General features: G+C 36.5%; 104 protein-coding genes, 2 tRNA genes and 6 pseudogenes (1 of these 112 running past the window's edge). 77 read left to right on the forward strand and 35 right to left on the reverse strand.

Annotated elements, in window-relative coordinates:
- On the reverse strand, positions 1-90 hold the beginning of the coding sequence (gene nox, locus DYQ05_RS03975) for a H2O-forming NADH oxidase (RefSeq protein WP_041610121.1). It extends 1,245 nt beyond the left edge of the window; the window shows 90 of its 1,335 coding nt (coding positions 1-90); the start codon lies at positions 88-90; the stop codon falls past the left edge of the window.
- Positions 91-274: 184 nt separating this feature from the next.
- Here nox and DYQ05_RS03980 point away from each other — a divergent pair, with 184 nt between their 5' ends.
- Positions 275-916: a hypothetical protein gene (locus DYQ05_RS03980; RefSeq protein ID WP_024467317.1), complete on the forward strand. Its 642-nt coding sequence runs from the start codon at positions 275-277 to the stop codon at positions 914-916.
- 74 nt (positions 917-990) lie between these two features.
- Here the strand turns inward: DYQ05_RS03980 and DYQ05_RS03985 are convergent, their stop codons facing one another.
- The 6 genes from DYQ05_RS03985 to DYQ05_RS04010 all read right to left on the reverse strand — a co-directional run bounded on the left by DYQ05_RS03985 (position 991) and on the right by DYQ05_RS04010 (position 4,056).
- The gene (locus DYQ05_RS03985; protein WP_024469427.1) at positions 991-1,254 is read right to left on the reverse strand and encodes a Txe/YoeB family addiction module toxin; all 264 of its coding nucleotides are present in this window, start codon (positions 1,252-1,254) and stop codon (positions 991-993) included.
- Positions 1,251-1,532: a type II toxin-antitoxin system RelB/DinJ family antitoxin gene (locus DYQ05_RS03990; RefSeq protein ID WP_206183887.1), complete on the reverse strand. Its 282-nt coding sequence runs from the start codon at positions 1,530-1,532 to the stop codon at positions 1,251-1,253. Before DYQ05_RS03990 ends, DYQ05_RS03985 begins: the two co-directional genes overlap by 4 nt.
- Before the next feature lie 20 nt (positions 1,533-1,552).
- Entirely contained in the window at positions 1,553-1,816 is a 264-nt protein-coding gene (locus DYQ05_RS03995) for a Txe/YoeB family addiction module toxin (RefSeq protein WP_206183888.1), read from the reverse strand.
- A 3-nt stretch (positions 1,817-1,819) separates the two neighbouring features.
- Positions 1,820-2,086 carry a type II toxin-antitoxin system RelB/DinJ family antitoxin gene (locus DYQ05_RS04000; RefSeq protein WP_206183889.1) on the reverse strand — a complete coding sequence of 89 codons (267 nt, stop codon included), beginning with the start codon at positions 2,084-2,086 and terminating at the stop codon, positions 1,820-1,822.
- 114 nt (positions 2,087-2,200) lie between these two features.
- Positions 2,201-3,148 carry a TraB/GumN family protein gene (locus tag DYQ05_RS04005; RefSeq protein WP_206183890.1) on the reverse strand — a complete coding sequence of 316 codons (948 nt, stop codon included), beginning with the start codon at positions 3,146-3,148 and terminating at the stop codon, positions 2,201-2,203.
- Positions 3,149-3,162: 14 nt separating this feature from the next.
- Positions 3,163-4,056 (reverse strand): DUF2156 domain-containing protein, encoded by an 894-nt coding sequence (locus DYQ05_RS04010; RefSeq protein WP_206183891.1) that lies wholly within the window; start codon positions 4,054-4,056, stop codon positions 3,163-3,165.
- A 113-nt stretch (positions 4,057-4,169) separates the two neighbouring features.
- On the opposite strand from DYQ05_RS04010, the gene DYQ05_RS04015 reads away from it, so the two are divergent.
- The 5 genes and pseudogenes from DYQ05_RS04015 to DYQ05_RS04035 all read left to right on the forward strand — a co-directional run bounded on the left by DYQ05_RS04015 (position 4,170) and on the right by DYQ05_RS04035 (position 10,202).
- Positions 4,170-5,105, forward strand: a complete 936-nt coding sequence (locus tag DYQ05_RS04015; RefSeq protein ID WP_194076249.1) for a hypothetical protein — start codon at positions 4,170-4,172, stop codon at positions 5,103-5,105.
- Positions 5,106-5,123: 18 nt separating this feature from the next.
- Positions 5,124-5,357, forward strand: coding sequence for a PspC domain-containing protein (locus tag DYQ05_RS04020; RefSeq protein ID WP_020964647.1), 234 nt, complete (start codon positions 5,124-5,126; stop codon positions 5,355-5,357).
- 110 nt (positions 5,358-5,467) lie between these two features.
- Positions 5,468-5,908 carry a flagellar export chaperone FliS gene (gene fliS / locus DYQ05_RS04025; RefSeq protein WP_024465801.1) on the forward strand — a complete coding sequence of 147 codons (441 nt, stop codon included), beginning with the start codon at positions 5,468-5,470 and terminating at the stop codon, positions 5,906-5,908.
- Positions 5,909-5,917: 9 nt separating this feature from the next.
- The gene (locus DYQ05_RS04030) at positions 5,918-6,391 is read left to right on the forward strand and encodes a hypothetical protein (RefSeq protein WP_024467312.1); all 474 of its coding nucleotides are present in this window, start codon (positions 5,918-5,920) and stop codon (positions 6,389-6,391) included.
- Between the two features lie 153 nt (positions 6,392-6,544).
- Positions 6,545-10,202, forward strand: a pseudogene (locus DYQ05_RS04035) (SNF2-related protein).
- 150 nt (positions 10,203-10,352) lie between these two features.
- Here the strand turns inward: DYQ05_RS04035 and DYQ05_RS04040 are convergent.
- A complete protein-coding gene (locus tag DYQ05_RS04040; protein WP_206183892.1) occupies positions 10,353-12,440 on the reverse strand; it encodes a methyl-accepting chemotaxis protein in 2,088 nt (695 codons plus the stop codon).
- Positions 12,441-12,787: 347 nt separating this feature from the next.
- The gene (locus tag DYQ05_RS04045) at positions 12,788-13,249 is read right to left on the reverse strand and encodes a glutathione peroxidase (RefSeq protein ID WP_353934589.1); all 462 of its coding nucleotides are present in this window, start codon (positions 13,247-13,249) and stop codon (positions 12,788-12,790) included.
- Between the two features lie 849 nt (positions 13,250-14,098).
- On the opposite strand from DYQ05_RS04045, the pseudogene DYQ05_RS04050 reads away from it, so the two are divergent.
- The 7 genes and pseudogenes from DYQ05_RS04050 (at position 14,099) to DYQ05_RS04080 (ending at position 21,399) form a co-directional block, all read left to right on the forward strand.
- Positions 14,099-14,759: pseudogene (locus tag DYQ05_RS04050) on the forward strand (TetR/AcrR family transcriptional regulator).
- An 11-nt stretch (positions 14,760-14,770) separates the two neighbouring features.
- Positions 14,771-15,379, forward strand: coding sequence for a class I SAM-dependent methyltransferase (locus DYQ05_RS04055; RefSeq protein WP_206183893.1), 609 nt, complete (start codon positions 14,771-14,773; stop codon positions 15,377-15,379).
- 32 nt (positions 15,380-15,411) lie between these two features.
- Positions 15,412-15,918 (forward strand): methyltransferase family protein, encoded by a 507-nt coding sequence (locus DYQ05_RS04060; RefSeq protein WP_206183894.1) that lies wholly within the window; start codon positions 15,412-15,414, stop codon positions 15,916-15,918.
- Positions 15,919-15,963: 45 nt separating this feature from the next.
- Positions 15,964-17,700: an ABC transporter ATP-binding protein gene (locus DYQ05_RS04065; RefSeq protein WP_206183895.1), complete on the forward strand. Its 1,737-nt coding sequence runs from the start codon at positions 15,964-15,966 to the stop codon at positions 17,698-17,700.
- Between the two features lie 205 nt (positions 17,701-17,905).
- Positions 17,906-18,721, forward strand: coding sequence for a cysteine protease (locus DYQ05_RS04070; RefSeq protein WP_194076236.1), 816 nt, complete (start codon positions 17,906-17,908; stop codon positions 18,719-18,721).
- A gap of 863 nt (positions 18,722-19,584) precedes the next feature.
- Entirely contained in the window at positions 19,585-20,574 is a 990-nt protein-coding gene (locus tag DYQ05_RS04075) for an ABC transporter substrate-binding protein (protein ID WP_206183896.1), read from the forward strand.
- Between the two features lie 96 nt (positions 20,575-20,670).
- Positions 20,671-21,399, forward strand: coding sequence for a class I SAM-dependent methyltransferase (locus DYQ05_RS04080; RefSeq protein ID WP_252723505.1), 729 nt, complete (start codon positions 20,671-20,673; stop codon positions 21,397-21,399).
- 19 nt (positions 21,400-21,418) lie between these two features.
- Here the strand turns inward: DYQ05_RS04080 and DYQ05_RS04085 are convergent, their stop codons facing one another.
- Positions 21,419-22,186 (reverse strand): ABC transporter ATP-binding protein, encoded by a 768-nt coding sequence (locus tag DYQ05_RS04085; protein ID WP_194076233.1) that lies wholly within the window; start codon positions 22,184-22,186, stop codon positions 21,419-21,421.
- A 23-nt stretch (positions 22,187-22,209) separates the two neighbouring features.
- Positions 22,210-23,241: a FecCD family ABC transporter permease gene (locus DYQ05_RS04090; protein WP_206183897.1), complete on the reverse strand. Its 1,032-nt coding sequence runs from the start codon at positions 23,239-23,241 to the stop codon at positions 22,210-22,212.
- A 266-nt stretch (positions 23,242-23,507) separates the two neighbouring features.
- Between DYQ05_RS04090 and DYQ05_RS04095 the strand changes: the two genes are divergently transcribed.
- The 12 genes and pseudogenes from DYQ05_RS04095 to DYQ05_RS04150 all read left to right on the forward strand — a co-directional run bounded on the left by DYQ05_RS04095 (position 23,508) and on the right by DYQ05_RS04150 (position 32,237).
- On the forward strand, positions 23,508-24,107 hold the full coding sequence (locus DYQ05_RS04095; protein ID WP_252723506.1) for a class I SAM-dependent methyltransferase: 600 nt from the start codon (positions 23,508-23,510) through the stop codon (positions 24,105-24,107).
- Positions 24,108-24,763: 656 nt separating this feature from the next.
- Positions 24,764-25,111 (forward strand): HNH endonuclease, encoded by a 348-nt coding sequence (locus DYQ05_RS04100; protein ID WP_024466099.1) that lies wholly within the window; start codon positions 24,764-24,766, stop codon positions 25,109-25,111.
- A gap of 182 nt (positions 25,112-25,293) precedes the next feature.
- Positions 25,294-25,470 carry a hypothetical protein gene (locus DYQ05_RS04105; RefSeq protein WP_187289356.1) on the forward strand — a complete coding sequence of 59 codons (177 nt, stop codon included), beginning with the start codon at positions 25,294-25,296 and terminating at the stop codon, positions 25,468-25,470.
- Between the two features lies 1 nt (position 25,471).
- A complete protein-coding gene (locus DYQ05_RS04110; RefSeq protein ID WP_029408977.1) occupies positions 25,472-25,837 on the forward strand; it encodes a hypothetical protein in 366 nt (121 codons plus the stop codon).
- Between the two features lie 647 nt (positions 25,838-26,484).
- Positions 26,485-27,774 (forward strand): ATP-binding protein, encoded by a 1,290-nt coding sequence (locus DYQ05_RS04115; protein WP_020964670.1) that lies wholly within the window; start codon positions 26,485-26,487, stop codon positions 27,772-27,774.
- Positions 27,775-27,800: 26 nt separating this feature from the next.
- Positions 27,801-28,085 (forward strand): hypothetical protein, encoded by a 285-nt coding sequence (locus DYQ05_RS04120; RefSeq protein ID WP_020964671.1) that lies wholly within the window; start codon positions 27,801-27,803, stop codon positions 28,083-28,085.
- A 52-nt stretch (positions 28,086-28,137) separates the two neighbouring features.
- Positions 28,138-28,386: a hypothetical protein gene (locus DYQ05_RS04125; protein WP_020964672.1), complete on the forward strand. Its 249-nt coding sequence runs from the start codon at positions 28,138-28,140 to the stop codon at positions 28,384-28,386.
- Between the two features lie 355 nt (positions 28,387-28,741).
- On the forward strand, positions 28,742-29,017 hold the full coding sequence (locus DYQ05_RS04130; RefSeq protein WP_020964673.1) for a type II toxin-antitoxin system RelB/DinJ family antitoxin: 276 nt from the start codon (positions 28,742-28,744) through the stop codon (positions 29,015-29,017).
- Positions 29,017-29,271, forward strand: coding sequence for a type II toxin-antitoxin system YafQ family toxin (locus DYQ05_RS04135; RefSeq protein WP_038096190.1), 255 nt, complete (start codon positions 29,017-29,019; stop codon positions 29,269-29,271). Before DYQ05_RS04130 ends, DYQ05_RS04135 begins: the two co-directional genes overlap by 1 nt.
- 128 nt (positions 29,272-29,399) lie before the next feature.
- Positions 29,400-29,711, forward strand: coding sequence for a HEAT repeat domain-containing protein (locus DYQ05_RS04140; protein WP_206183898.1), 312 nt, complete (start codon positions 29,400-29,402; stop codon positions 29,709-29,711).
- 6 nt (positions 29,712-29,717) lie between these two features.
- Complete coding sequence (locus DYQ05_RS04145; RefSeq protein WP_252723507.1) at positions 29,718-30,146, forward strand: hypothetical protein; 429 nt, start codon at positions 29,718-29,720, stop codon at positions 30,144-30,146.
- A gap of 370 nt (positions 30,147-30,516) precedes the next feature.
- Positions 30,517-32,237: pseudogene (locus DYQ05_RS04150) on the forward strand (ABC transporter ATP-binding protein).
- An 87-nt stretch (positions 32,238-32,324) separates the two neighbouring features.
- Here the strand turns inward: DYQ05_RS04150 and DYQ05_RS04155 are convergent.
- Complete coding sequence (locus DYQ05_RS04155; protein WP_020964678.1) at positions 32,325-32,780, reverse strand: helix-turn-helix domain-containing protein; 456 nt, start codon at positions 32,778-32,780, stop codon at positions 32,325-32,327.
- A gap of 191 nt (positions 32,781-32,971) precedes the next feature.
- Here DYQ05_RS04155 and DYQ05_RS04160 point away from each other — a divergent pair, with 191 nt between their 5' ends.
- The 4 genes from DYQ05_RS04160 to DYQ05_RS04175 all read left to right on the forward strand — a co-directional run bounded on the left by DYQ05_RS04160 (position 32,972) and on the right by DYQ05_RS04175 (position 35,307).
- Positions 32,972-33,112: a hypothetical protein gene (locus DYQ05_RS04160; protein ID WP_187289357.1), complete on the forward strand. Its 141-nt coding sequence runs from the start codon at positions 32,972-32,974 to the stop codon at positions 33,110-33,112.
- Between the two features lie 274 nt (positions 33,113-33,386).
- Positions 33,387-33,457 (forward strand) — tRNA-Gln (locus DYQ05_RS04165).
- A gap of 8 nt (positions 33,458-33,465) precedes the next feature.
- Positions 33,466-33,538, forward strand: a tRNA-Glu gene (locus DYQ05_RS04170).
- Positions 33,539-33,594: 56 nt separating this feature from the next.
- Positions 33,595-35,307, forward strand: a complete 1,713-nt coding sequence (locus DYQ05_RS04175) for a DUF5312 family protein (protein WP_206183899.1) — start codon at positions 33,595-33,597, stop codon at positions 35,305-35,307.
- Positions 35,308-35,312: 5 nt separating this feature from the next.
- Here the strand turns inward: DYQ05_RS04175 and DYQ05_RS04180 are convergent, their stop codons facing one another.
- Positions 35,313-35,894: a YggT family protein gene (locus DYQ05_RS04180; RefSeq protein ID WP_020964681.1), complete on the reverse strand. Its 582-nt coding sequence runs from the start codon at positions 35,892-35,894 to the stop codon at positions 35,313-35,315.
- Between the two features lie 116 nt (positions 35,895-36,010).
- Between DYQ05_RS04180 and DYQ05_RS04185 the strand changes: the two genes are divergently transcribed.
- Complete coding sequence (locus tag DYQ05_RS04185; protein ID WP_020964682.1) at positions 36,011-36,703, forward strand: beta/alpha barrel domain-containing protein; 693 nt, start codon at positions 36,011-36,013, stop codon at positions 36,701-36,703.
- A 27-nt stretch (positions 36,704-36,730) separates the two neighbouring features.
- On the opposite strand, the gene DYQ05_RS04190 is transcribed toward DYQ05_RS04185, so the two are convergent.
- Positions 36,731-37,255 (reverse strand): putative signal transducing protein, encoded by a 525-nt coding sequence (locus tag DYQ05_RS04190; protein WP_020964683.1) that lies wholly within the window; start codon positions 37,253-37,255, stop codon positions 36,731-36,733.
- Between the two features lie 204 nt (positions 37,256-37,459).
- Here DYQ05_RS04190 and DYQ05_RS04195 point away from each other — a divergent pair, with 204 nt between their 5' ends.
- Entirely contained in the window at positions 37,460-39,223 is a 1,764-nt protein-coding gene (locus DYQ05_RS04195) for an FAD-binding oxidoreductase (protein WP_206183900.1), read from the forward strand.
- A gap of 38 nt (positions 39,224-39,261) precedes the next feature.
- Here DYQ05_RS04195 and DYQ05_RS04200 read toward each other — a convergent pair.
- From DYQ05_RS04200 to DYQ05_RS04215, 5 genes and pseudogenes are all read right to left on the reverse strand, one after another.
- Positions 39,262-40,841, reverse strand: a pseudogene (locus DYQ05_RS04200) (UDP-N-acetylmuramoyl-L-alanyl-D-glutamate--2,6-diaminopimelate ligase).
- 175 nt (positions 40,842-41,016) lie between these two features.
- Positions 41,017-41,367 carry a TIGR03943 family putative permease subunit gene (locus DYQ05_RS13625; protein WP_252723509.1) on the reverse strand — a complete coding sequence of 117 codons (351 nt, stop codon included), beginning with the start codon at positions 41,365-41,367 and terminating at the stop codon, positions 41,017-41,019.
- 2 nt (positions 41,368-41,369) lie between these two features.
- On the reverse strand, positions 41,370-41,789 hold the full coding sequence (locus DYQ05_RS13630) for a DUF1980 domain-containing protein (protein ID WP_252723510.1): 420 nt from the start codon (positions 41,787-41,789) through the stop codon (positions 41,370-41,372).
- A gap of 13 nt (positions 41,790-41,802) precedes the next feature.
- Positions 41,803-42,792, reverse strand: a complete 990-nt coding sequence (locus DYQ05_RS04210; RefSeq protein WP_206183901.1) for a permease — start codon at positions 42,790-42,792, stop codon at positions 41,803-41,805.
- A gap of 5 nt (positions 42,793-42,797) precedes the next feature.
- On the reverse strand, positions 42,798-44,678 hold the full coding sequence (locus DYQ05_RS04215) for a hypothetical protein (protein WP_024466479.1): 1,881 nt from the start codon (positions 44,676-44,678) through the stop codon (positions 42,798-42,800).
- A gap of 112 nt (positions 44,679-44,790) precedes the next feature.
- Between DYQ05_RS04215 and dnaE the strand changes: the two genes are divergently transcribed.
- Positions 44,791-48,240 (forward strand): DNA polymerase III subunit alpha, encoded by a 3,450-nt coding sequence (dnaE, locus tag DYQ05_RS04220; protein WP_206183902.1) that lies wholly within the window; start codon positions 44,791-44,793, stop codon positions 48,238-48,240.
- Positions 48,241-48,323: 83 nt separating this feature from the next.
- Here dnaE and ucpA read toward each other — a convergent pair whose 3' ends face one another.
- From ucpA to DYQ05_RS04235, 3 genes are all read right to left on the reverse strand, one after another.
- A complete protein-coding gene (gene ucpA / locus DYQ05_RS04225; RefSeq protein WP_020964691.1) occupies positions 48,324-49,121 on the reverse strand; it encodes an SDR family oxidoreductase UcpA in 798 nt (265 codons plus the stop codon).
- Positions 49,122-49,130: 9 nt separating this feature from the next.
- A complete protein-coding gene (locus DYQ05_RS04230) occupies positions 49,131-51,104 on the reverse strand; it encodes a methyl-accepting chemotaxis protein (RefSeq protein WP_353934590.1) in 1,974 nt (657 codons plus the stop codon).
- Between the two features lie 431 nt (positions 51,105-51,535).
- Positions 51,536-52,855 (reverse strand): FAD-dependent oxidoreductase, encoded by a 1,320-nt coding sequence (locus DYQ05_RS04235; RefSeq protein WP_206183903.1) that lies wholly within the window; start codon positions 52,853-52,855, stop codon positions 51,536-51,538.
- A 195-nt stretch (positions 52,856-53,050) separates the two neighbouring features.
- Between DYQ05_RS04235 and DYQ05_RS04240 the strand changes: the two genes are divergently transcribed.
- From DYQ05_RS04240 to DYQ05_RS04250, 3 genes are read left to right on the forward strand one after another with little or no spacing between them, the layout of a single operon-like run.
- Positions 53,051-54,025: an ABC transporter ATP-binding protein gene (locus tag DYQ05_RS04240; RefSeq protein WP_024465501.1), complete on the forward strand. Its 975-nt coding sequence runs from the start codon at positions 53,051-53,053 to the stop codon at positions 54,023-54,025.
- On the forward strand, positions 54,018-54,794 hold the full coding sequence (locus tag DYQ05_RS04245; RefSeq protein ID WP_194076377.1) for an ABC transporter permease: 777 nt from the start codon (positions 54,018-54,020) through the stop codon (positions 54,792-54,794). Before DYQ05_RS04240 ends, DYQ05_RS04245 begins: the two co-directional genes overlap by 8 nt.
- A 1-nt stretch (position 54,795) precedes the next feature.
- A complete protein-coding gene (locus tag DYQ05_RS04250; protein WP_020964696.1) occupies positions 54,796-55,575 on the forward strand; it encodes an ABC transporter permease in 780 nt (259 codons plus the stop codon).
- A gap of 180 nt (positions 55,576-55,755) precedes the next feature.
- On the opposite strand, the gene DYQ05_RS04255 is transcribed toward DYQ05_RS04250, so the two are convergent.
- Positions 55,756-56,778: an alpha/beta hydrolase family protein gene (locus DYQ05_RS04255; protein WP_252723511.1), complete on the reverse strand. Its 1,023-nt coding sequence runs from the start codon at positions 56,776-56,778 to the stop codon at positions 55,756-55,758.
- A gap of 121 nt (positions 56,779-56,899) precedes the next feature.
- Here DYQ05_RS04255 and DYQ05_RS04260 point away from each other — a divergent pair, with 121 nt between their 5' ends.
- A complete protein-coding gene (locus DYQ05_RS04260) occupies positions 56,900-57,607 on the forward strand; it encodes a tRNA 2-thiocytidine biosynthesis TtcA family protein (protein WP_194076387.1) in 708 nt (235 codons plus the stop codon).
- 25 nt (positions 57,608-57,632) lie between these two features.
- Here DYQ05_RS04260 and DYQ05_RS04265 read toward each other — a convergent pair whose 3' ends face one another.
- Positions 57,633-58,418 carry a sulfite exporter TauE/SafE family protein gene (locus DYQ05_RS04265; RefSeq protein WP_206183904.1) on the reverse strand — a complete coding sequence of 262 codons (786 nt, stop codon included), beginning with the start codon at positions 58,416-58,418 and terminating at the stop codon, positions 57,633-57,635.
- Between the two features lie 113 nt (positions 58,419-58,531).
- Between DYQ05_RS04265 and DYQ05_RS04270 the strand changes: the two genes are divergently transcribed.
- Positions 58,532-59,107, forward strand: coding sequence for a TetR/AcrR family transcriptional regulator (locus DYQ05_RS04270; RefSeq protein WP_206183905.1), 576 nt, complete (start codon positions 58,532-58,534; stop codon positions 59,105-59,107).
- Here the strand turns inward: DYQ05_RS04270 and DYQ05_RS04275 are convergent.
- Complete coding sequence (locus DYQ05_RS04275) at positions 59,104-59,523, reverse strand: Rrf2 family transcriptional regulator (RefSeq protein ID WP_024465500.1); 420 nt, start codon at positions 59,521-59,523, stop codon at positions 59,104-59,106. The genes DYQ05_RS04270 and DYQ05_RS04275 overlap by 4 nt on opposite strands.
- 68 nt (positions 59,524-59,591) lie before the next feature.
- Entirely contained in the window at positions 59,592-60,227 is a 636-nt protein-coding gene (locus tag DYQ05_RS04280; RefSeq protein ID WP_206183906.1) for an SDR family oxidoreductase, read from the reverse strand.
- Positions 60,228-60,440: 213 nt separating this feature from the next.
- Between DYQ05_RS04280 and DYQ05_RS04285 the strand changes: the two genes are divergently transcribed.
- The 5 genes from DYQ05_RS04285 to DYQ05_RS04305 are packed head-to-tail and all read left to right on the forward strand — an operon-like array spanning position 60,441 to position 68,559.
- Positions 60,441-61,580 carry an N-acetylneuraminate synthase family protein gene (locus DYQ05_RS04285; RefSeq protein WP_024465499.1) on the forward strand — a complete coding sequence of 380 codons (1,140 nt, stop codon included), beginning with the start codon at positions 60,441-60,443 and terminating at the stop codon, positions 61,578-61,580.
- A 2-nt stretch (positions 61,581-61,582) separates the two neighbouring features.
- The gene (locus tag DYQ05_RS04290) at positions 61,583-61,993 is read left to right on the forward strand and encodes a J domain-containing protein (RefSeq protein WP_020964704.1); all 411 of its coding nucleotides are present in this window, start codon (positions 61,583-61,585) and stop codon (positions 61,991-61,993) included.
- A 13-nt stretch (positions 61,994-62,006) separates the two neighbouring features.
- Positions 62,007-63,953 carry a hypothetical protein gene (locus DYQ05_RS04295; RefSeq protein WP_206183907.1) on the forward strand — a complete coding sequence of 649 codons (1,947 nt, stop codon included), beginning with the start codon at positions 62,007-62,009 and terminating at the stop codon, positions 63,951-63,953.
- 2 nt (positions 63,954-63,955) lie between these two features.
- Complete coding sequence (gene dinB, locus DYQ05_RS04300; protein ID WP_020964706.1) at positions 63,956-65,143, forward strand: DNA polymerase IV; 1,188 nt, start codon at positions 63,956-63,958, stop codon at positions 65,141-65,143.
- Entirely contained in the window at positions 65,140-68,559 is a 3,420-nt protein-coding gene (locus tag DYQ05_RS04305) for a hypothetical protein (RefSeq protein ID WP_252723512.1), read from the forward strand. Before dinB ends, DYQ05_RS04305 begins: the two co-directional genes overlap by 4 nt.
- 6 nt (positions 68,560-68,565) lie before the next feature.
- On the opposite strand, the gene DYQ05_RS04310 is transcribed toward DYQ05_RS04305, so the two are convergent.
- Both DYQ05_RS04310 and DYQ05_RS04315 read right to left on the reverse strand, forming a co-directional pair.
- The gene (locus tag DYQ05_RS04310) at positions 68,566-69,306 is read right to left on the reverse strand and encodes an ABC transporter permease (protein WP_206183908.1); all 741 of its coding nucleotides are present in this window, start codon (positions 69,304-69,306) and stop codon (positions 68,566-68,568) included.
- A complete protein-coding gene (locus tag DYQ05_RS04315) occupies positions 69,278-70,255 on the reverse strand; it encodes an ABC transporter substrate-binding protein (protein WP_206183909.1) in 978 nt (325 codons plus the stop codon). The genes DYQ05_RS04310 and DYQ05_RS04315 overlap by 29 nt, the downstream gene beginning before the upstream one ends.
- Positions 70,256-70,385: 130 nt before the next feature.
- Between DYQ05_RS04315 and DYQ05_RS04320 the strand changes: the two genes are divergently transcribed.
- The 8 genes from DYQ05_RS04320 to DYQ05_RS04355 all read left to right on the forward strand — a co-directional run bounded on the left by DYQ05_RS04320 (position 70,386) and on the right by DYQ05_RS04355 (position 78,604).
- Positions 70,386-70,859 (forward strand): hypothetical protein, encoded by a 474-nt coding sequence (locus DYQ05_RS04320; protein WP_206183910.1) that lies wholly within the window; start codon positions 70,386-70,388, stop codon positions 70,857-70,859.
- A gap of 21 nt (positions 70,860-70,880) precedes the next feature.
- The gene (locus DYQ05_RS04325) at positions 70,881-71,873 is read left to right on the forward strand and encodes an ATP-binding cassette domain-containing protein (RefSeq protein WP_206183911.1); all 993 of its coding nucleotides are present in this window, start codon (positions 70,881-70,883) and stop codon (positions 71,871-71,873) included.
- 214 nt (positions 71,874-72,087) lie between these two features.
- Complete coding sequence (locus DYQ05_RS04330; protein WP_020964711.1) at positions 72,088-73,368, forward strand: aspartyl protease family protein; 1,281 nt, start codon at positions 72,088-72,090, stop codon at positions 73,366-73,368.
- Positions 73,369-73,688: 320 nt separating this feature from the next.
- On the forward strand, positions 73,689-74,195 hold the full coding sequence (locus tag DYQ05_RS04335) for an NADH-quinone oxidoreductase subunit NuoE family protein (RefSeq protein ID WP_020964712.1): 507 nt from the start codon (positions 73,689-73,691) through the stop codon (positions 74,193-74,195).
- A 28-nt stretch (positions 74,196-74,223) separates the two neighbouring features.
- Positions 74,224-74,619, forward strand: coding sequence for a (2Fe-2S) ferredoxin domain-containing protein (locus tag DYQ05_RS04340; RefSeq protein WP_024470215.1), 396 nt, complete (start codon positions 74,224-74,226; stop codon positions 74,617-74,619).
- 1 nt (position 74,620) lies between these two features.
- Positions 74,621-76,402 carry an NADH-quinone oxidoreductase subunit NuoF gene (nuoF, locus tag DYQ05_RS04345; protein ID WP_206183912.1) on the forward strand — a complete coding sequence of 594 codons (1,782 nt, stop codon included), beginning with the start codon at positions 74,621-74,623 and terminating at the stop codon, positions 76,400-76,402.
- 16 nt (positions 76,403-76,418) lie between these two features.
- Positions 76,419-78,200: an NADH-dependent [FeFe] hydrogenase, group A6 gene (locus DYQ05_RS04350; RefSeq protein ID WP_493666644.1), complete on the forward strand. Its 1,782-nt coding sequence runs from the start codon at positions 76,419-76,421 to the stop codon at positions 78,198-78,200.
- Between the two features lie 71 nt (positions 78,201-78,271).
- Positions 78,272-78,604 carry a DUF3784 domain-containing protein gene (locus tag DYQ05_RS04355; RefSeq protein ID WP_024467890.1) on the forward strand — a complete coding sequence of 111 codons (333 nt, stop codon included), beginning with the start codon at positions 78,272-78,274 and terminating at the stop codon, positions 78,602-78,604.
- Positions 78,605-78,901: 297 nt separating this feature from the next.
- Here the strand turns inward: DYQ05_RS04355 and DYQ05_RS04360 are convergent, their stop codons facing one another.
- From DYQ05_RS04360 to DYQ05_RS04370, 3 genes are all read right to left on the reverse strand, one after another.
- The gene (locus DYQ05_RS04360) at positions 78,902-79,861 is read right to left on the reverse strand and encodes an SGNH/GDSL hydrolase family protein (RefSeq protein WP_020964717.1); all 960 of its coding nucleotides are present in this window, start codon (positions 79,859-79,861) and stop codon (positions 78,902-78,904) included.
- 24 nt (positions 79,862-79,885) lie between these two features.
- Complete coding sequence (locus DYQ05_RS04365) at positions 79,886-81,331, reverse strand: MBOAT family O-acyltransferase (protein ID WP_252723513.1); 1,446 nt, start codon at positions 81,329-81,331, stop codon at positions 79,886-79,888.
- Positions 81,332-81,521: 190 nt separating this feature from the next.
- Positions 81,522-82,127, reverse strand: coding sequence for an ATP-binding cassette domain-containing protein (locus tag DYQ05_RS04370; protein WP_206183914.1), 606 nt, complete (start codon positions 82,125-82,127; stop codon positions 81,522-81,524).
- A gap of 299 nt (positions 82,128-82,426) precedes the next feature.
- Here DYQ05_RS04370 and DYQ05_RS04375 point away from each other — a divergent pair, with 299 nt between their 5' ends.
- The 18 genes from DYQ05_RS04375 to DYQ05_RS04460 all read left to right on the forward strand — a co-directional run bounded on the left by DYQ05_RS04375 (position 82,427) and on the right by DYQ05_RS04460 (position 100,534).
- Positions 82,427-82,858, forward strand: coding sequence for a Dps family protein (locus tag DYQ05_RS04375; RefSeq protein ID WP_020964720.1), 432 nt, complete (start codon positions 82,427-82,429; stop codon positions 82,856-82,858).
- A gap of 287 nt (positions 82,859-83,145) precedes the next feature.
- A complete protein-coding gene (locus tag DYQ05_RS04380) occupies positions 83,146-85,263 on the forward strand; it encodes a methyl-accepting chemotaxis protein (protein WP_206183915.1) in 2,118 nt (705 codons plus the stop codon).
- A gap of 426 nt (positions 85,264-85,689) precedes the next feature.
- Entirely contained in the window at positions 85,690-86,739 is a 1,050-nt protein-coding gene (yedE, locus tag DYQ05_RS04385) for a YedE family putative selenium transporter (RefSeq protein WP_206183916.1), read from the forward strand.
- Positions 86,740-86,758: 19 nt separating this feature from the next.
- Positions 86,759-87,679 carry a TDT family transporter gene (locus DYQ05_RS04390; protein ID WP_020964723.1) on the forward strand — a complete coding sequence of 307 codons (921 nt, stop codon included), beginning with the start codon at positions 86,759-86,761 and terminating at the stop codon, positions 87,677-87,679.
- 28 nt (positions 87,680-87,707) lie between these two features.
- A complete protein-coding gene (locus DYQ05_RS04395; protein ID WP_020964724.1) occupies positions 87,708-88,175 on the forward strand; it encodes a C-GCAxxG-C-C family protein in 468 nt (155 codons plus the stop codon).
- 204 nt (positions 88,176-88,379) lie between these two features.
- Complete coding sequence (locus tag DYQ05_RS04400; RefSeq protein ID WP_020964726.1) at positions 88,380-88,589, forward strand: sulfurtransferase TusA family protein; 210 nt, start codon at positions 88,380-88,382, stop codon at positions 88,587-88,589.
- Positions 88,586-88,849: a putative Se/S carrier protein gene (locus DYQ05_RS04405; protein ID WP_206183917.1), complete on the forward strand. Its 264-nt coding sequence runs from the start codon at positions 88,586-88,588 to the stop codon at positions 88,847-88,849. Before DYQ05_RS04400 ends, DYQ05_RS04405 begins: the two co-directional genes overlap by 4 nt.
- Positions 88,850-88,878: 29 nt before the next feature.
- Positions 88,879-89,943 carry a selenide, water dikinase SelD gene (gene selD, locus DYQ05_RS04410; protein WP_080653113.1) on the forward strand — a complete coding sequence of 355 codons (1,065 nt, stop codon included), beginning with the start codon at positions 88,879-88,881 and terminating at the stop codon, positions 89,941-89,943.
- 81 nt (positions 89,944-90,024) lie between these two features.
- The gene (locus DYQ05_RS04415; protein ID WP_024465528.1) at positions 90,025-91,083 is read left to right on the forward strand and encodes an ABC transporter substrate-binding protein; all 1,059 of its coding nucleotides are present in this window, start codon (positions 90,025-90,027) and stop codon (positions 91,081-91,083) included.
- Positions 91,084-91,173: 90 nt separating this feature from the next.
- On the forward strand, positions 91,174-91,656 hold the full coding sequence (locus DYQ05_RS04420; protein WP_051150659.1) for a DUF4418 family protein: 483 nt from the start codon (positions 91,174-91,176) through the stop codon (positions 91,654-91,656).
- The gene (locus DYQ05_RS04425; RefSeq protein ID WP_020964731.1) at positions 91,653-92,669 is read left to right on the forward strand and encodes an ABC transporter permease; all 1,017 of its coding nucleotides are present in this window, start codon (positions 91,653-91,655) and stop codon (positions 92,667-92,669) included. Before DYQ05_RS04420 ends, DYQ05_RS04425 begins: the two co-directional genes overlap by 4 nt.
- Positions 92,666-93,427, forward strand: coding sequence for an ABC transporter ATP-binding protein (locus tag DYQ05_RS04430; protein ID WP_024465527.1), 762 nt, complete (start codon positions 92,666-92,668; stop codon positions 93,425-93,427). Before DYQ05_RS04425 ends, DYQ05_RS04430 begins: the two co-directional genes overlap by 4 nt.
- 5 nt (positions 93,428-93,432) lie before the next feature.
- Positions 93,433-94,638 (forward strand): ABC transporter permease, encoded by a 1,206-nt coding sequence (locus DYQ05_RS04435; RefSeq protein WP_029409460.1) that lies wholly within the window; start codon positions 93,433-93,435, stop codon positions 94,636-94,638.
- The gene (locus DYQ05_RS04440; RefSeq protein ID WP_020964734.1) at positions 94,635-95,333 is read left to right on the forward strand and encodes an ABC transporter ATP-binding protein; all 699 of its coding nucleotides are present in this window, start codon (positions 94,635-94,637) and stop codon (positions 95,331-95,333) included. Before DYQ05_RS04435 ends, DYQ05_RS04440 begins: the two co-directional genes overlap by 4 nt.
- 15 nt (positions 95,334-95,348) lie before the next feature.
- Entirely contained in the window at positions 95,349-96,521 is a 1,173-nt protein-coding gene (locus tag DYQ05_RS04445) for a double-cubane-cluster-containing anaerobic reductase (RefSeq protein ID WP_029409459.1), read from the forward strand.
- A 94-nt stretch (positions 96,522-96,615) separates the two neighbouring features.
- Complete coding sequence (locus tag DYQ05_RS04450) at positions 96,616-98,097, forward strand: hypothetical protein (protein WP_206183918.1); 1,482 nt, start codon at positions 96,616-96,618, stop codon at positions 98,095-98,097.
- Between the two features lie 897 nt (positions 98,098-98,994).
- Complete coding sequence (locus DYQ05_RS04455; protein WP_206183919.1) at positions 98,995-99,900, forward strand: hypothetical protein; 906 nt, start codon at positions 98,995-98,997, stop codon at positions 99,898-99,900.
- A gap of 190 nt (positions 99,901-100,090) precedes the next feature.
- A complete protein-coding gene (locus DYQ05_RS04460) occupies positions 100,091-100,534 on the forward strand; it encodes a single-stranded DNA-binding protein (protein WP_024465965.1) in 444 nt (147 codons plus the stop codon).
- Between the two features lie 98 nt (positions 100,535-100,632).
- Here DYQ05_RS04460 and larB read toward each other — a convergent pair whose 3' ends face one another.
- Both larB and DYQ05_RS04470 read right to left on the reverse strand, forming a co-directional pair.
- Positions 100,633-101,349 (reverse strand): nickel pincer cofactor biosynthesis protein LarB, encoded by a 717-nt coding sequence (larB, locus tag DYQ05_RS04465; protein WP_252723514.1) that lies wholly within the window; start codon positions 101,347-101,349, stop codon positions 100,633-100,635.
- Between the two features lie 9 nt (positions 101,350-101,358).
- On the reverse strand, positions 101,359-102,645 hold the full coding sequence (locus DYQ05_RS04470) for an ArsB/NhaD family transporter (protein ID WP_024468568.1): 1,287 nt from the start codon (positions 102,643-102,645) through the stop codon (positions 101,359-101,361).
- A 122-nt stretch (positions 102,646-102,767) separates the two neighbouring features.
- Here DYQ05_RS04470 and DYQ05_RS04475 point away from each other — a divergent pair.
- The 9 genes and pseudogenes from DYQ05_RS04475 to DYQ05_RS04515 all read left to right on the forward strand — a co-directional run bounded on the left by DYQ05_RS04475 (position 102,768) and on the right by DYQ05_RS04515 (position 114,674).
- A pseudogene (locus tag DYQ05_RS04475) lies at positions 102,768-104,367 on the forward strand (ATP-binding protein).
- Positions 104,368-104,430: 63 nt separating this feature from the next.
- Positions 104,431-105,324, forward strand: coding sequence for a helix-turn-helix transcriptional regulator (locus DYQ05_RS04480; protein ID WP_194076406.1), 894 nt, complete (start codon positions 104,431-104,433; stop codon positions 105,322-105,324).
- Between the two features lie 836 nt (positions 105,325-106,160).
- Positions 106,161-107,699, forward strand: a complete 1,539-nt coding sequence (locus tag DYQ05_RS04485) for an ABC transporter substrate-binding protein (RefSeq protein WP_206183920.1) — start codon at positions 106,161-106,163, stop codon at positions 107,697-107,699.
- A gap of 10 nt (positions 107,700-107,709) precedes the next feature.
- Positions 107,710-108,654, forward strand: a complete 945-nt coding sequence (locus DYQ05_RS04490) for an ABC transporter permease (protein ID WP_206183921.1) — start codon at positions 107,710-107,712, stop codon at positions 108,652-108,654.
- Positions 108,655-108,686: 32 nt separating this feature from the next.
- Entirely contained in the window at positions 108,687-109,517 is an 831-nt protein-coding gene (locus DYQ05_RS04495; RefSeq protein WP_024469571.1) for an ABC transporter permease, read from the forward strand.
- The gene (locus DYQ05_RS04500) at positions 109,517-110,314 is read left to right on the forward strand and encodes an ATP-binding cassette domain-containing protein (protein WP_024469570.1); all 798 of its coding nucleotides are present in this window, start codon (positions 109,517-109,519) and stop codon (positions 110,312-110,314) included. Before DYQ05_RS04495 ends, DYQ05_RS04500 begins: the two co-directional genes overlap by 1 nt.
- Positions 110,311-111,102 carry an ABC transporter ATP-binding protein gene (locus tag DYQ05_RS04505; RefSeq protein ID WP_024469569.1) on the forward strand — a complete coding sequence of 264 codons (792 nt, stop codon included), beginning with the start codon at positions 110,311-110,313 and terminating at the stop codon, positions 111,100-111,102. The genes DYQ05_RS04500 and DYQ05_RS04505 overlap by 4 nt, the downstream gene beginning before the upstream one ends.
- Positions 111,099-112,835 (forward strand): ABC transporter ATP-binding protein, encoded by a 1,737-nt coding sequence (locus tag DYQ05_RS04510; protein ID WP_024469568.1) that lies wholly within the window; start codon positions 111,099-111,101, stop codon positions 112,833-112,835. The genes DYQ05_RS04505 and DYQ05_RS04510 overlap by 4 nt, the downstream gene beginning before the upstream one ends.
- Before the next feature lie 163 nt (positions 112,836-112,998).
- A pseudogene (locus DYQ05_RS04515) lies at positions 112,999-114,674 on the forward strand (ABC transporter ATP-binding protein).
- Between the two features lie 8 nt (positions 114,675-114,682).
- Here DYQ05_RS04515 and DYQ05_RS04520 read toward each other — a convergent pair.
- Positions 114,683-115,033, reverse strand: coding sequence for a double zinc ribbon domain-containing protein (locus DYQ05_RS04520; protein WP_024466867.1), 351 nt, complete (start codon positions 115,031-115,033; stop codon positions 114,683-114,685).
- A gap of 38 nt (positions 115,034-115,071) precedes the next feature.
- A complete protein-coding gene (locus DYQ05_RS04525; RefSeq protein WP_020964752.1) occupies positions 115,072-115,320 on the reverse strand; it encodes an FmdB family zinc ribbon protein in 249 nt (82 codons plus the stop codon).
- Between the last annotated feature and the right edge of the window lie 23 nt (positions 115,321-115,343).

Below are 115,343 nucleotides of genomic sequence, written 5' to 3' on the forward strand. Positions count from 1 at the left end.
TATAACTTGATTTTCTTTTGAAAGGTCGGTTAAAAAATTGATTGCCGCCGTTCCTGCGTGGTTTGCACCGATTACTACAATTTTACTCATATTAAACTCCTTAGCCGGAAACAATGTAAATTTCAAGATATTTCCGACCTTTATATTATTGCATAGAATTCTTAATTTGTAAAGAATAATAAGAATTTAATTTATAAATTATGGAGTGCTTGTATAAGTCTTATTTTAATGCTATTCTCAGTTTTAACAATAAAAATATCGGGGTTAAAATACTATGAAAAAATATTTTTCTTTTTTCGGAATTTTGGTTTCAGTTCTCAGCTTTACGCAATGTGCTTTTTTAAATTCTCTTGTTAAGGAAAACAGGGAACTTATTAAGCAACTTAAAGATTCCGATTTACAAGGTCATACCGTAACGTGGCTTATTTTTGCAGATGAAAGCAATGCTCTTAAATCCGCAGCATATAAAAAGGCTGCAAGATATTATCAAGAAAAATCTTCACAAGCAGGATTTAACGATAAGCTGCAAATATTGGTAGTTTCCGAAGGTATAGAAAAAGCTATAAAAGAAAAAGTAAAAGAAGCGGGTTTTGACGCCGATTGTTTTCCTCTCCGCTGGAACGGAGATATAAAAAATAAATATAATCCTGAAAATAAAAAGAATTATTCCGTATTTTTCGATAAAAAGGGCAGAAGACTTTTATGTTTAACGGAAGATTGGTCTTTTGAAAATTATGAAGGGTTAAAGGATTATGCAATTGAAGCTGCGGGTTTACAAAATGTTTCCGATTTAAAAAATCCGATAAACCTTTTAAATGCTTTTAATAAACTTAAAAATGATGAAATATTGGATTTTGTATCTTCAGCGCTTACTTTTACGGTAAAAGATTTATTATATAAATTTGTCGCCGAATAAAATTTATTTATATAATATTAGCTTTACGGAAACAGCCTTAAGTGTTATAGGCTTTAGATAGGAATATAGCCGTTTTATTTATCTTTGTAATGATTTTTGCATTGAATAATCGTAAGGGTGTCATCTTCAATTACGTAAATAAGGCGGTTTTTCTTATCGATTTCGCGGCTCCAAAGCCCCGTAAGATTGCCTTTTAGCGGTTCGGGGCGTCCCAGCCCTTTATTTCCGTTACGGGAAATGTCTTCAATAAGTTTATTGATTTTTTTTAAAGTTTTTTTATCCTGTTCCTGCCAATATTGAAATTGCTCCCATGCCGATTCATCAAATTGTATTTTCATTTTTCCATTGCCCGCAATTCTTCCATTGTTTTGGTAACGAATTTTAATTTACCCTCATCATAAAGTTTTTTTATTTTTTCCAAATTGCGGATATTTGCTTCGTTGTAGAAATCGTCGTCTTTTACGTTAAGCTCGAAGGGGATTTTTCTGTCCGAAATAACCTTTTTTGCGAACACGTTAAAAGCCGCATTTACGGAAAGTCCTATACTTTTACAAATTTGAGAAAATTCGGTTTTATCCGCATTGTCCATTCTGATAGTTATATTCGTTTGTGCCATAGTTTTACTCCTAAAATATTTTATTTATCTTTGTAATGATTTTTGCATTGAATAATCGTAAGGGTGTCATCTTCAATTACGTAAATAAGACGGTTTTTTTTATCGATTTCGCGGCTCCAAAGCCCCGTAAGATTGCCTTTCAACGGTTCGGGGCGTCCCAGCCCTTTATTTCCGTTACGGGAAATGTCTTCAATAAGTTTATTGATTTTTCTTAAAGTTTTTTTATCCTGTTCCTGCCAATAAAGATATTGTTCCCATGCCAAATCCGTCCAAAGTCTATTCATAGTTTATACCTTAATGAGTTCATGCGGCGTAAGTTTTAGTTTACCCTCATCATAAAGTTTTTTCATTTTTTCCAAATTACGGATATTTGCTTCGCTGTAGAAATCGTCGTCTTTTACGTTAAGCTCGAAGGGGATTTTTCTGTCCGAAATAACCTTTTTTGCGAATACGTTAAAGGCCGCATTTACGGAAAGTCCTATACTTTTACAAATTTGAGAAAATTCGGTTTTATCCGCATTGTCCATTCTGATAGTTATATTCGTTTGTGCCATAGTTTTACTCCTAAAATATTTATATTAATTATACGGTATTTGCACATAAATTCAAGTGCATTAGTATATATTTGCACATTATAAGAGGTTATATAAAATAGTAAAAGTCAAGTCTTATTTCAATATTCCGTTTTTACGCATTTGCTCGAATACGCTGTCCTCCCCTAAAAAATGGGCGGCTCCTGCAAACACAAAGACGGTTTCTCCTGCGTTTAAATAATCGGCAAATTTTTCAGCCCAAAGGATATTTCTGTCTTTTAAAAGAGCGTCTATAAATTTACGGCGGCTTTGATTTGATGCTTTTTGCGGAACGGACATCATTTCCATAAGCATTTTTTCTATTTCGCTTCTATTGTTACTTAAATAAGATTTTTTTAATTTTTCAATTTGATTTATACCCTTATCCGGATTTTTTAACTCTTCTATAGTATCGTTTAAAATATCAAGCTGCTCTTCAAAGGTGCCTAACGATAAAATTTTCAACTGCGAAGCGACATCTTCCAAGCCTTCGATTTTTTTATCTTTTGCACGGGTCATAAGATATAAGTCTATGCTTTCCGCACTGTTAAGGCCGGCTTTTTGATATATGAGCTCCGTTACACCTACAGTTAAAACCCACGGGTCAAGCATAAAAAGAACGTTTGCTCTTTCTTCTCCGAATTCGGTTTTTAAAAGCTCCGCATCTTCTTTCGATAAAAAATTTTGCAGATTTTTTTCAGGTTCCATATTGATATGGCTGAGTATTTTCCGCTGCATTTGTGCGGGAACGGACATCATCTCTTTCAATCCCCCGATTTCGCTTACAAGTCTGCCTGAGGAATCGAAGGCTTCCAAAATTCTTTCTTCCAGCGGAAAAAAGTTGCGGTCTGCAAAATGAATTGTTCCTAAAATAAAAATCGAAGCATTATCTTTTTTTATTTCCCAAAACATTCTTTCGGGGTGTTCGATTAAAACAGCTTTTACATTATGTTCTTCTTTTTTGTCAGAGGTTGCACAGCTTATAAAAACACAGGTCAATACAATTGCAAAAAGAATTCTTTTAAAAAGGTTAAAGTGTTTCATAGTTTCTCCTATATTTAAGTATTGGTTATTTTATATTTTTTTATAAATTTTACCGGTCGGTATGTCATTTTTGCCTGTCTGAGACCCTCGTCTCCCAAGTCCTGTTCTCTGTTTATAAATTCGATATATTCGGGTAAATATCTTGCAAAAGCATAATTTATATACTGAAAACTTCCCTTATATGAGGCATCGGCTTTTTCAAATAAGATAACCGCCGTTTTATTATTTTGAGTAATTTCCGCAATAGTCCACGCTACAGGTTCATTCCAAACATATAAAACAATACCCGGCATTGCCGACCGCGGGAATATATCAAGTGCGTCCAATGCCGCATAATAATCGGAATTTTCAGGGGTTTTATCGGTAAGCGATTCCGCCCAAATTTCCAATATTTTTCTTGCGTCATCTATATTTTCCAAGGTAAGGGGTTCAATACGGATATTTTCATAGGTTTTTTCAAATTTATTTATATGCGTTTTCTTTTTGTGAAAATCTTTTCCTGCAAGTTCGGCAAGATTTTTTCTTAAATAAATATAGTCGAAGTTATCCCTATCCTCTTCGATTTTCAGATTTTTAAAATAGGGAAGCTCAAATACTGTCCGGTTATTATCCAAAAACGATTTTGAAAGAATCGTCCAGTTTTTGTACTTTTCTAAAAGCTCTTTTGTTATTTCTACATTTACGGTACAGCACGGAGTTATAAAAAAAGGCTCTCCCTTATATTCTCCGGTTATAATTAAGAGCTTTTCGGTTTTTGAAATTCTATATTTATACGTTTCTCTAAAAAGATATAAATTCATAAATGTGAGTTCGGAAATTCCGTCCGGTAATTTTCTCAAATAAAATTCTATTTCATTTTGCATATCGACGGAAATCCGGGCAAACTCAGGGTATTCTGGAATATTCATAGATATATCCTACTGCTTTTAGTCGAAAACGGCAATAGGTTTAAACGAAATAATTTATATGCAGTTGTATTTTTTAAAATTTATCTGTATAATATTTATACGGAGGATTTTAAATGAAGAATCTATGTTTAAAAATATTCGTACTTGCAAGTTTTGTAAGTTTTATGTACGGCTGTAAAACGGCTCCCGCCTCTCCTGCAAAAAAAACATCCGGCTCAGGTAAAATTGCCGTAAAATCGGTAACGTGGATAATTGAAAATCTTGATACATCAATTTGGAACGGCACGTTAAAAACCGGAGGACAAATGTTCGTAAGTTTTTTTATTTCTTATTCGGGTTCGTTTAATACGTCCGATATAGAAAAACTCACTGTAGAATCTCCTGAGGATATGTGGATTCTTAACTCGGCACAGCTGGAAAAAATTACCGAAATAGATGATAATTTAAAAATTGCCGCCGTTAAGCGTTTACAATGCGGCGAAGGAAAAGGTGCGGTAGCTTTAGGTAAATGGAAAGTAATGCTTACCGATACGAGCGGCGGTGTATATGAGCAAATGCTTGATATAACAGGTTTTGAAAAAAAGGCGGAAGATAAAAAATCCGAAGAAAATTCCGCGAATATTCTTGAAAAAAGCGGAAAAGAAGAGGTAAAATTCATTGTTCCGTCAAGTTCCGGAAAAAACGAAATTGCAGCTTTGGCAATGCCTATAATAAAATCGGTTTCCAGAGATGAAAATTCGATTGAAATTTTCTTTTCGGTAAATGACGGCAGAATTAAAAACGGATATTTTTGGTTCGATGTTCCCGGCGAAAAATATTATAAAGACTCCGGGTCTATGATAGATGCTTCGGGCAATCCGGTAAACGGCTGCCGTGTATTTTCTACAGACGGAAAGGATTGCCGCTATATTTTGCGTAAAGATGCCGATAATGCGGAGTGGTTCGATAAAATTACCGCCTGTTTTTTTGTTGTGTCCGATACGAACCGGGTATCTTCTCCTTGGGAAGAAAGAAACAGAACGGTTAGCGCAAAAGCGGAAGTAAAATAATATATTCGGAGAATTAAAATGCGAAAGCGATTATATAAATCTTCACAAAATAAAAAAATATGCGGTGTGTGTGCCGGTCTGGCGGATTATTTTGACATTGACGTAGTTTTAATACGTATTATTTGGGCCGTAGCCGTTTTTGTTTTCGGAAGCGGTATTTTGGTATATATAATTGCCGCAATTATTATGCCTTATGACACGGACATAAATGACGGCGATAATACGGAGTATGAATACGCTCCTAAAGATTAAAGTTTAAAGCCGGCGTTGACCGGCTTTTTTACTGTATTTATGCTAAAGCTATTTTTTTTTCTGCCGATAAACGAAACGAGTTATGTTTATTTATTATACGGAGGGTGGGTATGAGCTATAACAGTCAAGCGGTTGCGGCATATAAAGAAGTCAAAGTAAAAACCGCAAGTCAGGGGTCTCTTATTTTAATGCTTTACACTGAAGGAATTAAGCAAATAAATTCCGCAATAGAAAAAATGAGAGTTCCTAAAATCCCTGCAAAAGATATAGAAAAAATCAACAATCACATTTTAAAAGCTCAAGATATTATTACCGAGCTTATGGCTTCGCTTGATTTGGAAGCGGGCGGAGAAATCGCTAAAAATCTTCTTTCCATTTATTCTTATTTTAATCAACAATTATTAACGGCAAATTTAAAAAAAGATTATAAACCCCTTCTTGATGTTAAAACGATGATGGAAGAATTGGAAAAAGTATGGAGCCAAATTATTTCTACACAACCGGCTCCCGCCAATGTTTCCGCCCCTGTAGGCATAAATATTGCAGGTTAGGAGATTAAAATGAAAAAAGAATTGACAAAAAAAGAAGTTGAACAGCGCGTAGCCGTTTTAAAGCGGTTTAAAGAGCTTTTACAGGACCAAAGAAAAAAATTCAGCGAGTACCTTATTGTACTTGAAACCCAAGAGCGGTGTATCGGAGATGAAAACATAGATGCAATCGTTCATCATACCGAACTTGAACAGGAAATTATAGGAGATATTTTTACTATTCAAAAAGTTATCGACCCTATAGAAAAAATGTATAAATTCGGTTTGCCTGAAAAAGAAGATGATGAAGTTATACGCTTAAAATCGGATTTGGATAAACTGCAAGCCTGTGTTTTAACTCAAAACAAAAAAAACAGGGAGCTTTTACAATCCCGTATGACGGTTTTAAAACAGGAAATTATTTCTATGAAACCGGTTTATACATTTACATCTACAGCTTTTAGAGAAAAAGAGCATTCCGCCGCCGTTATAGATATAAGCGTTTAAATTAAACTTAAACCGTAAAAAAGCCGGTTAAAAGGACTCGAACTTCGGCGGAAATCGGTTATTGTAATACCCTATTGTTAGGCTTTACCTTAAAAGAAAAGTTTATTTTATAAGATTGTAATTAGCTTTCTTTTTTGTTATACTTATTTTTATATGACAAGAATAAATTACGGAACGACGCCTTGGGGTGAGTGGTTTTTGGATATGCTTAAATCTTACGACGATTCCGGGCGGCTTTCCCGCGGTAAAACCTATGCCAATACGGGAAAGGTAACCTCGCTTGTCGTAAAAGAGCGTACAGTCGCCGCAAAGGTTAAGGGAAACTTTTCGCCGTGGTACCATGTTTATCTTAAATTTCCCCCTCTTTCCAAAACCGGTGAAAAGGCAATAATCTCGGTTTTGGAAAAAAAATCCCATTGAACTTGCAGGATTGCGTGCAGGTATTATGAGTCCCGCTTTAATCGAAACTTTAAAGAAAAAAAAAGTCCGACTTATTCCCGCCCGTTGGAATTTAATTGAACGGGAATGCACTTGCCCCGATTACGGAGACCCGTGTAAACATATTGCGGCGGTTCTTTTTTTGCTGGCAAAAGAAATCGACCACGACCCGCGCCTGTTATTTAAACTTGCAGGGTTTGATTTATCTTCCGTAAATACGCCGGAAGATTTTACGGAAACTCAATTTGTCCCGTTACAGGAGCAGCCCGTACCGCTCGCTTTACGTAAAACACGGTTAAAAAAGACGGGTTTGAAAAAAAATACAGCCGAAAACGGCGGAATAAAAACAGCCTCTTCAAGCGTTTTTGACCTTGAAAATGATACGGAATTTAAGTCCGAAAAACCGCTTCGCTTTGAATTGGGAGAATCATACCTTCCGCTTATTACAAACATCTTACCCCCGGAGCCCGCATTTTCTTCTTCAGATTTTATAATTAAACTGACGGAATTTTACCATAAAGCGGTGTTTAATTACGGCCTTAATATCTATGAAAACGAAGCGAAAAAAATAAAACGTTCTTATTTACAATTTAACGAAAAAGAAAATCCTATAAATCCGTACTTGTTTTCAACAATAAAAGTAAATACCGACAATCTTAACTTAAACGATAACGAATTTCCCCTTAAGCCTAAAACTTATGTTACGCTTAATATTCAGACTGCGGAACAAACCGCACTTACGCTTACTCTTTTGCAAGCTGCGGAGCTTTTTGAAGGACGAACGGAAGGCGTTGAAATAAGCGGGAGCTGTAAAACCCTTCTTTCATTTTATGCTCTTACAGGAAAACTGATTCAATCTTCCGCATTTATACCGGCGGTTTTTACGGTAAAAAAAAGGTTAAGCATATTTTGGAAGCCGCTTTCTTCTTCATCTGAAATAAAAAAAGATATTGAAGCCTTTGCGGCCTGCCTTACGGAAGAATTTTTCAGCCCCGTAAAAGTTTGGGGCAAGCTGTATTGTGCGGAACTTTTACTTACGGCCTTTTTAACCGAATATGCTTTTTCGCTCAAGTTTATGCCCAACCGAGCTTATTCAAAAGATAAGGAAACGGATTCACTCTTTTTTTCGGGTATGGAAGCTGATATAAGTATTCCGGGTAACAGAAATTTGGATACGGTTATTTACTCGTGGCTTTCGGTTTTAAATTACGGCAATTGCGGTTATGAGTACAGGCTTACTCTTTCTCAAATTAAAGAAGGGGAAATGTTTTCGCTTTCCGCCCTTGTCCGAAAGCTGCCCGAAAATAAACCGGAAGAACTTGAAGAACAAACTCCTAAAGATTATGCCGAAAATTTTTCGCTTAAAGCGGAGTACATTCCGCCGCCCTTTGTAGAACTTAATGTTGCCGCAAAAAATTCCAAAACACCCGATGAACTTTTACGCTTTCCGGCAGCTCTTGCAGCATATCTTCCTTCTCTTTCTATTCTTGCCGCAAAAAAATCGGTAATACTTTCGCTTGAAGATACCGGCTTATTTTTACAAAAATCCGCAAAACTTTTGCAGCGTTTCGGAATCGATATTGTCCTTCCTAAAAGTTTAAAGACGCTTTTGCTGCCCAAACCGGTTATAAAAGTAGAAAAGGTAAAGGGAGCCGGTAATGTCGTATCGTTTTTAAATATGAACGATATGCTTGAATATGACCGTGCCGTTATATTAGGCGATACCGTTTTAAGTTATGAAGAATTTAAAAGTTTGTTTGAAAAAAAGGCGGGACTTGTAAAATTTAATGATGAATTTATTTTGCTTAATCCCGAAGAAGTTGCAAAAATGCTTGAAAGGTTTGAAAACCCGCCTGAAAAAAGCGAGGTTTTACAGGCATTTTTTTCAGGTGAAATTGTATGTTCAAAATCGGCAAAAGAATTGCTTGATTCCGTTTTTAAAGAAACCGATATCACCGTACCGCATAATTTAAAGGCGGTGTTACGTCCGTATCAGGAAAAAGGATTCCGCTGGCTTTATGCGAATATAAAAAGCGGATTCGGTTGTTTGCTTGCCGACGATATGGGGTTGGGAAAAACGGTGCAAATTATAAGTCTTATTTTAACTTTTAAAAATTCGGGAGAGCTTGATAATCCCGTTTTGGTTATAGCACCTGCAAGTTTACTTTTAAACTGGGAACACGAAATTAAAAAATTTGCACCGAATCTTTTAATTTCAGTGTATCACGGTAGTAAAAGAAAATTTAAAAGAAATGCAGACGTAATAATTACGACTTATCAAATAATACAAAAAGATGTGGAAAAAATAAAATCCGAAAAAATTTTTTGTATTGTTTTGGACGAGGCTCAGGCAATTAAAAATTCGGGGTCAAAAAAATCGAAGGCAATTAAGGCGATAAAAGCGGGCGGAAAAATTGCATTAACCGGTACCCCCGTAGAAAACAATCTTGAAGATATGCGCTCCATTTTCGACTTTTTCTTTCCGGGTTATTTAGGCACCGCCGACGACTTCAGAAAAAAATGGCGTATTCCCATTGAGCTTCATAATTCACAGGAAACGGCAAAACGTTTAAAGCAAATTACGGCACCCTTTTTAATGCGGCGGTTAAAAACGGATTCCGCCGTAATTTCGGATTTGCCCGATAAAATAATTACAAACCAATATTGTAATTTGACGGCGGAGCAATTGGCCTTATATGAGAATTTAATTGAAACCGAGTTAAACAAGGTTATAACCGCCGAAACGAAAACGGAGAGACAAGCTTATATGCTTAAACTTTTAACGGCACTAAAACAAGTATGCAACCATCCGCGCTCTTATGATAAAATAACTCCTCCCGAAATGCTGCGTTCCGGCAAGACAAGCGCCGTTATAGAATTACTCCGAGAAATTTTACGTGCGGGTGAAAAAACTTTAATTTTCAGTCAATATGTAGGAACGCTGGAAATTTTAGCTGAAATTATAAAAAGCGAATTACATACCGGCGCTCTTATGCTGCACGGACAAATGCCCGCCTCGAAACGGAAAAAAGCGGTTGACGAATTTCAAAACAATCCCGCATACAGAATATTTTTAATTTCTCTTAAAGCGGGCGGCACGGGTTTAAACTTAACGGCGGCAAATAGGGTAATTCATTTTGACCTTTGGTATAACCCCGCAGTCGAAGACCAGGCTACCGACCGAGTTTTCCGCATAGGGCAGACACGAAACGTTTTTGTACACAGATTTATCTGCACGGGAACCTTTGAAGAAAAAATAGATGCAATGATTCAAAAGAAAAGAGAAATAAGCGGTATGAGTATTTCGTCGGGTGAAACGTGGATTTCAAAATTAAGCAATGAGGAATTAACGGCATTATTTAAAAGGGAATAAGGGACAGGAGGCTTAATTGTAAAGGAAAGTTTAAGCCGTCCCGGGCTTTGTAAACGGTATCACGGTGCTTTTAAGGGGATTTTAAACGGAACAAAGCGGTTTTTATGTAAACACGGGACACCTTTAAAAAAAGGCGTCCCGTAAAAATTTTTATACTTTAAATCGATTAACTTCTTTTACCAGATTTTCAATACTGATTTTGTTCTTTTGAGTTATCTCGTTTACTTCCTGTACGGCATTGTTAATTTGAATTGCGCCTGCAGCCATTTCGTTCATACTGTCGGTAATGGAGCGGGTCAATCCGTCAAGTTTTTGCATTTCCTTGGCGACATTCTCACCGCCTATAAGCATTTCGGCGGAGCCCGCGTTTACTTGGGCCGTAATTGCATTAATATCTTCTATTGCCGTTAATACTTCTTTACTGCCGTTTTCCTGTTCTTTCATTGCTTCCATGAGCCGGCTGCTCATACTTTTTACCTCATCCGACAAACCGAAAATTGCGTTGAATTTTTCTTCAGCAGTTTTTGCCGAACCGGAAAGTATTTCAATTTCTCCGGATAAGGTTTTAAGCGTTGAAGTAATTGTTTTTCCCTGCATGGAAGACTCTTCCGCAAGTTTTCTTATTTCGTCCGCAACAACCGCAAAACCCTTTCCGGCTTCGCCCGCATGGGCGGCTTCTATTGCGGCATTCATTGCAAGCAAATTGGTTTGACTTGCTATATGTTGAATAACGGAGCTCGCTTCCAATAAGCCTCCCGATTCTTCTGCTATTTTTTGCGTTACGCTATTGGATGTCGCTATCGTCTGTTTTCCGTCTTCGGTTGCATTGCTTAAATTCTTTATTACATCGTTTGTTTTTTCAAGAATTTGCGTAATTGAACTTATGTTGGCAACCATCTGTTCTATTGCGGAAGAAGATTTTGCAACGGATAAGGTTTGTTTTTCTATATTTGTGTTAAGCTGTCGGATTGTCTGAATTATTTCTTCTATAGTTGAAACCGTTTCCGTTACGCTTGCGGCTTGAGTTAAAGCCTGATGTTTTACTCCTTCTATATTTGCACTTATTTGATGTACCGCACCTGCGGTTTCGGTCATATTGCTTGCAAGTTCTTCCCCTATATTTTTCATAATATCCGCATTGGTACTTACTTCGTGAATCGCTTTTCCGATTTTTTCGATAGTTTGATTAAAATATCTGGATAAATCGGTAATTTCGTCATTTCCCGAAACGGGCAATTGAACGGTTAAATCTCCTTCGCCGTGAGCTATATCGTTTAAAGCGTTTACGGCTCCGATTATCGGTTTTACGAGTATATGGGCTACAATAAAGACTATAACAAGGGTAAGCAATAAAATGAACAGTCCTAAAATATATATCGAATTTCTTAATACGGATATTGCACCCATAACATCGCTGACGGCGGAGCCTATAATTATACGCCAGTTATTGGATAACTTTGCATATCCTACTATAATTAAACCGCCGTAGTCGTAATACCCTACGGAATGAGCATCTTTAGTTAATATGGATTCCAAAAATGCGGCTATTGATACGAATTCGGGGTTTTGTTTTGCTTCTTCTATCAGGTTATACCGCGCGGTTACCAAGTCCATGTTTCTGTCCGCAATAATAATGCCTTTTGCATCAAACATAGAACATTCGCCGCTTTCGCCTACCGTAATGTCCTTTATAATATCCGAAAGCCAAAAGCCGCTGATAGTTGCCGCCAATACCGACATAATATTATGATTGTCATCGTAAACGGGAACCGAAACAATCATTATGACGTTTTTATCCGGTTCCGAAACGAGAGGTTCGGAAATATAAGGTTTACCGGCTTTTGCAGATTGAAACCATGTGAAGTTACCTGCAAAGGCGGTATAGCCTTCCGATGTATAGTAATAACCGTTTATATCCGCTATTTCCAATTTATTTATATCTTTATTAAGAGATGCCTCTTTATTTAAAACGGCGATTTTTTCTTTATATGTCATATCGGCATTTAAAAGAATCTTCATACGCGCCATACCCTGAAGGAATTGAACCAAAGAAGTAATTTTTCCGTCGATAATTTCCGCAGTATCTTTCGCTTTTTCACTAAGATACAATTCAACTTTTTCCGTAAGAGCTTTTTTTGAGATTTGTAAAGTTAAAAGTCCCAGTGTCAATATTGATGTGATGATTAAAAGACCGAAAACGATAAGCAGCTTTAAGCGAATAGTAAAACGCTTTTTCATTATATTCTCCTTAATTATAGATAACCTTATAAACAACACCGGAAGTCGTAGCCGAATTTTTTGCAAAAAGAATTTGCATATTTAATTTTCAGATTATTTTACCGGAGTTTTTATATTTTTCACTCGGATTATTTTATACTACTTTAAAAAAGAATACAAGATAGAAAATGATAGAATTTTTAAATTAAAGTAAATTGTAGGGGCCGACAGTAAAAAAAACGGCATAGCGGAAAAAAGGGATTAATTTTCCGTACGCCGTTTTTTTTACTTACAATAACGAAACGATTTTTTTTTCGATTTCTTCCGTTTCCGCAGTAGATTCAAAACGTTCGATAACATTTCCCGTTTTATCTACAAGGAATTTGGTAAAATTCCATTTGATTTCGGAGTTGTTTTTGTAATCGGGGTCGTTTCCGGCAATAAATTTTTTCCATAAATTCTTTTTTTTCGCCGGTAAAGCCCGCAAAGCTTTTTTTGCTTTTTAAAAAGACGTACAGGGGGCAGGCATTTGCTCCGTTTACGTCAATTTTTTGCATTTGCGCAAATTGAGTACCGTAATTTAGCGCGCAAAATTTTTGAATTTCTTCATCGGTGCCGGGAGCCTGTTTCCCGAATTGGTTACACGGAAAATCGAGGATTTCCAAACCCTTGCCGCTATATTTTTCGTAAAGTTCTTCCAAACCCTTATACTGAGGAGTAAAGCCGCATTCCGTTGCAGTGTTTACGATAAGCAAAACCTTTCCTTTAAAGGAAGCAAGGGAAAGGTCTTTTCCTTTTCCGTCTTTAACGGTAAAATCATAAATATTCATTTATATCTCCTAAAATTTTGATTTTGTTTTATTATATTACATAGAAGAGAGTTTTATCAAGCCGTGATGTAAAAAAACAGCTTCATTAATATAAAAAATGTCAAGTCGGGGGGATTTAAGGGGGAGAGAGACAACCCCGTTCCGAGCAGGATTTTCTCTCTCCCCCTTAGACCCCCTCTTTCTTTCCCGCACGGCTTAGGGGCTCTGCCCCTAAGAACCCCGCTTACGGCTGGGGTTTAGAGCGGGTTGGCGGCAAAGGCGCTTCGCTGTTTGCCTGTGTGCGAGCTCTGCGGTTTTATTTTTATTTAACCGCTAAGAATGCTAAGAGCGCAAAGGGTTTTTCAGGGGTACTGCTGTTTGCAAGCTCTCTATTTCTTCTTTGCGTGCTCTGCGTGCTTTGCGGTTTTATTTTTATGATATTTTGTACGTGCCGTAAAATTAAAACCCCAAGAATGTACATGGAAGTATCTTCTTGGGGTTTGGTTTATTCGATAAGTTATTAAACTGTGTTTTAATTTAAAGGATAAAAATACCGGATTTAAAATTTGTGAAGGATATTTTTTTATGCGGGAAAAGAGGCTTTCGTAATTACCTATTAACCGCTTTCCAATATTTATTTCCGGTGGAGGGGGGGGGGGGTATAAATAATCTTTTCTATCATTTCGTAAAAGTTCTCCTTTATAAAATGAATTATATAACTATCGGTAAATTTTTGTCAAGTGTTGGGAAATGAATGCTTTCCCGATAAAAATTACCGATGTTCCGGACGGCATATTTTTTGTTATGCCATATTGACATTTTTGTATCATTTTAGTAACATTGTTATTAAACTATAATTATATTATTTAAATGAGGTTAGAAGTGAAAACAAAGGCTGCGGCTGACAAAGACGAGTTAAACACAAGAGCAAAAATTCTACATGCCGCAAAAGAAGAGTTTTTTGAAAAAGGTTTTTCTAAAACCGGTGTCCGCGCAATTGCGGAAAAAGCGGGTCTTACAACGGGAGCAATTTACAATCTGTTTAAAAACAAAGACGGTGTTTTTAACGCACTTGTAGGTACTGCGTTTAATGACTTTCTCACATTTACAAGTCATGAATCGGATATAGGTTATATGAAATACAATATGCTTACCTCGGAGCTGTCGGTTATCACGGAAATAGGACTGCGCCGTTTTTTGCGTATCATCGATTTTTTTTTATGATAATTGGGACGCAATGCGGCTGATTGTGTGCTGCGCAAAGGGTAGTTCGTATGAGCACGTTTTCGACGATGCAATACGGGCTGTCGAAGAAGAAACCGCCTTGTGGCTGAAAAAAGATAATATCCGCGTTTCAAAACAAATGAAGTTTTTTGTTCACGTGATGGTTTCCACCTTTTTTGAAAACTTAAAAGAGATTTTTCATCATAACCTGACAAAAAAAGAAGCGCAGGAATATGCGGAAAGTATCAACATATACCACTGTGCAGGCTGGAAGCAGTACTGGCTTGAGCAGGAAGCGGTTAAGTAAGAGGTGTAAACATGAGTTTTTTTGATAATTTTAAAAAGCCGCAGGGAGTTTTGGGAAAACTGATTGTTGCGGGAATGAATTCAGGCCATATTAAAATGGCGGAGTGGGGATTTTCGCATTTGGACGGAAAGATTTCCGGGGCAGGATTGGATATAGGCTGCGGCGGCGGAGCAAATGTAAAACGCCTGCTTGAAAAAGGCTGTAAAACGGTAACGGGAGTAGACTATTCCGAAGTGAGTGTAAAACAGTCGGCAAAATTCAATAAGCAGGCGACGGCGAAAGGAGTATGCCGTATCGTGCAGGCAAATGTTTCTTCGTTACCGTTTGAAAGCGAGAGCTTTGATATTGCAACCGCATTTGAAACCGTCTACTTTTGGCCTGAAATAGAAGACGCATTTAAAGAGGTATTCCGTGTATTAAAAAAGGGCGGAATCTTTTTTATCTGCAATGAAGTAGACGGACTTCACGAAGGCGATAACAAATGGAGCGAAAAAATCAGCGGTATGACTATTTACACTGCCGAACAGTTGAACATTCTTTTGATGTCCGCAGGATTTACCGGCATACGAACGGATTCGGTATTTGAAAAAAAATATCTTTGTGTAACGGCGTATAAATAATACGGGACCGTATAGGGATAAGGTGAATTGATATGAAAATAAAAACTGCAACGGAAGAACAAAACCATTTACCGGTTATCGGTGTAGGGCCGTTATATGTATTGCCGACGGTAGCCGTTACGATTTTAGCTATCGCTCTTACAAAATGGGGAATTATTCCGCCGCTTGGAACCGTGCCTGTTGTACCGTTTTACAGTGCAGGCAGCTTGAGTATTGTATGCGGAATATATCTTTGGGCGGCGGCGGTATTTTCTTCGCGCATTGATGTAAAGATAAAACAAAACACACTTGTAACGGACGGGATATATGCACATGTGAGAAACCCCATTTATTCCGCCTTTTTATTTTTATGCACGGGGGCTCTTCTTTTATGCTGCAATATTTTTTTGCTCATACTGCCGCCTCTTTTTTGGCTCTACCTTACCGTGTTTATAAAACTCACGGAAGAAAAATGGCTTTTAAAACAATACGGAGCGGAGTTTGAAACATATTGCAAAAAGGTAAACCGCTGTATTCCGTCAATTGTCGGTAATGAATAATTGAATTACACATTACCAATTACATATTGTATATAAGGAGTTTTTATGGAAACATACAAAAGATTATTTAAGTATACGCCCGAAAAAATACACTGTGCGTATATCTCGATTGTCTGCTCCATTGCAGGCGTTGCCTTGCAGATAGGAGCATTTTGGTATTTGTGGAAGTTTTTGCACGCATTGCTTGTGAGCAAAAATATCAAAGACGGCGGTTTTTATGCAACGGTTATTGTGTCGCTGATGATAGGCTACACCGCCGTGTATTTTGCGGCACTGTGGGCTTCGCACTTACTCGGCTTCCGCCTTGAATCGAATTTGCGCAAAGAGGCTGTCAAACATTTAATGAATGCGTCCTTTGCCTTTTTCGATGTAAACCCGTCGGGAAAAATCCGCAAAATTATCGACGATAATGCGCAGGACACGCACATGCTGGTTGCTCACCTTATCCCCGATAACGTTTCAGCCCTGTTTACGCCGCTTTTTATGTTTGCAGTGGTGTTTGCCGTTGATGTAAAACTCGGTATCCTGTTAACCGTTATCGCGCTCATCGGCGGCGCGCAGACTTACTGGATGATGGGCGACAGAACTTTTATGCAAAAGTATCAAACGGCCTTGGAAAAAATGAATGCCGAAGCGGTGGAGTATGTGCGCGGTATGCAAGTCGTAAAGATTTTTAAAAGCACCGTCGAATCTTTTAAGGCGTTTTACGAAGCGATTACCGGCTATTCGGATATGGCATATAAATACGCGTTAAGCAGCCGCGCTCCTTACGTATTGTTCCTTGTGCTGTTTAATTTGTTTACTGCCTTTACCCTTCCCTTTGCCGTTTACTTTATGAATAAGGGAGCGGACGGCAGTCTTATCGTTGCGAAAATCGTTTTTTTTGTCTGCATTGCAGGTGTGCTTTTTTCATCGTTTATGCGCGTTATGTATGTCGGAATGTACAACTTTCAAGCGAAAAACGTTATCGACAAGCTGGAAAATCTTTTTACCGATATGGAAAAAGACAACCTCGTACACGGCACGGAAGAATCTTTCGAGCATTTCGGTATTGAATTTAAAAACGTTTCGTTCGGCTACGGAGAAGAGCGGATTTTACGGAACGTCAGTTTTACACTTGAACCGAATAAAACCTATGCCCTTGTCGGCTCTTCAGGCGGCGGAAAATCGACGATTGCAAAATTGATTTCGGGTTTTTATAAAATAAACGAAGGGGAGATTTTAATCGGCGGAAAAAATATCGCATCATATTCCAAAAATGCACTGATGAAAAACATCGCCTTTGTGTTCCAAGCGTCAAAACTGTTTAAGACAACTATTTTTGAAAATGTAAAAATGGGAAATCCGAATGCAAGCGATGAAGAGGTGATGACGGCGCTCCGCCTTGCCCGCTGCGAGGATATTTTAAATAAGTTTGAAAAACGAGAACATACGCTTATCGGCTCAAAAGGGGTGCATTTATCCGGAGGAGAAATACAGCGGGTGGCAATAGCGCGTGCTATTTTAAAAAATGCCGACATCATTATCTTAGATGAAGCTTCCGCCGCCGCCGACCCCGAAAACGAATACGAAATTCAGCAAGCCTTTTCCGCTTTGATGAAAAACAAAACCGTTATTATGATTGCGCACCGTTTAAGCTCAATTAAAAACGTCGATGAAATCTTAGTTGTCGAAGACGGGAACATCATCGAACGCGGCAGTGATGCGGAGCTGATGAAACAAAGCGGAAAATACAGCCGCCTGCAAAGGTTGTATTCGCAGGCGAATGAGTGGAAGGTGTAAGCTTTAAAAAACAGGCGGATATCTACCGGTTAATAAGGCACGCTGTTTCATTGCCGAAATTAACCGGTTCTCGGCGTACACCGAGGACGCCTTGCGGTTTTTGTACGCTTCCGGTATCTGCCTCGCCTGTTTTTAAAAAGAGGCCGCCGAAAGAATGTGCAGTTATGAATGCTTAATGAGGAATTAGACGGAGAAATTGGACGATATGAAAAAATTTTTAATGGCGGTACTGGTTACGGCAGGATTGTCGGCAGGCGGAGTAAGCGGCTTTGCTTATGGGGTCAACAGCTTTACGGTTTATGATGCACAAGATAAGATTGTACACAAGATAACGGACAAAGACGAAGTCAATGCGTTATATCTGCTTTTTCAAGAATCTTTACAGATAGCGGCCGACGAAGCTTCGTTTACGGAACTGCCTAAAGACGCACAAGTACTATACCGTTATGTCCTTTCATATAATTACGGTAATGGCGATGAGCAGGGTTTCACTTTTATTGTATATAAAAACTATCCTCTTTGCCGGATACCGCAATTACAGGGAATGGAGGATATTCCAAAAGAATTAACATGGAAACTCTTTAAATACGCATACGAAATCGTCAGCAAACCTGCCGAGGTAAAAAAACAGCTCCCTTATTCCGCGAAAAATTCTTATATCCGCACCTACGACGGTAAGGGCACTTTTTTATTATTTATTACGGGTGAAAAAATTCCGAATATATTCGACGCATTGTTTGGAGAATCCGTGTCGGAAAGCGAGGCTGAAGAAAGAAATTTAAAAAACCTGTTTAGTGCCGAAAGTATTCATAAGGGACACGAAGTACTTGTGCGCTATTCATTTATAGATGATGAAAAAATATATATGCAACTGTATTTATACAAAGACACAAAAGAAATAAATATAACAACCGATACCGGAGTTCTGAAAGTAACCCTTTCGGAAGAAGCATACGGAATTTTAAGCGACCCTAAAAACTTTCAAAAAGAATTTGAAAAAGAAGAGGCTAATGTAGAGTAGGTAATTACCTATTTCCCTCTCCCTAAAAACACTTTTAAATTCCACCCTCCCCCGCTTTCCGTAACAATGGAAGCCGATTCCGATATTTTTGACAAGCTGCAAAAATAATCGATGACTACAAAATGTACAAATACATAAGGAAGTTATACACCCTTGCTGAAAGTATCCGATGGGCAATCATAGCATTTTGAGGTTCGGTACAGCAGATAAAAAGAAAAACATCGCGGGCGCCTGGCGAAAATGCCGGTCTTAAAAATTCAAAAGAAGCCTTTAAGGCAATCGCTTTATTTTTTAAACAGTACCGTAACAGGCTTTGGGAAGGCTCTTATTTCGGCCAGACAACTGCAATACTTTCGTTTACGGTATGCTTATTTTTAAGTGTTTCATAATAAAAATACGAAGCATTTCGCCTTTGGTGTTTAATTTTTACTTTTGGTATTTATCCGCATTTTAAGGCTTTAAGTATCTGTAAGTCTTGCAGCGAATCCGAACAGTCGTGCAGTAATAAAAGCTGCCATACTGAAAAAAAATCCGAATAATTGAAGTAAAAAAAGAACCTCGGTTTCCCCGAATAAAAATTGAATTGCTAATGCCGAGTAAAGAATTTTGGAAGCGGCAAGAATAAGCGAAATAAATTTTAAAAATAAAGCTAAAATTAAAAAAAATCTCTTCCGTCTTTCGATAAAGAAATTAATCGTTTATTTATGAACATATCATAAACTTGTTCCCGTTATTATATATGGAAAATATATTATACATATTTATAAGAAATATCAACTGCGCTTTCTTTTGTAAAGTGATATTGACTTTATGCGTGATTTATGTTACATTGAGCTAACTAAAATAACAAGGAGTTTTTCAAAATGAAAAAACCGGCGTTCTGTTTTTATGCCGTTATTTTTTCGGCACGGCTTTTTGCACTGGGCGGACAGGAGAGCCCATCTTCACCTGAAAATAACAACGGTATCGTTACGATTGAAAACTTTAATCACACGACAACATATTCAAAAGTTCCGGAGCGGATTATTCCTTTGTCTGCCGGCGAAGCTGAAATATTTGCAGCTCTCGGTCTTGAGGATAAAATTATTGAAATGAGCTTTGGGCACAACACACTGAAAGATATTATCCCCGAGTATGCCGACAAACTTAAAAATATTAAACAAGTCAAGGAAGTCAGTTTGGAATATCTTTTAGCCTTGAATCCCGATTTTATTTTCACGCCGTCATATCCGTTTAATGTGCCTGCTATAGGTAAATACGAAGATTATGAAGGTAATAATATTAAGCTGTATGTTTCCGAAGGAACTTATGTAAAAAATTGTACCCTCGAAAATACCTACAATGATATTATAAACATAGGTAAGATTTTTAAGATTGAAGCACGGGCAAAGGCTTTGGCGGAAAAATTAAAATCGAGAACACAGGCTGTGATTGAAAAAGTGAAAGGCACAAAACCGGTGCGCTGCTTTGTGTTTGACAGCAATAGTAATGATAAATATTATAGCGCAGGCGGTACCGGATTGGAAAACCACATCATTACGCTGTGCGGCGGTAAAAATATTTTCGATGATGTTGAACGGCAATTTTGTGCGGTATCTATGGAAGATATTATTGCCCGCAATCCCGATGTCATCATTATCAATCAGTATGAAATTGCGGAAAGCGGAACGCATTATCAAAATGACGGGCAGCGAAAAATCGATTTCCTAAAAAGTAAAAAAGAATTATCGGAAGTTTCTGCAATTAAAAATAACCGTTTTATTATTGTACCGCTTATTCAAGTTTTTCCGGGATTGCAAAATTTAGATGCTCTGGAAACGATTGCAAAAGGTTTACACCCCTATAAATTTTAAGTGATGATAAAATCGTTTTCCGTAGATTATAATACACTGTGGCAAAATTCCTATTCCTCTCTATCGCTTAATAATGATAGGGAGGGCATTAAAAATATGAGTAAAAAAGAAGCGGAAGCCTATGCCGCATTCCCGAATGTTTGGGAGGACGGAAGGGTGCGGGCTGCAGGAATACGGATTTTACCTGGCGAAACCGTTTTAGAAATCGGTGCGGGACCGGGAATAGTAAGTTTTGAGCTTGCTGCAAAAGCAAAATCGCTCACCGCTGTCGAACCTGCCGCCGGTATGCTGCAAGTGCTTTCAGATGAAGCGAATAAACGCGGTATAACAAATATAGAAACCGTACAAGCCTTTTGGGAAGACTATGAAGTAAAAACACAATATGATGTTGTCGCAGCTTCTCTTTCGCTGATTACAAAAGACATTACCGGCTTTTTAGCAAAAATGAATGCTGCATGCCGTAAGCGTGCATATATTCACTGGTTTGCAAGCGAAACTTCTTGGGAAAAACAAGCTCGTGATATTGCTGAAATCACCGGCGAAAAAAGTTATGCAAGTGTTCCTAAAATAAATATTGTGTTTAATATTTTGTATGAAATGAATATTCTTTCCGAAATACGCATATTAAAAACAACTTCGTTTGACCGCATATTCGATTCAAAAGAAGATGCATTAACATCATTAAAAAAAGTCTATGCAGTAAAAACGGATAGATACGATTCTGCAATTTTCAAATACATTGAAAAAAACTATATTCAAAAAAACGGCTTGTATATCTATCCGGATACAACAAGATTTGCGGAAATTATTTGGGAAAAAGAATAAGGGGCTTTTCAGAGAATGCTTATATTGCTCTTTTGTATATAATATAAGGAATACCGTTTGCCGTTTTCATAATATCGGCTTCAATTCTAAAAACTTTTGCAAGAAGTTCAGGTGTGTAAATTTCTTGAGGTGTTCCCCGTGCTGCAATTTTTCCGTCGGCAAGAACAAAAATAAAATCGCAAAAATTTGCGGCAAGATTTAATTCGTGAAATACCGATAAAACCGTTTTATGTAATTTTTTAATTATATCCATTAACGCCCATTGATAATGCACATCTAAATGATTGGTCGGTTCATCTAAAATTAAAATATCCGCTTCTTGTGCAAGTGAGCGAGCTATTAAAACCCGCTGTTTTTCACCGCCCGATAATGTTGAAAAATTCCTTTCCGCAGCTTCTTCCATTCCTAAAAATTTAAGCGCATTATATGCGATTTCCTTATCTTCAGCCGTATCGCTTTCATAAAATTTTCGATACGGTGAGCGGCCCATTAAAACCATTTCGATAACTTTATATTCAAAGTCGGAAGTTTGTTCCTGCTTCATAACCGTAATTTGTTTTGCCGTTTCGCGGTATGAAAAGTTTTCGATTTTTTCTCCGTTAATAAATACCGTATTTTTTTCAGGTTCGATAGCCCGATACAAATGTTTTAGCAGTGTCGTTTTACCGCTTCCGTTCGGCCCGATGAGCCCGACAGTTTGCTTATGGGGTACGGATAACGAAACCGATTTTAGAATTTCCTTTGTTGCCGCCGCAAAATGTAAATCTTTTATTTCTATTGCATTCATATGTATTTCCTTGCGTGTTACAATTATTTAATTTGTTTTCGTAATAACCAAATAAAAAACGGTCCGCCGCACAATGCGGTAAAAATACCGACGGGAAGTTCTTGCGGACTGAGTAGGGTTCGAGCCAATATGTCCATCCAAATTAAAAATAAACCGCCCGTTAAAAACGAAAGCGGGAAAAGTTTTCGATGGTCGCAGCCAATCAGCAGCCTTACGATGTGCGGAATAATAAAACCGACAAATCCGATAATACCGCATGCGGAAACCGAAACTCCTGTTATCATTGCCGTAGTGAGCGTTGTAATCTTTTTCAGTTTTCCGGTATGGATACCTAAGCTGATTGCCGTTTCATCGCCGAGTGAAATAACATTAAATGCTCTTGCGAAAAAAAGAAACACGAGAGAACCGGCAATCGCACAGACACAAGGAAATAAAATATTATTCCAGCGTGCGCTTGCTAAACTCCCCATCATCCAGCTCAAAAGATTTCGTATAATTCTATCGGAGGGTGCAAGCATCATAAAGAGTTGGGTAAAGGCATTTAATACAACCGATACGGCAATCCCTGCAAGTACCAACCGTGCGGACGAACCTGTCCGTCCTGCCATACCGAGCGAATAGACGAAGACGAGGGCAATGCAAGCTCCGGCAAATGCAAATACGGGTAAACCGTAGGTAAGAATGGAAAGCGGAACACCTAAAAACAATGCGACACTTACCGCTGCTGATGCGCCGCTTGAAATTCCTAAGATATACGGGTCGGCTAAAATATTTTGCGTAACTGATTGCATTGCAGCACCGCAAATTGCCAATCCTCCTCCGGCGGCAAAAGCTAAAAGTACTCTAGGCATTCGTAAATTCCACACGATATAAATGGAGGAAAGAGATAAATCATCGGTTTCTTTTCCGAATAATTTGAGTTGAAAGACTTTGAACACATCTTTGAAAGCTAAATCCGCCGAACCGAACAGCGTGCCGAACGACACACTGCAAAAAATTAAAACCGATACGGCAGATAAAATAAGCCAAAAATTAAAAGAAGTTTTTTTAGTCATTAATATACCTTTATATGTTAGTTTAATATAACAAGCGATTATACGAATTTCATTTCGCCTTGTCAATCATCAATTGATTTAGGAAAAAAAACAGTACAGGGTGGGAACCTAGTGGGTGTACATTAAAAAAAAATAGAAAAAGAAACCGATAAATCTGTATCACGCAGAAAAACGCAATAGATTTTTCACGCCTCACAGATGGCGTAGTAAAAAAATAAAAATAACAGTATACTGAATAAGAAAAGAAAATTATACGAGATGACACAATGGCATCGAAAAAAAATAGCAGAATCTGTATTGGAGTAGATGGAAAAATGAAAACGATGAATAAAAACTATCAGGATATGAATGCGGAAATAATTGACCGATGGGTACAAGAAGGTTGGGAATGGGGGTTGCCTATAGACCGGCGTACCTATGAGCGGGTATTGCACGGTGATTGGCAAGTAAAATTGACGCCGGTTAAATTTGTCCCGCGGGAATGGTTCGGCGACATAACGGGCAAAAAAGTGCCGGGGCTTGCTTCGGGCGGAGGGCAACAAATACCGCTTTTTACGGCTGCCGGTGCGGAGTGCACTGTGCTTGATTATTCGGAAAAGCAGCTGGAAACGGAAGCGACGGTTGCACAACGCGAAGGCTATACGGTTCATCCGGTGCGTGCCGATATGACAAAGCCGTTCCCGTTTGATGATGAAAGTTTTGATATAATCTTTCATCCGGTAAGTAATATATTTGTTGAAAAAGTTGCACCTGTTTTTAAAGAATGCTGCCGCGTGTTAAAAAAAGGCGGTGTGTTGCTGTGCGGCTTGGACATCGGTATCAATTACAATTTTAATAAAAATTATTCGCGCCGTAAAGATGCGTGATAAACGGAGCGGTGTAAACCGTACCGTTTATCTTAGGAATTCCTATTTAATTAAACACCGACTATTGGAGAGGAACCGCTTCGGCATTCATAAATTTTTTATCTCACCTCTTCAATTACACTAACTCTTTTTTTTTAATCTTACCCGGCATCCTCTCCGCCTTCAGAGCAGAAAAACCCTTTTTACTGCAGAGATACACGCTCTCTTTTATACCCCACATAAAGCAGTAGCTTTCTTATAAAAAGTGCCTTAAATTCTTTAAAAAAATCAAAAAATCTCATCAATTTTCACTCTTACCCTCTTGACATTTTTAGGGGGGGGGGGGTAAACTAAAAGTTAATTGAAAGAATGTTAGGTTGACAAGCTAACCGTTTGCGGAAAGACTTGTGCGAAATCGACCTATAACATTTATTTCGACCAAAACTAAATTTATAGGAGATTTATTATGGGATTTTGGGATGCATTAGGTACGGCTGCCGGTAAGGCTGTAAAAAAGTGGACAACACCAATAAAGAAGCTTACGAATGGAAAGATAGACTTCAAGGTAAAAGTGTCTATGAATTAAAAAGGATAGCTCAAACGGGAAGTCCCGTGTCAAAAAAATGGGAGCTATGCTTTTGTTAAAAGAAATGGGATATGGAAACTAGGAGTTGTTTATGGGATTTTTTGATGCATTTAGTAAAGCATTGCAAGACGGCGTTGACGATTACAAGAATACCATAAACAAAGTGGTCGGAACCAGTTATCGTGATATATATTTTAATCGATATCCGAATGGTCCTTATGTTTGTAGTGGCTGCCGTAAAGTATTTTCTGAAAGAAATAGAGACTGTACTGTTGATTATATTATTCCTCAAAGATGTGGTGGTACTAATGTTATTACAAATTTGCAGATTTTGTGTCAGCATTGCAACTCAAGTAAAAATGCAAAGTTAAATATGCTTTCGGTTAAATATTCAGGAGCGGCGTTACTTAGGGAGCTTAGAAAAAGTATAAGTTATTAATATGGTATTTATTATTTTAAGTCTTTTAGTTATTATACTGGGATTTATTATAGGACGCAAAAAAGGAATTGGTATTTTGATGATAATAATCGGATTACTCATGATGCCAATTTCCTTGATTGTTCCGTTAATTTTAATCCCATTAGGATTGATAGCAGTATTTGTTATACCAAGGTAAATATATGGAAAACAATCAAAAGCCAACAATCCAATCAAATGGTTACAACGGCAGCGAACCAACTAGAGAATACCCTCATTGCAAAAAGACAAAGCCTTTAAGTGCCTTCGGTTTTAGAAATATGGGTAATGACGCCATACGTAATCAATCTTGGTGTAAAGAATGTAGAGGAGGAAAATAAAATGACAGATGAACAGGAAAAACAATGCCATGCTATTATTCATACACACGCTGTTGCTGCAGCTGCAGGAAATGTTATTCCAGTCCCGGGGTTAGGGGTCGCAGCTGATATCGCAACTATGGTAACCATGGCTATGGCTTTGTCGGCAGTATTTGGAGATCATATTGAAAAAAATGTCGCACAAAATATTGCAATTGCAGCTTTGAAACGAACAGTTCTAAAACAACCTTTGAAAACAGTAGCTAAGGAACTTTCAAAGTTGATTCCAGGACTTGGACAGGTTGTAGCGCCTGCTGTGAGCGTTGCGATGCTTGAATCTGCAGGTTGGGCAATGGCAAAGGATATAGAGCGGAGATGTTCGCAATAAGGTGTAACTACTATTGCCGGAATTGTAGCAACTCATGCGACAGGTGATGTTAGTGTTACGACATGTGTTTCTTATGCCGTTGCGATCACCGCTGTAGGTACTACTGTGGCATTTGCAGCGGCAGAACTTATTGTAGTTCCTGCAAGAAAGTATCTGTCGGTTCTACAACGGTCGAATGTACAAAAAATAACAATTTATTTAACTGAAATATATATTTAGCCGAGAGCAAGCATTTGCTAAATTAGGAGAGGGATAGAATTTGCAAAATGTAAGAATGCCGTTTCCATGGGAAAATATACCTCGAATTTGCATGAATTGCGGATATAGAGGATATGGGAAAAGCTCGAAAAATTTGTTTTTTCAAAGAGAAACAGCCATAAAATGTCCAAAATGCGGTAAAAAGAAATTTATTAAAGAACCTTATATTGTATTTTAGAATGTAATATTCGCAAAAAACCTAACACCCGCTTCAATATGACATTACGGACGAGCCGCAAATGCAGGTTAAGCGTTAGTTAGGCAGGTTTTGATTGAAAGAATCTATATCATATTTTATGAGGTGGTTGAAATAACTACTTAAAAAAGCATAATTGCAATATATAGGTTGCACAAATACAGGATGAATACAAGAAAATAGGAACTAACATATGCTAAAAAATGTAGTTGAAGTAAATAAGATTAATGAAAATAAAGCTTTCTTAAAAGAGCTTTTTGCAACATTAAAGAATATTGATGAGAAGAAGGTAAAGCTTGATTCTGTTATTATTTTTGTGGAATACTCAGAAATCGGGACTTCTGATATTACTTATTTATTAAATGGTAAAAATGAAAAAAATAGAAATCTTAATCTAGGATTATTAAAATTTAGAACTGCTTTAACACGTGTTGTAAAAAAATACATAGAAACGGAAGAAGTTCAAGCCAATATATATATTGGTTATAATTACAGTGAGAAAGATTTTGAGAAATATAAAAATTTACGAAAAGTAAACCAAGTTAAAAAATTAAAGAATGAGCTAGATATAAAACCGGAAACACCGAAATTTAGTTTCGATAACATGATTCTAAATAAGACAGTAGAGATTGAATTGAATAAAGTTCTATTGCTATTGAAGAACAAAAATAAAATATATTCTGTATGGGGATTTGATGAAATAGAACCAACTCCAAGATGTATTATAAATTTCTATGGTGTTCCTGGTACTGGCAAAACAATGGCTGCCCATGCAATTACAAATGAGCTGAACAAAAAAATATTATTGTTAAATTATTCAGATATCGAATCAAAATATGTCGGAGAAGCACCGAAAAATCTTATAGAATCATTTAGGCTTGCAAAGGAAAGTGACAGTGTCCTATTTTTTGATGAGGCGGACTCTTTCTTAGGTACACGAATTAAAAATGTTCAGCAGAGTTCTGATCAAGCAATTAATTCACTAAGAAGTCAAATGTTAATTCAATTGGAAGCTTTTAGTGGAATAGTAATATTTGCTACGAATCTTATAGGAAATTACGACAAAGCATTTAATAGCAGAATATTACATAATATTGAATTTTCACTGCCTGATGAAAATATGAGAATAGAGCTCATAAAAAAAATGATTCCTCAAAAAGCACCAGTTGATAAAAATGTATTTGATTATGATTTTTTAAAAGAATTAGGTAAAATTATAGATGGATTTTCTCCAAGAGAAATTAAAAATACAATGCTAGAAACATTAGCAAATGCTGTTTATGAGAATGTAGAGACTATATCTCAAAGTATATTTGAAAAAACTTTTAGAAATGCCGCTTTATCAAAAAAACGTATAGGCACTATAAAAAATATTCAGAAACAGACTTTATCTTCAGAGTTATTTGAAGATAAAGTACGAGAAGGTATTGAGTCAGGTAACTATGTAGCTTACAAAGCTTCTGATTTATTGGAAGAAAAATAGATTTAACTACAAAGGAGTATGTTAGTATGGGTTATGCATCAAAAATAATTGCATTTTTTAAAAAATGCTGGAGTGTAATTAGGAAAATTTGGCAAGCTGTAGTAAAGTTTGCAGATATTGTTCATCAGTTAGAAAGTATTTGCCGAACTATTGGGAATGCAACTAATGCGATTGCCGTCGCTGTAAAAGATGGTAATAATATACTTGAGACGGTTATCCAAGAAGGAGAAATGAGAACTGAGACCTCTCAAGTAGTAGAAGCTGGAGAGGTTGCAAGTGATGTGGAACAAGAATATTGTTATACAAAATAAAAGTCAGTAGTTGTATAAATTCAAAATATATTATGATTAAGAGGGGTAACTAATGAGGAAAAAAAAGGATCTTATAGATTATGCTTCAGATTTTCTTGAAAAACATTGGTCGGCATATGCAGAGGTTTGCGACCAAGAGAGAAGGGAAAAGGAAGAAAAAGCTAAAGAAATTTGTAAAACACTTAGAAAGCAAGCCTTAAATCTTTGTTATAAATACAAAGATGAAAATGGTCAGAATTTGCCATTCATAAAAAGTATAGGGAAGCGAATAAAAATTCTTAAAGCGACTAAAAAAAAGTAATAGTTATTGAAGAAGAATAAGCTGAACACAAAGAAGTGGATGAATCACAAAAACTTAAAAGTATAAAATAATATTGAAATTTAGTGATAGATAAAATTAAGACTATAATTATCGCCTAACACCCGCTTCAACCTGACATTGCCTTTACGGCAAGGCAGGTTAAGCGAATGTTAGGTTGATGTGCCAATGGCACACTTAGTAGGGTATAAAGCGTTATTCAATAAAAGTAAAAATGATTGGGAGGTATAGTATCTATAAGTCATTATTTAAAAATTTAATAAGGCTGATTTGTTTGCAAAAACACTACAAATGTAGTATATTTATCATAGTATAATAACATTTGGGGGATAAATATATGGCAACAGTAATTTTACAAACGCGAGTTGATGTGGAAACAAAAAAAGAAGCCGAATCTCTTTTTACTTCACTGGGATTGGATATAACAACGGCAATTCGTCTATTTCTTAAACAAGCCATCAATCAACAAAAGATTCCTTTTGATATTGTTCCGCCGCAAGAGATTTTTTCAGAATATACATTATCTGCAATTGAAGAAGCCAAAAAAATTAGCAGTGATTCAAGTGTAAAATCATATTCTTCAGCAAGGGAACTCTTTGAGGATTGTGAATAATGTCTTATAAATTGAAAAAGACTCATCAGTTCAAAGCAAGTTACAAATTAGCAAAAAAACGAGGATTGGATGTATCTCTTTTAGAAGATATAGTTGAGAAATTACGGACGGACAAACCATTAGAAGCAAAATATCGAAATCATGAACTTGCCGGAAAGTTCAAAGGAGTTTGGGAATGTCATATTCAACCGGATTGGCTTTTACTATATTACAAAGATAAAAATATCCTTGTTTTAACCTTGGTTGATACCTGAACTCATAGTGATATTTTTAAGAAATAAAGCCTAACACCCGCTTCAATCTGACATGTTAATCCGCTGCAAAACAAAGCACACCGGCAGCAACTGTTAAAAGAAGACTGCGGGTTCCCTATCTGAACACAATGATGAAAATGAGCGAGGACGCGGCGGATAATGTGCGGCTCGCTTTTGTATGGGCGTGTGAAAATATTGCAACGAATGCACCGGAGATATTTTGTGAACGGCTGGAATTGTTTTATCGGTTAATGCAGGATAAAAGCGAGCGGGTTCGAATAGAAGCTCCCGAAATGTTTCGAGTAATGGGAAAAAGAAAACCCGAATATGTTTTGCCGTATTTGGAAAAACTGCAACGGTTTGCAGCGCATGACGGCAATACTGTTGTCCGCATTCACAGTGCAGGCGCAATAAGAATAACAAAAAAGCATTGGAGGTGAACGGACATGCCGCAGATAACTAAGGGCGGGAAATATATTTTCGGTTGGTCGAAAATAAGAGAAAACGGAGCGCTTACTTTTCCGACACCGGCAGTACAAGAGTATAAGCTGGAACAAGAAACCTTTGTGTACATTGTTTCGGGCAGCAGGCAAACCGGAGGATTTTGTGTCATGCCTGAACCCTTACTTTTGCATTCGCCGTTAAAACATATTTTGAAGGAAAACCCGCAGTTGGCGGATAGGAGTTTGGAAGAAGGGACATTGATTTCTTACAAGGGTAGAAAATACGGCCGGCTTGTCCTCAAAGATAACGGTATCCGTCTTTCCGCCGCCTTACTGCACGCGTTGGAACTTACTGCAGGAGATGCACTGCTCTGTATCAGAAGCAGTAATATCGCTTTCACAATGGGCGTAAAAGCGTTCATTGATAGATAAAGCAAGAGCATATCCCGGTGAAATACCGATGTATTAACGGGCCCGCAAATCGAAAAAGATACCGCACCGGTATCGGAAAAAGAAGATACGGCATTTATGTATAGTTATTGTATCAGTTCTCCTTAGTGCAGGCGATAAATTGGATTGGTATATGTAAAATACAATAAACTTTGTTTGCTCATATTGACATCTTTGTAAAAATGTGATAACACTGTTATTAAGTTTTGGACGGGGGTTTTAGGGGGCGGCAAGCCCCCTAGGAGAGGGGGTAGCGGACAAACGCACGAACGGAGAGTGAGGCGTTTGGGAGCGAGGGGGAGACTTCCCCCGCCGAAATAACGAGTTCAATATTTTATAGGAGAAGATAGATATGATAAGGCGTTTACAAAAGGCGTTCGGTGTAACCGAAGCGGGAGCGCAGGGGATTATCAAAGCATCGGTGTGGTCGGTGTTTTCGAATATCGCATATATTTTGCCGGTGTTTTTGATAATGTTTTTTTTACAAGGTTGGGTTGAAGAGCGTATGCAGTCGATGGGGTTTTATCTTGCAGGTATTGCAGCGCTTGCGGTTGTTATGTATGTGCTGATTTATGTTAATTACAACACGCTGTACACGGCGACGTTTAAAGAGTGTAGGCGATACGCATTGATATTGCGAACAGGCTTAAGGCGCTGCCGCTTGCGTATTTTTCAAAGCATGATATTTCCGATTTGTCGCAGGCGGTTATGGCCGATGTTGCGGCGATTGAGCATGCGTTAAGCCACGCAATTCCGCAGACAATCGGGCTGGTGATTTATTTGGCGGTTATTGCGGTGATGATGTTTATCGGGCATCCGGCTCTTGCGCTGTGTGTGTTTGTGCCGATTGTTTTGAGTTTTATTTTGCTGATTTTGTCGAAAAGAATTCAGGTGCGGGAGACGACGCGCGATTTTCATAAACAGCGGGAGCGGGCGGAGTTTTTTCAAGAGGCGATTGAATTGCAGCAGGAGATTAAAAGTTACGGACGGACGGAAGCGACTGCGGCAAAGTTAAACCGCAATGTCGATGAGGCTGAAAAGCTGCATTTGATAGTGGAAGCGCATCAGGCTTTTCCGCTTAATACGGCGTTGGTGCTGCTTAAATTTTCCATCGGGATAACGGTGTTTTTCGGTTTAAGGATGTATTTGGCGGGGACTGCACCTCTTTTGTATTTTATCGGGTATATTATTGCTGCCGCCCGCGTTGTCGATGCGGTGGCGGGGATTGAAGCGAACCTTGCGGAGATGATGTATCTTGATTCGCGGGTGAAGCGCATTAATGAGCTTCGCGAAAGTGAAACGCAGGAGGGTGCTCCGGTTTCTTTGCAGCATTACGGGATTGAGTTTAAAAATGTTGAGTTTTCGTATAATGACGGGCAAAAGGTGCTTGACGGTGTTTCGTTTACCGCCGGGCAAAATCAGGTTACCGCCCTTGTCGGGCCTTCCGGCTGCGGAAAGACGACGGTGCTCCGCCTTGCTTCCCGCCTGTATGATTATAATTCGGGGCAAATTCTTATTGACGGTCAGGATATTGCAACAATCAGTACGGACAGTTTGTTCGATAAGATTTCGATTGTGTTTCAGGATGTTGCGTTATTTAATACGTCGATTATGGAAAATATCCGTATCGGCAATAAGAGTGCAAGCGATGAGGAGGTTAAGGAGGCTGCCCGTCTTGCAAACTGTACCGAGTTTATCGAGTCGCTGCCTGAGAGCTGGAATACGCAGGTAGGAGAAAACGGCAGCCGTCTTTCCGGCGGTGAGCGTCAGCGGCTTTCCATTGCCCGCGCTTTTTTGAAAAATGCTCCGATTATTATTCTTGATGAAATTTCGGCTTCGCTTGATGTGGAAAACGAGATGAAGATTCAGGAGAGTTTGAATAAGCTTATTAAGGATAAAACGGTTATTATTATTTCGCACCGGTTAAAGTCGATAGAAAAGGCGGATAAGATTATCGTTATGAATGCCGGTAAAATCGATGCGGAGGGCAGGCACGAAGAGCTTTTGCAAAAGTCCGCTTTGTACCGCAGTATGATTGAAAAGTCGACTGCGACGGAAAAGTGGGAGTATTAGTAGTGATAGGTTATATGTAATTACGACTATGCTGAAATTACATATAACCTTGCATATTAAAAGGAAATGTTAATTCTAAATATAGAGCTATTTATCTCTATTTGCGGCAAGCAAGGCTGCTATAATACCAATAGCAGCTCCTATTCCTGCTAATGCAACACCTGCTCCTATACTTGTATTTGATTCAGAACTATTTTCCTTTGGTCCTTCAGCAAGTTGTTGTACAGTTTTACGTATTGCATCTGCAGTTTTCTGATCTAATCGTTCTAACCTTTTATAATTATTAAGCAGGTTTTCTTCTTCAGGTATTAATGTAATATTGTCATATTTTTTTCCTGTCAATAGATATTCTACTGAAGTATTAAAATATTTCGCTATTTGATATATTTTATCGGCACTAGGAATTGATGGAGGGTCTGCTTTCATACGTGTAAATATTTGCGGGTTGATTCCTATCTCTTTTAAATCGCTTAATGTGATGTTATTATCTTTTGCTAATATATTGATGCGATTATAAACCTCTAAAAAATTAATATCACTCATAAAATTTATACTCTCTAATACCGTAAATATAAAAAATAATTTCAATAAAAACCGAATTAGGTATTGACAAAATAGCTAATTTGGAATATATTCTCATTATAATTTCCGTAAATGGAAATGTCAATAGCTATGAAAAATAATATCCGGTTTTTTATACGCTATCATTCAGCGGATATAAAGGAGATAACATCATGAAGAATGAAATTATTGAGCTCACAGCTAAATCTGATGACGATATTGTTAAATACGGGGAAATTGGTATTGCTGTTAGTGCAGGTTTGTTACTAACTAGTACTTTATTAGTAATTTTTTTTGGCAAACTAAAAAAATAGTAATTTTGGGACAAAGGCGCTTCGGTGTTTGCCTTGCCTGTGTGCGAGGGGAAGGAAGACACCCTTGCAGAACGGGTTTACATTGAAGTTGCGCCGGTAGTCCCCCCCTCATCTTTTCCGTCTGCTTAGGGGCTCTGCCCCTAAGAACCCCGCTTACGGCTGGTTTTTGCGGCGGCAAATGCGCTTCGTCGGGTGCAGGATTGTAGACAGTGTTTTATCATTACCTTATTGACTTTTTTTCGTATCAATGATATAATTCTCTCCTGTTATTTATTCCCCGGTTGTGTAACGGTAGCACCGCAGATTCTGGTTCTGCTTGTGGGGGTTCGAATCCTCCCTGGGGAAAGTTGTAAGGTCCCTTCGTCTATCGGTTTAGGACATGAGATTCTCAATCTTAAAAGACGGGTTCGATTCCCGTAGGGACCGTTAAAAAAAGTTTTTTTCCTGTAGCTTTTTTTTTATTTATAATGTAATATACGTATATGGAACGTACACTTTCGACATTTGATCAATTAGTAAAGTCCTTATCAAAAGAAGAAACAAAAAGTTTGCTTGACAGTATAAGTGCCGGTATGCAGAATTTTGTGCCGGAAACTTCTGATAGTGAGCAGGAGAATTCGGATTCTTTATTTTTACGGCAAACTCCTGCAATGAGACTTTCCGATGAACCGTTTTTTATCCGTTTATGGATTTCTTTGAGGTCATTTTTACGTTCAATTCCTATAGAAACATTACATAACGAAGAACTGTTAAGACGTTTAGGTAAGACCTTAAGACGTACGGCCGGTAATTATATAGTTATAGGCAGAAATATTTATATAAAAGATTTTTATGACAGTCTTAAAAGTTTACGGAAAACACAATTGTTTTTTTCGTCAATGCTTTCTTCTTACGATTCTTTTAAAAGCTCATTTTATATGCTTTTAAGTTCGTTTATAGCCCCTGCAACTTACGAAAAGCTTATAAAAGAAACCGACCCTTTTTCGGTAAAAATAGGTTCTGAAGTTTCAGGCGCCGTGCGTACGAATTTTTTGCGTAAAATCGATGCCGCTTTTTCCAATTTAACCGATGAAGAAAAATCGGAAATGTACAGAACCGCTCAAGCTCTTGAATGGATGCGCTCTTTTTGTGATTTACAATTGGATAAAACTTTGCTTAGGTTTTCGATTATCTCGAAATCGGAAGTAATAAGCCCGACCCTTACCGTACAGCCTGAAATGGAAATCCTGTCATCGGTTTTGTCTTCTAAAAAAAATATTCCGCAAAATTTATTGCAAGTTTTGTTTTTAATGCAATCGCAGGAAAAAATGCCCGATGATGAAATAAAACTGAAAACCGAAACGGATGATTTTATAAAACAGGCAGTAGAAGCTCTTTCAAATATAAAAACATTTATCAATGAAGTTCCCTTACTTGATATGGTTCGTTATGTAAAAAAAGATATAAATTGGCTGCCTTATAAAATAGAAGGCGGAGAGGATTGGTTTATATATTTTAAACAGTCGTGGTATGAAAGATTTAATCAAAAGTGGTCTACGTGGTCTTACGAACAAAAAAAATATGATATTAAAATTCAAATGATAAGTTTGTTAAAAGTTGATGACCTTAATACCCTGCGCTTTTATCCGTGGAAAAATTTATGGGTAAATTGCAGTTTTAAAAAGGAATTACAGTTTTTATTTTTAAAAACTTTTTTTTCATCTTTTTATTACGAAAAACTTTCTCCTTCTCTTAAAATTATTTTAGTTGAAGGAAATTTTGCCCGTATAGAAAATTTAAACGAATATACTACTGCATATAATGTTTTGGAACACAGAAAAGGCGAATTCGATGCTTATGAAAACCGCCTTTCTCCCATAGGAGATATAGGAACCGCTTTTGCCAAAATCAGGAATGAAAAATCGGCAACACTTAAAAATAAAAATCAAATAGAATCTTTGATGCGTACTATAGAAAGCGAAGCAAGGCAATTGATGGTAACAACGCTTGAAGCTATAAAATCGATAGATAATGTTTTATCCGGTATTATAGGAGGAGGGAAGTCCAATCTTTATGCAACTCTTATAAACTGGTCTGCATTATCCGGTACAAACGGCGGTAAATTTCATGACGAAATTATTTATGCAAAAGAAAGTTTGCATAAGGTTATTGATTTATTTTCTCTCGCCGAAAAACTTGAAACCGAAGCTAAATAAAATACTTATATAATCTTAATCGAATTAAATAAGGTCATAGCCGAACCTACAAACATTCCTAAAAGAATCCTTGTAACTGTAACGGCTATTAAACATATAACTATTTGCTTTCTTACAGTCATAAATTTTCTTCCCGACAATTCATATACTTTTATAAAAACAGGAGCTAAAAATCTATCCAGCATATTTGTTAAATTCCCGCTTCGGTATTCGGGTATACAGTCTAAAATTAAACGTATGATTAAAAGTATAATAAAAAAATTAAGCAAAAACGAAAAAAACGACCAAAGTATTCCTACTAAACTTAATAAAATTGCAGCGACCGAAATTGTTTTTGTTGCGGAAAGCTGAAAAAAAATATGGGAAATAAGAGATAAGATACCCAACCCTAAAACGGGTGAAAAGTCTACGCTGCCGATTTGTGTAAAGCGGAAACGTCTGAATTTGCTTAAATAAGGTTCGCAAAGTTCACTTAAAAAGCCTCCGCTGGAATTACCTCCCAGCCAAGAAAGAAAAATATATGCAATGCAAAGATAAGAATAAATTTTTACGGCAATTCCGCATGTATATAAAATTGAAGAAAGCATAAGATAACTCCTAACGATATAACAGTTAAAAAGCAAATTGGTTTCCGTTAAATTATAAAAATTTTAAATTGAAAATAAGATTGACAATTTATCCGATACTTATTAAGATATGGATTATGAAAGACGAAAAAGGAAAATTTGTACCGGAAGTTTTTTCCGAGCTTAGACAAAAAACGGTGCCCGTTCCCGAAACTATTTACCAGGCAAGCGGAATAATGGTGTTGAACAGGCGTATTAAATCGCTGTTGTTTTCTACGGATATTGCCGTAATTAAAAATTCCAACGCCAATTCCATTATGGCCGTGTATCCTTTTACGCCTCAACTTTCCATTACGCAGGCTATTATTGAAGTAGCTCCGGTACCTGTATTTGTGGGTGTAGGCGGAGGCATAACTACCGGTAACCGCTCAATCCATATTGCATTGCAAGCGGAGCTTTTGGGTGCATACGGGGTGGTCGTAAATGTGCCTATGAGTGTTTCCGTTATTGAACAAATGGCAAAAGAAATAGATATTCCGATTATTTCTACGGTTGTGTCCGAGTACGATGAAGTTGTAGAAAAAATAAAGGCGGGAGTAAAAATACTTAATGTTTCCGGAGGTATTAACACCCCTGAAATTGTAAAAAAACTTAGAAGCAGACTGGGAAAAGAGTTTCCGATTATAGCAACAGGCGGTCCTACTGACGAGACGGTTTTAAAAACGGTAGAAGCCGGGGCAAATGCAATAACATATACGCCTCCCACAAGTGCCGACATTTTTGAAAAGATTATGATAGAATATCGCAATAATAAGAATAAACTGAGCTGATAAGTATAAACTCACTGCCGTTTAATTTTAATCTTCCGGTTTAAAGATGACAATTCCCGAAGTTTCATCTTTATCCGGAATATAACCGGCAGCCGTAATAATTGTAATTAAATCGCCTATTTTTTTTGCAGGATTTTTTGAATTTTCAAACGATTTTTTCCGTTCGGCATATTCCTTGACTATGTTTAAGGCTTCATCATAGTTTTCCCGTAAGATATAAAAATCGGCATGGTTAAATCCGTATACACAGTAACCTGTAAGTACGGAAGGAAGATGATTGTTTTCGATTTTATATGGAATACCGTTGCTTTGAAATATGGATTGTATCATCATAATATCTTGTTGATAAAATAAATGCATAAACTTTACCGCTTTTTTCCCTTTTTGAATTTCGGAAAAAAAATATTCCTGCATTTCAATCATTCCGTTAAGAGCATCGGGAGTCTCGCTTGTGCCGTCCGAAAGTTTTATGCCTTCAGTATTTTTATGCCAAGAACGGTATAAAAATAAAGCTGAACAAATTCCGCCTATAATTATAAGTAATAGCTGCATTATTTTCTTCCTAATTTTGTATATAGTTTTTTGTAATAGTTATACATTTTTTAAAAATTATATCGGCAGGATATTGTGTTGTCAATATATAAAATACATTACATGTATATTATGAATTTATAAACCGTCCGTTTAAAGATAAACACAAATTATTTAAAATCTTACCGATTGAATAATGAGGCTGTTGCCGTTATACTTATATTAATGAAAAAACTTTTAAAAAATGCCGTGCTGTGCAAAATAAAAAATGCCGGAGATGCGGCGCGTGAAGGTAAGGCCGGTCCGCTGCTTGCAACGGTTTCAGGGGTGCTTTCTACAAAACCCGATTTAATCAGATACGCCGATGAACGGTTGGGCTTTGCAGTTGTTACAACTAAGAGTTTCCAAATTGAGCCGAATGAAGGGAATAGAGAGCCTATAATTTGCGAACCCGAGTTAGGCTGCTTCGGTAATTCCGTAGGTTTAAAAAATCCCGGAATGAAAGAGTCTTTAAAAGCCCTTACCGCACTTAAGAGTTCATTTGACATGAAGGCAATTTTAAACGTTTCTCTTTCCGCTTCTTCCCCTGAAGATTTTATAACACTGATACAAGGGTTTGAACTTGTTGCGGATTGTATGGAGCTTAATTTTTCGTGTCCGCATGCAGCTGCGGGATACGGGGCTTCCATAGGCTGTGATAAAAATATTGCTGCCGATTATGTAAGGCAAATTAAAAAAGCCGTTCCCGAATGTTCCGTTCCGATTTTTATTAAACTTACTCCCAATGTGGAAAACATCGGAGAAATTGCAGCTGCCGTTATTGCCGAAGGTGCTGACGGAATAACCGCGATTAATACTGCCGGCCCTAAAATTTATATTGAACCCGACTCCGGGAAACCGATTTTGCAAAATAAACTCGGAGGTAAAGGCGGTATGAGCGGTTCTTGGATTTTTTTGCGGGCTGTTGAATGTATAAGTGAAATCCGCAAAGCCGTAGGGCCGGAGATTCCCATTATAGGAATGGGCGGTGTTGCAAGCGGGGCACAGGCGGCGGAACTGCTTAGGGCCGGAGCGGATATTGTAGGGATAGGTTCCGCTTGCGGAATGCTTGAACAGGACGATTTAAAACCTTTTTTTGACAATTTGGTTTCGGACGCTTTAAGTTTTATAAACGGTAAAGAAAAAGATTCAACTTCAATTTTTTTGCGGAAAAATAAGGCGCTCGCTTATAGCCCGTTTAAGATTATTCAAAAAGAAAAAGTAAGTGAAGATATAATAATTTTTGTCCTTGACGGAAGCTGTAAATTTGAAGCAGGACAGTTTGTTTTTTTATGGCTTCCCGGAATAGGTGAAAAACCTTTTTCTCTTGCAGAAACAAATCCTATGAGCTTAATTATAAAGCGGCGTGGCGTTTTTACCGAAGCTATGTTTAAACTTAAAGAAGGCGAAACCGTTTATATGCGCGGGCCCTACGGAAAGGGGGTGCAGCTTGCAAAGACAAAAAATGCCTTATTGGTTGCAGGCGGTACGGGAATTGCCGTTTTGCCGAGTCTTGCGGAAAAATTAAAGGAACAGGGTACAAATATTTTTACATATATCGGAACTTCCGAAGATACCGGAGGAGGGTCTCTTAATAGTATTGAACAAAAACTTGTCTCTTACGGAAATTATAAATGTGTAGCCGATAACGGGTGTCCTGCACGTGTTTTACAAAGTCTTGAAAAAGATTTTTCCGAAAATAAAATATCTGAAATTAAGGAGCTCACTTGTTATCTCGTAGGCCCGATGATTTTTATGCGCAAAGCCGCAGAACTTCTTTTAGCTTGCGGTGTAATAGGGGAGCGAATATTTTTATCGCTTGAAATGAACACAATGTGCGGCATAGGTATTTGCGGCGAATGCGCGTGCGGAAATATCCTTACATGTAAAAAAGGAACCTTTGTGCGATTTGACGAAATTTACCGAACTGCGGAGTTAAAGAAACTTTAAAAAATTAAATGATATAAATAATTTCAAGTTTCTTTACATTACATTTTTTTTAAGGTTTTTAAAATTTCTCTTGCCGCAGTTTCTTCATCATAAGGTATTGTTTTGTCCTTATAAATAATGGAGTTTTCGTGGCCCTTGCCTAAGAGCAAAACCGCATCGTTTTGCTTTGCAAGAGTGAATGCTTTTTTAATTGCCGAAGGTCTGTCGGGAATTATAAAAAGCTCTTCGCCCGCTTTTTTGTTTTTGCAACCTGCCGCTATCATTTCCAAAAGCTCTACGGAGTCCTCTCCGCGCGGGTCTTCATCTGTAAGAATAACTATGTCGCAATACTCGGCTGCAATTCTTCCCTGAGCGGGACGTTTTTGTAAATCGCGTTCTCCGCCCGAGCCGAAAACCGAAATAATTTTTCCGCCGGATTTTTTTATTCTTTCGTTTATAGGCGGAAGAACCGTCATAAACGATGAAGGTGTATGAGCATAATCGATAATTACTTCAAAATTTTGACCTTCATCAATTAAAGTCATTCTTCCCTTTACCGGTTTAAGAAGCGGGAGTTTTTCTATAATTGTTTTTAATTCAATTCCGGCAATTTTGTTCACCGTAATAATCGCCGCCAAAACATTTTTTACATTAAATAAACCGCAAAGTTTAAGCGAAGCCGAATGTTCCGTTTCATTTCCGTTTTTAAATTCTGTAACCGTAAAATTTATTCCGCCCGAATACTCTTTGATATTTTTTGCGAGTAAGCCGTCCATGGATTTTATTTTTTCTTTATCTTTTTGCAGCGTACTGAAAGGGAAAACCGGTTTTTCAGTCGCGTTTATAAAATAAGATGCGGAAGAGTCTTCATAATTTACAACACCGAAAATAGGAATATCTTTTTTTTTGGAGCGGGGAATATCCAATGCGCGGAATAAATTTGCCTTATCGTAACGGTACCGTTCAAGCGTTCCGTGAAATTCCAAATGTTCCTGTGTTACATTCATAAAAACACCTGCATCGAAAACGACGTCCGAAAGCCGTGCCGTTAAAGGCGAAAGACCGTGCGAGGAAGATTCGACTACCGCATATATGCAGCCCTCGTCCGCCATTTGAGAAAGCCGTTGATGTACAATATTCGATTCGGGAGTTGTTTGATGTTCGGGGTTGGGAATAACCGTACCGTCAACGGAATATTCCACAGTTGAAAAAAACCGGTTTTTTTTCCGCATAAATTTAAAAGCTGAAAAATAAAAGAAACCGTGCTGCTTTTCCCTTCGGTGCCGGTAACTCCGATTACACCTAAACGGTACGACGGATTGCCGTAAAATTCCGCCGAAACTTTTGACATAACATGTCTTATGTTTTCAACTTGAATATAACAAATATCGGATTTAAATTCGTTTAATTCTCCTTCGTAAAAAATACAAGAAGCTCCGTTTTGTATTGCGCTGTTGATAAATTTTTTCCCGTCGGTATGTATACCCGGCAATGCAAAAAAAGCGGCACCGCCTTTTTCGGTTTTTGTTACTTTTCGGGAATCGTATTCGACGGAAATAATTTTAATACTTAAGTCGCCTTGCGTTTTTATCGGGCTGATATTTTTAATACATTCTGAAACGGTTTTGATATACTCCATAAGAAGAGCAGTATAACACATTTTTTTAATAATGAAAATATAAGAAGATTTTATAAAAACCTTTTAAGCGTTTGATAAAATAGGCGGGCGGCGGAGGGTTTTGCATTGACGGCAAGTGTTACGGTATTTACCGGTTGTATGGCGGCACATTCCGTTAAAAACAATGTAAGGAAGTTTAAAACGGATAGACATATTCCAATATCGGACGTTTGATTTTTTCCGCTTTTTCTACAAGTATCAGGGGCTCAAAAGACCCTTCATATTCTATTTTGGAAATTGTGCCCGTAATGCGTACCCAATCGTCATCGGAGAGAGAGTCGGCCTCTTGCCAATTTGCAATAAGGCCTGCAGGCTGCATATCCGCCGCACAGCACACCATCATCATTCTTCCGATTGCGAATTCTTTTTCTCCGAGTATTTCCGAATTTTTCCAAACTGCGCCTTCTATTTTTATTTTTTTATCCGTCCAAGAATCCAAATTTAAATAAAGCTCTGGCAGCCAGCGTCCGAAAGAATCATCGTCCATAATTACATAACCGTCCTGTAATTCCGGAAGGCGGGGGTTACGGGTTTCGGCGGCAATTGAGTAACGTGCTGCTGTTGTTGTGAAAAAATTTCCGTATGAAAGGCAAGAGAATCCAGCGTTAGGGGTTTATACGGAATTATACAGGCAAATAATATCGGTAAAATAAAGGCGATTGTATAAAACGGAAAAGTTTTTTTCGATTCGTGTTTTATAGAAAAAATGTTGCGGAATTTTAAAAAAGAAATAATAAAAAAAATTATTGACGCAAAGATAATAATTCCGGTATGCCTTATGTGGACGTATTGTAAGGCTTTTTTTGAGATTACCGAATATAAAAAAATAATTCCGAAAGCAAATAAAATTATACCTTGTACAATTTGTTCAAAGGAAATATTATTAAAGCAAAGACGTTTTTTATTCATTTTAAATTCCTATTTATAAAAAAATAAAGCCCAAAGCCGTTACGAAAATAAAATTCAATACGGTAATTATAATTGCAAGTTCGATTACAAATTGCTTTTTAAAAAATGAGAGCAGCATAAAAATATTTTTTATATCCATCATCGGCCCGTATACGAGAAACCCCATAACGGAAAACAGGGAAAAATTTCCGTAAAAACTTCTTGCAATAAAAGCGTCCGAGGTTGAACAAGCTGAAAACAAAAATGCGAATAACATCATAAGGGCAATGCCCGTATAAGAATTTCCCGCCGTAAATTTTATAAAAAAATCGGCAGGAACGCATACACGTATAATTGCGGTAACCAAGGCTCCGAAAATTAAATATTTACCCGCATTAAAAAATTCCTCTCCGGTGTGTAAAAAAAGCTCTTTTAAATTTTCTCCGAAGCGTATATCTTCACGGCTTTTATCATCGCAATTATGATTGCCGGAATTGCAGCTGCAATGTACATGATGTGTTTCCGTTTCTTTATCGGAATGTGTATGAGCGCAACCGCAGGAACAGGAAGGCTCTATTTTGCCGTCTTCTTTTAAGTACTTTGATTTAGGATAAAATAAAAGAAAAAGCCCTATTGCAAGAGCCGTTACAATACCGAAAAAAATTCTATATATCATAACCATAGGTTTGTCGGGGAATGCATAGAGAGTAGACATAATGGAAATAGGATTTAATATTGGGGCTGCAAGCATAAAGGTAATTGCAATAGGCATAGCAACGCCTTTTTTTATCAATCCGGAAATTACGGGTACGGAAGCGCATTCGCATACCGGGAAGCAAAGTCCTCCGAAAAGAGCCGTTAAAAAGCCGAGTCCGTTTTTGCTCGGGAATATTTTTATTACGAATTTATCCGAAACAAAAATATGTAATATTGAAGAAATAATTGCTCCGAGCAGCATAAAGGGGAAGGCTTGCAGCAATATACTTAAAAAAACCGTGTTAATAACAGAAATAAAATTTTGCATAAATTTTAAAAATATTTTTTTATAACTTTGAGAATATAAAGCTCTATGTATTTTGTTAAAGCCTTACTGTTTTTTATTTTTAAAAGACTCGGTGTCCCTGCTAAAGTTTGAGCCAATCCGCGGACTCTCTCTACGGTAAAGTTTACGGTTGAAAGAGTTTTTTGCACGCTGCGTATATAATCGCGTATTAAAGCATTTACATCTTCGGTTAAATTATCCCGAACGGTCGTATTTAAATTTTGATTCCATTCGTCCAAATATCTTTTAAGAGCTTCATCAAAGGTCATTCCTTGCGGAATAAACTCGGCGGAAATATTTTCGGCGGCGTCTTTAAGCGTCAGTTTGGTACGTGAAATAATTTGCTGTTCGTTTTTCTTTGCTTGATTATTGTCTTTTTTTTGTTTGTTTTTAGGCCGTTTAAAAAATGCAACGATGGAGTAAACAAAAGGAATACCGTACCAAAAAGGTAAGAGAATTTTTGTATCGCTGAGCAATTCCGTGCGGCTCAGCATAAGAATTTCGGAATAAGGTGCAATTTTTCCTCCGGGGAAAATTCTGTTTATTTCCAAATTTTGTATTTCGTTTAACCGCGAATCCGAAAGCAATGCCGTTGTAAACGGGGCGTTTAGAAGACCGTAAAGGTTCGGAGCGGCTTCCGCTGTAATTGTGCGTATTAAATTGGAAAATGCGGCTTCATCTTTCATTGAGTCGTCTTTATAAAAACTGCTTAAAATATGATGCCATCTTTTTATACACTCATCGCGTACAGGTTTACGGGCTTCGTTAATTAGAGATATAATAAGGGGAACGGCTTTTTCGGCAAGAACATAAAACCTTTCTTCGGAAGTATTTTTGAATGTAAGAATATCCGGTAAAGTAAACTCTCCCGAAACGGCCGTTTTTTCTTTCATAAAATCCTGAAGAGTCTTTTCGGAGTATTGCCCCAGTAACGGGATTCCTCTGGTATCCGTAAATTGTGTAATTTGTTTCATTGTAAAATAATACGGGCTTTTTTGAAAAGCCAGTAAAAGATTTTTTAATGCCGTTTCGGTTTGTAAATCTTTTTGCAGCTGGTTTCTGTAATAATTATTAAGATATTCTACAATGCCTGCCGATTGCAGCAAGGCTATTTCATCGGTAAGTTTTTCGGTTTTTTTTGAAAATTCCTGTTTTATAAAGGCGCATAGCTGGCCCCAAAGCAAGGTTGTATCGCCGGAGTCCGCCATATTTTTAAAAGATTCTGCGGTATAAGAGGCGGAGCGCGTAATAAATGTCCTAACCGTAAATTCTTTTCCGGGATTTGCGAGCATAAGTCTTTTTTGCATATAATCGCGGGATTCGTCTTTAATTAAAAACTGTCTTATTTTTGCAAGTGCAAGATTTAAAATTTTCCCCGCCGTATATGTTCCCGGGAAAATCAGATTGGGAATATCGCCGCTGTAATCAAGGCTGTATAAGAAATTTTTCCCGTCCTGATTTACTTCCAAAGATGCGAAAGCGTCCGAAACCGCCATTTTTTTTAAAAGCGAAACGGGAAAATTCTTAGGCAATTCCGATATCAAAGGAAAAGGAATTTCCGGTTTTGTTTCTATTTCTTTATACCGTTTATTTATTTTATCTATAAAGAAATACGGAATAAAAATAGTGTAAGAATCCGATTTATCCGCAATAATTTCAACTTTATGTTCTATTTGCAGCTTTTTTAATTCTTCCAGTAAAAGCTCTTGAGAAATTTCGAGATATACGACAAGCTCCGGTTTTTGTTGTAAATAGTGTTTTGCATAACGCTGAATATAGTCTTTAAACGCCGGCAACGGTACTTGCGGACTGTCCTTCCTTATGGAAAACATTCTTAAAAGATGTGATAAATCACTGGGAATACTCATTAGAAGATTATACACAATTTTATTTAATAATGCAAGGTAGTACTTAAATTCAATGTCTATAAACCTTCTATAAGACTTGTAAAATTCCTTGCTTTATGCTAGTCTAAAAAATATGGAAAGTAATTTCGTTCATCTTCATGTTCATTCGGATTTTTCGCTTTTAGACGGAGCGGCTTCGGTAAAAAAACTTGTAGCAAAGGCGGCGGAGTTGGGACAACCGGCTTTGGCATTGACCGACCACGGTAATATGTTCGGAGCCGTCGTGTTTTATAAGGCATGTAATGAAAAAGGAATAAAACCTATAATAGGCTGCGAGGTATATGTTGCTGTAGGCAGCCGCTTTGAAAAAAAAGAAGCGCCCAACGGGAAAAAATATTATCATCTTATTCTTCTTGCAAAAAATGAAACGGGTTACCGTAATTTAATGCTTTTATGCTCCAAAGGTTTTATTGAAGGTATGTATTATAAACCGCGTATAGACGAAGAACTTTTAGAGCGGCACTCGGAAGGCCTTATTTGTCTTTCCGCTTGTATTGCGGGGGAACTGCCGGTGCTTTTACTTAACGGCGAAACGGAAAAGGCTGAAGAGCATATACGCAAGTACCGTAAAATTTTCGGAGCCGAAAATTATTTTATAGAAATACAAGACCACGGAATAAAAGAAGAAAAAAGGGCTTCAAAGCTTTTAATAGAAATAGCCCGTAGAATCGGTGTTCCGCTTGTAGTAACAAACGATATTCATTATGCGGAAAAAAAAGATGCCGAAGCGCAGGATATTCTTTTATGTATCGGAATGAAAAAACTGAAAGACGATACAAACCGTATGAAATTTGAAGGTAAGGAATTCTACTTTAAATCGGAAGAAGAAATGGCAGCCCTTTTTCCCGAATATCCTGAAGCAATGCTTAATACTGTACGCATTGCGGATATGTGTAATTTAAAAATTCCGCAGCCGGGCCCTATTCTTCCCATATATGAAATTCCCGAAGGCTTCAGTTCAAAAGAGGACTATATCCGCAGCTTGGCTGAAGAGGGATTAAAAAAACGCTATGCCGAAATTACGCCTGAAATAAAAGAAAGGTTGGATTATGAATTGGGCGTAGTAATTAAGATGGACTTTGTCGGTTATTTTTTAATTGTTTGGGATTTTATTAACTGGGCAAAAAATAACAACATTCCCGTAGGTCCGGGGCGCGGTTCCGGAGCGGGCTCTATTTTAGCTTATGCTCTAAGAATTACCGATATAGACCCCTTAAAGTACAATTTACTTTTTGAACGGTTTTTAAATCCTGAACGCGTTTCAATGCCGGACTTTGATGTGGATTTTTGCTTCGAAAGAAGGCAAGAGGTAATCGATTATGTGCGTAAAAAATACGGAGATGAAAACGTAGGTCAAATTATTACCTTCGGAACCTTAAAAGCGAAAGCCGTTGTAAAAGATGTAGGGCGAGTTTTAAATGTTCCGCTTGCCGATGTAAATGCAATTACAAAACTTATTCCCGATAAGCCTCTTTCGGAAGATGTAAAAGCCGTTTCTTTAAAATATGCGATAGATATAGTACCCGAGTTAAAAGCGATGTCGGAAGAACAGGCATATAAGGAACTTTTTGAAAAGTCGCTGGTGCTTGAGGGTTCAAACAGAAATACGGGCCTTCATGCAGCCGGCATAGTTATAGGTAAAACGGCCTTAACCGATTATGTTCCGCTTTATAAAGATTCCAAGACGGGAAAAGTCGCAACGCAATTTACTATGGATTTAATTGAGGATTGCGGACTTGTAAAGATGGACTTTTTAGGTTTAAAAACTTTAACCCTTATAAAGCATACCGAAGCATTGATTCATAAACGCGGCGGCGAGTGGCAAAGTTTTTCAATAGAAAATATAGATTATTCCGATAAAAAAACTTTTGAAATGCTGAGCGAAGGTAAGGCGGCCGCGGTATTTCAATTTGAAAGTCAGGGAATGCAGAATATTTTAAAGCGTGCCAAGCCGAATAAAATGGAAGACTTAATAGCTTTAAATGCCTTATACAGACCGGGCCCTATGGATTACATAAACCAATTTATAGAATCGAAGTTTGACCATTCTAAAATAAAATATCCCGACCCGTGTTTGGAAGATATTCTTTCGGAAACATACGGTGTTATAGTTTATCAGGAGCAGGTTATGCAAGTTGCGCAGCGTATTGCAGGTTATACGCTGGGACAAGCGGATATTTTACGCCGCGCAATGGGAAAGAAAAAAATTGAAGTTATGAAAACCGAAAAGGAAAAATTTATTGCGGGGGCTTTACAAAAGGGTTTTTCTAAAGCCGATGCGGATAGAATTTTCGAAATTCTTATTCCTTTCGCAGGTTACGGTTTTAATAAAAGTCATGCGGCGGCATATTCGGTTTTGGCGTTTCAAACGGCATATTTAAAAGCTCACTTTCCCGCCGAATTTATGGCGGCTAACTTAACCAATGAAATTACTACAGCCGATAAATTACCGGAATACATTGCCGAAGCCGAAAAAATGGGGCTTAAAATTCTTCCGCCCGATATAAATCAGTCAGACCCTTATTTCAGCGTTTCGGAAGACGGAAATATAGTATTCGGTCTTATGGGAATAAAGGGAGTGGGTTTACAGGCTGCAACGGAGCTTTCCGAAGAAAGGCGTAAAAACGGAAAATATAAATCGTTTTTGGATTTTTTGGAAAGAAATGATTTACATACTCAAAATAAACGCTGTCTTGAGGTAATGATAAAAACGGGCTGTTTTGACGGTTTGGGGCAAGTCCGTTCTGCGCTTATTCTTAATATGGAAAAGGCCGTAGCTTATGCCGCTCAAAAAAAAGAAAGCTCTTCTACCGGGCAGGCCAGTTTATTTGAAGATTCCGGTATTAAAGAATTTTCCGATTTTATTTTTGAGCCTATTGAAGATTTTCCGCAAAAGGAAAAACTCAGGCTTGAAAAAGAGCTTATGGGTTTTTATATTTCCGGTCACCCCTTGGACGAGTATAGAAAGGTAATTGAAAATTCGGAAACTCTTAATATAGCACACCTTTCGCGCGCAATTTCAAAAAAGAAGTATGTGCTTGTAGGAATGCTTACGGGAGTACGCCCCTATCAAACGAAAAAAGGAAAACCTATGGGCTTCGGAACCTTTGAAGATTTAAACGGAGCTATCGACCTCGTGTTTTTTTCCGATACGTGGGAAAAATCAAGGGCAAAACTCTTGCCTGAAACCGTTTGCGGATTTTCGGGTACTGTGGATAACTCAAGAGAGGGAGCCGCTTCTTTTTTGGTAGATGAGGTTATAGATATTAACAGCTTACAGCAAAAAGCAATCAGTGAAGTTCATATAGAATTGGACCCGAATATAACTTTGGAACAGGAGCTTGTTCATTTAAAGGATTTTTTATATGAAAGGAGCGGTTCTTGCGATGTTTATATTCATACGAAAGAAGAAGGTTTCGATTATATTATAAAAGCGTCTCCGCAGTTAAAGGTGCCTGCAACACCCGATTTTGCGGAAGAATTAAAAGTACAGTTCGGTGTTTCTCAAATTTGGCTTGAGTAAATATTTTTAGAGCTTGTATTTAAAATAAAAGACGGTTTACGGAAAACTGTAAGCCGTCTTTTGTAATTATTTAATAAGTTTTATCAGCTTGTTCCCATACTCATAGTTTCAGGAAGAGTGCTGCCTCCGTCTATTACTATTTGAGCTCCGGTGATGTAAGAAGATTCATCGCTTCCTAAAAATGCCGAAAGTTCGCCTACTTCTATAGGTTTGGCAAGCCGTTTCATAGGTACTCCTACGGCAATATCGCTTATTGCTTTTTCCGGATTTTCGGGATTGGACTCTTTAGCCATACCTTCTACCATAGGAGTTCGGGCGTAACCGAGCTGTGTACAGTTTACTCGGATATTCCTTGAAGCATATTCCACGGCAAGACATTTTGTTAATCCTACAAGAGCGGCTTTAGTAGTTGCATAGGCCGCTTCGCCCGCATCTGCAACGATATCGCCCGTAACGGAGGAAGCGATAACAATACTGCCTCCACCCTGTTTTAACATATAAGGGACAACCGCTTTACAAGTATTCCATACTCCTTTAATATTCACGTCGATATGGAAATCCCGCATTTCGTCCGTCATCTCTTCAAAGGGTGCCAGCCGACATACCCCCGCATTGCAGCACGCAATATGTACTGCACCGAAGGTTTCCACAGTCTTTTTTACCGCCGCTTCCATTTGTTCTTTATTGGAAACATCTGCAACAACCGTAATTATTTCCGCATTGTATTGCTTGCGAAGTCTTTCGGCGGTTTTTTCGACCCTTTCCGAGCGGTTAATCATACAAATCTTTGCACCGTGTTTGACATAGGCTTCCGCAATACCTTCTCCTACACCTACTGCGGCTCCGGTGATAACCGCAACTTTACCGTCTAATTTTCCCATAAAAACTCCTTATACCTTAAATTTCTTTACCTCATTTACAAGGTTTATTATACTTCTTTTATTTTTTTGCGTTATTTCATTTACTTCCTGTACTGCATGGTTTATCTGAACAACGCCGGAAGCCATTTCGTTCATACTGCCTGCTATACCGTGAGTAAGCTCATCAAGTTTTTTCATTTCATACGCAACATTTTCACCGCCGCGCAGCATTTTATCGGAACCGTCTTGAACTTCTACCGTTACGGTATTGATGTTTTTTATAGCGGCAAGAATCTCTTTACTGCCGTGTTTTTGTTCTTTCATCGCTTCCATTAATTTATTACTCATAGTTTTTACTTGGTCCGACAAACCGAAAATAACGTTAAACTTTTCTTCTACCGTTTTTGACGAAGCTGATAAAGTTTCTATTTCCCCCGAAAGGGTTTTTAAAGTTGCGGTAATATTTTTGCCTTGAACGCTCGATTCTTCCGCCAGTTTTCTGATTTCGTCTGCAACAACCGCAAAGCCTTTTCCCGCATCTCCCGCGTGAGCGGCCTCTATTGCGGCATTCATTGCAAGTAAATTGGTTTGGCTTGCAATATGCTGAATAACGCTTGAAGCCTCCATAAGGCCGTCCGATTCTTCCGCAATTTTTTGTGTTACACTGTTTGAAGTGTTAACAGTTCTTTTACCGTCTTCGGTAGCCGAAGCAAGATTTTCTACTGCGGTATTCGCTTTTTCCAGAGTTTGAGTAATGGAGTCAATATTTGCGACCATTTGCTCTATAGATGCCGAAGATTCCGCAACGCTTGCCGCTTGGGTTTCTATGCTGGAATTAAGTTGTTGTATTGTACGGATAATTTCGTCAACCGTTGCGGCGGTTGCTTTTACGCTTGCTTCCTGTGTCATAGCCTGCTGTTTTACGCCGTCGATATTTCCGTTTATTTGATTCATAGAACTTGCGGTTTGGGTCATATTACTTGAAAGCTCTTCTCCGATACTTTCCATAATATAAGTATTATTTTCGACAGTTTTTATTGAATTGCCTATTTTTTCTATAGTTCTGTTAAAATATACGGCTAAATCGGTCATTTCGTCATTACCGCGCAAGGGAAGTCTGACCGTTAAATCTCCGTCGCCTTGAGCAATATCTCTAAGAGCATTATTGGTAAATTGAATCGGTTTTGATATCATTGTGCGGATTAAGATAAAAAGCACAATTACAACCAAACATAGGGCAACCGTATAGTATATTGCCGTAGTAAACATACCTTTTCTTGCTTCCCGTGTAGATAAGCTAATCGAAGTTACCGAAACAAGAGCCCATTTTGTTTCCACTCCTTTAAATCTGACCGGTATAAAGATAAAAATAGAGTTTAAGCCTGAAGTCTGTGAAGAGCTGAGCATTTCTCCGCTTTTTCCCATTGCAACGGAAGTAAAAATATCCTTAAATTCCGGAGTTACTTCAAGCTGATTTGTCATAACCTTTGAAGAATCCACTCCGTGAGCGATTATAGTACCCGTATCGGCGCATAAAACTCTGAAATTTTCTTTTGAAGTGGACGGTATTTGCTCCACTCTTTTTTGAATAAAAGTAACGTTTATATCGGCATTTAAAGCTCCCAATACCTTCCCTTTATGAATTATCGGTATGGCCAGAGTTGTAACGATATTGGATTCATAATCATAGGGAGGACATAAAACCGAGTTTTGCTGTTTTATGGGCTCGTAATACCAATATTCTTTAGAGGGGTCGTCAACTCCGTCTATTACAATGGTGCCGTCCTTTTTATTGGTATACGTAAGAAAGCGTCCGTTTGTTCTGTAAAGAGGAATACCTTTAAACTCCGAATCTTTTCCGTCAAAGGCGTTAGGTTCGAAAAGAATCCCGAAGGCTTCTAAGGTTTCATTTTCAGCTAAAATAACTTTTGAAATTTCAAGCAAACGGTTTCTGCTTCTTTGTTCGACGGGCAAATTAAGTTCCGCTTCTATAACTGCTACCATATCTCTTGCCGACTGACCGACTTCGGCAAAAATAGATTCAATGTCGTGAACAAAGCTTTCGTTTTGGTTTTTTGTAATTTCAGTATTTTCGTTAATTGAACGTTTATAATCTCTTATACTGTCATAAGTTCCCTTACCGGTAAAAACCGCAAGCAGTACCGCCGAAACGATAAATGTAAGTTTAAATCCGAGACCCTTTTCTATTCATCGTTTTCCTGCCTATTTTTTCGGGGGGGGGGGGGGGGGGGTAATATACCCATTTTTTGTATTCATGTCAATTGCCTCCTAATGAATTTACGGGAGCGATTATATACATATAAGACATGTTTTGCAATAGAAAAAATAAAGAAAATGCAACAATTTTTAAAAATCTTTATAAGATTTTTTGTTTTATAGACCGTTAAATCCCGAATTGTATTTACCGAATAAAATTAAAGCGGATTTTCTATAAGTACAAGTTCCGATTTTTCGATTGTACTTATTTCTTCGAGTTTTTTATAAGGTAAAACAAAACGTTCCATTTCGGGAGGTTTTAATTCCGTATATTTTTTTTCAAAAATCGTTTTACCGTTTACATTTAATTCTAATTTTACATTTTTTAACTCTTCGGAGGAGCGAAAATAAAAAACAATATCGGTTTTTAGTTCGGGATTGATTTCCTGCGGAACGGCGTAAAGGAATTTTCCTTTAAGTTCTATTTTGCATTTGTCCGGATATTCTTTTTCGTTTTTTTCCGCCTTACTTAAAGAAATATTTTCCGCAAAGCGGCAAGCGGCTTCTCCTGCCGTTTTTCCCGACTCGGAAACGTAGTCTACCAGGTCGTTTACATGCAATGCGTTTCCGCATGAAAATAAACCGCTTATCTTTGTATGCATTTCCTGGTCTACTATAGGGCCCTTTGTTTTTTCGTTTATGGGAACGTTTAAACTTAATAAGATTTCATTTTCCGGGATTAAACCGACACTTAAAATTAAAGTATCACATTCGATACGTCTTTCGGTACCCGGAACGGGGTTCATCTTTTCGTCAACCTTTGCAACATAAACGGCTTTTATCCTTTTTTCACCTTCAACCGAAGTTACGGTTGTTTTTAAATGAAGAGGAATGCCGTAATCTTCAAGACATTGTACGAGGTTTCGGGTTAAGCCTGAAGGTACGGATTTGATTTCGTAGACTCCTTCGACTTTAGCTCCTTCTATAGTAAGCCTGCGTGCCATAATAAGGCCTATGTCTCCCGAGCCCAGTATTACGCATTTTTTCCCGGGCATATAACCGTGTAAATTTATAAAAGCTTGCGCTTGTCCTGCGGTAAAAATTCCTGCCGGTCTGTCGCCGTGTATTGCGACTTGTCTGTCGGTTCTTTCGCGGCAGCCCGTTGCGGCAATAAGACTTTTTGCCCTTAAATTAAAAACACCGTATTCGGGATTTGTAAATTCCATGGAAAAAAACTTATTTTCTTTTTTTAACTTGGTTAAAAAAGTAAAAAGAAAAATATCTATATTTTCTCTTGCCTCTACCATTTCCTTGTAACGCCACGCATATTCAGGGCCTGTCAGTCTTTCCTTAAAGCGGATTAGACCGAAGCCGTCATGAATACATTGCTTTAAAATGCCTCCTATCTGCTCTTCTCTTTCTATAAGGGCGATTTTCAGCTTGGGATTTTTTTCCGAGGCGGCCAGGGCCGCAGCCGTCCCTGCGGGGCCTCCGCCTATAACGATGATGTCATAATCGGTAAATGCAAGTTGTTTCATTTAAATCTATGATAATACGGGAAGTAATATCTGTCAAGGATATCGTATTGGGTTTATTTTTTTAATATTTTTTAGTATAGACAAAATAAATAAATTATACTATTGTTTATATGGGGAGTTAGGAGATTTTTTATTGAACTAATGTATTAATTGATATAAAGGATATATACTGTAAACTTAAAAAGGGGTAATTGTATGGATAATCATGTGATTGAAGTAACTAATCTTTCAAGAACATTTAAAACACATACCGGATTTTTAAAAAAAAAGACGGAAGTTGTTAATGCCGTTCAAAATGTGTCATTTAAAGTAAATCAAGGAGAAATATTTGGTTTAGTAGGGCCAAACGGAGCGGGTAAGACTACAATTATAAAAATACTTACCACTATTCTTGCTCCTACAGGCGGTACATGTAAAGTTTTAGGGTATGATACGTTTGGACAAGAAAAACAAATACGACCTCATATTAATTTTATATTCGGCGGAGAGTACGGTGTATATCGTAGGCTTTCTGCAAAAGATAATCTTACTTATTTTTCAAACCTATATAAAATCCCGGCACATATTCAAAATGAAAGAATTCCAAAATTACTCAATCTTGTCGGATTGGCAGAAAGAGCAAATTATCGAGTTGAAACCTATTCAAAAGGAATGATACAACGGCTGCAAATAGCTAAAGGCCTTATAAATAATCCGCAGATTATTTTTATGGATGAACCTACTATAGGTCTTGACCCCATCGGTGCAACGGAGCTGCATACGATAATTAAACGGTTAACAGCACAATCTAAAACAATAGTTTTTACTTCACACTATATGCATGAAGTTCAAGAACTTTGTCAACGGGTTGCTATAATCAATAAAGGAAATCTGCTTATCTGCGATACTGTTGATAATTTAATGGAACAAATTGACAATATAATATCAATGACCGTAGAAATTCGTAATAAAATAGATACTAAAAAAATATTGGAAATTGAAGGCGTTATTGAAACGGAATGGCTTAATAAGGATTGTTCTAAACTCCGTATTAAATATACAACGGGATACAATAATATTGCAGCCTGCATAATTGAAGCTTTGGAGAGTAATAATATCATAAAAATGGATATTTCGGAGCCTTCCCTTGAAAATGTTTATATTAAACTTGTAGGTATAAATCATGAATAAAATTATTTGGACGTCTATTTTATTACAGATAAAACAATCATGGGCTCGCCCGATGTACCGTTTTTGTATTGTAATACAACCGTGTTTATATATAATAATGACGTATATGATGTTTAAAGTATCTACTATAAAAAACTTTATGAGTTTTGTTGTATTGGGAACCGGAATGCTTACATTATGGAGTTCCATTGCTTTTTCATCCGCCGGTGATATAGATAGAGAGCGTAGAATGGGAACGTTAAAAAACATTATGAGTACGCCGACAGATTATAGAATCATTATATTTAGTAAAACTCTCGGTAATACATTATTAGGCAGCCTTCCAATGGTCATTATTTTTGTAATTACCGCAATATTTTTTAAAGATTTATTTTACCTTGCAAATCCAATCCTGTTTATTATTTCTTTTTTTGAAATGATAGTATCATTTATGGCGATATCTTTAATATTTGCAGCCTTATTTACATTGTCACGTAAAACAAGAATTTTTATGAATTGCATGGAATTTCCAATATATATTTTATGCGGGTTTTTAATACCAATCGAAAATCTTCCGCAATGGATACGCTGGTTGTCATGGGCTCTCTCTCCCACATGGACAGTTAAAATCATTATAATGACAATAGAAGGTGTTAATAATATAAAAGAATATATTGTTATTTCAATTATTCTTTTAATACTTACCATTGTATATTTTATTTCGGCTTATATAATATTGGGTCTTGTTGAAAAACGGGTACGCATAACGGCAACAATGGAGATAAGTTAATATGAAGCGTTTTTTTCAACAGTCCTATTTATCATTTAAAGCATTATTCGGTTGGGTAGACCCGGTCTCATATCTGTTTGTAAAAATTATTACACCTATTTTTCAACTCGTATTTTTTTGTATGCTGGCGGATTTTCTTTATACGGGAAAGGATATTGCAAAATATGTAGCCGGGAATGCTATCATTTTGTGTTCTTATAACTGCATTTTCGGCGTTGGAAACATACTTCGTGAAGAAAGATATTTCGGAACCTTAAAAAATACGGTGGCAGCATTAGCCAATACATTGTCCAATTTTCTTAATAAGATAATTATCCATATTTTTGATTCTTTAGTAACGGTTTTCATATCACTTTTAGCAGGTATTTTTATATTTAATGCCGATTTTTCGGCTATAAATATTCCGGCTTTTATATTAATAATATTATGCGGAATTTTTTCAGCGGCCTGTATGGGGTTGCTGCTTGCATCATTCGGGTTGATAACCGACAGTATGAATTTAATTCTTAATATTATCTCGGTAATGTTTCTTGTTTTTACAGGAGCAAATTATCCTATAGAAAAATTACCCGCAATGCTTAAGCCGGTATCATATTTATTACCTTTAACCAGAAGTATTGCATTAACAAAAAATTTACTTGCAGGAGAGAGCTTGATTCGCAACTTATCTTTATTTTTTGGAGAATTTATTATCGGAGTAATATATCTGGTGCTGGGATATATCATATTGCGTTATTGTGAAAAGATAGCAATAAAAAAAGGTTCTTTAGATATTTTTTAAACTGTATATCTTACAAGCACTGGGAATTACGCCAATTATAAAAAAAGTAAAAATTAAAGGTAAAAATATACATATAGATTTAATGGATATTGACATACTAAATAAATAGGATTTAGGGTCGATACGAAATTCTTATAAAAATATATGGGAAAACATTTTATTATTAGAAAACAATCTATATTATAAATTTCTTGAATCGTAATTGGGATAATCTCCATGTTTTCTTTTTGTATCGGTGTACAACAAGGGTCCTATTTCGGAAAATCTTTTTCCGTTTTTCTTAAAAAGTTCAAGGTTGTGTTTTTCGTTTTTTAAGAATGAATCAAACCATGAAGTAATTAAATAAGAATATAAAGAAAAATTTTCCTTATGATAACCGCCGAAAATTTCAATACGGTAAGTATCCAAACAGTCGTTGTGATTTATATTTTTAAACGATAAAAAACATGCCGCCGTGTTTTTGTTCAGATTTTTAAAAAACCGATATGCTTTTTCGGGGTAAGCAATTACGTCCGTCTCGGAAGTTAAAATAAGAACCGCTCCGCGTATTTCGGAAAATTCATCGCCCAACTCTTCATTTTTACCGGCAATTCTTTCGATAAATCCGGAAGCTCCGTTATAAGGGTGAATTGCAGTAACGGCTTTTACAAACGGCATAAAATCGGCGAAATATAAAGCCGCCGAGCCGCCCAACGAATGTACCGCTATACCTACATTTTCGGTATCGAGTAACCCGTACAGTTTGTGTTCGGGGTTTTCATTTTTTTCTTTTAGTAATTCGTATGTGGAAGAAAGCGGGGCAATCCAATCTTTAGGAGCCTCTTTTTTTCTGGAGGTAAAAACTGCGGCGGCATATCCGTATGATGCTAAAATTCTTCCCAACGGCAAAACGGAAAACTTGGAAGCTGCATATCCGTGAACAATCAGTATAAGAGGGCATTTACCTTCTTTTTTCGGAAGGTATACGGTAATAAGGCCTTTTATATTTTCGGTATCGGAAAGCGATTCATCTTTTATGTTGTCTTTTAATGCGGTTTTATAAACATGATTGAATCCTACCTTACTTTCATCATTAAAAGCCCATACTTTAAACCTGTCTTCTTTTTTTATATTTTGTGCATACGCAAAAATAAAACCGAAACAAAAAAAAGAAAAAATACTTTTTATTGCGAAAATTTTCCTCCTTTTGAAAAACTTAAGCATATAAACTCTCCTTTATAACATTAGAGAAGCAAATTCTATAATAAATTACATATCTTGTCAACAATATAATGCATTAATTTGCTATTGCTTTTTTTCTTAAAATCTTTTATCTTAATCGGCTATGGCTAACCCGAAACTTTTTAGAACAATTGATAGAGCGGTATTCGATTATAAAATGATAGAAGAAAACGACAGAATTTTACTTGCCGCTTCAGGCGGAAAAGATTCTACTGCATTGGCGGAGTATTTTTCGATGCGTATAAAACGGCCGAATCCTAAATTTACCGTACATGCAATGCACATAGCTTCCGATGTTGCTCCGGAATTTTCTTCCGAAATTATAAAACGTTTTGACGAGTGGAATATTCCGTTAACCGTAAAAAAAATTTCGGTTTTAGGACGATTAAAGCCGGGAGAAAAAATGAATTGCTGGTGGTGTTCAAGTCAAAGACGTACCGAATTAAATAAATTTGCTATGGAAAACGGTTTTAATAAAATCGCTCTGGGTCATCATATAGATGATATTTTAGAAACGCTTTTAATGAATTCTCTTCAAAAAGGGATTTTAGCGACAATGCCTCCCGTTTTAAAATTCGATAAATATCCCGTTACGATAATACGCCCGCTTTGTCTTGCCGATTTATCGATGATTATAAGACATGCGGAAGAAGCGGGATATATTTGTTCTACATGCACATGTACATTTCAGGAAAACTCCGTCAGAAAAACGGCGCGTTCAAGATTGGCAGGATTAACGGGCGGCTCTTATAAGCTGAAAATAAATTTGTTTAATTCTTTAAAAAATATACTTCCTAAATATCTTCCCTGATTATTTAAAGTTTAAATGCGTTATTTTACCCGCCTAAAAAGTACCTTGCAAATAAGTCGTAAAACAACTTTGCAAAAAGAAGGCATATTACAATAACCATAAGAGGACGTATAAAAGCCGCACCCTTTTTTAAAGCAAGCCCCGCACCCAGATAATTACCCATTATTCCGCATATTGCCGCAGGAATTGCAATCCGATAAATAACACTTCCGTTTAAAACGGCTACAATGAGAGAAGCATAGTTTGAAGCAAGGTTTAAAATTTTCGCATTGCCTGAAGCTGTTTTTAAATCATATTTCATACATGCGGAAAATACAATTATGGCAATAGTTCCCGTTCCGGGGCCTATAAGACCGTCATAAAAGCCTACCGCCAAACCGGTATAAGCTGCAAAACGGAAAGCTTTTGCTTTTGAAATTTCTTCGACTTTGTTTTCAACCCCGAAATTCTTTTTTAATAAAAGTGCTGCCGCAACTACGGGAAGTATAATTATCAGTACCGTTTTTAAAACCTCAGGATTTATTTTAAAAGCTATTTTTATTCCGATAAATGAAGAAATAAACGAGCATATTGCGGAAATAAAGGCAATCTTCCAATCCAATGCTCCGTTTTTAAAAAAACGCATTGCGGAAAAACCGGTCCCGCAGGCGGCGGAAAATTTATTACAGCCGATTGCCGTATGCGTGTTAAGTCCCGTAAATAAATATGCGGGAAGCGAAATCAAGCCTCCTCCGCCTGCCGCCGAATCTACAAGACCTGCGAGAAAAACACAAAAATATAGAATAAGTGCAGACCAAATTGTTAATTGCATTTTTTTATTTTATATGATTTTTACATTTTTGTATATCGGCTCTTCATTGATGTAAAATTATTTTTATGTTACTATACCGGAAATCTATATAATACTTTGTAGAGGAGAAGTCTTTGCCTGCTAATTTTACAATTGAAGAAAAAGAAGCGGTTAGAAAAGCTCTTTTTAAAAAAGGATATGAACTTTTATCTCAATATGGAATGAAAAAGTTAAAGATACACGATATTGCCCGTGCCGTAGGTATAGCGGCAGGAACCTTTTATCATTTTTTTCCAAGTAAAGATGCTTTTATTTCGGAACTGATAAAAGCCCGCAAACGGCAATCCATAGAAAATTTTAAAGCGCTTGCATCTAAATATCCGAAAGGAATACCTTTTAAGGAAATGAAGATGTATCTGCTTAATAATTTGAATAATGAAAATATTTACAGGCTTCTTTCGCAAGAAGATTACAATACCTTAATGCAAAAGTTTGATTTATCGCAATCGGAAGAAGAAACGGTAGAAAAAACGGGAGCTTATATTATGAGTAAATTGGCTACCGATAAAACTGCGGAAGATTTTAAATTGTTTTCCGAAGCATATAAAATTATTATAATCGGTACTTCCGATTTAACTAAACTGAATACCGATGTGCTTAATTCCGTATCTGAAAAACTGGTAGAGTCCGCTTGTAAATTTCTTTATTAAACCAGTTTGTTTAAAATATTTTGCAAGGTATAAGACTTTAATTTTTTTTCAAGGGAAAGCTGTGCTTCGGAAAAGCAGTTTTCAAGAAGAACATCTATTTTATTTGCAACGGGACAATCCTGTTCTTTATTTTTATGTATTTTAAACAGCTTACCGTCTTTTACCGATTCAACGGCGTTAAATACATCAAGAAAATTTATTTCGGAAGCTTTGCGGGTTAAACAAATTCCTCCGGTTCCCGCCGTAATGGAAATAAGTCCCGCTTTTTTTAATAAGCCCATTAAATTTCTAATAACGACGGGATTTGTTTTTACGCTTGAAGCAATAAATTCGCTTGTAACCTTATGCGTATTTTTAAAAAATTCTACGCAAAGCAAAATATGTATTGAAACCGAAAATTTTGTCCCTATTTGCATATAATAAATCCTTATAAAAATATTATACACAAAAGACAAAAAATAACTATCGGTTACGTATTTATAATTTATATACTTACAACCGAAAAATTCTTTTGAATAAATTTAGCATTTTCAAACTCGTCAATCATTGCAATTGCATAATCGGCATAACTTATAGAACTTTCTCCCTTGGAATTAAACGGAACTTCCGCTCCTGAAAGTTTATACTTACCGCATCGCTTCCCGTCAGGATTAAAATCGAACGGCGGACAAAGATATGTCCATAATACATCTTTGCATTCTTTTAACTCCATAAAGGCATTAACTTCCGCCCGTGCAAGAGGCTTAAATTCTTCGGGGAAGTCGGGCGCATTTAAAAGCATGGTTTTATGCGAGGAATCGGTGTATAAACAACCGGCTCCGCCTACAACTAAAAGTCTGGTTTTTGAATTTTTTAAGCATTCGCATAAATGCCTAAGAGAGCTGCCGTGTTGGGGAAATTTGTCCTCCGTCCATACTCCGAAAGAATCGATGACGGCATCGAACCCTTTTAAATCCTCCGCCGTTAAATCAAATAAGTCTTTTTGTAAAACCTTTGCCTTAGGGTTTTTTGCTTTTTTATGACGTATTACGGCGGTAACCTCATAACCTCTGCTGACGGCTTCATTTGTTAAGCATAGCCCCTGCTTTCCGTTAGCTCCGATAATTGCAATCTTTTTCATTTTTAACTCCTATTATTAAAATAAAATATCTTGATGTAATCATAATGATTACATCAAGATAATAACACGGTAATAGGTGTGATGTCAATAGATGTAATATAAATAGTTACACCAAATAAAATTTTTACGGGTTTTATAGATGTTTTACGTTTACAAGGTTGTTCCGCTTGTTTTTTTCGGGGATTTAATATACTATTGTTTTACGGAATATTTATGAAAGAATTAGGGAACAGTTTAAACTTAGGCGGACAAACTTTTTGTATGGAAAATCCTCTTATAATTGCCGAAATAGGAACAAGCCACAACGGGGATATTAATCGGGCAAAAACTTTAATAGACGCCGCTTTTTCATCGGGAGCGTCCGCCGTAAAATTCCAAATTGTATATGCGGACGAAATTCTGCATCCGGACACGGGCTTTGTAAATTTACCGACCGGTTCCGTTCCGCTTTATGAGCGTTTTAAAGAGCTTCAAACACCGGCAGGATTTTATGCGGAACTTGCAAGCTATGCCCGCAGTAAAAATCTTTTATTTTCCGCAACGCCTTTCGGAATACGCTCCGCGAACGAACTTAAAGAACTTAACCCGGATTTTATAAAAATTGCGTCGCCTGAACTTAATTATACTCAGCTTTTAAAGCATTGTGCGGAATTCTCCTTACCTATGATTCTTTCAACCGGAGTTTCTCTTTTAAAGGATATTGAAAAAGCGATTATCGATGTAAAAAGCGTGAACGGAGAATTGCCGCTTGCGCTTTTACATTGCGTAACCGCATATCCTGCGCCGGAAAGCGGTTACAATGCGGCTCTTATACGGAATTTAAAAAAGATATTTAACTTACCGGTAGGTTTAAGCGACCATTCTATGGACGCGATTTTGGTTCCGTCTCTAAGTCTTGCTTACGGCGGATTTATTATCGAAAAACACATTTGTCTTTCGCGCAGCGAAAAAGGTTTGGACGACCCGGTTGCATTGGAGCCTGAAATGTTTGCGCAAATGTGTTCCGCATTGAAAAAATATTCAAAATGTTCCCGTAAGGAAATAATCGACGATTTAATGCGTCTAAATTATTCTAAAGATAGAATAGAAAAAGTAATAGGTACCGGTGAAAAAAAATTAAGCGGAGCGGAAAGCCCGAATTACGGAAGAACCAACAGGTCTATTCATTATACGAAAAATTTACAAAAAGGTTCGGTAATTACAAAAAGCGATATTGCCGTCTTGCGTACAGAAAAAATTTTAAGTATAGGGGAAGCCCCTGAAAAATTCGATTTTTTTATCGGAGCGGTTTTACAGCGCAGTGTAGTTTCGGGAAGCGGAGTAAATATGGAAGATTTTATTGTTAGAGGTTAAAATTGAGCGGTAATTATTATGATGAAATGGGAAGTATCTTGCGCGATGCATTAACTTCGGACGAAGACCCTTTTGAAGCTGCTTTACGTCCTAAGGGAAAGTATAGAAAAACCGCTTCAAGAATGGAGCGCCGTCCACCGCCGAAAATAAATACGGAGAAAAAGCGTATTCCGGTTCCGCCTGAATTAATCGAAGATTTTGCGGTGTTAAATGTTTTACCGGGAGTACCTTTGGAAGATTGTAAAAAGGCATGGAAGCATTTAATAAAAAAACATCATCCCGATATTGCACAAAAAACGGATAATAAATTCGACACGAATGAAATTATTTGCAGAATAAACAATGCATATCGTAAGATAGAAGTTTGGTTTACGACGGGAAAAATATTGACTGAAAAAGAATTAAATTCATAAAGGGTTTACAATATTGAAAAAGCATATTTTTATTTTAAGTTTAATAATTTTCTCTACTATAAAACTTTATCCTGAAAATACCGTTTACGAATTCGGGCCTAAAACGGAATGGGCTGTTGTATTTACTTCTTCGAGAGATACTAATAATAATGAAACTTTTTCAACAAAACTTTTACATAATTTTGCGGAAAAGCTTAGCGGAATAAAATTAAGCGGTACTGTAATAATAGCGATTACCGATAACGATATACCGGATTTGCCTGAAACAATTCCTGCAAACGGATATAAAAATATAAACCTGCTTATAAATAAAATATATGAAAAAAAAACTTCGGCGGTTTTTATTTTATCCGACGGAGAAGAAAATAAGGTTAAGATAATACCGGGTTCCGATAAAAAAACAAGTCCCCCATGGATTATTGAAAGTTTATTCGAAGAATTTTCAAAACAAAATATAAAAATGGATTTTAATTCCAACGATGTTATTTTAAAGCGGCTGGGTTTTTTGGAAGACGATAAAATACTTGCAAAATATTTAAATGAAGGAATCCCTTCCGTCGCAATATCTACAAATAAAGATATAACTTCATCTTTAATTTCTTTAGCAAATAAATACAGTCAGGAGATTCCGCAAGACTGGGATAAACATTATAACATAAAAAAGATATTTAAGTTTATAGTAATTAAAGAAAGATTTTTAATTATAATAATGCTTGCAATAATGATGTTTGCATTGTTTTATATCTTTATGTTCAGCTTTTTATTCGGAAAGAAAAAAGAAGTCCACATAAAAGATTTACTTACACTGTGGCGGGTGCCTATTTTATTTTTTATTTTAAATATTATTTCTTTCTATTTAAGTGAATATATCGTATTGTTTATTTTCCGTATGTTATTCGGGAATGCCGATGCAATAAATTTATTTCCTGTTGCCGCAACGGGTTTTAAATTCGCTCTTGCCTTTTCCATAAGCTCGGGATTTTTAGTAATAAACAGAAAAACAAATCTTCCTCAAAATACTTTTATTTACGGTTATCTTGCAAGTTTTTCATGTTTTTTTAATATTTTTATTTTTTCCAGTTTGGATTTATCTTTATCTCTTATGTTTTTGGAAATATATGCATTATCGTTTATTTCATATCATTTAAAAAGAGCGTATATTCAAATTATATTTTTTATTTTAAATTTAGGTTTATTGGTATTATACTTTTTTCCTTTATTTTTTCACACGGATAATTTTATTCCTGTTTTATTTTATGCCGATAATTTTGCCGTTTCCTTCTTTGTAACTCCTTATTATTTAATGCTAACGCGTATTTTTTTCAGATTAAAAAGGCATAATCCCGATGTAAAGTTTAATAAGGTAACGCTGCATATTTTTATAAGTTTAATAACCGTAATTTGTTTTGTTTTAATAATTATCGGCCCGGATTTTTTAATGCAAAAACAAAAAAGAACTTTTTTATTATATAAAATTGAAAATAAAATAAATACTCAGGAAGTAATTTCAGGATTAAAGACAATGCCGGCTAACGAAAACGATAAATCTTTTTTAGAACAATTTAAAAGTTTAAATGAAAATGATTTTATTGCCGCAGATTTTAAATTGGAAAACTATCTTGAGCGAAGTATCGGTGAAATAAAAGTAAGTCCGGCACTGAAAGCGGCTCTTATAAATATTTTAATAACCCGTGAAGACGGCTTTCCCATATATGAAGCAAGTTCGGAATTTACTACTTCTTCATCGGGGAAGGAAGTAAGTTTTTTATCGCCTCTTAATATAAACGAAGCGTTTTCAATTAAATTTTCCGGTGAGAAAAATTCAAAACTTAATATAAAAATAAATGCATGGTTTTACGATAGCCCTTTGAAAATAGACTTTAAAGATAATGCGGAAAATAAAAAACTTATTTTTCAGGTAACAAAAGAATTCGTTTTAAAACCTGATTCGGAGATTTAATTATGGAAAAACAAAAATGTTTTTTTCATGTTGACCTTGACGCTTTTTTCGCTTCGGTAGAACAATTGGATAATCCCGACTATCGCGGTAAACCTGTAATTGTGGGAGGGCAATCAAGACGCGGAGTGGTTTCTACGTGTTCTTACGAGGCCCGCAAATTCGGTGTTCATTCCGCTATGCCGATTATGCAGGCGCGGAAACTTTGTCCCTTAGGAATTTTTGTAAGGGGAAGAATGAAACGCTATCACGAAAAATCAAAAGAAATTATGAATATCTTTAAAGATTTTACTCCCGATGTTCGGCAAATTTCCATTGATGAAGCTTTTTTGGATATGAGCGGAATGGAAAAACTTTTAGGCCCTCCCGAAAATTCCGCACGTTTATTAAAGAAAGCAATAAAAGAAAAAGCCGGATTAACTGTGTCGATAGGCTGCGGAACCAATAAATATATTGCAAAAATCGCTTCCGGTAAATCAAAACCGGACGGATTATTTATAGTACCTAAAGGAGGCGAGGCGGACTTTATGCAAACGCTTTCGCTAAAGGAAGTTTGGGGTATCGGAGAAAAAACACGTGAAAAACTTATTGCTTGCGGGTTAAAAACCGTTTCTGAAATTTTAAATACAAGCGAAAAATTATTATGTACAATTTTAGGGAATGCCGGAGGAGTTTTTTTACATAATGCCGTGCGCGGGCAGCTTACCGAAATTTTTTCCGAAGAAGCAAAGCACCGTTCGATAAGCACCGAACGAACCTTTGAGTATGATTTAATTTCGCACGAACAAATTGACGATATTCTTCTTTTTCTTTCTACGGAACTGATGTACCGTGTTATTGACGAAAAAGTGAACGGTAAAACCGTTTCGGTTAAAATACGCTACGGAGATTTTACAACGGTTTCGATTCAAGAAACCGGAGATTCGGTAAACGATTCTCAAGATTTATATGAGCGTGCAAAAAAAATATTTTATAAAAAATTCGACAACAAAACTTCGATAAGGTTATTAGGTCTTTCAATTATGAATATCGAAGAATGCCGTACCGAAATGCAGGGAGAGCTTTTTTGCAGTGAAGATAAATTAAAAAAAAGAAAAATGGAAGAAACAATGTATGCTCTTATGAAAAAAGAAGGTAAAGATATTTTAAAACCCGCCCGTCTTTTACAATCCGATAACGGAGAGAAAAAATGAAAAAAATATTTTGCGGTTTTTTATTCTTCGTATTTTCTTTTTTTGTATTTCCCCAATCGGATACGGAAAACGAAAAGGAGAATCCGTCCGTAGAGGAAGAAATAGAGTTGATAAAAAACCGCACGGGAGAAAACAAAGCAGGTCTTTATTTTAAAGATATAGAGCGGGATAAAGCCGTCCTTTTTTTGGACGGTTTTTGGGAGGCTTCTTTTTTAGGAATTGCAAGTTTTGAATTTTCCAAAGGTTATTCAAAATTAAATTCGATACAACCTATATTCAAACAAAAAGCGCATTTGTCGTTATGGCTTTTATTAAACAGGCAATTTTATTTTGAAACCTTATACAAAGACGACTATAAAAAAAGCATTATAGCTATGGGTTATTTCGGAAAGGAAGGCTCGGCAGTAAAGCATATTCGTGCAGGAAACAGCGGAATTAAATTTCCGTCAAATTACGGTTTTATAAATTCCGGAGGCGGAAATATTATTGCGCCAGGTATAATGGGTACATTTGCGGGAGATAATTGGCAAGCGGATACGATGTTTCGATACGAAAGTTCCGAATATAATTCAAAATTTTATTACGGTACAAATGAAATAAACAAGACTAAAATATCGATTAACTCATGGAGCAAAGCCCGCCATTTTTATATTCCGGCCGTTAATTTATACGGAAAACAATTACAAATACTTGTAAAAGATTATTCAGGCGGAGATTGGAGAGAACTTCCTAAAGATGAGTTTTCGATAAATGCAAGAGAAAATACTCTTACATTAAAAAAAAGTTTTCCCGCAGGCGTTGCGGTAAATTATTTATATTCATTAAGCGAAGAATCCGCTGCCGATACTTTTTTAAATTCGGTTAAACTATACTTTGCCGGTATCTCCGAGATTGAAAATAATATAAAACCTTTAATAAGGAATTATGCGGAAAATATTCGCGGAAAATCGTTTTTAATTTTAAAAACGGAGGATACTTTTTCCCCTTTTGAAATTGCTTCGCGTTACGACGTTCCTCAAACGGGCTCTTCTCATTTAATAAATGTAGTTTCCTCTTTAACGGAAGATAAAGCGGCTCAATTTACTTCGCAGATAAACTCGGGAGATTTTTTTTCAGACGGATTTATCAAAATAAATTTTATTCAAATTATCAATAAAAATTTTCCTGTTGATTTTTCCAAGCCGGAACAAATATTTCCTTTTGTAAATTCCGATTATAAAATATATATTCCGGGCAATACAAATGAAGACCTTTCTCTTCAAATTTTATGCGAATCGTATACGTTAAATCAGGAGTTTTCCATACCCGATACCGCAGTGCCGGGAAGCATACGAATTTATAAAAATAAAATAGAAATATTTAATTTTGTTTATAACGAAAAAACAAATATCATAACCTTTCACGAAGAAATATTGCCGAATGATTTAATTGAAATACGATGGAAGGAAGGCAAAACATACTCCGATTCGGGAACCGTAAAATTTGCAAGCGGTGTTCATTGGCGGCCTATAAGCGGATTGGATATATTTTTTGCAAATTCCGGCGATTGGGAAATTGCAAAACAAAAACAACAATTAACCGATGTTTATAAATTTTCAAGCGGGGCGGAATTTTCAAAATATAATATTAAAGCGGGAAGCCGATTCGGTTTTGATATTGTTGCGGACAGAAATGGAAAACCGAAAGGACATAATTATATTTTTAAAAATAAAACTTATTTCGATTATACTGCAAAAGAAATTCTTTTTAAAAAAAATGATGAACCGATTTTTTCAAATCCGCATTTTTATATCGACGGAGATTTTCAAACGGAATCTAAAAAAGAAGATACGAAAATAAATTCTAAAATGGAAGCCGGTATGGATTTGTGGAAAATAAAATTGGAAGGGAATTTATCTTTGCAAAATAAAACCGATATAGCCGTAAAGAATTCAAAAAAAAAGATAATAGAGAGCTACGGGCACTCCGTTTTTATTCCGATTTATTTTTTTACAGCGTCCGAAAATTATTTTGTAAATCAAAATGAAAATCTTTTAAGACGGAGCTGCACTCTCGGTTTTGAAAAGTATATTTCCGCAAAGTATCTTACTTCTATAGATTACAATAAAGAGTTTACCAATTCAAAAATATTTGCTTCATTATCTCCCATAATTCCCGAAAAAGATTTCGGAATTATATACAGTGAAATAAATTTCGGCGTAAGTCAAAGGTATAAAACGGTTTACGATATTTCAAATACGGGTTATACGCAATCGTGGAAAAAAAGTTTAACTGATATGTATTCAAAGGGTGAACAATATGCCGACAACCGAAATTCGGAATTAAAATTTATATTTAATTTCTTTTCGAATAACGGTAAAACTGCTTTAAAAGATACGAATTTTTTAGGTTTTAACTTTGAAGCATCGGTTTTTACAAAAGTAAATAACCGAGGTCTTTCTCAATGCGAAGAGCAAACAAGATTTTCAGTTTCCGTTCCGTTTGAAATCAAAAAGATTTTTTTTACTCCGGTTTGGGAAAGAAAGATTTTAAAAACCAAGCCCGAAGCCGAAACAAAAAAACAAAACGGATATTCTGAAGATATTTATTTTTTATTTAAGGGAATGGGAGAACAGTTTTGGCTTTTTTCCAAACCCGTTTTTTACGATTTAATCGATAAAAAGATAAATACGCAAATACAAATAAATAATTTTAATAACTATGCTTTTTATAATTTATACGGTTTAAATATTTCGCGTATTATATCTTCTTCAATTACGGATTTATACATACCGCTTGAATTTAATACCGCTTTTTCAAGAATCGTAAAATCGGAAAAGGCTTTCCCGCAAGGCTTGAATATTTACGGAATGGATTTTGCAGTTAAATATACAACATTGAATATTTCAGGTAAATTCGGATATTTTAATTGGTTTACATGGTATGAACAGGATGAGCTTAACAGAACATATAAATGGAATTTTTCTTTCGGCAAAGATTTTTTTAAATTTAAATTTAACTCCATACATACTTTATACTATTTTTTTGCGGAAAGAAATAATTTAGGGTTTGAAAATGAATTTAATTGCTTTGCGGTAAAAACCGAAAATACAAGTTTAAAAACGGAGGAATGGAAAGAAAAATTCAGTGTTATTTTAACTCTTGCAAGCTCTTCATCTTTACCTCATTTAATTATAAGATTGTTCAGTAAAATTCCTCTTCTCGACAGCAGAGAAGAAAAATTATCCGTAGAATTTTCAAAAACCTCTAATTTAAAAAAACTTAATTATTTGATATCGTTTAAGCATTCTCAAATTACAAAAATAGGAGAACACGGCGAAATAAAAATTTTTGCCGAACTTACAGGAAGTTCTACAAAAAAAGATTCGTTTTTATTGAATATAAGCGCTGGTCTTGCAGGAAAGGTGGAATATTAAACGCATTTACCGTAGATTAAATATAGTTTTTTGTAAAGCTGCGGCAATTAAGACCGCTATAAAAGCCCAGGCAAAAAGAGAGGCGGTATCTAACTGCACACGGGCAATTTGAAATGCCGTGCCTATACCGTATTTCGGTTGACTTAAAACTTCCGCACTGATTAAAACTTTTACGCAAAAAGCAAAAGCAATGCTGTAGGCATTTTTTATAAACGGTTTTATACAAGGTAAATACAAAAGTTTTAGTCGGCGCATAAAGGGAACGCTAAAATCCTCCGACATAATTATTAAATTCTTATCTATGTTTTTTACACCGTCTGTAATATTTCTGTAAAGTACGGGAAAAACAATTAAACTTGTAACGAAAAGAGGTGTTATTTCCGATTTAAACCAAATTAAAGAAAGGAGCAGTATAGTCATTGTGGGGATTGATTTTAAAATATTTTCGGTTACGGAAAAAAAAGCTTCGCATCTTTTATTCAGTCCTGCAATGATTCCCAACGGAAAGGCTATGCAAGAATCAAAAACCAGAGTAATAATAATACGTTTAACGGAACTTGCGATAAAATAATAAGAAGTTTTGTTTTGAAGTATTAAGAGCAAGGCTTTTAATACCTCGCCAATCTGAGGTATGATTATAGGCCGGTTTAAAATACGGGCAGCCGCTTCCCATAAGGCGAGGCAAATAAAAGCCCCGCCTATTTTATAAAAGAATAATTTATTTTGCTTGATAATAAAAGCCTTCATCGGGAAGATTTCCGCCGATAAATTTAGGGTCGGAAGCCGCCAATACGCTAAGATATTTTTCTATAGCCGTTACGGCTTTTTTCGCGTCAACAAAATAAATATTTAAACGCGGAATTGCTTTAGTTATAACCGTAACGGGCGGAAGTACGGTAATGTTTGAAGCATATTCGGCTGCGGCTGCATTGTTTGCATTTACCCAGTCTACCGAATTTTTAGCAGCTTCAATAAAAGCTTTTACATATTCACCGTGGTTTTTTAAGAATTCCGTTTTAACTATTAAAGATGCTTGAGGATATGAAAGACCTCCCAATTTTTCTTTCCATTCATTTTGAATATCAATTAGGATTTTTGTATCGGGTTTTTTCGCAAGAATAGCGCTTAAGCTCGGCTCGGCGGCAATTGCGATACCTGCTTTTCCGCTTAAAAAAGCCGGAGGAATATCCGCTGCCGATGATAAGTATTGAAAAGTTACATCTTTATCGGGATTCAATCCGTTTTTGCTTAAAATTTCTCTTACAGTCAAATCGGGAGTTACGCCCCTTCCGAAAGAATAAACGGTCTTTCCTTTCAGCTCTGCAATTGAAGAAATGTTTTCTGAAGTAATACAGTATAAATTTCCCCAAACAACCGGAGCAATCAAGGTTACCGATTTATTTTTAGCATAAACTACGGAGGCAAAATTAGTTGCAACAATTGCAATATCGGCTTCTCCCGAAAGGATACGGGCCTGTAATACATCGGGGCCTGCGACAACTTCATATTCCGTAACTGAATTTTCAAATTGCGTTTTTTCGTATACCAATTTTGAAAGAGCAATTGCAGGGCCTCCCGACGGCAAAACTACCTTGGCGGTAAAGTTTTCTTTAGGGCTGACCTCTTTACTTCCGGTTGCAAAAAGACAAGCGGATACAACACAAACCAATGAAATGGATAATAAGATTCGTTTCATAAATCATCTCCTTATGATAAACAGTTTAACCTATTTTTCATTTTTTTTAAAGTAGGATATTCCTATAGCGGATTGACAGGTTCTTGAAAAAATATAGAATATGTAATTGATTAATTTAAAAGGAACAAATATGAAAAAAATGTTACGGTTTCATTCATTTAAATATATTGATAAAAAAACCTTTGTATTCTACGGATTCATTAATTTGTTCAGTATTATTATAGCATCTGCAATGCCTTTAGTAACAAAGCTAATGATTGATTCCGTTATTTATTTAAATATGAAAAAATTTGTTTATATGATTTTGGCGGAAATAATAAGTCTGGTTTTGTTCTTATCAGCCGAAGCAATTAAAGATTATATACACGGGAAACTGTATGCGGATAATTTTGTTAAAGTATCAAAGAAAATGTTGCATAATTCCGAATATTTTTCCCGTAAAAAGGATAAACCGAATTTTGAATTAATGTTATCACAAAATTATAATATTGTAAAACCGTATTTTTTTGAAATACAAACGACGCTTATATTTTCAATTATAAAAATAATAATAACATTAAGCATTATTTTATATTATTTTTTTTTGGGTAGGGATTTTTTTTAATTATTTTTTATTCCTTTCGGAATGTTTTTATCCAAAATAGGAGAAACTGAGGTTAATAAGTTATCCGAAAAAAATAATGAACTTAATAATACCGTAAAAAATTTATTGATAGATAAGGTTAAAATTGCAGATGAAGAATTATTTTTAAAAATTAAGCAGATTGGCGCTTCAATAATATCGAAGATAACTGATGATTATATCGGAAGTAAATTAAAATTTGAAAAAAATATTTCACTTATGAATAATTTTTTAGTATATGGATTTTTAAATTTTTTATTGGCGGCAGTTTTTATAATATCCTGTATTGCCGTTATTTATAATAAGATAACATTAGGTACTTTGGAAGCTTTTCAATTATATACATCGCAGTTATGGACACCTATTGAAAGAATTGTTAATATCCGCCGTCAATATATAAACGATAAACCTTACATAAAAGAGTTTTTTGCCGCTTTGGATTTAAGCATGCAGGAGCTTAAATATGAAAAAATTGAAAAAATAACATTAAAGAATTATTCGGGTATTAGTAAAAATAACGAGCCGTTAAATAAACCTGTAAATTTTTCTTTTAATAAGGGGAATATATATCTGGTACAAGGTGAAAACGGTGCGGGAAAAAGCACCTTACTTTATTCTTTGTTGGGTCTGTCAAACAGATATTCGGGAGATATTTATTTTAATAATCGAAAAATATATGCAGGATTATCAATATTGGATATATCATTTAACGGTGCATCTTCTTTTATAAGCCCTTATGGAAATTTGGCAAAATCATCGAATTTATCAAGCGGACAAACTAGGTATAATCAAATACATCATGCTTTAAATGAAGATAAACATTTAATAATAATCGATGAACCTACAAATTATCTTGATACCGATAAAAAGCGGGAGGTTTTAAACTTAATTAAAAGTAAGCATAATTCGGAAGTAATTATAATTATTATAACGAATGATGATTTTGTAAATAAATTTTTTCCGGCTGCGGATAGTTTAATATTGGAAAAATTATAGTTTAAATAATACTCTTATTCCGATAGGGCTTGAGATGTTTTTTTAAGTACGACGGTTTTAAACTCCCGGTAAACTATAAAAAAATATGAGATTAAAAAACACCGACGATAATAAAAATTGCTGCTATTCAAAAATCGTTAAAAAATAGAAACCGGAAGGCTTTCATAAAACCGTGGAAAAAGTTATAATTATAAAAAACTAATGAGGAGAAAAAATGAAAAGGAATCAATGTAAATTAATTAAAATATTAAATTCTTGTTTAATATTTTTATGTTTTTTTAGCAGCATATTTGCACAAAATGAGGCCGAATGCGAAAAAGTTGTGGAAGTCGTATTTGAGGCTTGCAACAAAAAGTCTGAATCGCAGCTGCTGCCTTATTTAGCCGAAAGTTTTTCCATAGCCGGATATAAAGATGATATGGCAAAGACCATATTGAAGCAGTTAATATCGGCGGTAGGAAATATAGTTTCTTATGAAAAAAAAGAAAGCCGTTTGGAAGCCGATAAACTTATTTTAGAATATTCGATTGACTATTCCCAAGTAGGAAAAAAAGATTCCATGTTTGTATTCAATAAGGATAATTTACTTGTCGAAGCTGAATTTATGAAGATAGCAGTGAAAACTTTATCACCTCAAGAAAGGGTAATCGAATATAATAAAGATAAATTTATTTCCGTTCCCGTAATTCTTGCAGGAAACCTTCCTCTTGTTGAAGTGCTCCTCAACGGTGAAAGCTGCTTATTTTTATTGGACAGCGGGGCGCCTTTTTCCATTTTAAATTCAAAGTATATTGATGGAGTGGATACAAGCGAAAAAAAGTTAGGTAGTTTACATGATATCAACGGTAATGCTTCAACTTCAAATATGGATATAGTAATGGTAAAAGAATTGGAGTTTGCCGGGAATAAAATGAAAAATCAAAAAATAGTAATTCTTGATATGTCTCATCTTGAAACATACTTAAAAACGGACGGTATATACGGATTAATAGGGTATGATATGTTAAAAGAATATGATTTCTTTTTAGATTATTCAAAAAAAACTTTGACGCTTATTAATCCTGACTATATTGACGGTTTTATAAAGAATAATAAATTAAAAATATATTCAAAAATTGCATGTTCTATGATAGAGCATATTCCGGTGGTTGAAACTCTTATAGGAAATAAAATCTATAGATTAGGAATCGATACCGGAGCAGAGTTTAATTTAATAGACAGTTTTTATTTTAGTGAATTGGAAAGTTTTTTAAAAAATAAAGAAAAAACTGAGCTTGGAGGAGCTTCCGGGGCTAAACGGGAAATATATCAAGCTGAAGTAAAAACGATGAAAATCGGTAAAAAAACATATAAGGATTTAAAAACCGGTTTTTCGGATATTTCACACTTAAGAAAAATAAAAGACGGCTATGAAGGGATTTTAGGTTATCCTTTTTTATCCGTTCACCCTATTCTTATAAGTTATAAGCGGAAAGAACTTATTTTGTTTAAATAATACTCTTATTCCGATAGGGCTTGAGATGTTTTTTTAAGTACGACGGTTTTAAACTCCCGGCATCTTTTTAATGAGTGTTTATAAAATAATGCTTGTTAAAAACATCGCAAGAGGGGAATCCCTAAAAACGGAGGTTTTAGAGGTTTCAGGCGGTGCCGGGTTAATTTAAATTTTTAAATAAAAATATTTTTTTATCCCTTGACAAATTTAAAATTATAATTGATAATATTATCTGATATATAAATTATGAGCAGTGTTTTACCATGGTGTGTGCCTGCCTGTTATGCTTGTATTTTATATTCACCACAAGGGGAAATTATATGAAAAACTGTGCCTGTTTTTCCGATGAGCTTAACAGCTTTATCGACTCGTGGAAAGAAAAACCCGGAAACCTCATTATGATTTTGCACAAGGTGCAGGAGGAGCAGGGATATATTTCCAGAGAAGCTGCGGAAGAAGTGTCTGTCCGCACAAATACACCGTTGGCAAATGTCTACGGTACTATGTCATTTTATCATTTCTTTAAAACCGAAAGACCCGGCAAACATAAGATTTCCGTATGTTTGGGAACCGCCTGTTATTTAAAGGGAAGCCAAGACTTGCTTGATGAAGCAAAATCGCTTCTCGGATTAAAAGACGGACAAACTACAAGCGAAGACGGAGAATTTTCGGTTGAGCCGGTGCGCTGTATCGGCTGTTGTGGCTTAGCTCCCGTTATTTCCGTAAACGGCGAAGTTCACGGAAAATTAAAACGCGAAGATATGGCAAAAATAATTGCCGATTGCCGCTCTGAAAGTGAAGTCCCGTCCGCCGTCTTAGAAAGATAAATCGAAAACTTAAAAGGAAAACGTGAGTATGCAAAAATTAACAAGAAAAACCTTACATGAACTTAGAGATTGCCTTGTTCCCGAGATAAAAATAAGAAAACCTGAAGAAAAAGAGGCTTATATAATAGTAGGAATGGGCGAGCGCGGAATACAAAAAGGCGCAAAAGAAATCTTTAAAATAATAAGCGAAAAAATAAACGGCATGGGTAAACGCGGAGATATTGCCGTTATTCAGGCGGAGCTCGAAGGTCTCGGCGAAGCGGAGCCTGTAGTTGAAGTAATTTTAAAAGGTGAAGAGCCTGTAAAATACGGTTATGTAACTGCTGAAATTGCAAATGAAATAATCGATTCTCATGTTGTAAACAAAAAAATTCTTTCAAAATATGTATTCGATATTTCAAAAAAAACTGAGGCGGAGGTGTAACATGTCGTATAGTCATTATATTTTGGTATGCGGAGGTTCAGCCTGCGAGTCGAGCCGCTCCGTTCAAATTTACGAAAACCTTATTACGGAAGCAAAAAATGCGGGGATTTCCGATGAGGTAAAAATTATAAAGACCGGGTGTTTCGGGTTTTGCGAAAAAGGTCCCATAGTAAAAATTCTTCCTGAAGATACTTTTTATGTTGAAGTAAAACCCGAAGATGCTTTTGATATTATTAACACACATATAGTACGCGGTATGGAAGTTACCCGCCTTCTTTATGATAAGACAAAAAAGAGTTCAGAGGAAATTACCGAAATTCCGTTTTATAAAAAACAGCTCCGTATTGCTTTGCGGAACTGCGGTTTAATCGACCCCGAAAATATCGAAGACTACATAGCTCATGACGGCTACTTCGCTTTGGAAAAAGCGCTTTTTGAAATGACCGGCGAGCAAATCGTCGATGAGATTAAAAAATCCGGTTTACGCGGAAGAGGCGGGGCGGGGTTCCCGACAGGGTTAAAATGGGAAGCGGGTCTTAAGGCTCAATGCGATATTAAGTATGTCGTCTGCAATGCCGACGAAGGCGACCCGGGTGCATATATGGACCGCTCCACAATAGAAGGCGACCCTCACAGCATAATAGAAGCTATGGCAATTTGCGGGAAAGCAATAGGAGCGAACAAGGGCTTTGTTTATATCCGTGCGGAATATCCCTTAGCGGTTTTCCGTTTGGAAAAAGCTCTTAAACAAGCCGCCGAATACGGGCTTTTGGGTAAAGACATCTTGGGCTCGGGTTTCGACTTTGAAATAGAAATCAGACTCGGTGCCGGAGCCTTTGTGTGCGGCGAAGAAACCGCCCTTTTGCGCTCAATCGAGGGAAAGCGCGGTATGCCCACACCTAAGCCGCCGTTCCCCGCCCAAGCAGGACTTTGGGGCAAACCTACGATTATCAACAATGTTGAAACTTGGGCAAATATTCCCGTTATCTTGAATAAAGGAGCTGCATGGTTCCGAGCGATAGGTACGGAAGATTCCGCCGGAACAAAAGTTTTTGCTCTTACGGGAAAAGTTGAAAATTCGGGACTGGTAGAAGTACCGATGGGAACGACCTTACGCGAAATTATTTTTGAAATAGGCGGCGGAATTAAAAACGGAAAAAAATTCAAAGCCGTGCAGACGGGAGGCCCTTCGGGAGGAATTATTACGCCCGATGCCCTTGATACCCCGATTGACTTTAAGAATTTGCAGGCACTCGGCTCAATGATGGGCTCAGGCGGTATGATTGTAATGGACGAAGACGACTGCGTAGTAGATGTTGCAAAATTCTATATGGAATTCTGCGTAGACGAATCGTGCGGAAAATGTTCACCGTGCAGAATCGGAACTAAGCAAATTCATTCAATACTTGATAAAATTTCAAAAGGCAAAGGTGAGTTAAGCGACCTCAATAAACTGGAAGAAATAGGCTTCGCAATGCAAAAAGCCTCGTTGTGCGCTTTAGGCCAGTCAGCTCCTAACCCGACGCTTTCTACAATTCAAAAATTCAGAGATGAGTATATTGCACACATTACCGATAAAAAGTGCTTAACGGGAAAATGTAAAAATCTCGTCAGTTTTTACATCAACGAAAAATGTATCGGCTGCGGCGCCTGTGCAAGAAAGTGTCCGGCAAACTGTATTACGGGAGAACGTAAGGTTAGGCATATTATTAACCAAATAAAGTGTTTAAAATGCAGCGAATGTTATAATACTTGCCGGTTTGCCGCCATAGATAAAAAATAAAGGAGAGGTAACGATTATGGAAAAAATGATAAACGTAAAAATAAACGGAAAAGAAGTGCAGATTGCGGAAGGCTCCACAATTATGCAGGCTGTCCGCCTTGCAAATGTAAAAATTCCTTCGCTTTGTTATAATGAAGATTTACCGGCTTGGGGGTCGTGCGGGCTTTGTGTTGTTCATCTTGAAAATAATCCGCGTATGATGCGCGCCTGTTGTACAAAGGCGGTAGACGGAATGAGTATTGTAACGCACAGTCCTGAAATTGTCAGAGCAAGACGTTCCGTTTTGGAATTGATTTTATCAAACCACCCGAAAGACTGTTTAACATGCGTTAGAAACAATAAATGCGAACTTCAAACATTGGCGGCCGAATTCGGCTTACGGGATATTCACTTCGAGCACTACATAAATGAAAAACCGAAAGACAATTCGAACGGTGCCATCGTATTTGAGAGAAATAAGTGTATTTCCTGCGGACGCTGCGTTGAGGTTTGTCAAAATATGCAAAGCGTTTATGCAATAGAATATCAGGGACGCGGGGGAAAAACCGTTATTGCTCCTGCCGTAATGGCTGAGCTTGAAGACTCTCCTTGCGTAAGGTGCGGTCAGTGTGCGGCTCATTGTCCGGTAGGTGCGATTTACGAAGCAAAGCCTAAGATGGATTTATGGGCAAAACTTTCAGAACCCGAAACCGTAAGTGTCGTTCAAATTGCACCGGCAGTGCGTGTAGCTTTGGGTGAAGAATTCGGGCTTAAACCCGGAGAGCTTACTACAGGTAAAATTTATGCCGCTTTAAGAAGGCTGGGATTTAACTACATATTCGATACGAACTTTTCCGCGGATTTAACAATTACGGAAGAAGCTCAAGAGTTTGTAAGTAATTTTACAAGCGGAAAATATAAGTTTCCGCAATTTACTTCGTGCTGCCCCGCATGGGTTGACTTTGCGGAAAAATATCATCACGATTTAATCCCTCATCTTTCTTCTACAAAAAGTCCTATGCAGATTATGGGGCCGATGATAAAAACGTATTGGGCGGAAAAAATGAAAATTGACCCTGCAAAGATTTTTTCCGTTGCGGTTATGCCCTGTACGGCAAAAAAATACGAATGCGGAAAAGATAAAACTATGTTTGCTTCAGGCTATCAAGATGTAGATACGGTTATTACCACCGAACTTGCAAATTATATAAGGCAGGGCGGAATTGAATTTAATCTTTTGGAAGAACAGGAAGCCGATTCTCCTTTAGGGCCGTATTCCGGGGCGGGGACTATTTTCGGTGCAACCGGCGGAGTTATGGAAGCGGCTTTGCGGACGGCTTATTTTTATATTACCGGTAAGGAGCTGGAAAGTTTGGATTTTAACGAAGTGCGCGGAATGGCAGGAGTCCGCGAAGCTAAAATCAATATCAACGGTGCCGACGTGCGGATTGCCGTTGTTAATCAGTTAGGCAATCTTCCCGACTTTTTGGCAAAGCTGAAAAACTCGATTGCGGCGGGAGGCGAACCTTTATATCACTTTGTTGAAGTAATGGCTTGCAGGGGCGGATGTGTCGGCGGAGGCGGTCAGCCCTACGGTTGTACGGACGAAGTGCGCAAAGCCCGAGCGCAGGGACTTTACACCGATGATTTAAGGGCTAAGGTACGTACCTCTCATAACAATCCTTATATTAAACAAATTTATGAAGAGTTTTTAGGAAAACCCAATTCCGAAAAAGCTCATCATTTATTGCATACTTCTTATATTAAACGAGAACCGTACAATTTTAATAAAAATTGTTCGTGCTGTAGAGACGCATAATAAACGGAGCGGTGCGGTTTACACCGCTTCGGTATTTATAAATTTTATGAGATACAGTTAGGAGGAAATAGATGTATACAATGATAGCTTTTTTCTTAAGCGGTGTTGTAATGATTATATTCGGGGTTTTAATTAGAGAATGTAAATGCTACAATCTGATAGCCGGATATAATACAATGCCTGCCGAAAAGAAAAAATCCTATAATCCGCAGCAGCTTGCCGGTAAAACGGGAATATTTCTCTATTGCATAGGGACTTTTACCGTCATATTTGGAATTATCTTACATTTTGCGGAATGTTCTAAATTATTAACCGCTGCCGTTACCCTTGTTTATTCCGTTATTCTTATTATTGCAGTTGTTCTTTTTATCGTAAAAGAAGCAAAAGGATTAAATGATATATAAGAAGGTATAACTTCGGCTGCTAATATTGCACAGCCTCGTTAACTGTCGAGTTTGCATAAAGCAAACCTTGCTTATTATATGTGCGCTTTTCGTGCACCAATGCAACAGTCTTCTAGAATTGATATTCTCGAAGACTGTTGCATTTTAAAGAACCTTTATGTATAACATTTGCTTAATCTATGATATTGCCTTAGCACGGCAAAGCAAGTTAAACGGATAGTAATATGAAAAATATACAAGCATGCTTTTCATCTCGGGTGTTGCTTGTAATGCTTATTTATAAGCTTGTTATTTTAGTTATTGTAATATTCCCGCCTTTTTAAGGTCACGGATAACCGTATCCGTAAATTTTTTTGCTCCGGATACATTAAGATGATCACCATCCGAAAAAAGTTTATGGTTTGGAGAAAACTCTTTATTATGAGAATAATCAAAATAATGTACATCGGGATATTTTTTTGTTAATTCATCGGTAAAACGGTAAAATGTATTGAAAAAATTCTCTTTTTCTTCAAAATAACCGTTAAGTACATCCGTTATCGGTGTTGTAACCAGTACGGGAATAAGATCGTGTTTTTTGCAAAGTTCAATAATACTGCATACCATATTAAAATTATACATAAAGCCTTCTTCCCCCTTTTCTTCATTAGGATGAGTCCAACCTTTAAATTTCATTTGGCAATAATTATCCAATTCTTCCTCATTTATATATTTTGTTCTATTCCAGAAAATATTCATCCGGTTTTCCGTGATATCATGTAATATCTTTTGAAATATACGATTCCCAAAAAATACCGGAAAATAATTGAATTTAATATAATCGGAATACTTCCACTCATCGATTTCCTGCATATATTTTTTTTGCACAAATCTGTAGTATACTGGCCTTTTTGATTTTTTGTTTTTGGCAGTTTCTATGTTTGTTATTTCAAAATAAGATATAGGGAGAATAACGACAGCATTTTTTTCAAACGTATTAATATACTGCTTTAAAATTACATAATTATAACTATGCCGTTGTCCGCTAATGCCGAAGTTAAATGCGGTATATTCAGGAAAATCGTCATATATAAAATTTACTTCACCATGAGAACTGCCTAAATTTGCCAGCTGGATTTTATCCGGTACGAAATTAAATTTATATACATTATTTTCGGCTTTCCAATGGTTTGTATTTTTATACAAAAAGTTTACACCCAAGAATAAAACTGCCGTAGGTACAATTAGTATTAATAATCTTATTATAAATTTTTTCATAATATTACCTCTTTTTTATAATGCTTAAAATTGAAAATAAATAAATTCGGAAGTTTCTCCGGATCTTACAAACACATAAATTAAACTGGTAAAAATTACATAGTATAACGTCCATCTGACAATAACCGTTTTATTTCCGATAATATCAACTCCGTCTTTTTTATTCGTAATTAGACCTATAAAATAAAGTAAAATTATCAAAATAAAATTAAAAATAAATTCTTTCTTACCTAACGCAAGAGTATAGGGCCCGAAAAACCCTTTGCCTAAACTTATAGAACCGTTTAATATGCCTGTGATGACTGACATTAATTCATAGGGTACAAAAATTATCTTTTTTAAAATAGTAAGAGCATCCTGTATGCTGTCTGCCCTGAAAAAAATCCATGCTATACAGACCAGACAAAAAGTTATAAAAATTTGCACTATGTGCCAGCCCCTCTTAGGAGTCCCGTCCAAACTTGCAAGTCGGCAGCGTATCAAAACCCTTGTTCTTATATTTTTTGTTATAAGGGCGGCTATTAAATAAAAAGCATGTATCACACCCCATGCAACAAAATGCAAAGCAGCTCCATGCCATAAACCGCTGATAAAAAAAGTTATCAATAAATTAATGTAATGCCGGCTTATATGTACTTTGCTTCCTCCAAGCGGAATATATAAATAATCTTTAAACCATGTGGAAAGCGATATATGCCATCTCCTCCAGAATTCGGAAATCGATGCTGAAAAATACGGCTTATCGAAATTTTTCATTAAATTAAATCCGAGAACTTTTGCAACCCCTATAGCTATATCCGAATAGCCCGAAAAATCGCAGAAAATTTGAACGGCAAAAAAGAAAGTGGCTACTGCAAGTGCAATTCCGCTGGCATAATTTATATCGGAATATGCTGCTGTTACATATACGGAAAGAGTATCGGCAATAACTATCTTTTTAAACATTCCCCATGCGGCAAGTTTTAAGCCGTCGGTTACCCTTTTATAATCGAACAAGTGATCGGTTTTAAATTGCGGCAGTAAATTTTTTGTCCGTTCTATAGGTCCTGCTACAAGTTGAGGAAAAAATGTAACGAATAATGCATACGTCAAAAAATTTTTTTCCGCCTTGACGGTTCCTTTATACACATCTATAGAATACCCTATTGCTTGAAATGTATAAAAGCTGATACCTACAGGCAGCAGTATATTAAATTTTGGAACGTGTATATCTAAAGAAAATAATGAAAAAATATCGATTAACGTATCTGCAAAAAAGTTATGGTACTTAAAAAAGAAAAGAATGGCAAGATTTATAATAAGACTTGCCGAAAGTATCAGCTGTTTTTTAATTTTTATATTTTTCGGGGGGGGGGGTATTATACTATAATAATTACATCGTTCAATAAAAATACCGCTTAACCACGTTACCGCTACGGAGCACAAAATAAGTAAGATATATGCAAAATTCCGGCAAGCATAAAAGTACAAACTTGCCGCAAGTAAAAGTATCTGCGATACACTATTTTTTTTAATATAGTATACGCAGATAAAATAAAGAAATACAATAACGGTAAAATATATAATAAAATGAAGCGAATTAAAAAGCATGGAAAATATTGTAGCAAAATATGGAACATTATGGAAGAGGGGAATAAATACTTACAACCGTCTCATATTTTTACTCTTTTAACCGTATAACATTACATGCGAGTTTTTTTGCAAGAACGGTATCGTGAGTTACGCAAATTGCCGTTTTATTTTCTTCCTTTACAATAGATAAAAATAATTCGGCAATCTTATGCTTATTTTTATCGTCAAGGGAATCAAAGGCTTCGTCAAGTAAAATAAAGGGAGCGGGATAAGCTAAGGCTCTTGCAAGACCCGCCCTTCTTTGCATTCCTCCGGAAAGTTCGCTCGGAAGAAAATGTATAAAATCGAAAAGGCCTAAAGCATTTAAATAATATAAGGCTCTCTCCTTTTTTTCTTTTTTTAAAAAATAATCCGGCAAGATATATTCAATATTTTGAATTGCAGTTAAATGAGGGATAAGGCGTATATCCTGATATGCAAAAGAGTAATCTCCTGCGGCAATGGCATTTTCAATTATTCCTTTTTTCAGTTTTAAACGCTGCGAAATAATTTTTAAAAGCGTAGTTTTTCCGCAGCCGGATTCTCCTAAAATACAAGTTATTGAATTTAAAGGTATTTCTAAATTAAGATTTTTAAACACTTCGTTTGTCTTGTACGAAAATGCTCCGTTTGTAATTTTAATAGTTTTGTTCATTTAATACCTCAAAATAAAGATGACACTCCTCATAACTTTAAAATTTTGTACGCTGATAGGCATTCCCCGAATGTTTTTTATAAAATAAGTATAGCATAAATTTTAAGTTTTGTCTTGTTTTTATAAAGGTGAGTATAAGAGCTCTTTACAAGCCTGCCGAGTTTTTAAAATAAAACTTTATGACGGTTTTTACAAAAAAGCCGTTATTTAAAAATTATGCTTTCCCGCTATTGACTTTACAAGTAAGAATACTTATATTACATTCATTATTTGATATAATTTAGTTTAAGGAGTTTTTTATGAAATTACACAAAGAATTTAATCAATACTTAGCGGATTTGGCTGTAATTACATTCAAATTGCATAATTTGCATTGGAATGTAAAAGGTATAGAATTTATGGCTATTCATCAATTTACAGAATCGGTATACGACCAAACATTTGATTTTTTCGATGCAATAGCGGAGCACCAAAAAATGTACGGTGTAATGCCGGATTGCAAATTATCCGACTACCTCGCAAATGCGGAAATAAAGGAAGTTGATGCAAAAGCGTTTACGGCTAAAGAAGTTCTTCAGATTGTAAAAAATGATTTGACCGTGCTTCGCAATAAAGCAACCGCCTTATATCATGCGGCTGATGAAGAAAAATGGTTTAGTGCGGCAACCTTGTTTGATGAACACGTTCAATATTATAACAAGCAGCTTTGGTTTATTGAATCTTCATTATAATATGCTCTGCTGAATAATAAATTTACATCAAAAAAGCCGGCGGAAATTCTCCTCCGGGCTTTTTTTAATAAATGTAAAAAAAACGTTATCCCGACAGAGAAGTTTTATTAAAAGTTAAAACTGGAGTAAACGGGTTAAAACTCCTTTTTTATTTATTCAGTAAAAAAATATAAAGCTTTATAGATACATTGCAAAATTTCAATGGGCTAGTAATTATATTGCGGTTATACTATAATTGGCCGCCGCAGCAAGATACATTTTGTTTCGGCAAGGATGGCGAGGAAAATATGCGAATTTTATATAATAATACACGGAAAAAATATTTTTCAATTATGAAAAAACTTATCATCATTTTCGGTTTGGTATTTATTATTGCTTTAATTTTAGAAATAACATCGGCTGTAAGAATTGCCCGTAATGCAATAAAAGAAAAAGTTGCAATTCATCTTATGGATAAGGCTTCGGATGCGGCGGAGATTATTGAAGGAAGATTACAGGTTCTTTTTTTATATTTGGAAAAATTTACTATGCATTCTTATCTTCATACCGATGAGCTTTCTTACGATAAAAAACTTGCCCGTCTTTCAAGCGATATTAAACGCAATGAGCAAATTCTTTCGTTCGCTCTTTGCAATATGCAAGGCATTTGCCATTATTATGGCGGAGAATCCGTAAATGTAAAAGATACCGTATGGTTTTTAAGCGCATCAAATGGAAAAAATTTCGTATCTTCTCCTATAGTTAAAGAAAACGTCGAAAAAGTTGTTATGCATTTTGCCGTTCCCATATATGGAGAAAATAATACCGTTCAGGGAGTGTTGTTTACGGAAATAGACAGTATGTGGCTGGCATCTTTAGCGGGAGATATTGTTATCGGAGAAACGGGAAGCTGCTACATTATGGATAAAAACGGTATGACTATTGCGGGTAAAAATATGGAAAGCGTTCAATCAAAGCTGCTTGCTTCCCATAAACAACACGAAGATTCCGATGCCGTTTCTTCGGCGACAATTACTGCATTTATTCTTAATTCAAAAGAAAAGCAAGTCGATTATTACGATTATAAAGGGAAATCATGGATTGCACTATATACGCCGATAAAGTCTGTCGGCTGGAATGTTATTATAAAGGCCCCTTTAGTGGAATTCACCGGTTCAATTGAAATTATGAGAACGACTATGATTGTTATCGGAATAGTAATAGCTCTTTGCGCAGTAATTTTAATATATATTCTTGCACGAAGAATTACCAAACCGCTGAAAACCGCCGTAGACGCATTAAAAAATATCGCAAACGGAGACGGAGATTTGAGCGTCCGCCTTCCCCTCATAGGAAAAGATGAAATAACGGATATGGCAAAATATTTTAACAGAACGATTGAAAAAATCGGGAATGCCATTTTTTCCGTAACCGAACATACCGGGAAAATGCAGGCTTCAAGTGAAGAGCTTTCAAGCAATATGATTGAAACCGCAAGTGCAATTAACGAAATAAGTGCAAATATAGGCGGAGTAAAACAGCAGGCATTTACACAGTCGGAAAGTGTTGCGGAAACGAAATTGATTATAGAACAAATTATCGGCTTAATAAAAGAGCTTACGGGAAGGATTGAAACTCAAGTTTTAAGTGTAGAGCGTTCTTCGATATCAATCGGGCAAATGGTTGAAAATATTATAAAAGTAACGGAAATGCTTGAAAAAAACAACGAACTTATTAAAGAAGTGTATAAGCAAACCGAAAACGGTAAAAACGGAGCCAGAACCGCAAATGAGATTGTACAGCAGATTGCCGAAAAATCAAATTCCCTTATCGAAGCGAGCGAGGTTATAAGAAATATTGCAAGTCAAACCAACCTTTTATCAATGAACGCCGCAATAGAAGCAGCTCATGCGGGAGAAGCCGGAAAGGGCTTTGCCGTTGTTGCGGGTGAAATCCGAAAACTTGCGGAGGAATCTAATATACAGGGAAAGCAAATAGGCGATGTTATAAAACAATCGCTGCAAATTATCGAAAACATTGTAGTTGCCGGTACGGGAGCCGAAAGGACATTCGGACGGGTTTATGATTTGGTAAAAGAAGTTTCGAATCAGGAAGCGATTATTTTAAAAACAATGCAGGAGCAAAAAAACGGAAACAACAATATTCTTGCCGAAATTAAAAATATCAACACCGTAACGGAGGAGGTAAAAGCAAGCTCCGATGAAATGCATGCAGGCGGAAAAAAGATAGAAAATGAGCTGAAACGGTTGGACGAGCTTACCGCCGTAATTAAAAGCAGTATGAATGAGATGGCAACCGGAGCGGTACAGATAAACAATGCGGTTCAGGAAATAAATGAATTGACCGTAAAAAATAAAGAAAGTATACAATCTCTTGCGGAAGAAATGAAGAAATTTAAATTGTAAATTTTATTTTTTTGTGAAAGAGAATTCCCCGGTTAAATACGCAAGGATTTGCAGGCAGGCTTTAAAAGCCTGCCTATTTTTTTAGTATTTATTATTACTTATTGACTTTTATTATTATTTATGCTATAAAATTTTACATAAACCGTTTACGGTTTAAATTTAATTATAAGGATTAAGCAAAGTGCGAAGATGAGTATTTACCCTCGAAGTAATTTTACTTCATTACAATTCACATAAAAGTGCGGAATTAAGTAAGCATTGCAGGGTAATAGAGTCCGCTTTTGCAAAGCTCCGAGCCCTTCCCGTAAAATAAACCGCCCGATAAAAATACGGCTTACTGTATCCTCCGGTTTGAATTATTCCAAGTTTTGAGTGTAAAACTTATCGAAACATCTTACCTCTTAATCCCATCGGCAGGAGGGATGTATGAAAAAACATCTTACGGTTATTGTAACGGGTGCGGTAATAGGTGTTGCCGCTCTCGCATTGGTTAAATTCGGAAACCCTGCAAATATGGGTTTTTGTATTGCGTGTTTTTTGCGCGATATTGCAGGAGCATTAAAACTGCATAATGCCGCCGCAGTACAGTATATGCGGCCTGAAGTAATCGCTCTTGTACTCGGAGCCTTTGTAATTGCTTTTGTAAAAAAAGAATTTAAACCGCGCGGAGGTTCGGCCGTTTTTACCCGTTTTACACTCGGCTTTTTCGTAATGATAGGAGCCTTAATGTTCTTGGGGTGCCCTTTAAGAATGTTTTTACGTTTGGGAGCGGGCGATATAAATGCAATTTTCGGCCTTATAGGTTTTGTTGCAGGAATTTTTATCGGTGTTGTTTTCTTAAATAAGAATTTTTCTTTAAGCCGCGCTTACAATCAGTCCAAGCAGGAAGGCGTAATGCCGATTATTGTAATTCTTTCCTTCTTTATTTTATTGATTGCATTTCCGTCGGTGCTCATCTTCAGCGAAAAAGGGCCGGGAGCAATGCATGCACCCGTTTTTATTTCTCTCGGTATAGGTCTTGTTGTAGGAGCTTTAGCTCAACGCAGCAGAATGTGTACGGTAGGCGGAATAAGAGACGCAATTATGTTAAAAGATTTTCATCTTTTATGGGGAAGCATTGCAGTTGCGGTAACTGTACTTATAGGCTCCTTAATTTTAGGAACATTTAAATTCGGTATGGCGGAACAACCCATTGCTCACACCGACGGACTTTGGAATGCTTTGGGAATGCTCCTTGTAGGTTGGGCAAGCGTATTGCTCGGAGGCTGTCCCTTACGCCAGCTTATTTTAACGGGCGAGGGCAATACCGATTCCGCAATAACCGTAGCGGGGCTTATGACGGGGGCGGCATTTGCGCACAACTTTGCTCTTGCCTCATCGGGGAAAGGGCCGACAGTTCCCGGAATGATTGCCGTAATAATAGGTTTAACGGTAACGGCATTTATAAGCGTTTATTATTCGGTAAAGAATAAGTAACACACGGGAGTTTTAAGTAATGAAGTTTTTAAAGGAATATCCCATACCTATTGCAGGCTTAATTTTATCGCTTTTTACATTGGGGAATCTTTTACAGTCATACAGTCAAACTTTGCGGCTTATTATAGGTGTCATAGGATTTATCTTTTATGTGATTTATGTCGCGAAATTACTTTTTGAAAATAAAACTTTAAAAGAAGAATTTAAAAACCCTGTAATTGCAAGCGTTTTTTTAACTTTTACAATGGCAACGATGTTATTGGCTGTATATGTAAAACCGTTTTCAAGTACGGTAAGCTATGTAGTATGGTATATAGGAGTGGTAGGGCATGGCTTTTTAATCTTATGGTTTAGTGCCGAATTTTTACTTAAGTTTTCAATCAAAAAAGTTTTTCCTTCATGGTATATCGTATATGTAGGTATCGCCGTTGCAAGTGTTACGGCCCCTGCCGTGCAGCAATTACAAGCGGGAAAAATCTGTTTTTGGATTGCTTTTGTAGGTTATTTTTGTATTCTTCCGCTGGTGTGTTGTAGGGTATGGAAGATAAAAGAAATACCGGAGGCGGCGCAACCTACGCTGATTATTTTATCGGCTCCCGCATCTCTTCTTCTTGCAGGATATATGAATAGCTTTGAACAAAAAAATACGATTATAGTATATTTATTGCTATTTTTTTCCGTTACTTTTTATGTAATTGCATTATACCATTTGCCTAAACTTTTAAAGCTGAAATTTACACCCGGATATTCTGCATTTACGTTTCCGTTGGTTATAAGCGCGTTGGCAACGAAATTGACCGGCGGATACTTTAAACAAAAGGGTATCGATTTTACAATTTTAATAAAAATTGAAGAACTTATCGCTTTTTTGATTGTCGGTTGGGTTTTAGTATGCTACTTGGTATTTTTATTTAAACCGGATAAAAAACCCGAAAATTAAAAATTATTTTATATGATATGGAGAAATTATGAAAACAAAGAATGAGTATTTACAGGAGATTAAAAACACCGCTGAAGAATATTTTAGAAGCGGAACCTTTTTTTGCTCCGAAGCTGTTGTCCAAACTATAAATGATGCTTTGGGAAAGCCCTATAGTGATGACATTGTGAAAATGGCATCAAGTTTTCCGATAGGACTTGGAAAAGCTCAATGCTTATGCGGCGCGGTTTCAGGCGGAGAGATGGCATTAGGGATTGTTTATGGACGCGTAAAAGGCGAACCTATGAATCCTAAAATGTTTGAATATGCCAAAGGTTTACATGACTTTATAAAAGAAAAATACAAAGCAACTTGCTGTAGAGTTATTACTAGACAATGGGCAGGCGATAACTTTATGTCTAAAGAACGTAAAGAGCATTGCATAAGAATAACCGGTGAAGTTGCAGAATGGGTTGCAAATGTATTAATCGAAGACGGTAAATTGAAAACTGCATAATGAGTTTACAAGATGGAAACGGCGGGGGGTGTAAATAAAGCCTGTCATAAGTGCAGCATACTGCCTTGCCGGTTGCCGATAAAGTTTGCCCTTTCAGGCAAACCTCGTATTATTGTATATGGTTTTGCTACACAAAACTATTATGAAAGAATATTTTTCGTAAGTTGAAATTTACTTACAAAATATTTTTATAGGAGAATTTTTATGGCGGAAATTATTGTTGATACGCGCGGGCTTTCCTGCCCCGAACCTGTTGTACGTACAAAAAAAGCATTTGAAAAGCACAGTGCTTTTGATGTTCTCGTTGATAATGAAACTTCAAAAGAAAATGTAATACGCTTTTGTGAAAAAATGAAGGCCGTTACAAAACTTTTTGCCGTCGATGACGGGTGGAAAATTGAAGTTTCAAAATGAATAACGAATACTTAATTACCTTTCATACGCATTTTCAGGCTCTTACCTGTATGCGTATCCTTGAAAAAAACGGGCTTGTAAAAAACGGCTCTGTTGTAATTAAGTTAATTCCCGTGCCGCGAGAAGTAAGTTCAAGCTGCGGCACGGCGGTTAGGCTTAATTTAAAAAAGGATATTGAGTTCGATAAAAATTATTTTAATGAAATCGAACGGGACGAATTTTTTAAACTCGGTGAAGGCGGAAAATACATTCCGGTTTAAAATATTTTAAAATATAAAGAGGGAAAAATATGAGCTGTAATCTTACGGATAAAAATTTCAGTTTAATTAAATCCTCATCGCATTCCGGCTGAGGAGCGAAACTGAGTGCGGGCGCTCTTGACGGTTTATTAAAAAATATTCCCGTTCATTTTGATTCAAAACTTCTTGTAGGTTTTGATACGTCGGACGATGCTGCGGTTTATAAAATAAATAATAAAACGGCTTTAATTTTTACGGCCGATTTTTTCCCCGCCATTGCCGATGAGCCGTATATATTCGGACAAATTGCGGCGGCAAATGCTTTAAGCGATATTTATGCAATGGGCGGCACGCCGAAACTTGCGTTAAACCTTTTGTGCATTTCGGAAAAAATGCCTGAAAGTATTATAAAAGAAATTCTTAAAGGCGGTGCCGAAAAAGTTTTTGAAGCCGGAGCGATTATTGCAGGAGGTCATACAATTTATGATGAAGTGCCGAAATACGGTTTAGCCGTAACAGGATTTGTTCGGCCGGATAAAATTTTAAAAAATTCCGGAGCAAAAGAAGGCGATGTTCTAATTTTAACAAAGCCCATAGGTTCAGGAATTTTAACCACCGCTTCAAAAGCTGAAATGCTGGATTTTGAAGAATTACAAAGGGTTTATAAAACAATGGCTTTTTTAAATGCGGCTGCGTGCCGCGTAATGGTAAAATATGAGGTTAATGCCTGTACCGATATTACAGGTTTCGGACTTTTAGGTCATATTTACGAAATGGGAAAGGCTTCAGGTGTCGGTATTGAAATTTTATATAAAAACGTTCCGCTATTTGACTCGGTAATAGAAAATGCGGAAATGGGTTTTGTTCCTGCGGGAGCATATTCAAATAAAAACTTTATAGGTGATAACATTGAATTTATCGAAACTCCGCGCGCATATCAGGACGCATTGTTCGATCCTCAAACCTCGGGAGGCCTTTTAATTTCGGTGCCGGAATATTGCGCGCAAAAATTATATGAAGAGCTTTGTAAAAATTTACAAGACTCCGTTTGCGGTAAACCTGCAATTATAGGATATGTTGTAAAACGAAAAGAAAAAATATTAACGGTAAGATAATTTAAAAAATAAAAATCTTACATGTTTAAAACGGTAAATATCCCTGATTAAAATAATCCGGGTTATTATATAGGAGATTATATGAAAACAAGATTTTTAAGTCTAATGATGCTAATCATTCTTTTAGCAGCAACTGCATGTTCAAAAAACGAACAAACAAATTCTACCGTTTCAGCGGAAACGATAAAGATGAGTATTTCCGATGTGGATTTGAACGACCCGAACATTGATGAAATGTGGAAAAAAGAACCGCGCTACGGAACGCCTATACAGTTTGCCTTTAACGGCGGTTTGTGCACGTCGGCATTGGGAGTAAATTTGGTACACGGTTTTTTTGCAAAACAAGGATTAACCGGGGAAATAAAAAATATGCCGAGCCCCTTTGATGCTTTAGGTACGGGAAAAGTAGACGTTATGGCTACTCACATTTCGGAATCCGTTGTACCTGCAATTAACGGAATCAATATGGTATTTACAAGCGGTGTAAACACGGGGTGTAAAACTCTTTTTGTATTAAAAGATTCTGCAATTAAAAATACAAAAGACTTGGAAGGACAAAATGTCGCAATTCACGATGCAATCGGAGGTTCGGATCATAATATAATTTTACGGTTTTTAGCCCGTGATAGTGTGGATTATTCAAAAGTAAAATTCAAAAATGTTGAAACTCTAACGACTATTGAAGCAATGAAGCGTGGTGAAATTCAAGCATCGATTTTCAGTGACCAGTTTGCACAGCAATTTATTGATAACGGTACATTGCGTGCCATTAGATCGATAACCTTCGATGACGATTTTAAAATCGAACCTTGCTGTATTTTAATTTTAAATAAAGATTTTGTAGAACAAAATCCGATTACGGCAGCAAAAATTACAAAGGCGCATAAAGAAGCAAGTTATTGGATGGAAGAAAACAAAAAAGAAGCTGCCGAAATTATTTCCGCAAATAATTGGGGTTCCGTAAATCCGGAAGTTAATCAATATTTTTTGGAAACATATAATCTGAAAATTTCAGATGAGGCAACCGAAAAAACTTTAATTGACGTTATAAATGCTTATAAAACTTTCGGTTTGATTAAAAAAGATGCCGATACAACGGAGCTTTTAAATAAAATTTGGAAACCGATGAGAAAAAATTAAAAAGATTTATCTTTAGCGGTTAAAATACACCGTTAAAGAGCCGTCAACCTTTAAAATCCCATAATTTTTAAGGTTGACGGATTGATATAATTGGTAATAGAGAAAATGCAAATAAAAAGAAATATCATTGCTTTATTTATAACGGGTTTAGGAATAGTATTGTCGTTAATACCGTTTGTATTTGCGCCGGTATGCCCTATGACAAAAAACGGAATGTATATGACGTGCCGTTACAGCGGACTGTTGGTAATGTATATCGGTACGGCAATTGCCGTTACCGGCATTATAGAAATTTTTATAAAAAATAAAATTATTTTAATCGTATTAAATTTAATAACCGCAAGCTCATCTCTTGCAGTACATTTAATTCCGCATAAGGTTGTTAAAATTTCTTTCGGTATAAATAAAGACGGCTTCCCCAGATTTTTCGGAATTTGCGGCAGCCCTTCTATGGAATGCGTTAAACATAACACATTTATAATTACCTCAATTATTGCTTTAATAATTTTACTCCTTTCAGCAGGTAATATCGTATATTTACTCATTAAGAAAAATTATGGGAAAAAATTATGAAAAAACCGAATAATTTGACACAAGAACAGCTACATGAAATTGAACGACGGTCTAAAACAAAAGCGGGGAAATTATTGGATACCGTTATTTTACTTTTACCTTCACTCATTTTATCGGTATCTCTTTGGGAATATTATTATCTTCCTAATTTTGCCGGAAAGACGAGCACAAACATATACGGATTCTTTTTAGGAATTCAATTATGTGTTTTTTTTATTCTTGCGGTTTGTTCGTTTTTTATAAAAAAATTATATTACAAAATAAGAGCGGCAGCCCCATTTGCATCTTTTGTATATTTACTTTTAACCGTTTATGATTATGCAGCGTTAAAAACCGATGCGGTTCCGTTGCCTTACTTTCCATGGATTGACCATATTTTTAATGCTATGCTTGAAGATAGGGCTTATCTTTGGGACTGCATAAAAAATTCTTTAAAACTCTTATTTACGGGATATTTTTACGGAGTTATAATAGGATTAATAACCGGCATTGCATGCGGTTACAGCAGATTTATAAATTATTGGATTTCCCCTTTTATGAAACTGTTAGGAGCAATTCCTTCGCTTACTTGGATTCCGGTTATAATGGTTTGGTCGCAAACCCTTTTTCAAGGAGCCGTAATCGTTCTTGCCTTCGGTGTATGGTATTCCGTTACAATGGCAAGTTATATCGGTATAAAAAACATCGACAAATCCTATTATGAAGCGGCAAAAACTCTCGGGGCTACGGAGCATCAATTGATTTTAAAAGTTGCAATACCTTCCGCACTTCCGCATATCTTTCAAGGTCTTTTACTCGGAATGTCTTCCGCATGTCTTGCTCTTTTAGCCGCCGAAATGATGGGGGTTGAATCGGGGTTAGGCTGGTACATTTCTTGGCAGCGCGGCTGGGCAAAATTTTCAAATATGTACGGAGCCATAATTATAATTTGTATAATTTTCGTTGTTGTAAATTTTACGTTAAATTATCTTAAGAAAAAAGTTTTAAAATGGCAGGAGGGAGTAATACAATGAGCAAATCGGAGTTAGTATTAAAAAATATTTCTAAAATTTTTCCAAGCAGAAATAATAAGGGTACGACGGAAGCTTTGCACAATATAAATTTAAAAATTGAATCCGGAGAATTCGTCTGTATAGTAGGACCTTCCGGCTGCGGAAAATCTACAATGCTTAGACTTGTTGCAGGGCTTGTTCCGATTACACAAGGAGAAATTACTCTTAACGGAAAAAAAATAGAAGGAACAAGCATCAATCGCGGTATGGTTTTTCAAAAACACGCTCTTTTCCCGTGGCTGACTCTTAGACAAAACGTCGAGTTTGCATTTAAATTAAAAGGTAATGTAAAAGAAAAAAAAGAAGAAGTAGATAAATTCATCGATATGATTGGAATGAAAGAGTTTGAAACTTTTTACCCGCATCAGCTTTCAGGAGGAATGGCTCAGCGCGTTGCACTAATCAGAACAATGATTACAAAACCTGAAGTGTTTTTACTTGATGAACCGTTAGGAGCATTGGATGCTTTTACAAGAATGAATATTCAGCATGAACTTTTGGAAATGTACGGAACAAATAAGAATATGATGTTTATGCTTGTTACCCACGATGTAGATGAGGCTATTTATCTCGGTACACGTGTAATAGTAATGGCTCCGCGTCCTGGCATAATTAAAGACGATGTAAAAATCGATATGGACTATCCCAGGAACCGTAACAATGATAAATTTATAGAATATCGTAAACATATTTTAGAAGTATTGGAATACGCGGACTAATCTTTATGAATAAAAAAATTGATACGTTTTTTTTAGTTAAAGCGAACATAAGTAAAAAACCTATTAGAAGTATATTGCTTATTACAATAACTTCAATATTTATTGTATTTTTATTTTGCGGAAGCGTTTTTTTGTCAGGCTTTTCTAAGGGATTAAGCAGTCTATCCGACCGTTTGGGTGCTGATATAATTTTAGTTCCCGACGGATATAAAACTAAATTTGAAAGTATTATATTAAAAGGAGAGCCTTCGGAATTTTATTTACCCGAAGAAGCATTTGATAAAATAAAACAAATTGAAGGGATAGAAAGTATAACATATCAACTTTATATTGCAACTCTTCAGGCATCTTGTTGTTCGTTCCCTGTACAAATAATCGGAATAGACTATAAAACGGATTTTTTAATAAAACCGTGGCTTAGAAAAAATTTAAGTAAAAACCTAAATGATAACGAAGCTGTGGTAGGTTCCGGTGTTGAAGGAGAGCCGGGAGCAATAATAAAATTTTTCGATAAAGAACTTTCCGTAAAAGGTAAACTCAGCCAAACAGGAACGGGTTTTGATTTTGCGGTATTTGTTAATTTAGATACCGCTTTAAAATTAGCAAAGAAAGCGGAGGCTGTTAAAATTATTAAACCCGTTTCCGAAAATAAAATTTCAGTTATTCTCCTAAAAGTTAAAAACGGATATAATCCGGTTGATGTTTCCAATTCGATAATCAGACAATACCCTAACTATAATCTCTTTCCTATATTCGGTAAAAAACTGATAGGTCAAATATCCGATAATTTAAAAACATTGTCTAAATACATATACGGTTCTATCGGTGTAATATGGATATTATCGGCATTATTACTTGCTGTAGTTTTTTCCGCAATTATCAATGAGCGCAAAAAAGAATTAAGTATACTCAGAATATTAGGCGCTTCCAAACAACACTTACTTAATATAATATGTTTTGAAGCATTTTTAATCGGCTTATACGGTGTAATTACGGGATTAATATTCAGCCTGATAATTACATTAAGTACGGTTCCTTTAATACAAAAAAATTTAAATTTTCCGTTTTTAACTCCGAATATATTTTTGCTTATTTTTATAGCACTGTTTAGCGGTATTATCGGAACGGCATCCATTTGTTTTTCCGGTTTTCTTTCTTCAAAAAAAATAGCTGAAAATGAGGCTTATCTGACTATGAGGGAAACCGAATGATTTTAAAACTTGAACAATTAAAAAAAACGTATTTACGCGGAAAAGAATTTAATGCAATTGACGGTGTAAATTTAACAGTAAACAAAGGAGAGTTTATAAGCATAATCGGTAAAAGCGGAAGCGGAAAAACTACATTGCTTAATTTAATTTCAGGTGTACTTATTCCTTCAAGCGGAAAAATTTTTATCGAAGGTAAAGAAGTCTCCCGTCTTTCCGATACGGAAAAATCTTTTTTACGTAACGATATAATAGGCTTTATTCCTCAAACTTCAGTAACTCTTTCTGCATTAACCGTTATCGAAAATATATGTTTGCCGTTTTATTTAAATAAGCGTAACGGAAATGTAATGGAGAGAGCGGAGTATTTATTGAATAAATTTGGTATTGAGCATTTAAAAAATGTGTATCCTAAAGAACTGTCCGGAGGAGAATTAAGAAGAGCTGCAATAGCACGGGCATTGGTTAATTCTCCTAAAATAATTTTAGCCGATGAACCTACCTCCGATTTGGATATAGAAAACACAAAAGAAGTTTTAAAAATTTTACAAGCAATAAATAAAGAAAATAATACGACAATAATTTTAGTAACGCATGAGTTACTTGCTTTAAAATATTCAAAAAACGTATACACGATGATTGACGGAAAATTAATTGAAGGCAACGCCTTAACGGATACGGAAAATATTTACACTTAAATTATAGGAGAGAGTATGCAAACTTTACCGCAAAACAACGGATTTAAACTTCCCGCCGCCTTTGAAGAATTTACGGAAGCAAGGAGGGAAGGGTTTATTAAAATGAAAAACTTAAAAGAATCGGGCAAAAAAGTCGTCGGTGTTTTTTGTACATACACCCCGCTTGAAATTATTTATGCGGCAGGTCTTATTCCCGTATCTTTATGTTCTTCAAGTAACGAGGCGATTAAGCATTCGGAAGCGGACTTACCTAAAAATCTTTGTCCGTTAATTAAAGCAAGCTACGGAGTTGCCGTAAGCGATACGTGTCCTTATTTTTATTTTGCCGATTTAATTGTAGGTGAAACCACCTGCGACGGTAAGAAAAAAATGTATGAGCTAATGGGTAAAATAAAAGACACTTACGTTTTACATTTGCCGCAAAATTATACCGAAGGGTCTTCTTTTACACTTTGGTTAAATGAACTTAATAAATTTAAAAACGCGCTTGAAAAAAAATTTAATGTAACAATTACCGACGAGGATTTACGAGCGGCAATACGTAAAGGAAATGAAGAGCGCATTAATTTAAAGAATTTTTTTGAACTCGGCAAATTGATTCCGGCTCCTTTAACCGGAGCAGATATGAGTGCAATTTACGAAGGCTTCGGATTCAGTTTCGACCGTGAAAAAAAGAATTCGGACTTAAAAGCGAAAACACAAGAAATATATGAGCGTTGGGAAAAAGAATTAAAGGGGACAAAATCAAAACGCCCGCGAATCTTAATTACAGGCTGCCCTGTACTCGGTGTACGGGAAAAAATTTTAAAAACAATTGAAAAATCCGGGGGTGATATTGTAGTTTACGAAAATTGCAGCGGTGTGCGGGAAAAAATGGAATTGATAGATGAATCTATTGAGCCCATGGAAGCCATAGCCGAAAAATATTTAAATATTTCCTGTTCCGTAATGACACCAAACCCTAAACGTTTTGAAGATTTAAATACATTAATCGATGAATACAAAATAGACGGCGTAATAGAAATTGTTTTACAAGCCTGCCATACATTTGCAATAGAATCAACTTCGGTAAATAAATTCGTTACCGAAAAAAAAGGAAAGCCTTACATGTACATAGAATCCGATTATTCAATGAACGATATAGGTCAGGTTTCAACGAGAGTGGAAGCTTTTTTGGAAATGTTGTAAATTTTCGACTGTTATCTATTTTAATACCTTTTTAACACCTTAAAAAAAATCCATCTCTATACTAAAATATTTTTTTTAAGTATATTAAATATGTATGAAAACTATTAAATTATTATTTTTATTAACAAGTTTAGCGGTAATTACCTCGGCAGGCTGTGCGAGTATGTATGTACGCGGTTCAAATCCGGTGCAGCGGGCTGTCTCTGCCGCCGAACTTATTATTGACGGAAACGTTTCGGATGATTATATAAAAGTATATAAAACCGAAACCGCAAAAGCCGAAGCGAGTATGACCGCTATGCTCGATAAAGCGGAACAAAACAATATATACTATGCCGATATTGCCGATAATATTTCCGATTGGATTTTACTTTATCAACGAATTCTTACCTTACAAAAAATGTACCCGGAAGGTTTAAAAGGAAAAAGCGAATTTACGGTATTTGAAGCGAAAGATTACAGCGGCTTAAAAGATAAGGCTTATACGAAGGCAACGGAAGCCTTGTACAATGAGGCTCTCCGTCTTGTAAAATCGTCCGCAAACGATTCTCAAAAAATAGAAAAGGTATTAACTTATTTAAAACGGGCAAAAAAATATTCTCATCATCTTGATAATGAAATAAATTCGCTGGGTGCGGAGGTAACTTATAATGCCGCCGAAGCCCTTTTTTATACGAATAAACCCGAAAGCCTGCTTAAATCTTACAAATATTATATGCTTGCCGATTCATGGATTTCCGATTATAAGGGAAGTTTAGGAAAGGCTCGAAATGCCGAACAAAAAGCGGCGCGTCTTTATATTGACGAAGGCAACTATAATATGAGCTTAAAAGACTACGCCGCCTTCCGTCGGGCAAAACTTTCTTATCAAAAGGCCGAAAACATAATACGGGGAATTGCCGCAAGAGAACTTGATGAAGTTAATAAGAAACTTACCGTAAGACTTGCAATCGTTATTAAAGAAAACGGCTATTACAATGAAGAAAGCAAAATAGCCTATGCCGTAAAATCCGAGCTTGCCTCGTCAAATTCGGGGCCTGAAATAATAGAAATAAATTTTATTAAACGGAACGGAAACTATATTTTGGATTTTATCGACATAAGGAATGCCGACTTGGTTTTTGCCCCCGCCGATAACTACGGAAAGGTTAAAGAAATATACGGCCCCGTTAATATTTCGCGTACTGCGGTTTCAAAAACCGTAAACGGAATTTTATACACGGGGGAAATAACGGAGCAAAGCCAAACCGTAACCGTTTATGCCCAAAACGATTTTATACTTTATGATGTAAGGTCGTGGAGAAAAACCGAACAGCGTTATTTTACCAATGAAACAAATAAGCTGACTAAAAACTTTACGCTGAGACAATACGCCGGAGCGCCCCAAGCGAAACCGGATAATTTTGACCCGGGATTTTTATATATTGCGGGACAATATAACAGATTTTTCCCGGAACTTATGCAAGCCGACAATTTTTCGCAGCTTCTTACAAATTACGGCTCTCTTACCCCCTTGGGAAAAGAGTTGTGTAATGCCGTTAAAAATTTACAATACTCGGACAAACCCGGCCGATAAGTCCGCAAACCGCCGCCTGTAAGACATAAAAGCGGCGGTTTTTATTTTAAAATCGTACAAAAATACCGATTTGAATCAAAATTCGGTGAAAAAAGTTACATTTTTTTGTAAAAATCTCCAAATTTTTTAAACTTTCACTTGAAATTAAATAAAAACAGTGATATAGTGCTTTATGTAATATGCGGGATACATATTACAAATCTTACATAATAAAAGTTGTAAGAAAGGAGATTTATATGAAACGTAAATTATTTTTGGCTGTACTTTTTGCTTTTACGGCAACTGTACTTTTTGCACAGGCGGAATTTGGAGGTAGTGTTACTTCTCTGGAAAGCGAAAAAACTGCGGAACTTTTTACAAATGAAATCGATGACGCGTTTAACGTTTCGCCCGGTTTCGGCGGCCTTGCCAACAAGCTTATTTATGCGGGTGTGGCGAACCCTCATCAATTGATGGGTTCGGGTACTAATAATTTATTTACTTTCGGTTATTATACTCCCGAAGGTAAACTTCCATTGTCCGTTTATTTCGATATAAGCGGCATGGCTTTAAGCACCATAGACCGAGGCTCCAAAACCGACAAAGTTTGGAATGATAACCAGCACTCAAGCCTTATTAGGGAAACTAAGACCTCCCACAACTGGATGCCTATTTTTAATAAATTAAATACAAATACTCAAATTTTATTGGGCTTGGGAAACGAAAAAGCCCTGGGTATAAAGATTGCCTTTAATTCTAATGCAAATAATATTTTAGCCCAAAATTTTGAAAAAATAGTTATAAAGGATTATCTTGACCCGAATAATAATTCCACGGAAATTAAAAAAAATATAAACCCTGCCATTTTAGGTACCCCCCCCCCCCCTCGCTTTAGATACAATTTCGGGAGCCGGAACGATGTCTACCGAATTCGGTTTGGGAATTCCCTTCGCCTTCGCTGCGGGAAATATGGAACATGTTGTAGAGCCCTATATAGGTTCCGAAATAATAAGAAGAAATGCTTCATACAGCAAAAAAACTTCAAGCGATGACATTAAATTTAAGGTAACGGACATGACCGCAACGACGGTTTTTGGAGCCAGATACGACGTTGAAATGCCCGCCAAACGGGAAGACGATAAATGGTCTTTCGGCGGAAGTTTTTTTGTTAATGTAAAAACGGCAACAAAGAGAGCAAGCTACGAAGACAAGGATAATGCCCTTAAGTATGCATACGATATGAAGCCGGGAGCGGGCTTTACGCTTACCGGTAAGGCTGCCCGCCTCTTTAATTTTAATTCGCCCGAAAAAACGGTGCTGTTTAAAATTAAGCCCACCGCCGAACTCTCTTTTGAACTGGCAAGTTCCAACCGTGGAAATAAAACAACCGACTCATCGACCAAACCTTTATCTACGAGTACTACCACTACAGTAAAAGGGACGGAAACGTTAGAGAGAACCTACGGTTTGAATATTTCCGTTCCTACGGGCTTAAGAATTCTTCCCGCCAATTGGAAAGTGGGCTTTTTATTGGGAGCCACTCCTGAGGCCAAATTTGAGCTTAAGGCTTCAGGCAGCGTGGATAAACACGGTAAACACACTACCGTTTCTGGAACGGGCCTCTCATCGGCAGGATATGAGCTGACTCATACCGTAGGAGGAACCCGTATGCTTAGTATTTCATTCAGCGAGAAACACATGCTCGGTATAACAATTCCCTTCGAGTCGGGTGCTCACCTGGATATTTCCGTAAACGGCGAAAACCTTTGGAAGTTTGAAAGTTTAAAAATACAGGCCGTTATCCCTCTGGCTTCTAAAAAATAATTAATTATCCTTATCCTAACATTAAAAGGAATTCCCTTCGGGGAATTCCTTTTTTTTTATTTTTCTTTAAAAATTTTATACAAAAGACCTTTTTTTCCGCATAATAATAAGTGAAGGGGAGGGTATAGGTACCGTGCCGCCTCCTTTAATTAAAAGCCTTTTCGGGCAAAACTTTAAGGAGATGTTTAAAATGAAATCGCTTAACTCGCTTATTATTGAAGGTAATATGGTTCGTCAGCCGGTTTTAAAAACTACGCCCAACGGTACGCCGCTGTGTACGTTTTCCATTGCCGCAAACAGAAATTTTAAAAAAGATGATGCCTTTGTGCAGGAAACTTCGTATTTCGATGTTGAAACGTGGTCCAATCTTGCAAAACTTTGCAATCAAAACGGTTCAAAGGGTCGCGGTGTAAGAGTTGTAGGAAGAATTAAGCAAGACCGCTGGGTGGGTGCCGACGGTAAAAATTACAGCAAGGTAAAAGTCGTTGCGGAACACGTAGAATTTAAACCCGTTTTTAAAACTTCGGGCAATCAATTATGTAAAACTGCCGACGACCGATTATTCGAAGCCGCCGCCTGTCCGAGTGAATTAAAGGAGGAAATGCCTGTCGAAGAAGAAATAATAATCTTTTAAAAAGAGAGGGGCGGGCAAAGTTAATTTTTTTCTTTGCCCGGCCGTTTAACGGACGGGGAGGAAAGGCTTTTACGTGTTCATTTTATTGATTAAACCGGCTAAATAACCCGCGCCGAAACCTTAACTACACTTATACCCGAAGCGCAGGAATTAAGCATTGCCAAAAGGGCGGCAAGCCCGTTAAAACTTGAGCCGTAACCTACGCTTGTAGGCAATGCAATCACCGGTTTTGCGACAAGTCCGCCTATAACGCTTGCCAAAGCCCCTTCCATACCGGCTGCGGCAATTATTACATTTGCAGTTTGAATAAGCTCCAGCTTATCCAATAAACGGTGTAAGCCTGCGACTCCTATATCATAAAGACGCTCTACCTTATTACCGTAAAGTTCTGCGGTAATTGCAGCTTCTTCCGCCGCATAAATATCGGCCGTTCCCCCCGTACAAACCGCTATTACCGATTCGGTTTTCGGCAAGGGTTTCCGCTCGATTACAGCAAGACGCGGAACTTCGTAATACACCGCATCGGGAGCGGCTTCTTTAATTGCGGTAAAGGCCTCGGGGCTTACACGGGTTGCCAAAATATTTTCCTGTCCGTTTTGCAACATAGTTTCCGTAATTTTTTTAATATGCGGAATTGCTTTACGCTCGCAATAAATAACTTCCGGAGCACCGGTACGTATTCCGCGATGAAAATCGATTTTTGCAAAATTTAAATCCGCATAAGGCAAATTTTTAAGCTTTTCCAAGCCGCCTTCAACGGAAAGAGAGCCTTTTTGTATATCTTCAAGTATGCTCTTTAAATATCCGGTTTGCATAAAAAAAGTTTACACTCCGTAAGTAATCCAAATTAAAATATAGCCTATCGCTACCGCAACTAAGGTATACGGCACGCTTAACTTCATAAATTCCGAATTTTTAACTTGGTAACCTTCGCCGCGTAAAATTCCCAGCGATGTAATATTTGCGGAAGCTCCTATAGGCGTAATGTTTCCTCCGAGGGTTGCGCCTGACAGCAGTCCGAAAAATAAAATCGGAGAAGCAATTCCCAAATTTGTAGAAAGTATTTCGATAATGGGAATCATTGCCGCAACATACGGAATATTATCGACAAAGGCTGAAATTAAAACCGAGCCCCAAACAATAATCGTATAAATTAAAAACACATTATTGCCCAGCTTTAAAAATCCGTCCGCAATTGCTTTTATAACGCCCGCTTCCGTTACGGCGGCTATTACGATAAAAAGTCCGGCAAGTAAAAATAAGGTTTCAAAACTGAGCTCTTTTTTTACGGTTTTTAAAATTTCAAAATTTTTATTCTTTATAAGATTATAAATAATACCTGCGGCTAATAAACTTATGCAAATCAGCCCGTTTACGATTTCAGGTTTTTTATCTTCGGGTAAAAAAGAAGCGCCTATCATCAATATTACCATTACTATTAAAAGAATTGACGGAAAATAATCGGTAACTTTTACCGGTTCAACCTTATCGGGTTTTTGATTTGCTTTACGAAAAATAAAATAAATAATTGCGGTAGCGGCAACGGCGGAAATTTCAACTGCAAAAAAAAGCGAGGGTTTACCTAAATACCAAAAAAAATCGAAAAAGGTCATATTTAATTGGCTGCCTAAAAGAATTGAAGTGGTATCTCCCACAAGCGTTGCGGCACCTTGTAAATTTGCTGAAATCGAAATTGCTATAATCGGTTTTACGGGAGGAATATTCAGTTTTTTTGAAAGAACAACCGCAATGGGAGCAAGCATTAAAACGGTTGCAACGTTATCCATAAACGCTGAAATAAACCCTGCAAATAATGAAAGACAAACTATTATCCATTTTACATCGGGAACATTGTTAATAATTTTGTCGGCAATCCGCTGCGGCATTTTAGATTCCGTAAACAGGGCGACAAGTCCCATTGTTCCCGCAATCATTAAAATAACGTTCCAGTCTATTGCAAAAAAAACTTCATTATACGGCAAAATACCGAGTATAACGAAAAGCAATGCCGAAGAACAGGCAATAATCGGCCTGTAATTTGTCAATGTAATCATTAAAATATAAGTAATACAAAATAAGACGGACGGTATGATAATAGGGTTTGAAATCATTCTCTTTTCTCCTGGGTTTATCTAGTTATTACCGTAAATTGAAGAATTTGTCAATCGGGGGCAGATAAAAGAAATATTGAATGTTGACATCATACCTTCCTTATGTTAAACTGTTATTTATGATGGATTTCAGCCGGAAACTGCCTATCGGTGTGCAGAGTTTTAAAGTAATGCGCGATGACAGCTATCTTTATGTGGATAAAACAGAATTTATTTTCCGCCTTGCCGATTCCGGACGCGTTATTTTTTAAGCCGACCGCGCCGCTTCGGGAAAAGCCTTTTTCTTTCAACGCTTGCGGCATATTTTTTAGGGCAAAAAGAATTGTTTAAAGGGCTTGCAATCGAACGGTACGAAAACACAAAAAAAGAGCCGTGGCGGGAATATCCCGTTTTTTATCTTGATTTTAATGTAGGAAAATACAGCGAACAAACCGCTCTTGATGAGAGGCTTAATTTATTCTTAAAGGATATCGAAAAAGAATACGGAATAGAAAATGCGGAGCAAACTTCCTTTGCTTCAAGATTTGAAGCCGCATTAAAAGCCGCTTATAAAAAAACGGGTAAGCAGGTGGTTTTCCTCGTTGACGAATATGATAAACCTCTTCTTCAAACAATGGGAAAAAACGAACGCTTAAACGAAGAGTACCGCAACACGCTTAAAGCCTTTTATTCCGTTTTAAAAAGCTCAGACCAATTTATCCGATTCGCATTTTTAACGGGCGTTACCAAATTCAGTAAGGTAAGCATTTTCAGCGATTTAAACAATCTTCACGATATAAGTATGCTTCCCGATTATTCAAGTATTTGCGGCATAACCCAAACCGAACTTGAAAAAAACTTTGAACCTGAAATTAAAAATTTAGGTGAAGAAAACAATTTAACTTATGAACAAACTCTTGCAAAATTAAAAAAGACTTATGACGGCTATTTATTTTGTCAAAAAACGATTTCAGTTTATAATCCGTTCAGCATTTTAAGCGTTTTAAGCGGGAAACTTTTTAAACATTATTGGTTTAAAACCGGGACACCAACTTTTTTAGTCGATTATTTGAAAGAGGGGCACTATTATATTCCCGACTTGGACGGAGGAATCGAACTGAACGAAGCAAGCCTTGAAACCTATCGTGCCGAGGCTAAAGAGCCCTTGCCCATTTTATTTCAGGCGGGCTACTTAACAATAAAAGAATATATCGATGAAGCGGGCTTATACCGGTTGGGCTTTCCGAATGATGAAGTGCGCTACGGTTTTTTGGAAAACTTAATTCCCGCATATACGGCTCTAAGACCGAGCGATACGGGAGTTTCGATTTGGGAGTTTACAAAAGATATAAGAGCGGGAAATGTGGACGGTTTTATGGAGAGAATAAAGGCCGTTATTTCCGGTATTCCTTATGACAGTTTCAGTAAAAAAAATGCGTCATTAAGAGAGCAAAATTATCAAGCAGCCGTTTACCTCATATTCGCTTTAATGGGGCAGTTTGTAGAAACCGAAGTACATTGCGCCTTGGGAAGAGCCGATTGTGTAGTGCAAACGGAAAATGCGGTTTATATTTTCGAATTTAAGCTGGGAACAAAGGGAAGTGCCGATGAAGCGATAGAGCAGATAAAAAAGCAAAATTATGAAGGGAAATACAAGGCTTCCGGAAAACCTTTGTGCTTATAGGCGCGGGCTTTGACGTAAGAAAGAGAACTGTAAAAGATTGGAAAACGGTTAGGGTGTAAGTTAAAAAAAAAGCCTGAGCAATATATGTATATTCCTTCTTACTTTATTAAAAAGGTATAGCTATGGGTAAAGATAAAACCGTTTCAATAAAAATTTATACGGGAATACAAATAGAATTGTATGATGTAGACACCGATGAAGTACATCTTCTTAAAGGAAAACCCAGAAATGTGTTTCGAATAGATTATTGCAAACACGGGCTTTTGGAAGGAGAATTTGAAAATACTACATTTTCGTATTTAGGTGAAAAAGAAACGGCTATAAATTATGAAAGACTTGCACTTTTAAAAGCGTTTTTCCCTTTAAAAATTTATAAAGGAATAAGCATTTTATTTTTTTTAGATGAAATAGACTCTCAATTTAAAGACATTGCAAATTCTTTTTCCATCGATATTGAAAAAATTTGTAATAAACTTAATTTAAAAGACGGTTGGTATAAAATAAAATCAAATTCCGAAATTACGGCCATTATGGAAAAAATGTACGATGAAAATAATTTTGCACGTATTGATTATTTAAAAATTAAAATTTTGGAAATATTACATTTACTCGGTGTAATAACTTCAGCCGAATATTGCAAAAAAGCCTTATATTCCGGTTATCATATAAACAAAGTAAAAAAAATTCACGAGTATGCCGTAAACAATCTTGATTCAAATATTTCATTTCAGAATTTGGTAAAAGATGAAGATATGAGTTATACGATTTTTCAAAAACTGTTTAAGCAGATGTACGGTGAAGCTCCCTATTCATATTTAAAAAAATATAAACTTAAAACCGCCGCCTTTTATATTTCTTCTACAAACCGAAAAATTACGGACATTGCATTGAGCTGCGGTTATACAAATGCAAGTAAATTTGCGGAAGCATTTAAAACCCTCTACGGAACGCCGCCTTTACAATACAGGAATAATATTAAAAATCGCATGGATGAAAGTCAACTTGCAGGATTATAGAACTGTATAACAGTTCGTATAATTGCATATTTTCCTAAAAAAATACCAATTCGGATTATATTTAACTAAAATGGAGTAGAAATATACATACATTTTTATTATAGTAAACTCAAGGCAACATTGTGTTTTAATAGGAGGTTTATTTTAATCGGTGCTGTTACACCGATTAAAAACACTGCCCGAGTTTGCCTGAAAAACAGTTTTGCAAACTCGCATTATTATATGTGCTTTTTCACTTACGTTGCAAAAGCACAAAAATTCTGCAATCCTCGACTTTTGATAAAGTCTGCGGTTGCAGAATTTATAGGAGGTTTATTTTAATCGGTGCTGTTACACCGATTAAAAACACTGCCCGAGTTTGCCTGAAAAATTGTTTTGCAAACTCGCATTATTATATGTGCTTTTTCACTTACGTTGCAAAAGCACAAAAATTCTGCAATCCTCGACTTTTGATAAAGTCTGCGGTTGCGGAATTTATAGGAGGTTTATTTTAATCGGTGCTGTTACACCGATTAAAAACACTGCCCGAGTTTGCCTGAAAAACAGTTTTGCAAACTCGCATTATTATATGTGCTTTTTCACTTACGTTGCAAAAGCACAAAAATTCTGCAATCCTCGACTTTTGATAAAGTCTGCGGTTGCAGAATTTATAGGAGGTTTATTTTAATCGGTGCTGTTACACCGATTAAAAACACTGCCCGAGTTTGCCTGAAAAATTGTTTTGCAAACTCGCATTATTATATGTGCTTTTTCACTTACGTTGCAAAAGCACAAAAATTCTGCAATCCTCGACTTTTGATAAAGTCTGCGGTTGCGGAATTTCTATGGAGGTTTTTATGAAACGGATAATTTTATTTTTATTTTCTATAGCGGTATTGATGTTGTGTTCCTGCACTTCCGAAGAAAAGGCGGAAGATGAAAATACCGTACTTAAAATAGGAGCCGTTAGAGATTTTAAACAGTCCAAAGAAGGTTCAACCTTGGTATTCGATACGCTTTTAAAAGTTACGCCCGATTACAGACCGCTTCCGAATATTATCACGGAATGGGAGCGCAATGACACGGCAACGGAATATACTATTACTATGCGTACCGATGTACGGTTCTCTGACGGAACACCTCTTACGGCACAAACCGTAAAATGGGATATTGAATATGTTGCTCCGATTATGTGGTGCGGGTTTTCATATTTACTTAAAGAAGTATCGGTTGTAGATACTGAGCATTTAAAAATTACACTTACGGCACCGTATTATTTTTTGCCGCACGACCTTGCTCTTGTAACCGCAATAAAAGAAAACGGAATCGATTCCGCAATGAATATAACGGATTTTACCGGAACCGGTGCATATATTTTAAAAGAATATAATGAAGGTCAATCGGCTTATCTTGTAAAAAATCAATCATACTGGAATAAGAGTATCGCATATACAATTGAAAATGTAGAATGGATTGTTATTTCCGATGACACTACAAGGGATTTGGCTTTATCATCGGGACAAATTGATGTACTTGGAATAAGCGAGCATTATCTGTCAATACAATATCCGTCTGTTGACGATTTAATAAAAGTAAAAAAAATGAGTTTTATTGCGGAACCTGCCGAAGTTTTTACTTCATTGATGAGTATCGGTTTTAACTGGAAAGAGGGGTTTTGCAGCGATAGAGAATTACGCAGAGCGTTGGAATACGGTATAAACCGCAGGGTTTTGGTCGATACGCTGTTTTTCGGCATACCCCAAGTTTGCGGTCATCAATTTAATCCCGCTTTTATAGACGGTCCGCAAAACGAAAAACCGTATTATTATGATTTTGAATTGTCAAAAAAAATATTAAAGGAAGCGGGTTACAGCGATACCGATAATGACGGCTTTATAGAAAAAGACGGAAAAAAAGTTATTCTTAAATTTTTAATTTCTTCCAAAGAAGATTATCAAAGAGATTTGGCCGTTTTTGTAAAATCCGAATTAAAAAAACTCGGAATAGATTGCGAAATTATTTCCGTCGCAGGGGAGTTAATGAAAGAACATTTTAAGACGGGAAATTACAGTTTAGCGATTCAGCACCCTTGGTATGAACCGATTATCGGTGCCGTAACATATTTCGGGTTTGACGATAAGTATACCGAGTACGGTTTAAGCTATGCCGTCAACAAAGAATCGAAAGACGCGGCGCTGGCTTTGATTGAGTCAAAAACCGAAGAAGATATTAAAATGCACGCAGGGGCTTTGTGGAAAGAACAATACGAGCAATGTGTAACAATTCCGCTGTGTACGAGTTCACGCGTTGCAATTTTTAATCCCCGTTTTGAAGGCTTTCAGTTTAACGGTAATGTGTATCTTATAGATTTAAGTAATGTAAGATTAAGAAAATAAGCGGGAAAAAATGAATTCGTCCGTGGTATTGTTTAGAAAATTTTTAATGATTATACCTTCCGTACTTATATTATCGTTTTTAAGTTTTTCGGTTGTGTATTTTGCTCCCGGCAATGCGGGAAAACTTTTGTTGGGAGCAAAAAATCAAAGAGGTTTTATAAGCGATTCAAATAGTATTCAATATGAAAAACGGCTGGGCATTGACAAGCCTTTCGGCGAGTTGTATATGTCCTGGGTTACTTCACTTGCAAAAGGGAACTTTGGCTATTCGTATATGACGCGTGAATCGGTGTTTTCGATTTTTATAAAACGTTTTTCGATAACTTTTAAACTTGCAATACTTACTATGCTCATATATATTTTGCTGGGTGTTCCTATAGGAATGACTGCCGCGGTAAAGGAGCATACGATTTGCCGGTTGTTATTAAAATACTGGCGCATAATTTGTATGTCGGTTCCGCCGTTTTGGGTAGGTATTATTTTACTGTGGAGTATCGCTCATTATGTGCCTGCAATTCCCTCAATAGGATATCACGGTATAAAAAGTCTTCTTATTCCCGCCCTGCTTATGGGAAGTATGTCGTTTTCAAATTTAACATGTATCATTCAAAATAAAACGGAATCGCTTTTAAGTAAACAGTTTATATTTTCGGCGCAAGCTCTCGGAATACCGAAAAAAATAATTTTTACAAAACATATTTTAAAAAATATTGCAGCCCCTGCGATTGCGGTTTCCTGCATCGATTTCGGAAGCTTTATAGGAGGGGCTATTTTAATTGAAAATATATTTTCAATCCCGGGTCTCGGGCTTATGCTTACAAATGCGATAAACGTAAAAGATTATCCGGTAATTGCAGGAACTCTTTTTTTATTAGGTCTTTTTGTAAACATTTTTAATTTTATTGCGGATATTCTTTATTGCCTAATTGATAAAAGAGGTTTTGCAATGCGGTAATAAGCGTTGATGTACTTATATAAGGGGAAAAAATGAAAAACAAAGATAAGTATAAAATCAAAGTCCTCATTTATGCAATATTAAGCGCATTCATTATTTTATGTGTTATTTTATCGGACATTATCGTTCCGCTTGAAATAAACGCCTCGCTTGAAAACCGTTTTTTACCTCCCGGGTCTACGCATTTTTTCGGTACCGATGATTTCGGAAGAGATGTATTTTTAAGAACACTGCAAGGTTTTAAATATACTTTTTTTATTGCTTTAACGGCGCAAATATGCAGTTTTTTACTGGGCGGGTTTATCGGTCTTATTACGGGTTATTACGGCGGTATAGCCGATGAAGCGGTATATTATCTTTGTAATTTGATACTGTCTTTTCCGATGATTGCCGCGGCAATTTTTTTCTCTTCGGTTTTCGGTTCTTCGGCATTTATTTTAATTGCCATATCCGTTATTTTCGGAATGACGTTTAACATAAAAGTGGTAAGAAGCGAAATAATGATTTTAAAGCACAGCGATTATATTAAGGGGTTAAAAATTCTGGGTGCATCAAATATGTTTATTATTACAAGGCATTTAGTTAAACCGGCATATATGCTCATCTTACCTACATTCCCGTTAGTTTTGGGTCATATTATAATAGGTATTTCCGCTTATTCTTTTTTAGGATTCGGTGTGCGGCCGCCCAATCCTGAAATAGGATTAATGTTGAAAGAATCGTTGAGGTTTATACATTATGCTCCGTGGCTTATGATATTCCCCGGTCTTTTTCAATTCAGTGTTATTCTTATTTTTTCAAATTTATCCGAAGCCTGTATCGATTTTTTACAATATACAAAAAATCTAAGGAGGAAAATATAATGAGCGGCATATTGGAAATACATAATTTAAATATAGATTTTTTAATCGGAAATACAAGAAAAAAAATTATTAAAAATATCTCATTACATATTGGAAATGAAATTTTTGCAATTATGGGAGAAACCGGTTGCGGTAAATCGGTGCTTGCGGGAAGTGTTTTAGGATTGTTACCGTCAAATGCAATTATCGAAGGCAGTATTTTATATAACGGCAAAGTAATTTCAAAATTAAGCGAAAAAGAATATAACGTTCTTCGCGGAAAAGAAATAGGCCTTGTGCCGCAAAGCTCCTTAAATGCCTTAAATCCGCTATTAAAAATAAAAAAGCAAATTGCAATTCCCATAAAGGCGCATAAACTGCTTAAAACAAGGGCCGGCATACATTCATATTCCGAAAATTTACTTCAAAGTCTTTCACTTAAAAAAGACGTATTAAATATGTATCCGTTTCAATTAAGCGGCGGTATGCAGCACCGTGTTACGGCTGCCTTAGGGCTTTCATGTAAACCTTCTCTGCTTATTTTCGATGAGCCTACACGCGGAATGGATATGGTGCTTAGGAATTCTTACGCATCTTTAATTTATTCGATTTATAAAAAACAAAATATCGCCATTCTTCTTATAACTCATGATTTGGAACTTGCACAAAAACTTTCGCACCGCTGTGCGCTTATGTATAACGGAGAAATTATAGAGCAGGGCAAAACGGAAGAGTTGTTTAAAAACAAACGTTCAAAGTATTTTCAATCCTTATTGGAGGCAATGCCGAAAAATATGACAAGGAGAAATCAAAGATGATTAAATGTGTTGCACTTTCAAAGCATTTCCGCAAAAACGGAATATGCAAAGCCTTTACTCCCGTCTTAAAAAACATAAGTTTTGAAGTAAAACCTTTTTCCGTTTTAGGAATTACGGGGGAAAGCGGGTGCGGGAAAACTACGCTTGCTCATTGTTTGATAAATTTAATAAAGCCGGACAGCGGGGATATTTTTATAAGAGGAAAACTTATTACCGAGTATAAAAATAAAAAGGAATTTTATCGGCATATTCAAATGGTACAGCAAAATCCCGAATCCGCTTTGGATTCCGACTTTACAATACGCCGCAGTTTGGACGAGGTTTATTCCCTGCATAAAGAGCTTTATAAATCTAAAGAAAATTTTGAAACGGAAGTTAAAAAGTTTTGTGTAAATACGGGAATCGATTATAATGAATTGGATAAACTCCCCTATGCTTTTTCAGGCGGACAGCTTCAGCGTATTTGTATTATCCGTGCACTTTTAATCCGTCCTGAAATTTTAATTCTTGATGAACCGACTTCAATGTTGGATGTTTCAGTACAAGAACAAATAATTTCTCTTTTATTAACTTTGAAAGAAAAATATAAACTTACCCTTATTTTTATTTCACACGATTTGGATTTAATCGAATATTTTTGCGATGAGGTTATAATAATGCAAAACGGTGAAATTGTAGAAAAGGGATTATGCAGCGAGGTGTTTACAAATCCTCAAGAAATTTACAGCCTAAATTTATTAAACAATAGGAATTTAATTTTAGATATCGGAGAGGAGGTTTTATTATGATGCTTCATAGAAGAGTTGTAGAATTAACCGCAGGAGTCAGATTTAATATTTTATTTAAAGCAATGCTCGGTATTGCCGTTTCTGCGACATATATTTTTCAAGCGGTTTTATTGGGAAGAATAATCGGGCAGCTTTACGGCAGAGAAGGTTTTTCTTTGATAATGCACAATGTAATATATTTAATTGCGGTTATTGCTATGCGTCTTGTTTTAATATATTTAAACTCCGTGTACGGAAAAAAGATTATCGGAAAAGTAAAAAATACTTTAAGACGGCGTATCTACGATAAACTTTTAAAACTCGGACCTATTTTTTTAGATGATGAAAGAACGGGTAAACTGGGTTCTACAATGGTAAGCGGTGTAGATTATTTGGAAGGATATTTGACGCTTTATATTCCTCAAGTGCTTGTGTGCATTATAGGTTGTTCCGCAATGCTTGTCTATGTTTTTTCACTGCATTATATCTTGGGTTTTATTTCTACAGTATCGCTTATTATAGTTTTAATTTCGCCTATTGCATTCGGTAAAGTTTTATCCGAATCTTCAAATGCTCATTGGACGGCATACAGAAATTTAACTTCCGAAATTTTAGACGGGATACAGGGCATTGTAACTGCAAAGGCGAATAATGCACAAGAGCGTATCGGAAATATATTAAAAAATAAAATGCATACGCTTTTTGCCGAAACTATGCGCAATTTAAAAGTGAATTTAACCGAAGTCGGAATTGCCAATTTTGCTTCCGGGATAGGGGTAAGTTTTACGCTTGCCGTTGCGGCATTTTTGACGGCAAAAAATATTATGCAGCCGGAATCGCTTCTTATCCTTCTTTTTATGACAAATGAAATTTTCAGGCCTGCAAATGAGTTAAGCGCATATTTTCATCAGGGCTTTATGGGTATAACTTCCGCAGGAGGAGTTTTTGCTCTCCTTGATGAAAAAGAAAAAATTAAAGATGAAGGAAAACTGCTTATCGACGTAAAAGCCGCAAACGGTTTTGAAATTACATATACAAATATTGACTTTATGTATAGCGAAAAAAAGAATACGGTTTTTAAAAATTTAAATTTTACGGTAAATAAAAATGAAAAACTTGCCGTGGTGGGAGAATCGGGCAGCGGCAAAAGTACAATTATAAATTTACTGCTTAGATTTTATGAGCCTCAGTCGGGAGGAATTTATATTAACGGAATAAACTTAAAAGATTTAAGTTTAAAGAATTTGAGAAGTTTAATTACCGTAGTTTCACAGGAAACATATTTGTTTAACGGTACCGTAAAAGAAAACTTATTGCATGCAGATGAAAATGCAAGTGAGAGTATGCTGATTGAAGCATGTAAAATTGCAAACATAGATTCTTTTATTCAAAGTTTACCTGAAAAATATAATACAAAGGTAGGAGAGCGGGGGCTTAACTTTTCAGGAGGGCAAAGACAGCGTATTGCAATTGCAAGAGCCGTACTTAAAAATTCTCCTATAGTAGTACTTGATGAAGCGACTTCCGGAGTTGACACCGAAAATGAAAATGAAATTAAACAAAGTCTTTCCGTTTTGTTAAAGGGGCGGACAAGTATTACAATTGCACATCGCTTAAACACTATAGAAGACAGTGATAGAATTTTAGTTTTACATAACGGAGAAATTGCGGAAGAAGGCACGCATAAAACGCTCATTGCGAAAAACGGATATTACAAAAAGCTTATTGAAGCACAAGAAAAAAAGAGCGGATAAACGGACAGGAAAGGCAGACGGCACTTTTCCGTTTATCTTTTAGACTTTGTGTTTAACGGCAATGTATGCCGGTTTATAAACGGGGAGCATAAAAATTATTAAGAATTTGAAAATAAGTTTTACTTATATTCATTTCTTGTAAAGAATTTATAGGAGAAAGAAAATGTTTAAAGAAAAATATCTGCCGCTTATTAAGATGACTAAATATATAAGCGAATATAAAAAAGAGTTTATTATTTCCGTTATTTACGGAATATTGAATAGCGTTTTTTCATTACTTACGGTTTTAACGGGTGCATATATTACTTCCGCCGTTTTATTTAAAATAGATTCGACAAATGTACTTTATCTTTTTATTCCGCTTTTCGGTTTTATTTCGGGTAAGGGATTGTTTGCATTTTTAGAAATGTACGAATGCCATTTGGTCGCGTATGCCGTAATTGAAAGAATAAGAAACCTTTTATATGATGCGGTTTCGGCAACGGCTCCTCAGTCTACTTTAAAAAACAGAAGCGGCAATATTACTTCCGCCTTAGTGGAAGATGTTGAGGCTATGGAAGTTTTTTATGCGCACACTGCGGGAGCTTATATTATAGCCTTTGTATGCACGATGCTGTATTTAATTACCTTGAGCTTTCTTTCAATAAAGATTGCAATTGTAATTTTTGCAGCTTGTATTCTTGTAGCGGCCGTTCCGTATATTTTTTAATCCGATTACAAAAAAAAATAGGAGATGAAATACGCGAGGGGATTGCACTTGTAAATGCGGAAGCCATTGATACCGTACAAGGCTTGCGTGAAATTTTAATTTTCGGAAAAGAAGAAAAATATATTAAAAAAGTTGCGGCGGATACTTTGCGTTTAAACAAAAAAGAAATGAAGGACGGACGCTTTAAGGGTTTATACGGTTTAATCATTAATCTAATTACTTCCGCGGTTTTAATTGCAACCATTTTATTATCTCATTATGAGGTAATAGCGGGAGTTTTAAAGCCTGAAATGGTGCCCGTTATTATCGTGTTCTCCCTTTTTGCTTTTATTCCCATAATGGGAGTTTCGGTAACGGCAGGAGCGATGAATATATCAAACGGAGCGGCAAAAAGAATTTTAAATATATTGGAAGAGGAGCCTTCGATTAAAGATTGTGCTCCATATATTCCTCTAAGTGAAATGAATATTTTAGGCAGTGTAGAATTTAAAGATGTAAAATTTTCTTATGAAAAAGGAATTGAGGTTTTGCACGGAATTACCTTTACCGTCAAAGCGGGGGAGAGTATTGCCATTGCAGGTGAATCGGGAGCGGGTAAGTCTACCATTGCAAATTTACTTATGAGGTTTTATGACCCGGACAGCGGAGCAATTTATATTGACGGAAAGAATATAAAAGAAATGCACCAAAATTCCGTGCGGGATATCATTGCATATGTTCCGCAGGATGTATATCTTTTTAATAAGACAATTAAAGAAAATATCGCTCTTGCCTGTCCCGGTGTAAGCGATGAAGAAATAAGAGCTGCGGCTAAGATTGCTATGGCTGACGGGTTTATTCAAAAGCTGCCTAACGGGTATGATACCAATGCAGGAGAACGCGGCGTTCAGCTTTCAGGCGGGGAAAAGCAGCGCATTGTAATTGCCCGTGCGGTTTTAAAAAAATCTCCTATCCTTCTTATGGACGAAGCCGTTTCCAATTTAGACAGTGAAAGCGAAGCGTTATTCCGCCAAGCCTTAAACAATATACGGAAGGATAAAACCATAATAACCATTGCTCACCGACCTTCTACAATAAAAGAAGCCGATAGGGTTATTAGAGTTGAAAACGGAAAGATTGCGGAAGGATAGCTGAATCTTTATAATTTAAAAAAACAAACCGCCAATACCAGGGCCAGCCCCATTACAAGGCTGTAGACCCACCACGGCAGCGGGTCGTCGTAACGGTTTGACTTATAAACCGTTACAGGCTCTCTCCGCTTTTTTTTCCCGCTTTTTTTAGTTTTGTCCGAATCGGAAGTAAAAGCATAGCCGCATTCGGGGCAGCCGTTTATAAATTCTTCAGTTGACCCCAAATAATTACATTCCGGACAGCGTACCGAAGCGAAAAATCTGCCGCAATGAGGACATACTCTTGTATTCCGTTTAACTTCTTTACCGCAGTTTTCACAAAAAAACTTCGGCATTGTGTTTTTTACATTTTTTTTCATAAATTTAAGTGCTAACACCCGGAGCACGATGATGAGGTTCAGCCTGAGCAGCCTCCGCCGGATGAAGATTTTGCAGGAGAATTTGAATTTGCCGCTGCCGGCGGCGAGGCATGACTGTCGTTTATATAAAAACCCGAACCTCTAAAATTAATTCCCAAGCCTCCCGAGAGGACTTTATGCACCGAGCCTTTACATTTAGGACAAACGGAAATCGGCTCATCGCTCATTCTCTGAAACATTTCAAAATTATGTCCGCAGCTGTCGCAAACATATTCGTAAGTAGGCATTTTTATTCTCCCTATTCTATTTT

The organism is Treponema pedis, assembly GCF_017161325.1.
Taxonomy (GTDB): domain Bacteria; phylum Spirochaetota; class Spirochaetia; order Treponematales; family Treponemataceae; genus Treponema_B; species Treponema_B pedis.

Excerpts from the sequence above, each read along its gene's own strand:
- DYQ05_RS03980 (WP_024467317.1), top strand. The coding sequence starts at position 275 with ATGAAAAAATATTTTTCTTTTTTCGGAATTTTGGTTTCAGTTCTCAGC.
- DYQ05_RS03985 (WP_024469427.1), bottom strand. The coding sequence starts at position 1,254 with ATGAAAATACAATTTGATGAATCGGCATGGGAGCAATTTCAATATTGG.
- DYQ05_RS03990 (WP_206183887.1), bottom strand. The coding sequence starts at position 1,532 with ATGGCACAAACGAATATAACTATCAGAATGGACAATGCGGATAAAACC.
- DYQ05_RS03995 (WP_206183888.1), bottom strand. The coding sequence starts at position 1,816 with ATGAATAGACTTTGGACGGATTTGGCATGGGAACAATATCTTTATTGG.
- DYQ05_RS04000 (WP_206183889.1), bottom strand. The coding sequence starts at position 2,086 with ATGGCACAAACGAATATAACTATCAGAATGGACAATGCGGATAAAACC.
- DYQ05_RS04005 (WP_206183890.1), bottom strand. The coding sequence starts at position 3,148 with ATGAAACACTTTAACCTTTTTAAAAGAATTCTTTTTGCAATTGTATTG.
- DYQ05_RS04010 (WP_206183891.1), bottom strand. The coding sequence starts at position 4,056 with ATGAATATTCCAGAATACCCTGAGTTTGCCCGGATTTCCGTCGATATG.
- DYQ05_RS04015 (WP_194076249.1), top strand. The coding sequence starts at position 4,170 with ATGAAGAATCTATGTTTAAAAATATTCGTACTTGCAAGTTTTGTAAGT.
- DYQ05_RS04020 (WP_020964647.1), top strand. The coding sequence starts at position 5,124 with ATGCGAAAGCGATTATATAAATCTTCACAAAATAAAAAAATATGCGGT.
- fliS (WP_024465801.1), top strand. The coding sequence starts at position 5,468 with ATGAGCTATAACAGTCAAGCGGTTGCGGCATATAAAGAAGTCAAAGTA.
- DYQ05_RS04030 (WP_024467312.1), top strand. The coding sequence starts at position 5,918 with ATGAAAAAAGAATTGACAAAAAAAGAAGTTGAACAGCGCGTAGCCGTT.
- DYQ05_RS04040 (WP_206183892.1), bottom strand. The coding sequence starts at position 12,440 with ATGAAAAAGCGTTTTACTATTCGCTTAAAGCTGCTTATCGTTTTCGGT.
- DYQ05_RS04045 (WP_353934589.1), bottom strand. The coding sequence starts at position 13,249 with ATGAATATTTATGATTTTACCGTTAAAGACGGAAAAGGAAAAGACCTT.
- DYQ05_RS04055 (WP_206183893.1), top strand. The coding sequence starts at position 14,771 with ATGAGTTTTTTTGATAATTTTAAAAAGCCGCAGGGAGTTTTGGGAAAA.
- DYQ05_RS04060 (WP_206183894.1), top strand. The coding sequence starts at position 15,412 with ATGAAAATAAAAACTGCAACGGAAGAACAAAACCATTTACCGGTTATC.
- DYQ05_RS04065 (WP_206183895.1), top strand. The coding sequence starts at position 15,964 with ATGGAAACATACAAAAGATTATTTAAGTATACGCCCGAAAAAATACAC.
- DYQ05_RS04070 (WP_194076236.1), top strand. The coding sequence starts at position 17,906 with ATGAAAAAATTTTTAATGGCGGTACTGGTTACGGCAGGATTGTCGGCA.
- DYQ05_RS04075 (WP_206183896.1), top strand. The coding sequence starts at position 19,585 with ATGAAAAAACCGGCGTTCTGTTTTTATGCCGTTATTTTTTCGGCACGG.
- DYQ05_RS04080 (WP_252723505.1), top strand. The coding sequence starts at position 20,671 with ATGAGTAAAAAAGAAGCGGAAGCCTATGCCGCATTCCCGAATGTTTGG.
- DYQ05_RS04085 (WP_194076233.1), bottom strand. The coding sequence starts at position 22,186 with ATGAATGCAATAGAAATAAAAGATTTACATTTTGCGGCGGCAACAAAG.
- DYQ05_RS04090 (WP_206183897.1), bottom strand. The coding sequence starts at position 23,241 with ATGACTAAAAAAACTTCTTTTAATTTTTGGCTTATTTTATCTGCCGTA.
- DYQ05_RS04095 (WP_252723506.1), top strand. The coding sequence starts at position 23,508 with ATGGCATCGAAAAAAAATAGCAGAATCTGTATTGGAGTAGATGGAAAA.
- DYQ05_RS04100 (WP_024466099.1), top strand. The coding sequence starts at position 24,764 with ATGGGATTTTTTGATGCATTTAGTAAAGCATTGCAAGACGGCGTTGAC.
- DYQ05_RS04105 (WP_187289356.1), top strand. The coding sequence starts at position 25,294 with ATGGAAAACAATCAAAAGCCAACAATCCAATCAAATGGTTACAACGGC.
- DYQ05_RS04110 (WP_029408977.1), top strand. The coding sequence starts at position 25,472 with ATGACAGATGAACAGGAAAAACAATGCCATGCTATTATTCATACACAC.
- DYQ05_RS04115 (WP_020964670.1), top strand. The coding sequence starts at position 26,485 with ATGCTAAAAAATGTAGTTGAAGTAAATAAGATTAATGAAAATAAAGCT.
- DYQ05_RS04120 (WP_020964671.1), top strand. The coding sequence starts at position 27,801 with ATGGGTTATGCATCAAAAATAATTGCATTTTTTAAAAAATGCTGGAGT.
- DYQ05_RS04125 (WP_020964672.1), top strand. The coding sequence starts at position 28,138 with ATGAGGAAAAAAAAGGATCTTATAGATTATGCTTCAGATTTTCTTGAA.
- DYQ05_RS04130 (WP_020964673.1), top strand. The coding sequence starts at position 28,742 with ATGGCAACAGTAATTTTACAAACGCGAGTTGATGTGGAAACAAAAAAA.
- DYQ05_RS04135 (WP_038096190.1), top strand. The coding sequence starts at position 29,017 with ATGTCTTATAAATTGAAAAAGACTCATCAGTTCAAAGCAAGTTACAAA.
- DYQ05_RS04140 (WP_206183898.1), top strand. The coding sequence starts at position 29,400 with ATGATGAAAATGAGCGAGGACGCGGCGGATAATGTGCGGCTCGCTTTT.
- DYQ05_RS04145 (WP_252723507.1), top strand. The coding sequence starts at position 29,718 with ATGCCGCAGATAACTAAGGGCGGGAAATATATTTTCGGTTGGTCGAAA.
- DYQ05_RS04155 (WP_020964678.1), bottom strand. The coding sequence starts at position 32,780 with ATGAGTGATATTAATTTTTTAGAGGTTTATAATCGCATCAATATATTA.
- DYQ05_RS04160 (WP_187289357.1), top strand. The coding sequence starts at position 32,972 with ATGAAGAATGAAATTATTGAGCTCACAGCTAAATCTGATGACGATATT.
- DYQ05_RS04175 (WP_206183899.1), top strand. The coding sequence starts at position 33,595 with ATGGAACGTACACTTTCGACATTTGATCAATTAGTAAAGTCCTTATCA.
- DYQ05_RS04180 (WP_020964681.1), bottom strand. The coding sequence starts at position 35,894 with ATGCTTTCTTCAATTTTATATACATGCGGAATTGCCGTAAAAATTTAT.
- DYQ05_RS04185 (WP_020964682.1), top strand. The coding sequence starts at position 36,011 with ATGAAAGACGAAAAAGGAAAATTTGTACCGGAAGTTTTTTCCGAGCTT.
- DYQ05_RS04190 (WP_020964683.1), bottom strand. The coding sequence starts at position 37,255 with ATGCAGCTATTACTTATAATTATAGGCGGAATTTGTTCAGCTTTATTT.
- DYQ05_RS04195 (WP_206183900.1), top strand. The coding sequence starts at position 37,460 with ATGAAAAAACTTTTAAAAAATGCCGTGCTGTGCAAAATAAAAAATGCC.
- DYQ05_RS13625 (WP_252723509.1), bottom strand. The coding sequence starts at position 41,367 with ATGGACGATGATTCTTTCGGACGCTGGCTGCCAGAGCTTTATTTAAAT.
- DYQ05_RS13630 (WP_252723510.1), bottom strand. The coding sequence starts at position 41,789 with ATGAATAAAAAACGTCTTTGCTTTAATAATATTTCCTTTGAACAAATT.
- DYQ05_RS04210 (WP_206183901.1), bottom strand. The coding sequence starts at position 42,792 with ATGCAAAATTTTATTTCTGTTATTAACACGGTTTTTTTAAGTATATTG.
- DYQ05_RS04215 (WP_024466479.1), bottom strand. The coding sequence starts at position 44,678 with ATGAGTATTCCCAGTGATTTATCACATCTTTTAAGAATGTTTTCCATA.
- dnaE (WP_206183902.1), top strand. The coding sequence starts at position 44,791 with ATGGAAAGTAATTTCGTTCATCTTCATGTTCATTCGGATTTTTCGCTT.
- ucpA (WP_020964691.1), bottom strand. The coding sequence starts at position 49,121 with ATGGGAAAATTAGACGGTAAAGTTGCGGTTATCACCGGAGCCGCAGTA.
- DYQ05_RS04230 (WP_353934590.1), bottom strand. The coding sequence starts at position 51,104 with ATGGTAGCAGTTATAGAAGCGGAACTTAATTTGCCCGTCGAACAAAGA.
- DYQ05_RS04235 (WP_206183903.1), bottom strand. The coding sequence starts at position 52,855 with ATGAAACAACTTGCATTTACCGATTATGACATCATCGTTATAGGCGGA.
- DYQ05_RS04240 (WP_024465501.1), top strand. The coding sequence starts at position 53,051 with ATGGATAATCATGTGATTGAAGTAACTAATCTTTCAAGAACATTTAAA.
- DYQ05_RS04245 (WP_194076377.1), top strand. The coding sequence starts at position 54,018 with ATGAATAAAATTATTTGGACGTCTATTTTATTACAGATAAAACAATCA.
- DYQ05_RS04250 (WP_020964696.1), top strand. The coding sequence starts at position 54,796 with ATGAAGCGTTTTTTTCAACAGTCCTATTTATCATTTAAAGCATTATTC.
- DYQ05_RS04255 (WP_252723511.1), bottom strand. The coding sequence starts at position 56,778 with ATGCTTAAGTTTTTCAAAAGGAGGAAAATTTTCGCAATAAAAAGTATT.
- DYQ05_RS04260 (WP_194076387.1), top strand. The coding sequence starts at position 56,900 with ATGGCTAACCCGAAACTTTTTAGAACAATTGATAGAGCGGTATTCGAT.
- DYQ05_RS04265 (WP_206183904.1), bottom strand. The coding sequence starts at position 58,418 with ATGCAATTAACAATTTGGTCTGCACTTATTCTATATTTTTGTGTTTTT.
- DYQ05_RS04275 (WP_024465500.1), bottom strand. The coding sequence starts at position 59,523 with ATGCAAATAGGGACAAAATTTTCGGTTTCAATACATATTTTGCTTTGC.
- DYQ05_RS04280 (WP_206183906.1), bottom strand. The coding sequence starts at position 60,227 with ATGAAAAAGATTGCAATTATCGGAGCTAACGGAAAGCAGGGGCTATGC.
- DYQ05_RS04285 (WP_024465499.1), top strand. The coding sequence starts at position 60,441 with ATGAAAGAATTAGGGAACAGTTTAAACTTAGGCGGACAAACTTTTTGT.
- dinB (WP_020964706.1), top strand. The coding sequence starts at position 63,956 with ATGGAAAAACAAAAATGTTTTTTTCATGTTGACCTTGACGCTTTTTTC.
- DYQ05_RS04305 (WP_252723512.1), top strand. The coding sequence starts at position 65,140 with ATGAAAAAAATATTTTGCGGTTTTTTATTCTTCGTATTTTCTTTTTTT.
- DYQ05_RS04310 (WP_206183908.1), bottom strand. The coding sequence starts at position 69,306 with ATGAAGGCTTTTATTATCAAGCAAAATAAATTATTCTTTTATAAAATA.
- DYQ05_RS04315 (WP_206183909.1), bottom strand. The coding sequence starts at position 70,255 with ATGAAACGAATCTTATTATCCATTTCATTGGTTTGTGTTGTATCCGCT.
- DYQ05_RS04320 (WP_206183910.1), top strand. The coding sequence starts at position 70,386 with ATGAAAAAAATGTTACGGTTTCATTCATTTAAATATATTGATAAAAAA.
- DYQ05_RS04325 (WP_206183911.1), top strand. The coding sequence starts at position 70,881 with ATGTTTTTATCCAAAATAGGAGAAACTGAGGTTAATAAGTTATCCGAA.
- DYQ05_RS04330 (WP_020964711.1), top strand. The coding sequence starts at position 72,088 with ATGAAAAGGAATCAATGTAAATTAATTAAAATATTAAATTCTTGTTTA.
- DYQ05_RS04335 (WP_020964712.1), top strand. The coding sequence starts at position 73,689 with ATGAAAAACTGTGCCTGTTTTTCCGATGAGCTTAACAGCTTTATCGAC.
- DYQ05_RS04340 (WP_024470215.1), top strand. The coding sequence starts at position 74,224 with ATGCAAAAATTAACAAGAAAAACCTTACATGAACTTAGAGATTGCCTT.
- nuoF (WP_206183912.1), top strand. The coding sequence starts at position 74,621 with ATGTCGTATAGTCATTATATTTTGGTATGCGGAGGTTCAGCCTGCGAG.
- DYQ05_RS04350 (WP_493666644.1), top strand. The coding sequence starts at position 76,419 with ATGGAAAAAATGATAAACGTAAAAATAAACGGAAAAGAAGTGCAGATT.
- DYQ05_RS04355 (WP_024467890.1), top strand. The coding sequence starts at position 78,272 with ATGTATACAATGATAGCTTTTTTCTTAAGCGGTGTTGTAATGATTATA.
- DYQ05_RS04360 (WP_020964717.1), bottom strand. The coding sequence starts at position 79,861 with ATGAAAAAATTTATAATAAGATTATTAATACTAATTGTACCTACGGCA.
- DYQ05_RS04370 (WP_206183914.1), bottom strand. The coding sequence starts at position 82,127 with ATGAACAAAACTATTAAAATTACAAACGGAGCATTTTCGTACAAGACA.
- DYQ05_RS04375 (WP_020964720.1), top strand. The coding sequence starts at position 82,427 with ATGAAATTACACAAAGAATTTAATCAATACTTAGCGGATTTGGCTGTA.
- DYQ05_RS04380 (WP_206183915.1), top strand. The coding sequence starts at position 83,146 with ATGCGAATTTTATATAATAATACACGGAAAAAATATTTTTCAATTATG.
- yedE (WP_206183916.1), top strand. The coding sequence starts at position 85,690 with ATGAAAAAACATCTTACGGTTATTGTAACGGGTGCGGTAATAGGTGTT.
- DYQ05_RS04390 (WP_020964723.1), top strand. The coding sequence starts at position 86,759 with ATGAAGTTTTTAAAGGAATATCCCATACCTATTGCAGGCTTAATTTTA.
- DYQ05_RS04395 (WP_020964724.1), top strand. The coding sequence starts at position 87,708 with ATGAAAACAAAGAATGAGTATTTACAGGAGATTAAAAACACCGCTGAA.
- DYQ05_RS04400 (WP_020964726.1), top strand. The coding sequence starts at position 88,380 with ATGGCGGAAATTATTGTTGATACGCGCGGGCTTTCCTGCCCCGAACCT.
- DYQ05_RS04405 (WP_206183917.1), top strand. The coding sequence starts at position 88,586 with ATGAATAACGAATACTTAATTACCTTTCATACGCATTTTCAGGCTCTT.
- DYQ05_RS04415 (WP_024465528.1), top strand. The coding sequence starts at position 90,025 with ATGAAAACAAGATTTTTAAGTCTAATGATGCTAATCATTCTTTTAGCA.
- DYQ05_RS04425 (WP_020964731.1), top strand. The coding sequence starts at position 91,653 with ATGAAAAAACCGAATAATTTGACACAAGAACAGCTACATGAAATTGAA.
- DYQ05_RS04430 (WP_024465527.1), top strand. The coding sequence starts at position 92,666 with ATGAGCAAATCGGAGTTAGTATTAAAAAATATTTCTAAAATTTTTCCA.
- DYQ05_RS04435 (WP_029409460.1), top strand. The coding sequence starts at position 93,433 with ATGAATAAAAAAATTGATACGTTTTTTTTAGTTAAAGCGAACATAAGT.
- DYQ05_RS04440 (WP_020964734.1), top strand. The coding sequence starts at position 94,635 with ATGATTTTAAAACTTGAACAATTAAAAAAAACGTATTTACGCGGAAAA.
- DYQ05_RS04445 (WP_029409459.1), top strand. The coding sequence starts at position 95,349 with ATGCAAACTTTACCGCAAAACAACGGATTTAAACTTCCCGCCGCCTTT.
- DYQ05_RS04450 (WP_206183918.1), top strand. The coding sequence starts at position 96,616 with ATGAAAACTATTAAATTATTATTTTTATTAACAAGTTTAGCGGTAATT.
- DYQ05_RS04455 (WP_206183919.1), top strand. The coding sequence starts at position 98,995 with ATGTCTACCGAATTCGGTTTGGGAATTCCCTTCGCCTTCGCTGCGGGA.
- DYQ05_RS04460 (WP_024465965.1), top strand. The coding sequence starts at position 100,091 with ATGAAATCGCTTAACTCGCTTATTATTGAAGGTAATATGGTTCGTCAG.
- larB (WP_252723514.1), bottom strand. The coding sequence starts at position 101,349 with ATGCAAACCGGATATTTAAAGAGCATACTTGAAGATATACAAAAAGGC.
- DYQ05_RS04470 (WP_024468568.1), bottom strand. The coding sequence starts at position 102,645 with ATGATTTCAAACCCTATTATCATACCGTCCGTCTTATTTTGTATTACT.
- DYQ05_RS04480 (WP_194076406.1), top strand. The coding sequence starts at position 104,431 with ATGGGTAAAGATAAAACCGTTTCAATAAAAATTTATACGGGAATACAA.
- DYQ05_RS04485 (WP_206183920.1), top strand. The coding sequence starts at position 106,161 with ATGAAACGGATAATTTTATTTTTATTTTCTATAGCGGTATTGATGTTG.
- DYQ05_RS04490 (WP_206183921.1), top strand. The coding sequence starts at position 107,710 with ATGAATTCGTCCGTGGTATTGTTTAGAAAATTTTTAATGATTATACCT.
- DYQ05_RS04495 (WP_024469571.1), top strand. The coding sequence starts at position 108,687 with ATGAAAAACAAAGATAAGTATAAAATCAAAGTCCTCATTTATGCAATA.
- DYQ05_RS04500 (WP_024469570.1), top strand. The coding sequence starts at position 109,517 with ATGAGCGGCATATTGGAAATACATAATTTAAATATAGATTTTTTAATC.
- DYQ05_RS04505 (WP_024469569.1), top strand. The coding sequence starts at position 110,311 with ATGATTAAATGTGTTGCACTTTCAAAGCATTTCCGCAAAAACGGAATA.
- DYQ05_RS04510 (WP_024469568.1), top strand. The coding sequence starts at position 111,099 with ATGATGCTTCATAGAAGAGTTGTAGAATTAACCGCAGGAGTCAGATTT.
- DYQ05_RS04520 (WP_024466867.1), bottom strand. The coding sequence starts at position 115,033 with ATGAAAAAAAATGTAAAAAACACAATGCCGAAGTTTTTTTGTGAAAAC.
- DYQ05_RS04525 (WP_020964752.1), bottom strand. The coding sequence starts at position 115,320 with ATGCCTACTTACGAATATGTTTGCGACAGCTGCGGACATAATTTTGAA.